The following is a 115,343-nucleotide window of genomic DNA, read 5'->3' on the forward strand; positions in this document are numbered from 1 at the left end:
TGCCGCCTACTTGTCGTCCACCTCATTCGCGAGGGCATTCCAACCACTGACGGCCACGCTTTGGGCTCTGTCATGTTGTCCTCGGTCGCTTATTATCTACCGAGCCTACTGCATGACAGTTTAATGTCGGCTGCGCACGATCGCCGAAATTCGGGCCCCGCGCTTAACACTCCTTTAGCCAAGCCGGGTGCGGCGGGGGCATTTTCGATGGGGGGCGCATCGGCGCTGCAACCGGATTGTCAGGCCCCCCGATGTTGGACAGACGGAGGCTCGCGGAGCAGGTTATCCCCGTCATCCGCTCCGGGGCATCGTCCGCGATCGCGCCTCTCGGGTCTGTGCGGCGAGGCGGATGCCTGCGTTCGGTGCGCCGAAGCCTCGATATTTGCGCCGCTCCACGATCTCGAAGAAAAACCGCTCATCGAATGCATGGGTGTAGACCTGGAAGAACTCGCCTTCGTCGTCGCGGTCGTAGAGAATCCCGTTTTCCTTCATCGACCTGAGCAGATCGGGGGCAAGCTCGTACCGGCTGTCGATATCGTCGTAGTAATTATCCGGGATGTTCAGAAAGGTCGCGCCTGCCGCCCGCATGGCGGAGACGGCCTTGAAGATGTCGTCGCAGGCGAACGCGATATGCTGGACGCCGGCTCCGAAAAATTCCGAGAGGAATCGTGACGACATCGTCTGGCTGGCGGTCGACGCGTTGAGGACCAATCGAAGCGATCCGTTGCGGTTCTGCAGAACCTGGCTCTTCACGAGCCCCAGCGGATCGCTGATCTCGAGTTGTGGCGATCTCTGAACGTCGAACAGGGCAGCGTAGAACTGTTCCCACGAAAGCATGTCCTCGAACCGCATCGATTGCGATATGTGATCGATGTGATCCAGATAACCGGCGTCGCCTTCGCTTGCCACGGCAGTGAAGTCGACGTCCCAGTTCTCCGATCCCGGCTCGAGGAAGTACAGCAGGCTGCCGCCCACGCCGCGAATCGCGGGGATCGTCATTTCGTCAGGCCCGACCGGCTGCCGAAAAGTGGTCGCCTGAAGGGCGTCGGCCCGGCTCATCATGGTCGCGACGTCGTCGACACCGAGCGCGAGCGCGCATACGCCCGAACCGTGTGTCGTGTAGTGTGATCTGGCGAAGCTGTTCTCGGAGCTGTTGATCAGGAGGTTGATCGCGCCTTGCGACCATCGTTCCACCGCCTTTGAGCGGTGATATCCCGTCAGTCTGAAGCCGAGTTCGCCGAGCAGCCTCGCGAGCCCGACAGCATGGGTTTGATCGACGGCAAACTCGACAAAAGCGACATCAGAAACGCTGGATCGGGCGCGCAGGGCCGGCACCGCATTCCCCGTCGCGCCGTCACGGCCGATCAGCTGCAGCGAACGCATGCCGTCGATCGCGACCTCACGGGTCGATTGCGCGCGGAACTGATCATTGAAGATCTCGAGCGACAGCGGTCCGCCATATCCGGTCGCATCGATCGCCTGCATGAAATCCGCGACAGGAAGGTTTCCCTGCCCCGGGAAGCACCGGAAATGCCGGCTCCACGAGAGCACATCCAGATCGAGTTGCGGAGCGTCCGCAAGTTGCACCAGAAAGATCCGGTCCGCGGGGATCGCCCTGATCGGGCCGACGGGAAACCCGGGTGCGAGGGTGTGGAAACTGTCCAGAATGAGCCCGATCGAGGGATGGTCGGCGCGCCGAACGATTTCCCAGGCGTCCCTGTAGTCGTTGACGTGACGCCCCCACGCCAACGCCTCGAAGCCGACACGCAGCCCCCTCGCGGCTGCCCGCTCTCCCAATTCGCGAAAATCGTCGGCAGCGCGGTCGATTCCGCCGAGCGACAGGGGCGAGACATTGCTGCAAACCAGCAGCAGATCGGTGCCAAGTTCCTGCATCAGGTCGAACTTCTTCTCGGCCCTCCGAAAAGCCAGCCTGCGCTGGGGCTCCGGCATTCCCTCGAAATCGCGAAACGGTTGCAGGGCGCAGATGCGGAGGCCGAGATCGCTACACATCCGCCCGACGTCGCGCGCGGGGCCGTCAAAGCAGGTGAAGTCGTTCTCGAAGATCTCGACCGCGTCGAAGCCAGCCGCCGCGATTGTCCTGAGCTTCTCGTCGAGAGCGCCGCCAATCGAAACCGTTGCGATCGAACGTATCATTGCACTGCTCCGGCTTGCTTTCGATAAGCCAACCTGGTTCCGGCCTGCATTCGGTCAGTAGCTGATTTGCGCGATCTCGCGCAGTTCATCCGACGTGGCCGTGCCGAAGCCGAAGAATTCAAGATAGGCCGGAATTTGTTCGAACAGCATATCAGTGCCGACTTGATAGTCGCAACCTCTCGCACGCGCTGCGGCCAGGAACGGCGTGATCTCCTGCTTCATCACGACTTCGCCGACGAAGGTCGAGGGCGAAAGGCGCTCGACGTCCATCGGAAGCGGATCATCCTTCTTCATGCCTAGCGGCGTGGCATTGATGACGATGTCGTATCCGGCGGGATCCGCAGAGCCCGTCACGACCTCAAGCGTCGGATAGTGAGTCCGCAGGCGTTCCGATAGCCCATCCATCGACTGCGCGAACGCGTCGTAGAGTCCGAGCCTGAAAACCCCGGCCTTTGCCATGGATGCCGCGATCGCGGAGCCGACCCCGCCACAGCCGGCGACAAGAACCTTCGCCCCGGCGACGTGGCGTCCCTTCTTCAGCACGCCGCGAACAAAGCCCTCGCCGTCGAACATGTCGCCGATCAGCGCTCCGTGCTGATCGATTCGCACGGCGTTGCAGGCTCCCGCGATCCTGGCGGACACCGACGCATCATCGACCAGGCCGAGGGTCGCCACCTTGTGCGGCATGGTGACGAGCGCGCCACCGATGTTGGTCAGCTTGAACAGCAACCTGAGGAAGGACGCGTAGTCGTCGGCCTTGCAGCCCATCGGCACAACGACCGCGTTGATCGCTCGCTTCGCGAAGAACGGATTGTAGATCATCGGAGATTTGAATGTCTCCGTCGGATAGCCGATATGGGCGATGAGCTGCGTTCGTCCGTCAATCATTGTTTCAAGCCTGTCTGCCGTAGATCGATGTAACCGCGGTTTGCGCGCTTCGAAGTCGTGGTGGTGCATGACGCCATGGGCTCTACGCCGGCGCGACGCCACCGAAAGAGGCGGCTCTCAGCCGGTCGTAGTCCGGCTTTGCCATCGGAGCCGCGCTTGGGTTGCCGAGATCGTTCACCGGAAGCCGATAGGTCTCCCGGGCGGAGAAGGCGGCAATCGCTGCGATGGCCGTGATGGCAAAAGTGATCGCGCCGACGGTGAGCGGGACGTTGGTCGATCCGGGAGGAGCGGCGGTGGCGAACAGCGCAGGGAGCAACGCCGTGATCGTCGTGCCGATGTTCTGCGAGATCGCCATTGCCGAAACACGGTACCTGGTCTGGAAAAGCTCGGGGTAGAAGCTCGGGAAGACCGCGTTGTAGCCCTGGTAGACGATGCCCCACATCAGGATGGAGAGGGCAATGGCCATCGGAACGTTCTTGATGCTGATGGCGTAGAGATAACCAAAGGCCAGCACACCGGAGCAGAGCGCGCCGACGATGATCGGGGGGCGCCGTCCGATCTTGTCGGACAGAGTCCCGACCAGGGGAATGACCACCACCGCCGCTATGTTGCCGATCACCGGGATCCAGAGATAGACGTCTGTCTTGAAGCCAATTCCATAGGCGGGCTGCACCGCGTAGGCCGCGCCAAAGATGGTCGCGACGACGGGTATCACGTTCATGAGCGCCATGCAGACGACCCTGAGCATGTCGGCCCAGCTGGTCCTGAAGGCCTGGACAATGGGCGCGTCGGGCACCGTGCCGTCCTCGCTCTCCTTGGCGAAGGCCGGCGTCTCTTCGACTTCCCGCCTGATGAGATAGCCGATGACGATGACGACGGCGCTCAGCAGGAACGGAATGCGCCAGCCCCAGGCGTTGAATTGGTCCTTCGGCATGTAGGCCGCGATCGGAAGGAAGACGGCGGCAGCGAGAATCTGTCCGGCCTGAACGCCTTGCAGCGTAAAGCTTGCGAAGAAGCCCCGCCGGCCGAACGGCGCATGCTCGAGCACCATCGAGCTTGCGCCCGAAATCTCGCCGGCGACCGCAAAACCCTGGATCAGGCGCAGCGCCACCAGAAAGACCGGCGCCCATATCCCGACCTGCGCATAGGTCGGGAGCACCCCGACCAGCATGGTCGACAAGCCCATCAGGAACAGGCAAAGCACGAGGACGTTCTTTCGCCCATGGGTGTCACCCCAATGGCCGAGCACAAAGGCGCCGATCGGTCGCGCCACGTAGCCCACGCCGTAGGTCGCAAGCGAGGCAATGATCGCCGCCGTCGGGTGCTCCGAGGGAAAGAAGATCTGCGGAAACACCAGCGACGCGGCGGTCGCGTAGATGAAGAAGTCGTAGTACTCGAGAGCCGAGCCGATCCAGCCGCTTGCCGCAGCGATCTTCGATTGGTGCCTTGATTTCGCGCTATTGGCTGACGCCATGTTTTGTTTCCTCCGCTATCTCTGTTGCGAGCCGTTTGACGGCGGGCTTTTTGTTGCGGAGCCGGTGTGCGAAGCCGTCAGCGTGCGCCTTTCACCGCTGCGTGGCCCGGTTCTGCTCCGAATGAAGCAAACACATATCGCGAGGCCGCAATAACACAATTACTCATTTATGCCAGAAACTTAACCTGATGTTATTTTTTTGCCCGCGACGGCCGCGGCTTGCCGCCGGGCTCCATCTCGGCGCGCAGGGTTTCGATGAAGTGGGATGCATAAGGCGACAGCGATGCTCCGCGTTTGATGGCAACGAAGGTGTCGAACCGGGTCGGCTCCTGGATTTCCAGCAGCCGCACGCCGGGAATGCCGCCATGCGCCACCGAAAACTGGTCGATGACGGCGATCCCGAGGCGGGCCTGCACCAGCGAGCAGACGGTGTTGCCGAAGCGGGCGCGGATCGTGATGTCGTAGGGCAGTTTATTGCGCGCGAACAGCTCCGACATGATGCGGCCATAGGGATCGGTCGGATCGATGCCGATCAGCGGAAACCGCGTCATCTCGGCGGCCGATATCCTCTTGCGTTCAGCAAGCGCGTGGCCTTCCGGCACGATACAGTACAGGCGGCCGGAAGCGAGCGGCAGGAAGTCCAGCGCAGGATGATCCAGCCGGTAGCTGATCGCCGCGCAGTCGCCCTTGCCGAGCAGGAGATAGTCGATGACCTCCTCGATCTTGAGGATGTTGATATCCATCTTCAGGTCGGGATAGCGCCTGCGGATCTTCTCCACCGCGCGCGGCACCATGACCTGGGCGATGCTCGGCACCGACCCGATCCGAAGCTCGGACAATTGGCCCCGGCCGATCTTGCCGATGACCTCGGTGAGGTCGTCCACCTTCTTGTAGATCTCGTTGATCTGCTCGAAGATCAGCCGGGCGTCCTGGGTCGGGAAATAGCGACCGTTCTGCCGCATGAAGAACCGGACGCCAAGCGATCGTTCGGTGTATTTGACGAGCCGGCTGATGCCCGGCGCAGATACGTTGAGAAGCTTGGCCGCGCCGGTGATCGTTCCCGATATCATCACGGCCCGAATGACTTCAATTTGCCTCAGCGTCATCATCGCCGCGGGAGCACCCATCAATGATCGACCAGCCAACCGGCTGAACGATCATCGCCGACATGGTTGGGCATGTCCACCCAAACGCGTGGCTGTCGATGCGGCGATCAGTTTTGCTCGAAAGCCCTCTGCGCCGGCAGGCCGGCCTCACGCCAGGCGTCTTGCAAGGGATCCGCCAACGCGGCCGGGAGCGCGAATCGCGCGGTCGTGAGCTGGGCTGACTCCGAGCGCGCGCTCGCAATGGTCAATGGCGCGGGGGGTGCGGACGCACGCCGCCCTTCTAGAGACGCGTCGCCGACGGAAGGATCGCCGCTTCGGGGAACCACAGCGTCTTTGAAAACGGAACATTCAGCAAAGAGACGGGCATAGATGGGTTGAAAATAGAACACCATGCGGAAAGAAACGATGTGGTCCGGATCAGGCTCCCGCATCTGGAAAGCACAAGGGCATTGAGGAGTGCATCTCGCCCCATGGCGTAATTGCCAAGTCTGGCTCCTCCCAAGTGCACTGGATCATTTCCACGGCTACGGACTGAATCATCCAGGCACGCCACCCGCAAACCTGAGAGGCGGTGCTTTTGGGCAGTCTCGACAAATTCCGTTACGTCGCTTGCAACGAATACATTGCGCCAGTGCCCACAAGAGATCGAGGATCTCACCTTGTTCAACGCATCCGAAATCTCAACCGGCGCTGCTTCAGTGTGTTTGTCCGTCCCCCTGTAGTGAACTCCGAGAGTGTGATCTCCGATGTCATTCTCTTGAACGAAATCGTCAACGGCTTGCATGATCTCCTCATGGACGCCGAAATGAGAAAAGAAGATTCGATTGGCTTCATCGAGGGTGAGGCCGTCCCAGGTCAGCGGCAATTGCGAATTGCTCGAGATTTCGATTGGCGAACGTGAAGAAGCTGTTCCAGCTTCTTTTTGAAAGAAGAAGTAATCGAACCAATTTGGCCCGTAATCTGGATCGAGGTAGTTTTCGCTGTTGAGCGTAATGTGTAGGTGCTGACCAGTACCCTCAACATAGCGCGCCATGTACAGGCAAAAATTCATCTGGGCGAACATGCCAATGGATCGATTCACGAATGCGACGTGCAAGTCCTTGCCAGCCAACCTGAACCTGATCGCGTTTCGGTTTCGTCGCAGGAATCGCGCGGCATCGCGTGCGGCAGATGGGATAGCTAACATTTTGTCCTGATCCAGTTTCTTTCCGCCAGAGCCTTCGAAGTAAGGACCCAATGCCGGGCGCCAGGCGCTGGCCTTTCAGTGCGGGCTTGCGCCGATGCCGGCCACCGGCATGGCATATCTGGATGCGTGACAATCAGAGTTGCCGAAATCACGACATGGTAGGCACAAAAGTATGGCCCGGCATTGGAAATATCGTGAGCGTCGGCGGCCGCATTTCCGACGTGAATGGCGTTGGCCGCACTCAGACAGAAGACCTGACCTACCGTGTCACCAATGACGGCCGACTATCACAAGCGACGGGTTCGGGAACAGGTTCCGTGATCGGTGCGATGCTGTGGGACTATTTCATTTCTCAGATCACGGACTTCGCGAAACCGCCGCCGCTGCATTCGCCGAGAGCGGCGCGCCGACGCGGGAACTGTGCGCCATCTTCGGGTGAGCAAGCTGGCGACTGCCGAGGCAAACAAGTCGAAGATGATGGGAACGCCTTCCAATTGTTGGAAAAGTATTGAAACCCGAAAAGTGTGCAGGTTCCGACCGAGACTGGGAACTGAGACGGGAGGAAAAAAATCACCCCGGCATTTCCCAGTTCCCCGCTCGATCTGCGCAATCAAGATCTCAAAACCCGGCGCCGTCGATCAGCCGATCAACATCACGCAGTAGCCAGCCTGCTTGTGGAGCCGATCTTCTGCCGCAGTTGCCACAGCACGATGCCATGCAGCATGAGAGCAAGTGGAACGGCGAAGGTGGGAACCATCACCAGCGGATAGGACGAAATGAGAAGGTTCGGAGCATCGTGCGCCAGAACATGCACCCGTCCGGGAGAGGTCATTCCACCCATCGCCACAGCCACGACGAGGTCTGCGATTCCGAAGAGGCTCCAGCTATAGGCTGCACTCACCGCGCGATGCGACGTTTGGGCCAGTAGCGTCGCCACGATGACGGCAAAGCAGCCGGTGGTAACGTCGCCAATACCCGCTGGCAGCGCGAATTGCCACGGCAGTCGACCATCCGCCCACAGCACGAGGAATATGCCGCCTCCAACGCGATAGGCCTGGGCCGCGACGAGCCAGGGCAATGGTATCGCCAACACAAGGCTTGCGATGCGTTGCGACGACCACATGCCTGCCGCAGCGACCATGAGCGGGATCAGCAAACCAAGCAGCACGGTCGGTACGGCGTCTTCGCCAGTTGCGCGATAAGCATTTGACGAGCCCAGGAACTGGGCGCCCGCCAGCCAGACGATGAGCGCAACGGACAGGGCGCCCGCGGTCCCGTAACGTGACCGTGCAGATCCCTCCATGCGTGCGGCACCCATCCAGATGAGGCCCAATCCAATGGCCACCACGAAGGGTCGCAGGGCCATTTCGAATGTCATGAGATAGACGGGAACTTGCGGTGTCATGCGGGGCTCCATTTGTCATAGGCACTGCATCAAGGACGTTGTTGCAGTGTCTCGCGACCGTTGAGGTGAATTGTGTAGTCGAGCGGCGCAGCTATCGATCGGGCGCGCGTCGTCAAGTTCGCAGCTCATTGGCGTGAGCCTCCGGGTTCGGAAGCTCGATCTAGGCCCGCTCCCCGCGAGCGACTATCCGCGATAATGTGGACAGGCTCTGTAGCAGGACTTCACATCCGTGATGCATGGCGAGCGATGGGCTCACGCAGGCCGACCGCGCCGGCTTTCCGCAATTTAATCCTGCATCCCGTAGCCAATCTGCCCGCTCGCGCATTAATGGTCATAACAATGACGCTTCTCAAAGCGTGAGGTCATCGGAAGGAAACCATGACGCGGGGAATTGTCGTGCTGGCCTGCGTTTGCGCGTTGCTCGGCGGCTTCTATTCCGCGATCGCCAAATGGGGAATTCGGCACGAGACACTTGATCTGTTCGATGCCGCCCGGCAGCGCCGGGTGTCCGTCGATATCGCCGAGCGCGTCGACTATGCCATGAAGGCCGACGCGGGCCTCTGGAAGCCTCCCGTCGCCGTCATCAGCAACGGCAACACCGTCAGAAACACCGAATATTCCTTCCTCGCGAACGTGTTTGCCGCCAGCGGCTATCTGGTGGCAAGCATCCAGCAGGATCTCCCGAGCGACCCGCCGCTGGTGACGAAGGTGGGATTGCCCTATGTCGGCCGGCTCGCGGTCTACAAGAAGGGCGAAGCCAACATCCTGTTTGTGCTCCAGCAACTGAAGCAACGCTACCCCAACGCCGGCTACGACCATCTGACACTCGTCGGACACTCCAATGGCGGCGATACGGCCATGTACTTCGCCCAGCAGCATCCTCAGCTTGTGTCGAAGGTCATCACGCTGGACAATCTGCGGGTCCCGATCTTGCTCAGCCACAAGCTGAAGGTCCTCTCCTTTCGGTCGAAGGATCCAGTGTTCAAGACCGATCCCGATGTTCTGCCGACCCCGCAGCAAGCCAAGACGGACGGCATCGACATCGTGCAGACCCCGTTTCAGCACACCTGGATGAGCGATCGCGGGCCTCTTTTCGCAAAGCAAGCCATCCAGGCGACGCTCGAGAGGTTTCTGGGCGGCGCCGACGTCACGCGGCTGGCGTCGATCGATAACGGTAAGCCCACCCTTGAGAATGGTATGCCGCTGCCGTAGGTGACGCGACCCAGGGCGACCCGACGTCGAACGACATGCGTGGACGCAGGGCCTGCAGCCTTCGGCAGGCTCTGCCTGGACACAAGTACGCTACAGGTCGATCAGGCCGCCGTCGACGAACAGTTCAGCGCCGGTGGTGTAGGTGGCGTCGGCAGCGAGGTAGAGGGCGGCTGCGGCGACTTCCGCGACGGTGCCGGTGCGGCCGAGCGGGATGCGGGTCTTGGCGCCTTCGATGAAGTTGTCCTTCTGCACGGGGGTGAGGCCCTTATCAAGGATCGGCGTGACGATCGGACCCGGGCTGATGGTGTTGACCCGAATGCCGCGCGGTATCAGCTCCTTCGCGATCGTGCGGCCGAACGAACGCAGCGCCGCCTTGGTCGAGCCGTAGATGGTGCTGCCGCCCAGGCCGCCGTTCGCGCCGGCGACGGATGCGGTCAGAATGATCGCGCCGCCGTCCGGAATGATCGGAATGGCGTGCTTGATCAGGAAGAAGGCGCCTTTGACGTTGAGATTGAACTGGCTGTCGAAGAACGCCTCATCGATCTGTGCAATCGGCGCGAACCTGGCGATGCCGGCATTGACGAACAGGACATCGATGCGGCCGTGTTTGGCTTTGACCTGGCCGACCAGGGCCGACGTGGCGGCCACTTTGCCGGCGTCCGAAACCAGCACCTCGATCCCGGGCAAAGCAACCTTCGCGGCCTCCACCGAGCGCTCGCTCGAGCCGGTCACGACGACCGTTGCGCCTTCGGATTGAAAGAGCCTGGCGGTCTCCGCACCGATACCGGTGGTGCCTCCGCTGATGAGAGCGATCTTGCCGTCGAGCTTGGCCATGAAGGGTGTCCTGGTTTGAATGGTTAGCGTGGGCAAACAGATGGGGGCTGCCGCGACGCGCGCAATGGCGCCGTCGGCACGCACACCGTCAACATGCGGGGCCTTGGCATGCTTTCGGGACATGGCGGCGGGCGGGACGAAGGCAGCGGGGAGTGGACCGTCTGGGGTCGACCGTCGGACAAGTCAGTGCGATTGATGATCGCAGTTACCTCGCTGACATGCAATCGACGCGGCCTTTAGCAGGACCTTCGCATGTCGCAAGACCTCGGGCGCCTCCAGGGGACCACCATGGCCCATATGAAAGCGCTTGGCGCCTCCACGCACCAGACGTTCCAGTTCGCCGGCGACGACCAAGGGGGCATGCAGCTGAGACACGCAGCGCCACTCGATCATACCGAGTAGACGGCATCATTTTTTGTTGAAACCCTGCGCTAGCGCGCGGCGCGATTCCGAACTCGCTTTTGGGTCGCGTGATGTTTGATCCGCGGGCACAGTACCGCCCGGTCATTCCTGCCCAAAGGAATAGAAGCGCTAGACATGAGATCGCGCCTTACCGCTTCGAGCGGCAGTCAAAGCGGAATGTGAGCTCGAGGCTTCGAAGCTGCGGTCGCTCGCCTGAGTGCGCGCGGCGGCTGGCCGTATATCCGCAAGAACGCGCGCCGCATGCGGTCCTTGTCCCCGAAGCCGACCTTGCGGGCAACGATCTCGATCGGCTCCGTTCCCTCCTGAATTCGCGGGAGTGCAGCTTCAGCACGCAGCCGCTCGACGACCCGGGCAGGCGTATCGCCGGTCTCCTTGAGAAAAAGACGGGCAAATTGCCGCGCGCTGATCCGCGCGGCTGCGGCCAGTCGGTCGACAGGAAGCGGCTCGTGCAAATGTTCGCGCGCAAAATTCAATGCATCCCTGACACGGTCGGACGCAGGCTCCAGTTCAAGCAGCGCCGAGAACTGCGATTGCCCGCCTGACCGACGGTGATAGACCACCATGTCCCTAGCGACCGCCTTCGACACTTCGATCCCGAAATCGTCCTCGATCAATGCGAGCGTCAAATCGATGCCGGAGGTGATCCCTGCCGATGTCCAGACACTGCCATCCCTCACGAATATCTTGTCCGCGTCGACGCGCACGTGCGGAAAACGCCTTTGCATCAAGGCGGCGAATCGCCAATGGGTCGTCGCCGATCGCCCATCGAGCAGACCGGCGGCGGACAGCAGGAAGGCTCCCGTGCAAACGCTTGCCACGCGTCTTGCCCGGGGCGCCATTTTCCTGATCAGTGCGACGGTGTCGGCATCGGCGTTGATCGCGCTGTCGGTGCCTCCGCCGACAACCAGGACCGTATCCACGGATTTGCTGCGCGAAGCCCTGAGGGTGTGGACCGGCACGCCCGAGCCGCATGCGACCGAGCCGCCATGAGCGGAAATCACCTCCACTCGATAGGACGCGCCATGGAGCTCTGACGCCAGATTGAGCGCGCACAAGGGACCGCTCAGATCGAGCAACTCGAAGCCCGGGAACACGACGACCCAAATGCGCCGGCAGGTGTCCGAGGGCATGTGTAACACCTCCTTGTCGTCGAAAGCCTTCAAGGCCGGTACTTGATCAGGATGGCAGAATTTAGCGCTTATATGTCATTTCTGCCATAAGCACCTTCAACTAGCTTGAGGCAACTTTCAACACCAAAGGCAGTTCGCCGCGTTCGAACCAACGAGGTCACCATGAAGGTCCTGGCGCTCGCTTTTCCTGGCTTCACATTCATCGACCTGGCCGGGCCGATGCAGGCGTTCATGATGCTTCCCGGATTCTCGTCGCAGGTCGTGTGGCAGACCAGGGGGATCGTCGATTCCGATGCCGGCGTCAGCGTGCAGGCAACGGAGGATTTCGGCAGCTGTTGGAAGGACCCGGACATCCTGTTCGTTCCCGGCAACACCGTCGCTCTGTTCAAGCTGTTGCAGGACGATCGGACCCTCGACTTCATTGCCGATGTCGGCAGCCGCGCCAAGTGGATCACGAGCGTGTGCAACGGTTCGCTGCTGCTGGGCGCGGCGGGACTCCTGAAGGGATACAAGGCGGCCTCCTACTGGTACACGCGCGACCATCTTGGTTTGTTCGGCGCCATTCCGACAGACGCCAGGTACGTGATCGACGGGAACCGCGCGACAGGCGGAGGCATGACTGCGGGAGTCGATTTCGGTCTTGCCATGGTCGGCGAAATAGCGGGAGAGCACGTCGGCCGGGTGGCCGAGTTGTCGTTCGAGTACGCGCCGCGGCCTCCCTTCGGAACCGGCCGACCCGAGCTGGCCGACCCTGCAACGTTGGCTCACACCACCGAAATTCTGAAGCAGCTCATGCCGGTTCAGGACCTGGAGAGTGTGAGAGCCCGTCGCCTGGCCATGGGAAGGCTCTAGCAGCCGGCCCCGGCTCTTGCCGGCAAAAGCGAACAATATTCCCGTTCAGCATCCAACGAGGTCGCGTCATGCAGCAGGTCTTCATCGAGCTCTATAACTACCGTCCCGCCTGGACCGACCGCCCGGAAAGCGAGCGAACCGATTTCGCGAAGAAAATCGTCGAAGCGGTCAACGGTCTGGCGTCCGCCGGCGTCGAAATCGTTGCCTATGGCATGAACTCTCCCGATACCGATCATCGCGCGCCATACGATTTCTTTTGCGTCTATCGCGTGCCGAACGTCGAGTTTCAGCGCGAGTTCGAGCGGCAGATCGCAGCATCGGGTTGGTACGATTACTTCGAGCAGGTGAATGTCAGCGGTGACGCGAAAGACGCCGAAGCCGTGCTGCTCGGCAATGCCAGGATGGTGCGACCGGTTTCGTCCTGACGACGTGATCAACTCCGCCATCCGGATTCCGGAACGGCGTCGACGAGAAAGGACGGCTATGTCAGGCAATACAAAGCTGGTGCGTGTCCAGGGAGTGGACTTCCAGATCCACGATGTCGGAGACAAGCAGCCTGCGCTGGTTTTTCTCCATTACTGGGGCGGCACGGGAAGGACGTGGGACCTCGTCATACGGGAGGTTTCAAGTCGTCACCGCTGCGTTGCACCTGACCTTCGCGGCTGGGGCGGGTCGGCCAAGACAACGGACGGTTACGATCTGCGCACCCAGGCCGACGATGTCGTTGCGCTGATCGCTTCGCTGGGGCTGTCGCAATATATTCTGGTCGGGCAGTCGATGGGCGGCAAGATCGCCCAGATCATCGGTGCCCGCAGACCGCAGGGCCTGAAGGGGCTCGTGCTGGTCGCGCCTGCTCCCCCCACGCCGATCGCCGCACCCGGGGAGCAACGCGACGCCATGCTCGAAAGCTATCAGAGCGTCGCCGGCGTCGACTTCGCCCTGTCGATCCTGACTTCGCGGCAGCTCGCGCCGGAACTGCGGCAGCAGGTGATCGACGATACGCTGGGCGGGTCTCCGGCGGCCAAGGCCGCATGGACGCAAGCCGGCATGACACTGGATATCAGCGATATCGTTGGGAAAATCGATGTCCCAACCACCGTCATCGTCGGGGATGCCGACAAGGTCGAGACCGAGGCTCTCCTGAGGCGGGAGCTGGCCTCTCGCATCAGCGCAACGGAATTCATCGTGCTTCCCGGTGTGGGCCATCTGTCCCCGCTCGAGGCGCCCGTCGAACTGGCCGCCGCCATCACCAGGGCGCGATCGAGGATTCACTAGCGCCGATGCGCTCGTGCCGGACGGGTCGTTGTCCAATTCGCGGTGAGCAGCGGCGAACAGTAACTCTTCGGGATATCCGGTGCGGCGCGGCCCGAAGATGTTCGCGATTGAAAGCGGTCGCGGGTGCCGCTCGCTGATCAGAGCAGACTCGCGGCCGAAGCTCGCGGCGCCGGTCCGCCTCCTTGGTTTCAGCGCGACAGCTGTCGCTCACTGGAAGGTGTCGGCCAAGGGAAGGGCAATATTGCAGGCCGAATGACAGTTTGGCGGGCACGAAAAATTCTGGTATCGGTCGGGAGTTCAGGATCCGCGATTATCTCGCGGTGAAATTCACCTGCATCGGTGGGCTGTGAAGCGGCGTTGGTGATTGTTCCGAAAACTCGATGCCAAGGGGGGCGGCGTGCTCAGCGCGTGGCCCTCGCTGCCCGGGCCTTCTTCGACCAGGTGTCGCTTTCGTTCATGGGGGGACGGCATGGAAAGCGGCGGGACTGCGTCCGCGCCCGCGCTGGTGCGTTTTAGCGGGATTCAGAAGACCTACGACGGCGAGCACCTCGTGGTGAAGAATCTCGACCTCGACATCAGAAAGGGCGAGTTCGTCACCCTGCTTGGCCCGTCGGGCTCGGGCAAGACCACCACGCTGATGATGCTGGCGGGTTTCGAGGTTCCCACCCATGGCGAGATCTATGTCGCCGACCGGCCGATCAAGGACATGCCGCCGCACAAGCGCGATATCGGAATGGTCTTCCAGAACTACGCGCTGTTTCCGCACCTGACGATCGAGGAGAACGTCGCGTTTCCGCTGGCGGTCCGCAAGGTCAAAAAAGCCGAGGCACAGGAACGCGTGCGGGCGGCGCTGCGCATGATCAAGATGGAACCCTTGGCGCAGCGGCGGCCGGGGCAATTGTCCGGTGGCCAGCAGCAGCGCGTCGCACTGGCGCGCGCGCTCGTTTTCAATCCGCAGCTCGTGCTGATGGACGAGCCGCTCGGCGCCCTCGACAAGCGCCTCCGGGAGCAGATGCAACTCGAGATCAAGCAGCTGCACGAGACGATGGGCATCACCGTCGTCTACGTCACCCACGACCAGAGCGAAGCGCTCACCATGTCGGATCGCATAGCGGTGTTCAACGACGGCATCGTGCAACAGATCGACAAGCCAGACGCGCTGTACGAGCGCCCCGTGAACAGTTTTGTTGCCAACTTCGTCGGCGAGAACAATGTGCTCGCCGGCATCGTCGAGACCATCGAGCAGGGATATTGCCGCGTCGCGCTGGCTTCCGGCGGCACCGTCACGGCACGCGCGGTCAATGTGGCCGGCGCGGGCGCCGCCACCTCCTTGTCGGTGCGGCCGGAGCGGATCGCCATCGTCACGAACCGCGCGGCCGGCGAGGGGCCGAACCGCCTTCCGGCCACGGTGCACGACATCATCTATCTCGGCGACCACACGCTGGCCGTGCTCGAGGCCGCAGGCAATGAGGAGTTCATGGTCAAGCTGCAGCCCGGCGCACATGGAGACCTCAGCCACGGCCAGCAGGTGTCCGTCACCTTCAGCCCCGAAGACTGCCTGGCGCTTGATCCCATGTGACCAATCCAGCGATCGAGCCCGGACGCATCACTCAAGGACGTAAACCTCAGAGAAGGAACGAAGACGATGTCAAAGCTCAAGCTAGCCCTGGGATTCGCCGCGACGTTCACTGCCGGTATCGCGCTGGCGACAGCCGCTCAGGCGCGTGACCTGACCGTCGTGTCGTGGGGCGGTGCATATCAGGATGCCCAGAAGAAAGTCTATTTCGAGCCGTTCAGGAAGGCGGCCGGCGTTGCGATGAACGACGAATCCTGGGACGGCGGCATCGGTGTGCTGCGCGCCAAGGTGCAAGGCGGTGCCGCCACCTGGGATGTCGTGCAGGTCGAGAGCGAGGAGCTTGCGGTCGGCTGTGATGAGGGGCTGTTCGAGAAGATCGACTACGCGAAGATCGGCGGCGAGAGCGCTTATCTTCCGGCGTCGGTCAATCCATGCGGCATCGGCGCCATCCTCTATGATTTCGTGCTCGGATACGACAAGGACAAGCTGAAGGACGCGCCGAAGGGCTGGGCCGACTTCTTCGACACCAAAAAGTATCCGGGCAAGCGCAGCCTGCGTCAGGGCCCGAAGACCACTCTGGAGATTGCCCTCATCGCCGACGGCGTCGCGCCGTCCGACGTCTACAAGGTGCTGGCCACGGACGAGGGCGTCGAGCGCGCCTTCAAGAAGCTCGACACCATCAAGAGCGATATCGTCTGGTGGAAGGCCGGTGCACAGCCGCCGCAACTGCTTGCCTCCGGCGAAGTGGCGATGACCTCGGTGTACAACGGTCGGATCGACGCGGCGAACAAGAGCGAGAAGAAGAATTTCGGCATGGTATGGGACGGCGCTCTCTACACGCTCGATAGCTGGGTCATCCTGAAGGGCAGCCCGAACAAGGATGCCGCCTACAAGTTCTTGGAGTTCGCCGGCAAGGCCGAGAATCAGGCAAAGCTGTCGGAGAATATTGCGTACGGAACCTCGAACAAGGGCGCCGCAGCCCTGCTGCAGCCGGCCGTCCTGAAGGACCTGCCGACGGCACCGGACAACATGAAGAACGCAGTCGAGATCAACGTTGCATTCTGGCTCGAAAACATCGACCGCCTGACCGAGCGCTTCAACAAGTGGACGGCCAAATAGGACGCTCGCAAGGTTCGACAGATGACAGAAGCGTTGCTGACCGGCGTCGATGCGCCGACCGGGGTGCCGCTCAGGCGCCGATTGAAGCGGGCGGAACGGGCCCGCCAGGTCAAGGCATTGGCGCTGGTCGTGCCGCTTCTGTTGTTCCTGCTCCTGACCTTCGTCGGTCCCATCGCGAGCATGCTCTGGCGCGCGGTCGACGACTGGGAGGTGCCTCGGGTGCTGCCCCACACCGTGGCGGCCCTGGCTGACTGGAACGGCAAGGACTTGCCGGATGAAAGAGCCTATGCGGCGCTGGCAGACGACATCCTGGCGGCACGCGCCGCCGGCACCGTTGCGATCGCGTCCAAGCGGCTCAATTACGCGCTCAATGGCTTCCGCACCATCCTCGCCAGCACGTCGCGCAATCTGAAGACCGCACCTGAGCCCGGCACGGCCAGGGAAACGCTGGGCAAGATCAATCCGGCCTGGCGCGACCGCGGCACCTGGAGCGCAATCAAGGGCGCCGGCGGCCCAATGACCAGCTTCTATTTGCTCGCGGCGCTCGACCTGACGCGAAACGCGGACGGTGCGATCGTCGCAGCTCCGCCGGATCAGGCCATCTACCGCGATGTATTCGCACGCACCTTCACCATCAGCTTCGGTGTCGCGCTGCTGTGCCTGATCCTGGGTTTTCCGGTTGCCTATCTGCTCGCGACGCTGCCCCCCGGCCGGTCGAACCTGTTGATGATATTCGTCCTGCTGCCGTTCTGGACGTCGCTCCTGGTCCGCACCTGCGCCTGGATCGTGCTTTTGCAAAGCAATGGCGTGGTGAACGACGGCTTGCGCTGGCTCGGCATCATCGATGCCCCGCTGCGCCTGATCTATAACCGCTTCGGCGTTTATGTCGCCATGACCCACGTCCTGCTGCCCTTCATGATCTTGCCGCTCTACAGCAGCATGAAAGCGATCTCGCCGGCCTATATGCGTGCCGCGGCGTCGCTCGGCGCGGCGCCCGTCACTGCGTTTCTGCGGATCTACCTGCCCCAGACGCTGCCCGGCATCGGGGCGGGAGGCCTGCTCGTCTTCATCCTCGCGCTCGGCTACTACATCACGCCGGCTCTTGTCGGCGGTGGCGGCGACCAGATGATCAGCTACTTCATCGCCCTCTATACGACAGAGACGGCCAACTGGGGCCTGGCCTCGGCGCTCGGTGCGGTGCTGTTGCTCGCCACGCTGCTGTTGGCCACCGTCTACGGAAAGCTGGTGCAGGGCCAGCAGGTTACGGGAGGAATGAAGAATTGAGCGCTCCCCGTTCGCTCCGCACGCCGAGCCAGCGCATCGCATGGAATGCGACCATCGTTGTCTCCACGCTGGTGTTCATCTTCCTGATGGCGCCCATCCTGGCGATCATGCCGCTCTCTTTCAGCTCCGGTTCCTACCTGACCTATCCGCTGCCCGGGCTCTCCCTGCGCTGGTACGACGACTTCCTCAACTCGGCGCGCTGGATGGCGTCGCTGAAGAACAGCATGATCATCGGTGTCGCCTCGGCCACGTTGTCCGTGCTGCTCGGTACACTCGCCGCGCTCGGCCTTGCGCAGTGGAAGAGCAGGTTCAAGCCGCTGGTGCTCGCGGTCGTGCTGTCGCCGGTCGTCGTGCCCGGTGTCATCACCGCAGTCGGCCTCTACTTCTTCTTCGCGCCGATCGGGCTGACGGGAAGCTACCTCGGCTTGATCCTGGCTCACACCGCGCTCGCGACGCCTTTCGTGGTGATCACGGTCGGCGCGACACTGCAGAGCTTCGACACCAACCTGGCGCGCGCCGCCGCCTCGCTCGGCGCCTCGCCGCTCTACGCTTTCCGCCGCGTCATCCTGCCGCTGATCCTGCCTGGCCTGGCATCCGGCGCGCTTTTCGCCTTCGCGACCAGCTTCGATGAGGTGGTCATCGTGCTGTTCATGGCCGGTCCGGAACAGCGTACCCTGCCGCGCGAGATGTTCAGCGGCATCCGCGAGAACATCAGCCCGACTATCACGGCGGCGGCGGTGATACTGACGACGGTGTCGGTCATCCTGCTTGCCACCATGGAAGCGCTGCGCCGCCGCAACGAGCGGCTGAAGGGCAGGGGGGCCTGATTGCGGCCTCGGGGTCGGGGTCGTGCCTCAACTGGACGGCCATCTGCATCCTGCCACGGCGATTCCTGATGCGCTTCGGTCACGCTTGGTTGCGCGACCGCCTGTACCGGGCGGCTGCCGCCACTTGAGCGTGACCTGCTCGCGCCGCCGCGTCCATGTGATCGAATGCGCCAGCGGCCGTGACGTCAGAGGAAGCAAAGGGCGTGGACCCCGAAGGGCATATTGCTTAGGATTTACCCAGGATTCAGGTTCAGGCCATCGCCGACAGTGCAACGTTGGATGCGCCGAGCGGCGCCCATTCCATGAACCGAACACGGGGGAGTCGTCATGCGCCGGCCTTGCTGGTTCCTGGCGTTTGCAACCGGCGCCTTATTGATGTTCGGCTCCAACCTGCATGCGCAGCTGGGGGAGCGGTTCGTCTTCGCCCTCACGCAAGAAGGGCAAGTGCTCGGAATGGCCGATTCCGACATTGCCAAGTTCATGGGAATTCCGTACGCCGCGCCCCCGATCGGGGCGGCTCGCTGGCGTGCACCGGCCAAGGCTGCTCAGCGGGAGGAGATCTTCACCGCAAGCAAGTTCGGCCCTTCCTGCCCTCAAGCACCGGGGCAGACTTTCGAAGCTCCAGCTCGCAACTCCGAGGATTGTCTTACCATCAATGTCTTCACTCCTGCCCGCATGGACGAGAGGCTCCCCGTCATGGTCTGGATCCACGGCGGCGGGCTCAGCTCCGGAACCGCAGCAGACCCGCTTTACGACGGATCCGCACTCGCGCGAGCCGGGCTGACCGTCGTCACTTTCAACTATCGCCTGGGCGCATTGGGCTGGTTGGCCAGCGGAATATTGTCGAAGGATGAGGAGGATGACGGGATCGGCAATTACGGCATGAAGGACCAGATAGCGGCTTTGCGCTGGGTTCACGACAACATCAGCGCCTTCGGCGGAGATCCCGATAACGTCACGATTTTCGGCTCGTCGTCCGGCGCGAACGCGGTCGCGATGCTGATGGCCTCGCGGCGAGCAACGGGACTGTTCCAGAAGGCGATCATTCAGTCCGCGTCATTCCGGGATCTGGCGCGCGATCGCAACACGGCAGAGAGCGCGGCACAGGCATTCGCGCAGGCGCTCGGCACCCGCCAGGTCGAGATGCGGCAATCGGAATTGCAGAAAATCGTCGCCGTGCAGGAGAAACAGGCGGAGGATCCCGGCCTTCGGCCCGCTTACACGATCGACGGCACCTACGTCGACGAACAGCTGCAGGAAGCGATCGCTGCTGGTCACGAGCAGCACATTCCCCTGTTGATCGGCAGCAACGGATTCCCTTACTCGCCGAATGCGCGGAGTATGCCCGGGGCGCTGCTGCAGAAGCTGCTGCAAATGACGAGCGGGCTCCATCCCGATTTCTCCGGGAAGGACGCGCCTGCGAGAATCCGGACGGACTGGGTGTTCTCCGAACCGACCCGTTTCGTGGCGCGCACGCACGCCGGGCACGGCTCCACCACCTACAGATATCTGTTCGACTACGTCTCGGAGAGGGCAGAGCCGCCCGAAGAAGGGGAGGATGGACAGGAAATACGATTCGTATTCGGCACACTCGCAGTTCGTTCCGGACTGTATAGCCACAGGGACCGCGAGATCTCCAACACGATGCTCACCTACTGGACCAACTTTGCAAAATATGGCGATCCGAACGGATCGGGTGTGCCGGTGTGGCGCCCCCAGTCCGTGCGGGACGATCTGCTGATGATCTCCAACTCCGGAGTAATTTGCGGCCCCGATCCCATGAAGGAGCGCCTGGACCTGATCGAGCACCTCGACTCACGTCCTTGAGGTTCTCTGCAGGTTTTCGGCAATCTGCGGCAAGCGTGATACCCCAAAAGGGAGGATCCGATGAAGGCAGCATTCCTGGCATTGTCGCTCGTTGGCCAGCCGCCCCTACCGATTTCAGAAAGTGTTCCCAACTTTGATATCAAGGCGCTTTGCGTGGATGTATCCGCTGACGACAAGGCGTCGGGGCTTCCCCAGGATGCCAGCAAGTGCGTGAGTGACGAGACAGCTGCGCGGCAACAGCTGGACTCGATCTGGCTAACCGTCCCGGCGGGATCGCGTGAAACTTGCGAGATCCTGGCGGGGACTGCAGGAGCACAAAGCTATGTCGAACTCCTCACCTGTCTGCAAATGAACCGTTGGGACTCGCCACAGGTTGCACCTCCTCAGAGGCGCAAGCAGGCTTCGAAAACGCTCGAGAATTAGGTTTCCGGGCATTCCGCATCTGAACAGCAATGCCGGTGTGCCCACGGCGGCAGTCACGGTGACGGTACACTTGATTGGCGACGGAGCAGAATGATCGGGTCAGGCCGCCATCGATTCCAGGGTCAGGCGCAAGCCTCGGCCTTCTCGTGGCCGTCGGGGAACCGGGCGAGCGTTGCGCGATGGATGAACTCCGCAATCATGTCCCTGATCGTGTGAGCACAGCGGCCGCATTGCGCGGAGCAGCCGAGCGAGGCATAGACCCGGCTCATGCGCAACTGCTCGACGCTGCCGGCAATCGCGGCCTGGACCTGGATATCGCTGAAGACGTTGCAGGAGCAGACGATCATGTGTGCCTCCTAGGCGGCCAAGCGGATGATGATCGCGGCAAGCAACAGAACGCTCACCGTTGCGGACCAGGAAGCGACCAGCGCGAGAAACGTGCTCCGCGACATCTCTGCGCCGTTGGGGCGCAGGCCTGGCTTGCGCCAGTTCGGATCAACGAAGCAATCGAACGGTAGGCGGGGCCACATCGGTCATCTCCTCAAGGGCGTTGGTGCGCCGATCCTGGATGACCACCGTAATCGCGACGCCGGCCGGACACTTGACCGGATGGGACACCTGATTTGACATTCGGGGACAGCAGTTGGTGTTGTTGGAGCGTTTTCGAGCGAAGTGGGGTCCGGTCCGCGTAAGGAAAACGCGTCGAAACAAGAGCCCAGGGCTCCGTTCCGATTCCATCCGAACGAAAATGGCGCTAGTCCGCCGAAGTGCGCGGCTCGGGAGGATCAAGGTTTGCCAAGGCCGTACGCTGGCCGGCGCGCCACTGCGAAACGCTGCAGCCGAACTGACTCCTGAACCAGCGTGAAAACGCGCTGAGCGCGGAGAAGCCGAGCAGTTCCGCAACCGACGCCAGTGGCCGCTCGCTATTGCCGATATAGCGGGTGACGAGCTCAGCGCGTACGGAATCCAGCATCGCGGAGAAGGTCTTGCCCTCGCGCGCCAGGTGCCGGTGCACGGTGCGACGGTCGACGCCAAGCCGCGCCGCGACCGAATCGGCCGAGCAGAGGCCCGAGGGCAGCATCGTGTAGATGCACTGGCTCACGCTGGCGCTCATCGAGGAACCCGGACGTACGGCGAGGGTGTCGAGATAGTCCTGCACGTAGCGCATCATCTTCGCATCGGCGGCCGGTACCGACGCATCGATGTCGCGCGAGGAGCAGACGATGCCGTTGAAGTCCTGACTGAACAGGACGTCGGTGCCGAAGAATTTGCGATAGATGTCCTTCTTCGAGGGGAGGGCGTGGGTGAAGCACACTGCCTGCGGTTTCCAGCGCTCGCGAAACAGTTGCTGAAGACTGCGGTGCAGGAAGCCGACGCCAAGCTCGATGCCCTGTCGGATCGGAACCGGTCGATCGACATCGATGGCGAGACTCAAGATCACCTCGCCGCTCTGCTCACGCATGTTCACATGCAGCGACTCGCTATGCAGGAACATGTAACCAACCAGCACGTCGAGCGCCTTGCGAACGGTCGGCTGCTCGCGCACAAGCAGCGCCAGCGCGCCAAGATTGGCGACCGTGCGTTTATCGGCCAGCCGCAGCCCGAAGTCGGACTTGCCCGAACGCTCTGCGGACGCCTCGAGCAGCCGTCCCACGGCCATGGCGGATACTTTCATCTCGGGATCGGTCAGGCTTGCAGGTGGAAGACGGAATTCGGTGATCATGCGATAGGGATCGAGGCCGACCGAGCGCGCGACCTCAACATAATTGCTCAACGTTGCACTGCGGATCAGGCGAGGCATCTGCCATCCCGGGTCGGTCGCCGCAAGCCGTCCAGTCTTTTCGGCTTGCCGATGTCCCCAAAAGGTAAATCGCCTGTCCCAATCGGTCAAACCGGCAATGTGCGCCTGCGCTAGGTTCGGATCGTCGCAAGCCAAGGGCCGGTGACACGGCCGCGACGCAGCAAAACTCGGAGGAAACCACCGCTATGCGCCGGCAACCACGCGGCGAGCAGAGCACCGGGATGAATTACCCGGAGCGCCATCAATGATGGAAGGCGGCGGACACCACCGAACACCCAAAGCTCGTACCTGTCATTCAACAATCCATCTCAGCGAAAGGAAACGACCATGAACTTCCTCGACGGCGCTCTTCATCCCGAGAACCAGGACAAGCTGGTGATCACCGCGGCTCCCTACGGGCCCGAGTGGCTGCCATCGGATTTCCCCGAGGACATTGCGGTCTCGATGGACGATCAAGTGCAGAAAGCGGTCGATTGCTACAATGCCGGTGCTACCGTGCTGCACGTTCACGTTCGCGAGGCCGACGGCAAGGGATCGAAGCGGCTCTCCAAATTCAACGAGCTGCTGGCGCGGCTGCGGATTGCGGTACCCGACATGGTGTTGCAGGTTGGCGGCTCGATTTCGTTTGCACCGGAAACCGAAGGCGACAAGGCGAAGTGGCTCTCGGACGACACCCGTCATATGCTGGCCGAGCTGACTCCGACGCCGGACCAGGTGACGGTCACGGTGAACACCGCGCAGATGAACATCTTCGAGCAGATGGATCCTCGCGACTATGCCGGTACTTCGCTGGGCGAGCCCTCGATGCACGCGGCATTCCGCGAGATGATCGTTCCTGCCGGCCCGACCTGGGCGGAAGAGCACGTCAGGCGTCTCAGCGCCAAGGGCATTCAGAGCGCGTTTCAGTTCTACAACATCAACAGCTTCGAGACGGTCGAGCGGATGATCCGGCGCGGTGTCTATAAGGGGCCGTTGGTAGCGAACTGGGTCGCGATCGGCGGCGGCATGGACGCGCCGAACGTCTACAACCTCGCCAACTTCCTGCGCGCGATGCCCGACCGCGTCGCGTTGACGCTGGAAAGCTCGATGCTCAATACGCTGCCGGTCAACATGATGGCAATTGCCATGGGTCTGCACGTGCGTTGCGGCATCGAGGACAATCTGTGGAGCCAGGATCGCAAGAGCAAGATGAGCACGGTCAAACAGATCGAGCAACTGGTGCGCATCTCGCGTGAATTCGGTCGTGACGTCGCAAGCGGCAAGGAAGCGAAGCAGATCCTGCAGATTGGCAGGTTCTACGACACCGTCGACGAGACGCTGGCGAAGAACGGCTTCTCACCGAATCGCCCGGCCGTCCGCTCCTTCCAGCAGGCCGCGGAGTAGCACGATGGCACGCGAGGCCACGGTGCTGATTGTGCCAGGCGTGCGGGACCATGTGCCTGCGCATTGGCAGACACTCCTGGCCTCGCGGCTGCCGCGGGTTCGTACGGTGGCGCCAATGGGGCGCGGCAATCTCGATTGCCTCGCCCGGGTCGAAGCCATCGAAGAGGCGGCCGTCAGGATCGATGGACCCCTCATTTTGGTCGCCCACTCCGGCGGCGCTATCGCGGTCACCCACTGGGCACGGTTGACGCGTCGGCCGGTCCGCGGTGCGCTGCTGGCGACGCCGGCGGATTTCGATCAGCCGTTGCCGGAAGGCTATCCGTCGATGGAAGCCCTCGATGAAGGAGGATGGCTGCCGGTGCCGCGCGACGCTTTGCCGTTCCACAGCATCGTTGCGGCCAGCCGCAATGACCCGCTCGCACGCTACGAACGCGTCGATGCGCTCGCAAGGTCGTGGGGCAGCAAGCTGGTCGATCTCGGAGAGGTCGGGCACCTCAATCCGGCATCCGGCTTCGGCGAATGGCCGCAAGCGACGTCATTCATCAGTGAGCTCGATGCAACCGTCTCACCGTGCTGGCTGAAGCAACGTCTTCGTGCTTGATATCCAGAGAAGGTTCGCCGTCGCTGCCGTCCGCTCCACCGTGCTGATGCTTCATTTTTCAATACCGGATAACATTGGGAGAAATGTCCATGAATCTGCATGTTGCAGCAACGGATAATACGGAAGACAGGTTTCTGTTCGGAGCCCGCGCCGCCTGGTTCGCCTACGGCATGACCGTCGCGCTGATGGTCTTCGACTACGTCGATCGCCAGGTCATCGTGTCGATGTTTCCCTTCTTGAAGGTCGAATGGAATTTGTCCGACAAGGAACTAGGCCTGCTCGTCTCGGTGATCTCGATCACGGTCGCCGTGTTCGGCATCCCGGTCGCATGGATCGCCGATCGTGTCAGCCGCGTCAAAAGCGTCGTCGTCATGGCCGTGATCTGGAGCCTCGCCTGCATCTCCTGCATGTTCTCGCAGAGCTACGCTCAGCTACTCGCAGCCCGGGCGGTCGTCGGCCTCGGCGAGGCCGGCTACGGCTCGGTTGGCGCGGCGATGGTTGCTGCGCACTTCCCGCCGCGGATGCGCGGTGGCCTGCTCGGCGGGTTCTTTGCGTCTGCCTCGGTCGGCTCGGTGCTCGGCGTCGTTCTCGGCGGCGTAGTCGCGGCGCGCTTTGGCTGGCAGTCGGCATTCGGCATCGTCGGCATCCCCGGCCTTGTCGTCGCCTTGCTCTACCTGTTCGTGCGCGACTATCGTACCGTTGTCGCGGATGCCAAGGGCGTCCACGCAAGCGCGCAAGCAAGCGCCCCAAGCAAGCGCAGCATGATCGCCTCAATCGGTCGCTCGGCGACGGTGCGTTGGGTCTGCGTCGGGGCGGCGGCCGAACTCATTGCCGTGTCGGCCCTCTGGTCGTGGCTTCCGAGCTTTCTCAATCGCACCTACGGCCTTGCTCCGGAAAGGGCAGGCATGCAGGCGGCGCTCGTCGTGCTGGCCGGCGCATTCGGCAGCCTGGTGCTCGGTATCGTGGTCGATCGCGCAGGCGTCCGAAGCGCCCGAGGCAGGTTTCTGGCGGTTTCCGTGCTTTGCCTTGCCGCGATGGCGACGTTGATGTTTGCCTTCGGAAGCAGGCATCTGGGTATCGAACTCGGGCAAGCGAGCCAGTTCGGCGCGATCCTGTTCGGTGGGTTCCTGGCGACCTGCACGGTCGGCCCGGCAGCGGCGACCGTCCTCGACGTGATCCACCCTGGGGTGCGCTCGACCGGTGCCTCGGTGCTGTCCCTGTTCCAGAACCTGTTTGGCCTTGCGATCGGACCGTTGATTGGTGGAATGCTGTCGGATGCTGTCGGGCTCGACAACGCGCTGACCCTGACGCCTCTCGCCTGCATCGTTGCGGCCACAGCGTTTCTGATGGCGGGTGGCGGCTATCAGGCTGACAGGCAGCGCGCGGAAGCCCCGGCATCATTGCCGAACTCGCAGGAAGCATTCGCATGAGCTTCCTCTCTGTCGCCGCAAGACCGTCTATCTGACGTGTCGGCCTCCAGCAAATAGGCCTGAGGCGCCAGAGGAGCGAATCGGCAGGTGGGGACGGTGACGCGGGTCGTGGCGTGATGATAACCAACGCCGCGAGGAGGAGGTGCTATTCGATCACCTCTTCGGCGCGGGCGACGGCCGGAAACGAACCAGCTTTCGCGCTCGACCTCCTTCAGCCAACAATCCTCGGTTCTGTCGCTCTCACAGAATTACGACGACGGCGCACTTGATGACAACGAAGTGCGCAATTTGAGTGCACTGCACCGTAATTTCCGTAATTCTGGATTCATGTTTTCCCTATTCAGCTCCCGCCGAGTCTTTCGTTCGACTTGACGAGCGCAATGATTTCATCCGGAATAGCGGCTGCCGGTATTGGCTTACACAAAGCTTTGGCGAAACCAAATGATGTTCAGCGCAGACGTGTCCAGCATGCTGGATCGCATTCTTGATGCAGCAACCAACAACCTCAGATTCGCGACGATTCTGGTTCAGATGGGTCTCGATCCCAATGACGTGACCTGGAACGCCATCTTCAGCCGCCTGCTGGAAATTTTTCTGCACAACATCACTCTGGCAAACATGTTCGCCCTGGTCGGCGCGATCTTCTTTGTCGCCACCCTGCTGACGCACACCATGGTGCCGCTCCGGGTCGCCAACATGATCGGTTGCGTATTCTTTGCCATCTTCGGCGCGCTTACCGGAGCGGTCACGACGTTTCTTCTTTATCTCCTGATGGTTCCGATCAATGCCTACCGCCTTCGGCAAATGCTCGCCCTCGTGAAAAAGGCTCGCACCGCAACGCAGGGTGACACGTCGATGGAGTGGCTCAAGCCGTTCATGACTCAGCGCAAGTATCGCAAGGGCGATATCTTGATGAAGAAAGGTGACGCAGCCAAAGAAATGCTGCTGACGGTCACCGGCAGATTCCGGGTGATCGAAATCAACGTCGATGTTCCGCCGGGCCGCCTGATGGGCGAACTCGGTTTCCTCACACCCGACAACCGCCGGACCGCGACGATCGAATGTGTGGAGGATGGCCACGTTCTAACCATCACCTATGAAAAGCTGCTCGAGATCTATTTCCAGAACCCGCAGTTCGGCTATTACTTCCTCGTCCTGACCAGCCAGCGCCTCCTGGAAAATCTCGCGCGCGCCGAAGCCATCATCGCGCAGAACAAGATCGCGGTGCAGACGGCCTCCGCGAACTGACGGCGCTCCGGCCCGATGGATCCCGATCCGGAAAGGCCAGGCTGGCTAGAGCGCGATGAGATCGGGTCGAATCGTCATCGCGCCCTGGCTTCTTGTTTGAGCGTGATCTCCGCGCAAACACGTTCCGCGTTTGTATCGGATCTTATTGCCCTATCAAAACCTGTATGGCCGACAACGTTGGCCGGCGAACTCGGGTCAGATACCGGCTCGGGCCGCGCACGCGGCGTTCGCACCTTGGCATATGAGCTTCAGCGCAGGGTTGTCCGAGTTCACGCAAGAACTCGGCCGTCCTTGCGGTGCGTCAGAGCGACGCGCTCAAGACGTTTGTCGATGCGCCGGTTTCGGCAGCGTGCGTCACCCGGAGTTCAGCCGAGCATTCTCATCAGGACAGCTTTGCCGACGGGGGTGGCGCGAACCCCGCGAAACGAGCGAACATATTCGCCGGCATAGAATGCACGCACAGCCTGGACGCGAGTGCCCACGCTGTCGTCAAAGCGCACGGCAAATCCATCGTCGGTGCGGCGCACGACGGTTGCAGTGATGTTGCGGCCGTAGACATGGCAATTGATCGTTGCGCCCAGCGATGGCGGCGCCTCGTCGACGAAGCGAGCTCCGGTGATGGATATGTCGGCCAGGCGGGACAGTCGCGAATCGCTTCCATCGTCGATCAGAATTGTTTCATCCCGGGTAAAGCGCTCTGCCTTCCGATGTCGTGGCTGCTCGATGCAGACGAAACAAACGAGCGCAAGGACGACGCAGTTGTAGAGGCTCCAGGCCAGCGCCAGCCCGCCGTAGGCGATATTCTCGCCCCGCGGGTGGACGAGGAATGCGTAGGCGATGGCAGCCAGCGTGATGGCCAATGCAGTGCCGTAAATCCGCAAGAGCGGCCATTCCACGAAACGTCGATTGCGATCACCACCCTTTGCGGTCACGTTGAACTTGTGTCCCTTCGGTCGCACCAAGCCTGTGATGACGGCTTTGATGATCGCCGGCGCCACAATGTATTGAGATACGTCCGTCATGATCGCGAGTGCGCGGCCCCGAGAGATCCAGGCCATCGTGAACCCATGCCAGACGTAGAACGGAAGGAAATATTCCAGCAGCTCGAACAGGTCGGCGTGCACGGCTTTGATCCCAAAAAACAGAAACAACCAGGGTACGATGAGTCCGGGTATCTTTATGCCGTAAACAGCCGCCCAGCCCAGGAAGGCATCAAGGAGCGAAAGCCGGTCAATGACTGAAAGACGGGATCGAGTCGAAAACGGGCCGCTGCGACCCCTCAGGATTTGCATCAGGCCGAGGCACCAGCGGCCCCGTTGCGTTATGTACTCCTTGAGCCCTTCCGGCGCCAGTCCAAGTGTAAGCCGCTCGTTGAGATAGACCGTGCGGAAACCATGCTCCTTGAGACGCAGGGACAGCAGATAGTCCTCGGTTACCGAGTCCGTCGGAAAACCGCCGATGCGGATCAGCGACGAGTACCTTATGATCGACGAGGTGCCGCAGCAGAATGCGACACCCCAGGCATCCTTCGCCGGCATGAGGATATCGAAGAAGAAGCGCTGCTCGTCGGGCCAGACTTCCGAAGCGGCAAGGTTGGTCTGGATTGGATCGGGATTGATGAAGTGTTGCGGAGTTTGCACCACTCCGACGGAATCATCGCTCATCGCTCCCATCGTTCTCGTCAGGAATTCCGGCTTGGTTACGAAATCGGCATCCAGGATCGCGATGAACTGAGGTTGCTCTTCGAGCAATCCGACGTGCTGCAGGGCGTGGTTGATGTTTCCGGCCTTGGCGTGATGATTATCGGGACGGGTCAAGTATCTGCAGCCGAGTTCCTCGGACAGATCCTTCAGCCATGGGCGCCGGCCATCATCCAGCACCCAGACGCGATAATTGCCGTAGGTCATGCCAGTGGCGCCGATGATCGTGCGCTCGAGAATCGGTCTTTCTTCGTTGTAGGTGCAAATGAAGACGTCGATCAGCGGGGGGCGCTCGCGCAATTTCGCCGCTGCCGCCGTCACGTCCGCGGAACGATCGATCGTTCGGCTCAGAACCAGCAGCGAGAAGGCAACGCCGATGAGGGACGTGGCTTCTACAAGCATGAAAGGGTAGCCGATCAGGAAATCGGCGGTCATTGCCGCTTCGGGGAGGCTCTGGGTAACGCGCCAGTAGAAGTATCGCGCCATCAGTATTATCGAGATGCCGGTCATCAGGGACCTGGCGAAAACACTCTCCCGTCTGAGCAAGGGCAGAATTGCTATGCAGACGCCGAGTGCGAGGAAAGCCGGCGCCAGATGCGCCATCATGACTTCGTTCCGGAGAAGACCACGCGACCGGTGCGTCCCACCGTGCAGCCGCTTGCTGCAACATTTACCGGGGGAAGCGTCACCGTTACACGGTACGGCTCTTTGCTGAGCACATCAGGATTGATCGCAAGATTGGCCGGAGCGCCGGAGGCGCCCGTCAGGTTGGTCACCGTCCCGTCAATGCCCGGACCGCCGTCACTTGGCTCAAATGTCGCGTGGTCACCCAATTGCAGCTGGTTGTAGACCCGTTCGGTGACGTTTGCCGTGATCAGGGCTTGCGTGCAATCGAGTACCTTCAGCAGTGGCTGGCCTGCCCGGACATCCTCGCCGGGCGACGTCATCACCTCCCATATCTGACCCGCCGCCGGCAGCGTGATATTGGACTCCGAGCGCTCGACGAAGCGAGTTCGCTCGGTAATCATCTCGCGAGCCAACCAGTCGATTTCGGCATCGACCTGCATCAGATCCGCCTTGAGGTCTTCAGCACGCTGCCGCATTTCCTCTTCGCGCTGAACCGAGCTTGGGCGGTCATTGTAGCTATCCCCCAGATACGTGCCGCGTCTGGCCGCTGCAAGCTCCACCGTGGCCCCCTCCAACCGCATGCGCGCCGCGAGCTCGGCCTGCTGCGCGACAGATTGCTCGCGCGTCAGCCGAGCCAGTTCCACCGTCGAAACGGCGCCCGATCTGGCGAGCGTCGAGGCCCTTTCAACGGCGGCAGTCGCCTCCTCCAGGCGGGTCGCGGCCGCTTCAATGGAAGTCCGCAGCTCAGCGGTCCGTGCTTCAAGCTGCAAGATGCGACCGTCCCTGAACTGAGCTGCCTGCCGGGCCAGGTCCTGCCGCGCCGAGTCCGCAGTGGCGAGCTTTGCAGACAGGGTTGGCCGCTGGTTTTCGAGGCGCGCCAACTGTCGCCGCAAATCGTCGAGCCGCATTCGGTCACCGCGCGGATTGACGATCCGAGCGACCAATTCACCTTCTCTCACCGGCCCCAATTGTCGCGACAAGTCGAGGAGGGAAGATACCCGACCGTCGATTGGGGACCTCAGCGTTACGAGCCTAGAGTTGACGATGGCCTCCACGCTCGAGGATTGCCATACCGCGCGCAGCGGCATCCAGCCGAACACGGCAACAATCGCAAGTCCCGCGATCACCCTCAAGCTGCGTCGAACGATCACGCCCGTCTGCATTGGCTTTGCGCCATCGGGACGTTGGTCGTGCTCCGGCTGCTCGTCCGAATGTGACCAGCGTTCCTTCAGCTCGTCCTGCAGGCCTCTCGCGCCCTTGTGGGAGGGGAGCGCAACTTCCGCCGAGCTTCGAGGCGTTGACGAACTCTCTTCGTTGGAGACGCGGGCGCGTGCGTGGTCTGTCATGGTTAATCCCGTGCCGGTATGCCTTGATCAATCAATTTGCGGGCTCGGATAGGCTAATCTCGATAAGCGAGGGCTCTCGAAATCGATTTCCGGCTGAACCTTGGGACCTGATGCTAGCAGGCAATGCTTTACAACGGTTTTACCGGGCCAAGGATCGGGGTTGTAAGATTACGGGGCTGGGGGCCGCACCGATGCCTGGGCGCAATGTCATCTTTGGTGCACCAAGTCCCACCGCACCTGAACGGTCGAGATCAACCAGTCGCGGTGAACGCGCGTTCAGCGCCGCAGGCTGGTCAAGCCGACGATCGGCACTCGCGCTTCAGCTGCCTTGCTACATTGCGTGGAGGTGCGGCAAGCGGTGCGATTCCGAACTGGCGGTCGTTTCCTGCATGCGCGATTGGTAGTAACCCAGGACATCCTGGAAAGACTTGCTGCTAAGAGTCGAAAACTGTCGCTTCATGCTCTCCAGATCGTGAGCCGTGATGCGGTGATCCTTCGTTGCGAGAAACAACAGCGCCATTGTCGTCTCCCACTCGAAGTTGCAGGCCTTTGCCAGCAGGATCGTCAGCTCTTGATCCAGCAGGCTTCTCTCGACGACGTTGACCGGCAAAGAGCACAGAAGAGACAGCCCGACCATCACCTCCTCGTTCTTATGAGCCCGCGCATATTCGAGAATGCTGCTTTCGTTCAACTCGCCACGATGCTTCCGGGCCGTAACGACCTTCTTGGCGTGGAAGTAGCGTTCATTTGCAGGCCCGAATTTGGACTGAAGCGAGCCTGTTACCTCGGTCACCGACGTCTGTATCTGGCCGAGCAAGTCGGGACGTTCCTGTTCGAGCTTCGCTTTGACCTCGGCAGATGCCTTCGCGATGAGCTGCTGGAAAATGTGTCTCGGGATGTCTTTTCGCGCGCCGAGATGCTCGGCTAGAATGGAATCGTTCGCGGACCGCCTGACCATGTGCAGGAATCCGAAGTCAGAGAAGCACGCGCCGCTGTTTGCCGCAACCGATGTAACGACTTCGCGATGGCCATGCGTCACAAGCTCATCGGTTATCTCCGAGGGGATGGAATCGCGCTTCGAAATCGCCAGGAGGTGCGGCTGGCTCTTCGTTCTGATGCTGCTGATCAGTGTCTTCGTATCGAGCCGCTTGGAATATTGGAGGATTGGCCCAGCCACCTCGATCGAGTCGTCGAGGGCGAGCTTTTTCACGACGTTGATGGGTGCCTGAGCCGATGGCAGCAGGCGCTTGGCAAGCTGCTCGCGCGCACGGACTTCGATTGCGTCGGCCAACCGGCCGATCACCTCGCCGAAAATCCAGATCTCATCCTCGGTGTAGCGGCCGGCCAATAACATGTCCGTCGCATACAGCAGCGCTTTCTCGCGGCTTTCGGCCGATCCTTGCGTGAGAGCGTCACTCAATTCCTTCAAAAATAGCATTGGCTCGGTCATCGAATAGCTCCGGTCGACCGGGTTAAATGAGCACGTGCACTCCAGGCAATCTGGTCACTGTCGGCACCAGCCAGGTACCAAGCGGCAGCTTCCGGTCCGGCGAAGTGGTCACTGCGGACCTTTCGCATCGATCCCGTGGTCGTCTCAACCAAATGCCCCCGTCACGGCTGAGAACATGACGGGGGCTGGATTCCAATTCGCAAACTAAATGCCGGACGATTAGCCCAAGCCTATCGAGCGTAAAGTCGATGTCCTAATTTAATGTTGCAGTTTTGTGAATTGGGACCGGTCGAAGCAGGCGAGGGCCGGCTATCCCGAGGCGGTCGCAAGCCGGGCGCGCAAGCAGCGTTTCTGGCGGTTGGCAGAAGATCGCCGGGCCGTAAATGCAGTGCCGGTGTTGGGGATATTTCGGCATATTGCGGGAGATGCGACTTGCTATCCAGGCAATTTGCGGTTGGGCCTGAAGGGACCCGGGAAGGTCGCAAAATCCTGACCCAAATAGGTCAGCTGAAAGGAGCAAAGCTTCAGGATGCTGCGCACCGTATGACTACGGTAACCCAGCGAAGGGTGCTGGCTTGCGACGATCATGCGCAGCTAATCTGGATTGTCTTAAACTACCGCCCTGCCAGCTACGCAAGCATCGTGGCCATGCTGCTGCCCGTCCCGGCCGGAGCGGCACTCGGACAACCAGGAGGCGGGAATAGAACCGATCGCGGTCTTTGGTTGGTTTCATCCGGCTCGGGTTCGATTTGCGAATTCCGTCTGATCGGTCAGCAAGCTGTTGCCGACGTAATGACCATGGTGCTGGAACGTGGCTTGATCCACTCCCTCGACCGTGATCGCGAACAGGCCATTCTCCGTTTTCCGTATCCAGCCCTTTTCCTTCAGGTACCAGAGATGGAATTCGAGATGCTCGATCGGACAGCCGAGCAAATGCTCAAGCTCAACATCACCGACGCCTGGCTCCCGGACGCTCTGTTTGCATCTTAACCAAAGGGTGGACAGGAGTTTATTCTGAAGTTCAACACCGTCATCGATCCGAATGCCATCCCGAAGTTCATCGACGAACTTGGCCCGTGCTATCGTGCGGTTCCCGTGCTGAAGATCATATTGCGCGCGACGGGCTGGATCGGCGAGCGTCTGGTGAGCTTCCATGATGATGTCGAAGCGCTGACGATCGCCAGTCTCCTGGTTGTCCGGATGGTAGCGCTGGACGAAGAAGCGAAATATTCGCTCGATCGTGTCCCGATTGGCATTTGGGCTGATTTCCAGCACTTCATAATAGTCAACGAATTCAGCAAGCATTAACAGATCTCCTCCTGGCTGACCGCCTGGGGTCGCGTTCCGGTCGCACCGCCGACGGTTATCCTGCCTGTCTCAAGAAGATACGCCGCCGAGCTCGAAATACGGTGTCCCGGCGGCGCCCTGTTCCAAACTGGGATCAGCAATCCCCAGTGCCAGATGTGGAGCAATCGCTGTGCCATGAGGATGACCCGTGGCTCTCCGCGGCGAGCGATGGAGGCGAGCTGTTCAGACGACGGTCGTGCGTGCATTACACTGGTCTGCCCGCAAAGGGTCAGGCGGATGCGCACATCGCCACACGGTGGCGGCGCATTCTTGGTTAAGGGCCGGATTTGATGTTCTGGCTCGCGACCGGCTCGGAGGCCTGCACGGGTTGGTCCTCCCAGTCCTCCCAATCGACATTGTTGATGTCGAGATAGCGGGAGACGGCCACGCCGATTGTCGGAAAGAAGTAATGCTCTCCAAGTTGCGCGAACAGCCCAAATCTTTTCAATTTGTCCTTCACGGGGTCCTTGAGTTCGGCGAAGCAGAGCTCGATACCCTGCGCGTGCAGCGTCTGATCCAGTTCGGCAACCACGTCGCAGGCGGTTACGTCCACGCTCGTGACGGGCTCTGCGGTGACAACCAGCCAGCGCACCGGTGTTGGTGATGTCGCTACGGCTTCCTGGATACGTTCTCTGAAGAACTCCGCGTTGGCAAAAAACAACGGCGCATCCCACCGAAACAGGACAAGCCCGGGAATCCGTCGTGCATCCGGATATCGTGTGATGTCATGGTAACCCTTGACGCCGTAGGCGCGCCCCAACACGGCGGAATGAGGGCGCCAGCCGTCCCACAAGAACTCGATGATCGCGAGGACGATCGCGAGACCTATGCCCTGGATCACTCCGAGCACGGCGACGCCGACAAAGCAGACGATCGCCAGCCAGAACTCCCAGCGTTGGATGCGATAGATCCGCTTGAGGTCGGTGACCTCAAAAAGACCAAGCGCCGCTGCAATGACCACTGCGGCCAATGCAGCGGTCGGCAAATGCTGAAGGAGACTTGGCGCGACCAACAGGAGCGAGGCGATGGCAAGCGCGCCTACGACGCTGGTGAGTTGGGTGCGGGCGCCGGCGGCTTCGGCGACAGGCGTGCGCGAACTGCTGCTGCTGATCGGGAATCCCTGGAAAAATCCCGTTGCCAGATTGGCGGCACCAAGCCCGACCATTTCCTGGTTGGAATCGGCCCGATCCCCCAATCGGGCGGCGTAGGCACGTGAAAGTACGCTCGTATCGGCAAACGAAACCATCGCTATCGCGCAGCCGCCGAGCACAACCGGGACGATGTCGCTGGCGGTGACCCATGGGATGACGAAGGCCGGCAGCCCCTGAGGAAGGGGCCCCAGTACCTTGACGCCATGCAGCGTTCCGAGGTCGAACACGCCGACGATGATTGTCGCCCCTACGACCGCGATCAGGATGCCCGGCAGCTTGCTGTTCTTGAGAAGCAGGATCACCATCAACGTGGCGAACCCGATCGCGAACGCTACCCAGTTGATCTTTCCCGCAACGATCGCGCTGGCGATGGCCCACAGGCTCCGCAACGGCCCTTCGCCCTCAATGGAAAAGCCAAGCAGCTTCGGCAGCTGGCTGATCAATACTGTTAGCGCAATGCCGTTCATATACCCGTAGCGGATTGGCTTGGAGAGAAGCTCGGTGACGAAGCCAAGACGAGCGATGCCTGCCAGGATGCAAACCGTCCCGGAGACGATCGCCATCATGCCGGCAAGTGTTACGGCGCGCACCGGATCGCCGTGAGCCAGGGGAGCAATGACGCCCAGGAGTATTCCTGCCAGCGCCGAGTCCGGTCCCAGCACGAGAATGCGACTGGGGCCGAACAACGCGTAGGCCAGCAGCGGCACGATCGTTGCGTAAAGGCCAAAGATGCCAGGCAGGCCCGATGCGGCTGCATAGGCAATACCGACCGGGACCAGCATTGTCGCCAGAACGAGACCGGCAAAGATATCGTGCGGAAGCCAGGCTGCCTCGTACCGACGGAGTGTCTCGAGTCCAGGCAGCCAGTGCTTCACGAGTGGTCACTCCCGCAGGCAGCGTTGCATCAGCCGTGCGAATCTGCTGCGCCGCAACAGGAATTCGTCGATCGGAGGTCATCGAGCGCAGCAATCGCTCGGTACGCCCTTGATCAAGATCAATACTTGCGAGGGCGGCCTTCCTGAAAGTCGGTCCGATGTCCGCTTCGGGGTCGACCGCTACGGTTTGGCCCGGTCTCGGTAAGGTCCGCTCTTCGCCTCACGGCACCCTGTGCGCCCGCCGACGGCCGGTTGTCGACATGCCGCACGCGGATTAGCATTTTCCGTTTTGATTGTGGGGCCTCGGATGAGCGACCGTGTTTATGCCATTCACACAGACGAGGAATGCGAGCGGTTGGAAGCGCAGGCATTGCTTGCGGGGGCGTCCGATCATGTAAGACACGTTCCGGCGCTGCCGGGCATGCGGATACTGGACGCGGGGTGTGGTTCGGGAAGCATGGCACGCGCGATCGCGAAGGTGGCCCCGGAATCGGTCGTCATCGGCGTCGACCTTCGAGGCAAATACGTCGACTATGCAAGCCGGCGGGCCGAAGCCGAGGGGTTGCGAAACGTGACCTTTGAAACGGGTGACGTTCGCGAGTTGCCCTTTGCGGACGGCGTATTCGACATCGTCTGGACAAAGTACCTTCTGCAATGGGTCGCCGATCCAATGAGCGCCGTCCGCGACTTCGCGCGGGTGCTGAAGCCAGGCGGCCTTCTGGTCTCGGCCAATTTCGACGGCTTCGCTGTCACCAACGAGCCGCCCGATCCAGCAATCCAGCCGATTGCCGAGTTTGTATTCAACGGGTTGGTTGATCCGTATATCGGTCGAAAGATGGCCGGGATGTGCCGTGAGTGCGGTCTGATTGATATTGATGTGAAGATGGAAACCGACCGCGCTTTCACCGTAATCGGCAGCATAGACCAGGAGCGTCGGCGCAATTGGGAGATTCAATGGTCAGGGGCCAAACACCGCACGGCCGAACTTCTCGGCTCGCAAGCCCTGGCGGACGCCTTCATCGAAAAGTTTATGGCTTATCAGGACCGGCCTGATACCGCGACTTACTGTACACTCTATATCGCCAGCGCGCGGAAGCCATGCTGACAACACCGGCGATTGTCACCAATTCCAGTGCAGTTGTTGCTCTGGGGGCACCCGAACTCGCGTCGTCGTTCTCGTGGCCACCAGACCGACGGCGGGGTCGTCGCCGAAATCCCGCTAGGGCTGGCTCGAAAGATCCTTGAGCAGGGACCCGTTTGCCTGATGTTTCGGTTCCCTCGGCTTACGACTCGCCGCCTCGCGATTTCGAGTACTTCCGACCGACCAAGATTTGCGCGCCCTCTGATCCGATCCAATCGTCGTGCAACTCCCCCTCAGCGACGGCAAACACCTGCCCTGGTCCATATGTGACGGGTTCGCTTTCCTGCGCGACTATGAAAGCACCGGAAAGAACCAGGCCACGAATCGCGAACAAGTGTCTGTGCCGGCCTTTTCCTGGCCGCGGGTCGAGGCTTAGCTTTTCGATTTCGTTGTAACCGTCGGCCTTGAGTCCTGCTTCGAATTCGCTCTCGGTCACGGGAGCCTCCCTTTCGGTTCTCTTACTTTGTTATCGTCCCCGTTGCATACAGGCCTGGACGTAGCCAGGCAGGGAGCCGCCTCTGCTGCCGCCGCTGAGGCCCATTTTGATGCCTTCCTCCCTGCACCGTGCAAGTTTGGCGGCGCCAGCAGGGTTACTCTGAATACAGGCCAACTTGGCTTTCCCGGGAGGAAGTTCGCGACAGTTTTGCGCAAGCGCGGTCGTGGAGAATACGACAGTGGCGATCAATGTGAGAAAGAGTGGCCTCATTTTTTCTTCTCCCTGAGCCCGATCTCGACCAGGCGCCGAATGGCCTCGGAGCGAGCAGTTCCACTGTCTTGCTCAGCCGCCCAAGTTTCCACTGCTATAATACACGCCCGTGATCCACCCATCCAATTGGGGGCGCACAGCATGAACTGATGGAAGCCGCAAACAAGGCTGTGCGAAGCAAGGTCATTCTTGCTGGTCTTGACGCTGGTGGCGGGAATTTGTGCGGCGGCCTGCTGATGGCCACTGACCGAGGCAAGGTCCTTACGCGCTCAGCAGCAGCACGCAGCAAAGCACGTAGGCCAGCAGGGCGCCGACGGCAACCCAGACAGGTGAGGGACGGAAATTGACCTGGTCGCGGTTCATGCGAGCCAGCATAACCCCTCAAGCTGACACCAACCTTTCGGTGAGCTGCTTCCTGTGAAGTATGCAATTTGTGCCAGCCGCTCATAACCCAAACGGGGTTGGACCTAACGCAGCTCAGATCTGAGGAATCCAGTCCTTGTCGGATCGGCTCGGCCCGCTATCGTGCGGGTGCGGTCCATTCGCGTGGTGCTGCTAGGGGCGTTGTCACGGCGCCCGACAACCAGTGTTGCCTTCGGCCTCGGCACTACCCAGCGCCGAGGCCGCTTCTTTTGGTGGTGCAGGTAATCCTCGAACCCGTCGGTCGCAATGCAACTCGAGTTCGTGTCGGACGTCTTCATCCGGTCGAAGATCTGCTCGACGTCGCTAAGCGGAAGGGACGCACCTGCCGGCACATGCTGAAGCGAGCTCGGAAGGCGATCTCGTCTCGGCGCAGGCTCGCAGCGATAGGCTTGCATCTCGGAAATTGCTGCTCGACCTCGGACGGGATCTCGATCAGCGTTGGGAATCCGGAATCGCCCTCGCGGCGCCTCATATCAACGCCGTCGAGACGTTCGTCAATCCGCGGATTTGTATCCGCGTCGTACAGTGCGTCGCTGCCGAGCCCGCCCATCGCGGTTTCGGGAATCAAATGTGAATCGCTTCCACCGGCCGGATCATACTTCAGCTCAAGCGTGTGGCCCTTCCGGACGCGATCGAAAGCATGATGCGTCCGGTTTTTCACTTTGAGCCGTCTCGCTCACCCGAGCGACGCTCGACAAATCAGGTGCCTCCGCAACGCAATAGGCGTACCGTGCCAGCACAACAAGAGACGCGGGAGGCGACGATGATCGCGACGAGGTTCACAGAACTCGTTGGCTGCGCGGTGCCGATCCAGCAGGCAGGCATGGGCGCGGGCTCACCGCCTGAATTGGCCGCAGCAGTGTCGCAGGCCGGAGCCCTCGGGATGCTGGGCACCGCCCGACCCGGGCTTACTCCCGCCACGCTCGCCGATCTCCTCGAGCGGACACGCCTGCTTACTGACAGGCCGTTTGGAGTCAACTTCATCGTGGCCCCGATATTCCTCAACGGCTCGGCGACGCGGCCACCCCTTGATCTGACGTGCATTGAGATCGCTGCGCGCGCGGCGAAAGTCGTTGAGTTCTTCTACGGCGAGCCGGAACGTCGATTTGTAGAGATGGCGCACGCAGGCGGTGCGCTGGCTTGCTGGCAAGTTGGGTCACGGGAGGAGGCGGTCGCGGCAGCCCAGGCGGGATGCGACTTCGTCGTCGCGCAGGGCATCGAGGCAGGCGGACATGTGCGTGGGAAGACTCCCATGATGACATTGCTTCGCGAGGTGATCTCGGCGGTGGACGTGCCAGTGCTGGCGGCGGGTGGCATCGGCACCGGGCAGGCGGTGACGGCGGCTCTCGCGGCCGGAGCGGACGGCGTGCGCGTCGGGACTAGGTTTGTCGCCGCGGCTGAGGCGGCCGTACATCCGGAGTACGTCGCTGCCCTGATTGGCGCGGAAGCACAGGACACCGCCTACACCGAGGTGTTTTCGGCCACGTGGCCCGAGGCGCCGCATCGCGTTCTACGCTCGGCCATCGCGGCAGCGGAAGCCTTCCAGGGCGATATTGTTGGCGAGACGAGCCGCCTGGATGGGACGCGAATTCCGATCCTTCGCTTCGGGAGTGGCGTCCCCGATAAGACGACGACAGGAGCGATCGGGGCGATGGCGCTCTGGGCGGGAGAGTCTGTCGGCGCGGTAAAGCGTGTCCAGCCCGCGGCCGAAATCGTGCAGGAGCTGGTTGAGCAAGCGGAACGGTCCGGGTTGCGTGAAGAGCGGGCCGTCCAGGCTGCCTCCCGTTAGCGCCAATTGCGGTCCTATAAAAACTCCGACTTTATCGATCATGTCGGCTTCGAGATGAAGACCGGAAGTCATGCGTCATCGATCGAAACGACGCGAATGACCCTTATGCAACGTCGCCTTCACTAAGCCGCATACCGGTGAACTTGGAATATCTGCGCGTTGAGAATCACTCCGCCTTGATGTTGGCGGCGTGAATCACCTTTCCCCACTTCTCGGTCTCCCCGGCGATGAGCTTGCCGAAATCGGCTGGCGAGCCAACGAGCAGCGTGCCATCCCGCCCACGGTCGGAATGTCGGGTAGCGCCTCCGAGCGAGTGGCGGTGGTTATTGCCAGAGCGCGCAGCTTGCCGGCTCCCGTGTATGGAATCGACTGAGCAGGGTTGGCAAAAAGGGCTTGCACCGGTCCGCCGAGCAGATCGGTCAGCGCGGGTGCTACGCCGCGGTAAGGCACGTGCACCATCTCGACTTCAGCCATCATCTTGAACAGTTCGGCAGTGATGTGCGTGATCCCGCCGACGCCGCCTGAACCCACGCAGTTGAGCGATCGCCTCGGCCTCCGATTGAAGCTGGACGACCTTCATGTCCTGATAACTGTCGTGCGGGCCGGCAGTGACACTTCCGCACTGGAAGCCGGGGCTGCATGTGTCAGGTCATGCACCGTTTGGTTGCGGCGCCGACTCATCAAGATCAGGATGCCTCGTCTCCTCGAGGCCGGCGTTCACGTCCGGCTCGCCGGCCTCCGGCAGCCGGACTTGCATCAGCAAAAGGCCAGCCGCAGCCGAAATCCATACAAAGGTAAAGGCGATTTGCAATAGAAGCAGAACGTCTTCGTTTTTACCGAGGCTGGTTCCCGATCCGGTTACGGTCAGAATTGTTGTGAACGACAAGATAGTAAAGGTGCCAACAAGCACCAACATGAACATCTCTTTCATATAGCTTCCTCGCAGTTTGAGAGGCGCCCTTAAGTCGCGGGCCTTTTCATTCCAAATCCGGTTCTGAGGTGCCTCAAAGGCTCCCGCACCTCCGGAGACGGTGGAGGCAGGTGCTGAAGCTTCGGCCTGATCCGGGGTGAGCAAGGACGATCGAAAGTCCGAACCGACCGCCGCTTCCATTCTTGCCGCACCCGGTCCCAAACGGGCTGGAAGCATCGCGCGCCCAAGGGTGGAGCGCAAGCCGGGGCTTTCCCGGGGTCACCCCCTGAGAACTAGTGGGCAATCGCCATAAACCATCCCCCAAGACCTCCGGGACCAAACGTCCTGGAGGTTCTTTCTTTTGGGGCGTGGAATGCAGTCGAACAAAAACCGTGACTTCCTCTCATGCATGGTCTGCAGAGCGCCGTGTGCGTGAGCAAGAACCATGAATCGAATTCGTGCGTGGGTTGCGTGTGAGCCAGTTCACAGGTTGCCATCGCGTAAGCTGCTATAGTGCACCTTGCTGGGGAATTTCAGAGGGCCCAGTCACAGGCGCCGTCGGGACGCTCATTTTCGAGCCCGGCGGCGTAGCTTTTTAAGGGGCGGCCATCCAACTCGCAATTGAAGCTTCCTGAGCATGAGGTTCGACCCCACGCATGCCGTGATCGTGCTCATCAGCGCAATGATCGCGTGGCTTTCGCCTTTTGATATCGCCTTTGCTGCGGTGACCTTTGGATCACCGGTCCTGCGCGTTATCCTGATGGCAGCCGTGGCCCTATCCGGCGTGCATCTTGCGCGTTCCGCAAGTCTGCGGCTCGATGGCCACACTGCAAGGTCGCCAGCCCTGATCGGTGTAATGGCGGCCATGGTGGTCGCCGCATATGTGGTCCTCATTGATGCTTTCCTGTTTCGGCATCTGTTAGCGCCGGAGGTCGTTGAGTTTCTCAGATCCCCGGTAGCTCAGCGGCTGCTGCATTTCATGCTGCGCGCCTTCAACGAGAACGTGATCTATCGATCATTCGTGTTCTCGCTCTTGCTTTGTCTGGTCAGGACCAAATCGACGCTAGGCACCGTCGTCCTCATGGTCGTCGCGCAGCCGATCAACATAGGCGTCAACGTGGTGCTGCCGTCAGGCGATGCCTCGGTTGGAATGCTGGCCTATGACGCGCTGCGTTACGTCGTGCCCGGCGTGCTGTGGGCGTGGCTGTTCTGGCGGTTCGGCTTCGTGGTCGCCGAGGTGGCGTCGGTCGGCTGCCATGTCTTCTTGCAGCCGGCCTATGGCGTCCTCATCTAGAGCGCTCGCGTTGCCACGTAGCAAGTCCGCGCAATGCCAAATGCGGGCAATGAGGCGGTTCAGCGTACCTGATACCGCTTTCCACATCCCACGCGAGACAGGTGGCAACCCCTGGGAAGCTCGACTTTAGCTCCGAGTACGATCTGGTAGCTCGATTGCACGCGAAGGCGATTTAGACGACCGGTTGGGTCGGGCCTTCTCGCTGACTAGGCGAACGACGCTTTTGCATTTTGGGCAGTACAACAGCACTGCCTCAAATTCAGAGGTTAGCGACTCAGCGCCGACCGCACTCCTTGGGAGGCTGCAGGTCTCGCAGTTCTGCTCAGCGGAAATGGTCATGGTTGAACCCCGCTGTGATAAACTTGGGCCAATGCAGGCCCCGGTGTCGAAGTTACGGAGTGGCGGCCCATCCGGTTTCAATAAATATGCAAGGCGCCGCCGAAACAAAAACGACGGCCTCAGCGCGTCACAATACTGAGGCCGTTCAGTCGTGGGGTGCTCTGTCGCTCCAAATGGAGGCCGGTTGACCGAGCCAACTTTTGTTACCAGTCCAGCCTTACATGAACCTTACGCCTAGCAATATCATCATGCGCGCTTGACTTTCTGCACTCGTTCGAAAGCGTCAGACCGGCTTGGGATCACCGCGTCATGGTTTCGTGGATCGATTGAATCTGGCCCTTCGGGAGGCTCGACAGTCATATCGCCAAAGATCGAGCGCGAAGCCGGCCGCCGCAACCGGTTCAGCCTTTGGTGCCGTAACGTGTCCCTCCTGAACAGCAAGCCGTGCAGGTGGTACGCAAGGAGGAACAGACCGATTACAAAGCTGCCACTAAGGTAGGAAAGGTCCATGTCGGGACAGTGCCGCATGGAGTTCGGTTCCGGCAAATCACGAAGTGCTAGATTCTCGCGAGCAACTTGGCGATTACGGATTAGACCGTAAGTCGCGATCTTCTGTTGCTGTTGTTTGCGAATGCAAATGCGGCTTGTCGCGGATCATCGATACCCGCGGTGGGCCGGCTATAAACGCCGGCCCCACCGCTTTGACAACCTACTGCCCGCCCTGGATGGTTGTGAGGTGCGGTGCTTCCGTTGGCGGTGATGCGATTGTTCATATAGGAAAGCATCTGTCCGCCGCCGTTGCCGACACCGGCCTGGTTGCTCTTGATGAACCGGATGGCGATGGCATTGCCGTTGGTGAGATTCTGGAATTTGCAGTTTTCGATAATCACGGTCGCTCCGCCGGACACTAGGATGAACGGCGAGCCCTTTTGCGCAGCACCGATGCGGCTGGGCTGCAACATTGCTCGGCGCACGAGCTTCGCAAAGCAAGCGGGTTGGCAACGGCGGAGAGGGGAGCAGCAGCTCCTGAGCTTTGCGGCGTGTTTGGCTGGGGCAAACTCGACACCGCCGAGATCTATATCCGCGAAGCCAACAAATCGAAGATGAGCGCCAACGCGTTCACGCGTCTTGAAGAGTATCGGAACCGGAAAAGTGTCTCACTTTCGAGGACGAGATCGAGTGGTGAGACAATCGGAAAAAATACTCGTGACAAATCAAAGCCAAAATAGCCGCGTGGTGGGCCCGGCAGGACTCGAACCTGCAACCAGACCGTTATGAGCGGCCGGCTCTAACCATTGAGCTACAGGCCCCGCCGCCTGCGGGTCGCGCGAGGCGCGGCCGGCAACGGTGCCGGCTTCGTTTACAGGGTGACCGATGATCCGGCAATGGCGCTCCCCGGTCCCGGACAGGGTTGCCCAATGACGCATTCAGGGCCGCGGAGGCGGCCTGGACAGCCTGTCCGGCCTGCATCAAAAATCGATTTTCACCAATGATCTCAAGCTGATTTGGGTGGTCCAGTCCGGTTGCGAAAAAGATTCCGCTTTTCCCGTCGGGCAAATCAGATGTTCAATTCCGGCCGTCCCACCCGATCGAGGGGCGGCTCGCGATCGTCACGAACGTGGTGTGGGATGCGGTGGACGCCGAGTATGCGACTGACGAGGGCATGCGCGGCGGACGGTGAAGTCGTGTGGTCCTGACGCCCCAGTGGCAGGTGTCCTCCGCAAGACGCGACAGCGTCCTTGCGGTGGCGGTGACAAAAAAGCCCGGTCTCGCCGGGGAGAGCACGAAATAAGCCGTAGCCCATCGCGCAGGGAAGGCCGGGTCGTTCCCGGTTACACCTGTGGTCCTACCCCTGTGCTTTCTGTTGCACAGGGCCCATGGGTGCAATCGGCACCCGGTCTTCCCTGCGCCCTCTGCTTGATGGGAGGGCGGAACGAAACGCAGGACTCGGGCAAATCATGTCGCGAGAGCGCGGATCCATGCCTCGCAAGCGTGCCAAACATTCAGTGTCGTCCCGACGAAGGCCAGGACCCATTCACGATGTGTGCGGCGTGATCCTAATCCACCGACACCCCGGCGAACTCCACCACCTTGCGCCACTTGTCGGTCTCGTCGGAAACGAGCTTGCCGAATTCAGCAGGCGTCATCGGCTTCGGAATGCCGCCGACTTCCGAGAGACGCGCCACCAGCTTCGGATCCTTCAAGGCCTCGCCGACCGCCTTGTTGAGGAGATCGACGATCCCGGGCGGCGTACCCTTCGGCGCGGAGATGCCATAGAAGCCGACCGCCTCGAAGCCCGGTACCGTCTCGGCGATCGCCGGCACGTCGGGCACGCCGGGCCAGCGTTGCGGCGAGGTGACGCCGAGCGCGCGCACGCTGCCGCCGCGCGACTGCTCGAGCGCCGACGGCAGATTGTCGAAGATCAGCTGCACCTTGTTGGAGATGATGTCGGGGAAGGCGAGCGCCGAGCCGCGATACGGCACGTGCTGCATGTCGCATTTGGTCATCGCCTTGAACAATTCCGCCGACATGTGCACCGAGGTGCCGTTGCCGGACGAGGCGTAGGCGAGCTTGCCCGGATTGGCCTTGCAGTAGTCGATGAGTTCCTGGACGGTCTTCACCGGCAGTGCGTTGGTCACGACCAGCATGTTGGTGAGTTGCATGATACTCGCGACCGGCGTGGTGTCGCGCAGGAAATCGAACGGCAGTTTCCGGTAGAGCGAGGTCGAGATCGCGTTGTTTGGCCCGACGAACAGCAGCGTGTAGCCGTCCGCCGGCGAGTTGATCGCAGCCGCGGCTGCGATGTTGCCGCCGGAGCCGGCGCGGTTCTCGACCACGAATTGCTGGCCGAGATGATCCGAAAGCCACTGCGCCATGATGCGCGCCACGATATCGACCGGGCCGCCGGCGGCGAAGCCGATCAGCCAGCGCACCGGGCGGTTCGGATAGTCGGCGGCGGCGGACGGTGCGGCCGAAGCGAGGACGCAGACGAAGCCAAGCAGCGCAGCACGGATCAGGGCGATCATCGTCACTCCCGTCATTTTCTTGTGACCGTTGCCGGCAATGCTTTCACAAAACGTCGGCTTTGCCTACGACCCCCCGCATGCGACGATCCGCCCCGCGTCGGTTGCTGCTTGAGGCTTGCCATGAAATTCGCTGCTATGATCTGCGCTGGCGCGCTGCTGTTCGCGAGCGGCGCTGGTGCGGAAGAGGGGAAGCCCATGCCGAAGACGACGATCCATTTCGGCACGGCGACGCCGGGCGGCGGCTTTCCGCTCTATGGCAATGCCTTCGCCGAGCTCATGAACGCGGCCGATCCGACGCTGTCGATCGAGCCGCGCAACACCAAGGGCTCCAACGAGAACATCCCGCTGCTCGAGGCTGGCAGCATCGATATCGCAACGGTCGCGGGCGAGCCGGCCTATGAGGCCTTCAAGGGCATCGGCCGCCCACCTGCGACCAAGCTGAAGATCCTCGCCGCGATGTATTCGAGCCCGGGCATGTTCGTGGTCCGCGCCGACAGCCCCTACCGGAGGATCAGGGACCTGGTCGGCCAGCCGGTCGCGTTCGGTGCCAAGGGCTCGGGCCTGCCGATCCTGTCGCGCTACATCCTCGACGGCATCGGGCTGAAGCAGGACGAAGACTTCAGATCGATCTAGCTCGACCGCGCCGGCGATGGCCCTGCGATGGTGCAGGATGGTCGCGCCGCCGCGCTGTGGGGCGCCGGCATCGGCTGGCCCGGCTTCACCAGAATGGCCGAGAGCGAGCATGGGGCGCGCTTCATCGCGCCTGATACTGACGAGATTGCAAAAGTTCTCGCCAGGCACAGTTTCCTGAAGGCCCTGACGGTGCCCGCGAACAGCTATCCGAAGCAGACCGAGCCGATCGCCTCGGTCGGCTCCTGGAGCTACATCCTGGTGCGCGACAGCCTGCCCGACGACGTCGCCTATCGCCTGGCGAAAACGCTGCACGGGATCGAGGCCGACTTCTGCAAGAAGCTTGCGCAGGCCTGCGAAACCACGGCCGTAAACACCGTCGCCGCCGCGCCTGACAGCAGTTTGATCCACCCCGGCGTGCTCAGATATTTCCGCGAGATCGGGGTGGCGAAGTGACGGAGGAGTAATTGGTGACAGTCATTCCGGGGCGATGCGTTAGCATCGAACCCGGAATCTCGAGATTCCGGGTCTGGTCCTTCGGACTATCAGGGAATGACGACCTGCGGTGGTCACTTCTTCACCAGCGGGCAGGCCGGGTCCGGCGGACCGAACGCGTCCGCGCCCGAGATCTTCGCCAGGATCTTGTAATAGTCCCACGGATATTTCGACTCCGCCGGCGTCTTGACCTGCACCAGCCAGAGGTCGTGGACCATCAGATTGTCCTCGCGCAGCTTGCCGTTGCGGGCGAAGAAATCTTCGACCGGCGTCTCGCGCATCTTGGCTGCGACCTTCAGCGGATCGTCGGTTCCGGACGCCTTGATCGCGTTGAGATAAGCCATCACGGAGGAATAGACACCCGCCTGCCACATCGTCGGCATGCGGTTCATCTTGGCGAAATAGCGCTTCGACCATTCGCGAGTCTTGTCGTCCATGTCCCAGTAGAACGACGTTGTGAGCAGAAGTCCCTGCGCCGCCGACAGGCCGATCGAGTGGACGTCGGTGATCAGCGCGAGCAGCGCGGCCATCTGCTGTCCGCCGGCCATGATGCCGAATTCGCCGGCGGTCTTGATCTCGTTGGTATTGTTGGGCGGCCCGCCGGCAATGCCGATGATCTTCGCCTTCGACGCCTGCGCCTGCAGGATGAAGGACGACAGATCGGGCGTCGCAAACGGCGGCCGCACCGACCCCAGCACCTTGCCGCCGTTCTTCGTCACCACGGCGGAGGCATCCTTCTCCAGCGAATGGCCGAACGCGTAGTCGTCGGTGATGAAGAACCAGCTGTCGCCGCCGCGCTTCACCACCTCCTGCGCGGTGCCGACCGCAAGCGCCCTGGTGTCGAACACCCACTGGATCGTGTAGGGCGAGCAGAACTTGCCGTGGAAATCGGTGGCGCCGGTCGAATGGGTGATGAACAGCTTCTTCTTCTCGTTGGCGATGTTCTGCACCGCGAGCCCGACCGCCGAGACCGGCACGTCGACGATCAGGTCGACCTGGTCGACGTCGTACCAGCGCCGTGCGATGCCGGCGCCGATGTCGGGCTTGAGCTGATGGTCGCCGACGATCACCGTGACCGGCTTGCCAAGCACCGTGCCGCCGAAATCGTCGACGGCCATCTGTGCTGCGGTGACCGAGCCCTGTCCGGTCGGCGTCGAGGCCGGGCCGTTCATGTCGGTCAGCACGCCGATCTTGACCACGTCGTCGGACACCTGCGCGAGCGCGGCCGGCGAGGCCAGCAGCGCGGCTGCAAGGGCTCCGAGCATGGATAGTCTCTTGGCGATCATCCTGTTTCCCTCCCTGGATTGGCGCATTGGCCGTTATTGCTTGTGCCGGGCCCCTCCGGAGCCCCGCCATATTGGTTTCTTTTGCAACTATTTTGGGGCCGGCGTCAACGCACCTTCGGTCTAATGGCGGAGGCCCGGAAGGGCTTTTCGGAGGCGCGCTGCCTCCCACCGGCCATGAGCATCGCGCCGGCCGCCCATGCGCGCGGGCTCGATTTCATTCCGTTCGCCGAAGCGCAGTATGGCGCATGGCAAGACAGTGGGCAGGGACGTGATGCCGGGGCCACTTTCGATCGCGATCATCGGCGCCGGCATGGGCGGCCTTGCGACCGCCGCGGCGCTGCGCCGTGTCGGGATCGACGTCACGGTGTACGAGCAGGCGACGCAGTTCGCACGCCTCGGTGCCGGCATCCAGATCGGCTGCAATGCGATGAAGGTGCTGCGCAGGCTCGGGCTGGAAGACCGGCTGCGTGGCGGCTCGTTCTATCCGCGCTCCTGGAACAATCGCGACTGGTCGACCGGCGAGGTCAAGTTCGACATGATATTCGGCGAGAGCGCCGAGGAGAAATTCGGCGCGCCCTACCTGCTCGCGCATCGCGGCGACCTGCATGCGGCGCTCGCGAGCGCGGTGCCTGACGAATGCATCAGGCTTGGCCACAGGCTCACCGGGCTGGATCATATCGCCGACGGCAGCGTGCGGCTCGTCTTCGCCAATGGTGCGACAGCCACAGCCGATGCGGTCGTCGCCGCCGACGGCGTGCATTCTGTGGTGCGCGACATGCTGTTCGCGACCGCGCCGGTGAAATTCACCGGGCGCATCGCCTATCGCACGACCTATCCGGCGACCTTGCTCGGCGGTGAAAGGATCGATGACTGCACCAAATGGTGGGGCGAGGATCGCCACATCGTGATCTATTACGTCAAGCCTGATCGCAGCGAGTTGTATTTCGTGACCAGCCAGCCGGAGCCGGATTTCAGGATCGAATCCTGGTCGGCCAAGGGCGACGTCGGTGAGTTGCGCAAATCGTTCGAGGGCTTCCATCCCCAGGTCGGCCAGGTGCTCGCCGCCTGTCCCGATGTGCACAAATGGGCGATCATGGATCGCGATGCCCTGCCGCGCTGGGCGGAAGGCAACGTGACCCTGCTCGGCGACGCCTGTCATCCGATGACGCCCTACATGGCGCAGGGCGCCGCGATGGCGATCGAGGATGGCGCGGTGCTGTCCCGCTGTCTTGACGGTGCCGAGCGGGATGGCGTCGCCGACGCATTTCGCCGTTTCGAAGCAACCCGAAAGGAGCGTACGACGCGGGTGCAGGAGACCTCGCGCGCCAATACCTGGCTGCGCGGACGAACCAATGCCGACTGGGTCTATGGTTACGATGCGTGGACAGTGCCGCTGGCGGCGTGAAGGCAGGCGCGTCGTGCAGCACCCCCCGCGAGCTCAGTGCCGGAAGGCTGCCTCCACGAACTCCAGTACGGAGCGCGGGACGTCGTCGTACTCCGCAATGCGGCGCCGGAGCTCGTCGGCGATGTCCCTGGTTACATCGCGAGACCATCCCTCGGCCGTGTTGAAGGCCACAATGCGAACCGGATGGCTATACTGGTCGTCCATGAGACGTCGGATCAGCGTCTTCCGATCGCTGCCTTCGTCATCCGTTTCGCACCAGGCGCAGCCCAGTCTGCCGAAATTATTCAGCACCAGATAGGTGTCATGGTCCACTTGCTGCGGCGCGATCGGAGGCGCGCGAGACATGTGCGAAACTCCCGCTGCGACGAAATGAACGGAACCTTACCCGCTTTCAGTCGTCCCCTATAGGGAGCCTCCTGGAAAATTCGAGGTATATCAAACGGATATTAAGTGGCGTATCGGCCCCCTGGCAGGAGCGTCGGATACGACAAAGGATGCAATGGTCCCGTTGAAGCAAAGCGCCGCCTCGCGCGTTATCGTTGATCACTGGGAGGGCCCAACGCAGGCGCCGGTTGCTGAGAGACCAAATGGGGCTCCCGCCCGTGTCAGGGAGCAATGCGATGTTGAGACGACTTCGTTTCAGGAACACGACCTTGGAAGAAGTCCTGGCGGGCCAGCCGCAGCGCCTTCGGAAGAGATTCAGGGCGCGCGAACAGGCCGCGAAAGAGAACCGATCGGCGAGGCTTGCCAAGCCAGGACGGCCGGTCAGTCAACGGTTGCTGCAGGCATAAGCCCAGTCTCATTGAGCCGTCGCCTCATCCAGCGCCGCCAGCCGTTCGGCATCTGCGATGTCGTGCACGGTGTTGGCGTTGAAGAAGGGATCGAGAGGCGTGACCGGCCAGGTCACGGTGGCGAGCCGGTAGCGCGCCGTCCAGCGGTCGATCTTTCTGACGTCCTCGACGACCAGCGCGTGGCGCAGTTCGTCGCGCAAGCCAACGTTCCACAACCCGATCACCGGATGCGACTGCCCGCCGGAGGCGGCGACCGCGAGTTGTGCGTTCTGTTCACAAAGGGCGTGGTACAGCCGCGCCACCAGGTCGCGCGGCAGGAACGGGCAGTCGGCGGCGGCGCTCAGGATCAGGGCGACATCGGGCCGGTGCGCGGCGACCCAATCGAGCGCGGCGAGAATGCCGGCGAGCGGACCGGGAAAATCCGCCACCGTGTCGGCGATCACGGGCAATCCGAATGCGGCAAAGCGCGACGGATCACCGTTTGCGTTCAGGATCAGGCCCTCGCATTGCGGCGTCAGCCGCGCGACCACGCGTTCCAGAATGGTGCGGCCGCCGATCGTGCGCATCGGCTTGTCGCCGCCGCCCATGCGGCGCGCCAGGCCGCCGGCGAGCAAGACGCCGGGGATATTATTCGTCACGCGCCTCGCCCTTGCGTTTGTGCCGCGCCGATTCCTCCTCGACATAGTCGAGATTCTGGTCGAACACGATGCGCTCCTGTCCCGACAGCGCGATGAAACGTTTGCCGCGGGCACGGCCGATCAGCGTCAGCCCGACCTGCCGCGCCAGTTCGACGCCCCAGGCCGTGAAGCCCGAGCGCGACACCAGGATCGGGATCCCCATCCGCACCGTCTTGATCACCATCTCGGAGGTCAGCCGTCCGGTGGTGTAGAGGATCTTGTCACCGGGATCGACGCCATGGCGGTAGATCCAGCCCGCGATCTTGTCGACCGCGTTGTGGCGGCCGACATCCTCGGTGTAGCAGACAGGCGTGCCTTCCTTGCACAGCACGCAGCCATGGATCGCGCCGGCCTCGAGATAGAGCGAGGGCATGGTGTTGATCGCCTGCGTCATCTGATAGAGCCACGACGTGCGCAGCTCGGCCTTCGGCAGCGCGACGCTTTCGACCGCCTCCAGGAGATCGCCGAACGCGGTGCCCTGCGCGCAGCCGGAGGTTTGCGTGCGCTTCTTCAGCTTGTGCTCGAAATTGGTGTGGTGCTCGGTACGGACAACGACGACCTGGAGGTCGTCGTGATATTCGACCTCGGTCACCGCGTCGTCGTATTTCAGCATGTTCTGGTTCAGGAGATAGCCGAGCGCCAGATATTCCGGATAGTCGCCGATCGTCATCATGGTGACGATCTCCTGGGCGTTGAGATACAGCGTCAGCGGCCGCTCGACCGGCACCCTGATCTCGGCCTCGGCTCCGGTCTGGTCGATCCCCTTGACGCGCTCGGTGAGACGCGGATCGTCCGGATTGGGCACGATCAGGGGAACGGGCGCTTTCTCCATTTTCATCATGTCGCGGACCGTAGCATGACAAGAGCTCACAGCCGATATAAAGCGTTCATACCTAATGCCTAGGGCCGGTTCCGGCCGGCGCTGGAGAATGCAATGAAAGTGATTGGCCTCGCGGGATGGAGCGGCGCCGGCAAGACCACCTTGCTGTCGCGGGTGATCCCTTATTTGCTGGGCCGCGGCCTGCGCATCTCCGTGATCAAGCACGCCCATCACGAGTTCGACGTCGACGTGCCGGGCAAGGATTCCTGGGTGCACCGGCAGTCCGGCGCGACCGAGGTGCTGGTGTCCTCGACGCGGCGCTGGGCCCTCATGCACGAGCTGCGCGGCGCCGAGGAACCGCGGTTGCCGGAGCTGCTGACGAAGATGGCGCGGGTCGATCTGGTCGTGGTCGAGGGGTTCAAACGCGAACTGCTCAACAAGATCGAAGTGCACCGCTCGGCCAACGGCAAGCCTCTGTTGTTCCCGGACGACCCGCTTGTGGTCGGTATCGCCAGTGACGTCAAGGTTGCAACGACGCTGCCGTTCGCCCATCTCGACGACATCGAGAAGGTCGCAGCATTGATGTTGCGGTCCGCGGTTCCTGTCGACGACGTGCTGGCGACGGCTTCAGCCGAAACCTGACGAGGCCAGATGGCGCAGCTGTCCGACGATTGCTTTGCCTTTGGTGGACCGATGATGTCGGTGGACGAGGCGGTGCGCCTGATCGCCGAGCGCGTGACCAGGGTTGCTGATGTCGAGGTCGTGTCGCTTGCTGCGGCCGATGGCCGCGTCATCGCACGGGACATCGCAGCGCCCCTGGCCCTGCCGCCCTTCACCAACTCCGCCGTCGACGGTTATGCGGTCGCGAGCTCCGACCTGCCGAAAACGGAAGCACGAGCCTTTCCTCTGTCCGGCCGCGTGCAGGCCGGGGCGTCAGCGCAGACGGCGGTGCGGCACGGCGAGGCGATGCGCATCTTCACCGGCGCACCGATGCCAGACGGTACCGACACCGTGTTCATGCAGGAGGATGTTCGCCTCGAGGATGGCAAGGTGCTGCTGCCGGCGGGGCTGAAGCCCGGCGCCAATGTCCGCCCGGCCGGCGAGGACGTTCCGCTCGGGCATGTTGCCTTGCAGGCGGGCCGGCGGTTGCGGCCGCAGGATGTAGCGCTTGCGGCAGCCTTTGGCCTGACCGAGCTTGCCGTGGTCAGGCGGCTGCGTGTTGCCGTGTTCTCGACCGGCGATGAGCTGGTCTCGCCCGGCGAGCAGCGCGCGGCGCCCCAGCTCTTCGACTCCAACCGATTCATGCTGATGGCGATGCTGCGCCGGCTCGGCTGCGACGTCAGCGATCTCGGCATCCTGCGCGACGAACGCACCTCGCTCGCGGCGGCGCTGCGCATGGTGGCAGGCCAACATGACCTGATCCTCACCACCGGCGGCGTCTCGACCGGCGAGGAGGATCACGTCAAGGCCGGCGTCGAGGCTGTCGGCAAGCTGGTGCTGTGGCGGATGGCAATCAAGCCCGGGCGTCCGGTTGCGATGGGCATCATCGATGGGACGCCGCTGATCGGGCTGCCGGGCAACCCGGTAGCGAGTTTTGTCACCTTTGTGCATGTGGTGCGCCCGACGGTGCTGGCGCTATTGGGCGCGCGGCAGGAGCTGCTGGTCCCGATGCCGGTGCGTGCGGCCTTCACCTACAGGAAGAAGATCGCGCGCCGCGAATATGTCCGCGTCAGCCTGCGCCAGGCGGTCGACGGCACGCGCGAGGCGATCAAGTTTCCCCGCGAAGGCGCCGGCCTGTTGTCGTCTCTGGTCGACACCGACGGCCTCGTCGAACTGGGCGAACAGGTGACGCGGGTCGAGCCCGGCCAGACGGTCGGCTTCCTGTCCTATGCAATGCTGATGTGAGCGTCCTGGATTATGAAAACGACCAAACTCGATCTTACCGGCCTGAAATGCCCGCTGCCGGCCTTGAAGACGCGCAAGGCGCTCAAGAGCGTGATTCCGGGCGATTGCCTCGAAGTGCATTGCACGGATCCGCTCTCGGTGATCGACATTCCGACCTTGATCCAGGAGACCGGCGACAAGGTCGAGATCCTCGAACGTAGCGATGTTCGCATCGTCTTTCTGATCGAGAAGGCAAATGGAGCGATAGGCAAGTCAAATGCTGCATCGCCGCGTGTCGGCTAGGCGACGCTTGATATCTACCTTTTACCTATCGACACCTATTCCTCCTTCTGCGCGAATTGATAATCTCCACCGGGTTGTGGAGTTGGAGTCGTGTCCGGACAAAGGCGCTCCGGGCGCTTGGATCATTTAGGGCAGGCTTACTTCCAGATCGGGGCCGCGCAGCCGGGTGCAGATCCGGTCGCGCAGGGGGTTGAGATTCCGGAATGCGCATGGCTGATCCCGGTGCATTCAAGGAGTTGGAACGCCGGCGCAGCGCTGTGCCGCAAGGGGCTGAAACGGGATCGAAGACGGCAGACCAGCCACGCGCAAGGGCGGCTGCAGGGAGGTTGCTATGACGACGATGAGCAGCGCCGGAACCGTTGCCGGAGCAGGCGCAGGTGTCCTCGACAGGGAACGGACGGTCGCGACAGCCGGCTTCAATCGCTGGCTGGTGCCGCCGGCTGCACTTTGCATCCATCTCTGCATCGGCATGGCCTATGGCTTCTCGGTGTTCTGGCTGCCGCTATCGCGTGCGATCGGGCTGAATGCACCCAAGGCCTGCCCCGACATCTCGCTGATCGGCGAGTTGTTCACGACAACTTGCGACTGGAAGGTCGCGAGCCTCGGGTGGATGTTCACGTTGTTCTTCGTGCTGCTCGGCGTTTCCGCTGCGATCTGGGGCGGATGGCTCGAGCGCGTCGGACCGCGCAAGGCGGGCGTGGTCGCGGCATTGTGCTGGGGCGGCGGGCTGATCGTCGCCGCGTTCGGCATCTACGTGCATCAGCTCTGGATCATGTGGCTGGGCGCCGGCGTGATTGGTGGCGTCGGCCTCGGCCTCGGCTACATCTCGCCGGTCTCGACGCTGATCAAGTGGTTTCCCGACCGCCGCGGTATGGCGACCGGAATGGCCATCATGGGGTTCGGCGGCGGCGCCATGATCGGTGCGCCACTCGCGAACCTCTTGATCAACTACTTCAAGACACCGACCTCGGTCGGTGTCTGGGAGACGTTCGTCGTGATGGGCGTCATCTATTTCGTATTCATGATGATCGGCGCCTTCGCCTATCGCGTGATCCCGCCGGGCTGGCAGCCGGAAGGCTGGACGCCGCCGAGCGAGAAGAAGTCGATGATCTCGGAGCACAATGTGCATCTGGACAATGCGCACAAGACGCCGCAGTTCTGGCTGATCTGGTGGGTGCTCTGCCTGAACGTGTCGGCCGGCATCGGCGTGATCGGCATGGCCTCGCCGATGCTCCAGGAGATTTTTGCCGGCAAGCTGATCGGACATCCCGAACTGGCCTTCGGTCAGCTTTCGGTCGAGCAGAAGACCGTCATCGCGGGTATCGCCGCGGGCTTTGCCGGCCTGTTGTCGTTGTTCAACATCGGTGGCCGCTTCTTCTGGGCCTCGCTGTCGGACTATATCGGCCGCAAGAACACCTACTACACGTTCTTTGTCCTCGGCATCGCGCTCTACGCGCTGGCGCCGACCTTTGCGGCGATGGGCTCGAAGCTTCTCTTCGTGCTCGGCTTCGGCATCATCCTGTCGATGTATGGCGGTGGCTTCGCCACGGTGCCGGCCTATCTGGCCGACATGTTCGGCACCCAGTTCGTCGGCGCGATCCATGGCCGGCTGCTGACGGCGTGGTCGACGGCGGGCATCATCGGCCCGGTGGTGGTGAATTACATCCGCGAATTCCAGCTCGCCGCCGGCGTGCCGCGCGACCAGCTCTACAACACGACGATGTACATCCTGTGCGCCATGCTGATCGCGGGCCTGATTTGCAACTATCTGATCAAGCCGGTCGATCCGAAGTGGCACATGAGCGAGCAGGAGGTCGCCCGGTTGCAGGCGGCAAGCGCCAAGGGCGACGCAGCGATCCAGCATGGATCGTTCGGCATCGGCAAGGGCGGCCTGGACGTCAAGGCGGCGTTGTTCTGGCTGTTCGTTGGCATTCCGCTGGCCTGGGGCGTCTGGAAGACGCTGGAAAGCGCCGTCAAGATCCTCTGAGCGTCATTCACGACGCCGCGGGTTGCCCCCTTACGGCATCCTGCGGCGCTCCGTTGTCTGAACAAGAAAAAGACTGGAGAATTTCAATGTCTCGAACCCGGATGTGTGTTGCCGCCGCGTTCCTCGCCATGGGGCTTCACGCAGCGTCGGCGCAGACCACCGCGCCGGCCGCGCCAGCCCCTGCGGCCAGCACCGCCAAACCGTCGAAGATGAAGCTGACGATGGAGAAGCTGAAGGCCATGAAGGCTCACTGGCGGGCCAACAAGCCGAAGCTCAAGGCCTGTCGCAAGGAGGTGAGGGCCAAGGGGCTCGCCGGCGACGACCGCTGGTTCTACATCGCGGATTGCATGGAGAAGACGTGAGAACCTGGCGGTCCGCAACGCGTTGATTGAGGGGGCGTGACAGCGATGGCTGCATGCCCCCTAATGCTTCCTGGAACTCTTCGAATTTTGTTGGCATCTGGCATGCCAAGAGCTAGAGTGTTGATCTAGCAGGGGAACGAGACGCCTGTCATGACGACGCACGACGTTCACAAGGTCCGCAATTTCGAGCACCCCGGCGCGGGTCGGAAGCGCGCCAAGGCCACGCCGAAGGGCCGGCAGGTCGATCTGGTCGCCGCACATGAGGTCGAGCAACTGCTCGGCAACCGGCCTCGGCAGCGCGACATGCTGATCGAGTTCCTGCACCTGATCCAGGATCGTTATCGCCAGATTTCGGCGGCGCATCTGGCCGCGCTTGCCGACGAGCTGAAACTGTCGTTCGCGGAGGTGTTCGAGACCGCGACCTTCTACGCGCATTTCGACGTGGTGAAGGAGGGCGAGCCGGACATCGCGCCGCTGACCATCCGCGTCTGCGATTCGCTGACTTGCGCGATGCTGGGTGCCGAGCCACTGCTGCAGGAACTGCAGAGCACCGCGGGCCCCGGCATCCGCGTGGTGCGCGCGCCCTGCGTCGGCCGCTGCGACACAGCGCCCGCTGTCGAGGTCGGCCACAACTTCATCGATCATGCGACCGTCGACAATGTGCTCGCGACGGCGAAGGCGGGCGACACGCATGCGCATCTGCCAGCCTATGTCGATTACGACGCTTACGTCTCCGGTGGCGGCTACAAGCTGCTCGATCGATTGCGCTCGGGCGAGCTTGCGAAGGAGGGCCTGCTGAAGTCTCTCGATGACGCCAGCCTGCGCGGGCTCGGCGGCGCGGGCTTCCCGACGGGACGCAAATGGCGCGCGGTGCTCGGCGAGCCCGGGCCGCGGCTGATGGCGATCAATGGCGACGAGGGCGAGCCCGGCACATTCAAGGATCGCTACTACCTCGAGACGGATCCGCACCGCTTCCTCGAGGGAATGCTGATCGGCGCCCATGTCGTCGAGGCGCCCGAGGTCTACATCTACATCCGCGATGAATATCCGGCGTCGCGCGAGATCCTCGAACGCGAGATCGCGAAACTGCCCGCGGGCGGCCCGAAGCTGCACATGCGCCGCGGCGCGGGCGCCTATATCTGCGGCGAGGAATCCTCGCTGCTGGAGAGCATCGAAGGCAAGCGCGGACTGCCGCGGCACAAGCCGCCTTATCCGTTCCAGGTCGGCCTGTTCGGCCTGCCGACCCTGATCAACAATGTCGAAACGCTGTGGTGGGTGCGCGATATCGTCGAGAAGGGCGCCGACTGGTGGAAAAGCCACGGTCGCCATGAGCGGCAGGGCCTGCGCAGCTTCTCGGTCTCGGGGCGGGTGAAGAATCCCGGCATGAAACTCGCGCCGGCCGGCATCACGGTGCGTGAGCTGATCGAGGAATATTGCGGCGGCATGGCCGACGGGCACGTCTTCCGCGCCTATCTGCCCGGCGGCGCGTCGGGCGGCATCCTGCCGGCAGATATGGACGACATCCCGCTCGATTTCGGCACACTGGAAAAATACGGCTGCTTCATTGGCTCCGCTGCGATCGTGATCCTGTCGCAGCAGGACAGCGTCAGGCTGGCCGCTTTGAACCTGATGCGCTTCTTCGAGGACGAGAGCTGCGGCCAGTGTACGCCGTGCCGGGTCGGCACCCAGAAGGCGGCGCAGTTGATGGAACGCCCGGTCTGGAACCGCGCGCTGCTCGACGAATTGAGCCAGGCGATGCGCGATGCATCGATCTGCGGCCTCGGCCAGGCCGCCTCCAATCCGCTGACTTCAGTCATCAAATACTTCCCCGACGAGTTCAAGGAAGCTGCCGAATGACCGCGATCACCTTCGAACTCGACGGCAAACAGGTCGAGGCCCATCCGGGCGAAACCATCTGGCAGGTGGCCAAACGCCAGGGGCAGGAGATTCCGCATCTCTGCCACTCGCCTGCGCCGGACTACCGGCCCGACGGCAATTGCCGCGCCTGCATGGTCGAGATCGAAGGCGAACGCGTGCTGGCGGCCTCCTGCAAGCGCACACCTTCCGTGGGCATGAAAGTGAAGTCCGCGAGCGCGCGTGCCGTCGCGGCGCAGAAGATGGTGATGGAGCTCCTGGTCGCCGACCAGCCGGCGCGTGAAACGTCGCACGATCCGGAGTCAAAGTTCTGGCACTGGGCGGAGAAGACCGGCGTCACCGAGAGCCGGTTTCCAGCAGCGGAGCGCTGGAAGACCGACGCCAGTCATCCGGCGATGCGGGTCAATCTCGACGCCTGCATCCAGTGCGGGCTGTGCGTGCGCGCCTGCCGCGAGGTGCAGGTCAACGACGTCATCGGCATGGCCTACCGCAATCACGACGCCAAGATCGTGTTCGACTTCGACGATCCGATGGGCGAGTCCACCTGCGTCGCCTGCGGCGAATGCGTGCAGGCCTGCCCGACCGGCGCGCTGATGCCGGCGGTGATGCTCAACGACAAGCAGGAGCGCGTCACCTATCCCGACCGCAAGGTGGATTCGCTGTGTCCTTATTGCGGCGTCGGCTGCCAGGTCACCTATGAGGTCAAGAACGAGCAGGTGATCTACGCCGAAGGCCGCGACGGGCCGGCCAACCACAACCGGCTCTGCGTCAAGGGCCGCTTCGGCTTCGACTACATCCATCACCCCAATCGCCTGACCAAGCCGCTGGTGCGGTTGCCAAATGTGAAGAAGGACGCCAACGACCAGGTCGATCCGGCCAATCCCTACACCCATTTCCGCGAGGCAACGTGGGAAGAGGCGCTGGATATCGCAGCGAACGGCCTCAAGAACATCCGCGACGAGAAGGGCGTGAAGGCGCTCGCCGGCTTCGGCTCGGCCAAGGGCTCCAACGAGGAAGCCTACCTGTTCCAGAAGCTGGTGCGTACCGGCTTCGGCTCCAACAATGTCGATCATTGCACGCGGCTGTGCCACGCCTCGTCGGTGGCTGCCTTGTTCGAAGGCTTGAGTTCGGGCGCGGTGTCGGCGCCGTTCTCCGCCGCTGCCGATGCCGAGGTGATCTGGGTGATCGGCGCCAATCCGACCGTCAACCATCCGGTCGCCGCGACGTTCATCAAGAACGCCGCCAAGCGCGGCGCCAAGCTGTTCGTGATGGATCCGCGCCGGCAGACCTTGTCGCGGCACGCCACGATGCATCTGCAATTCAAGCCGGGCTCCGACGTCGCGATGCTGAACGCGATGATCAACACCATCATCACGGAGGGGCTTGCCGACGAGCAATATATCGCGGGCTATACCGAAGGCTATGAGGACCTGAAGGCCAAGATCGTCGAGTTCACGCCGGAGAAGATGGCGCCGATCTGCGGCATCTCGGCCGAGACGTTGCGCGAGGTAGCGCGCACCTACGCCCGCGCGAAGTCCTCCATCATCTTCTGGGGCATGGGCATCAGCCAGCATGTCCACGGCACCGACAATGCGCGCTGCCTGATCGCGCTGGCCTTGATCACCGGCCAGGTCGGCCGTCCCGGCACCGGGCTGCATCCGCTGCGCGGCCAGAACAACGTGCAGGGGGCCTCCGATGCCGGCCTGATCCCGATGTTCCTGCCGGACTACCAGCCGGTCGGCCGCGATGACATGCGTGGCGCCTTCGAGAAGCTCTGGGGCCAGGACCTCGATCCCGTGCGCGGTCTCACCGTGGTCGAGATCATGAATGCGATCCACGCCGGCGAGATTCACGGCATGTATGTCGAGGGCGAGAATCCGGCGATGTCGGATCCCGATCTGCAGCACGCCCGCGAGGCGCTCGCCAAGCTCGATCATCTGGTGGTCCAGGACCTGTTCGTCACCGAGACTGCCTTCCACGCCGACGTGATCCTGCCGGCATCGGCCTTCGCGGAGAAATCCGGATCGTTCACCAACACCGATCGCCGCGTGCAGTTGGCGCGCGAGGTGATCAAGCCGCCGGGCGACGCGCGGCAGGATCTCTGGATCATCCAGGAGATCGGCAAGCGCATGGGCCTTCCCTGGAACTACGCGGGCCCCGGCGAGGTCTTCACCGAGATGGCGCAACTGATGCCGTCGCTGAACAACATTACCTGGGAACGGCTGGTGCGCGAAGGCGCGGTGACCTATCCGGTCGACGGTCCGGACGAGCCTGGCAATGAGATCATCTTCACCACGGGTTTTCCGACCGAAAGCGGCCGCGGCAAGATCGTGCCGGCCAAGGTGATTCCGCCGGACGAATTGCCCGACGATGAATATCCCATGGTGCTTTCAACAGGCCGCGTGCTCGAGCACTGGCATACCGGCTCGATGACGCGCCGCGCCGCGGTGCTCGACCAGATCGAGCCGGAAGCGGTCGCCTTCATGTCACCGAAGGACATGAAACGCCTCGACCTGTGGCCCGGCGACTTCATCCGCCTTCAGACCCGCCGCGGCGCGGTCGAAGTCAAGGTCCGCACGGACCGCGACGTGCCCGAGAACATGGTGTTCATGCCGTTCTGCTACGCCGAGGCGGCGGCGAACCTGTTGACCAATCCGGCGCTCGATCCGTTTGGGAAGATTCCGGAGTTCAAGTTCTGCGCGGTGCGTGCCGAGAAGGCCGAAGTCCGTTCGGCGGCGGAGTGACACCGTGTTCGATGGACAGTCACCCGCAGAAATCAAGTAAGTGGGTCTGTCGCATCGCCGAAAAAATGTCGGGCGCCTGATATCCGGAAGAGCGCTAAGGCTGTCGTGCTCGCAAGCCAGAGACAGACAGTTGGAGGCGTCGCCATGTCACGTCACCACAAGATGCCGCCGGTCCCGCCCGCCAACCGCAGCCCCAAGGGCACGGGTGGCGCAGTGGAGGTCAAGAAGGACACCTCATCCGGCAGGACCGTGAGCAACCTCGCCGAGCAGGGCGACACGGCCAACATCAAGCAGAACACGACGAACGCCGGATATTTCAAGGGGCGTCGTGCGGGTTAGATAGAACCGCACTGCGTTGCTCGCTTTCACTCCGCCGCGGCAGGCGTCGTCTTGGCGGCCTCCAGCGCCGCGGCTATCGCCTCATCCACGCGCTCGAGCCAGATGAATTCGAGCTTGCTGCGGGCGCTGGCGGGAATGTCGTCGAAGTCGCGCTTGTTGCGCGCCGGCAGCATCACGCGGGTCAGGCCGGCCGCGGCGGCGGCGACGACCTTCTCCTTGATGCCGCCGACCGGAAGCACGAGGCCGCGCAGCGAGATCTCGCCGGTCATCGCGGTGTCGCTGCGCACCGTGCGATCGGTGAGCAGCGAGGTGAGGGCCGTGAACATCGCGACCCCCGCGCTCGGGCCGTCCTTCGGCGTCGCGCCCGCCGGAACGTGGACATGGATGTCGCTCTTCTCGAATAGGGTCGGGTCGATGCCGAGTTGGGGGGCGCGGCTCTTCACCAGCGTGAGCGCCGCCTGGACGCTCTCGCGCATCACCTCGCCGAGCTGGCCGGTGATCATCAGTGCGCCGCGCCCGGGCGTGCGCGAGGCCTCGATGAACAGGATGTCGCCGCCAACCGGCGTCCAGGCGAGCCCGGTCGCAACACCCGGAATGCTGGTGCGCATCGCGATCTCGTTCTCGAACCTGGGCTGGCCGAGCAGCGGCACGATGTCCTTTGGCGCGATCGTGACGTGGTTTGCGCTGCCTTCGGCGATCTGCACCGCGACGTTGCGAAACACCTTGCCGATCTCGCGCTCCAGATTGCGGACGCCGGCCTCGCGGGTGTAGCTGCGGATGATCAGCCGCAGCGCATCGGGCTCGATCTCGGCCTGATCTGCCTTGAGCCCGCTGGCCTCGAGCTGGCGGCGGACCAGGTAGCGCTTGGCGATCTCGAGCTTCTCCTCCTCGGTGTATCCGGCGAGGCTGATGATCTCCATGCGGTCCAGCAGCGGGCCGGGAACGCCGTCGAGCATGTTCGCGGTCGCGATGAACACGACGCGCGAGAGATCGAACGGTACGCCGAGATAGTTGTCGCGGAACGTCGCATTCTGCTCGGGGTCGAGCACCTCGAGCATCGCGGCTGACGGATCGCCCTGGATGCCGCGGCCCATCTTGTCGATCTCATCGAGCATCATCACGCAATTGCGCGCGCCCGCCTTCTTGATCGCCTGGATGATGTTGCCGGGCAGGGCGCCGATATAGGTGCGGCGATGGCCGCGGATCTCGGCCTCGTCATGCACGCCGCCGAGGCTGACGCGGACGAAGGGCCGCGCCATCGCGCGCGCGATCGACTGGCCGAGCGACGTCTTGCCGACGCCGGGCGGGCCGACGAAGCAGAGGATGGGCGCCTTGCCGCTGGGCGCCAGCTTGCGCACGGCGAGATACTCGATTATGCGACTCTTGATCTTTTCGAGGCCGTAATGGTCCTCGTCGAGGATGCCCCGCGCCTCGGCGATATCGATCGGCTTCTCCACCGGAAGGCTCCAGGGCAGCTCGACCAGCCAGTCGAGGTAGCTTCGAACCATGCCGGATTCCGCCGCGGCCTCCGGCATCCGTTCGTAACGGCGCAGCTCCTTTTGCGCCTGGCTCTCGGCCTCCGGCGGCATCTTGGCTTCAGCGATCGCCTTGGTCAGCTCCGCCACCTCGGCCGCCTTGCCGTCGCCTTCGCCGAGCTGGCGCTGGATCGTCGCCATCTGCTCGCGCAGGATCGCCTCGCGCTGCCGCTCGTCAAACGCCGCCTTGGTCTTCTGCCCGATCTCCTGGCTCAGCCGCAGCACCTCGATCCGCTCGGCGAGATGTCGCGAGACCTTGTCCATGCGGAGCGAGAGGTCGATGGTCTCGAGGATGTCCTGCTTATCCTGCGGCTTGATGTCCATGAAGGAGGTCGCAAGATCGGCCAGCATGGCCGGCGAGGTCGCGCCCTGCAGCGCCGCGAGCAATTCCGGTGGCGCCTGCGGCAGCAATTGGGCGGCCTCCAGCGCCTGCCGTTGCAGGTTGAGGAAGCGCGCCTCGATCTCCGGCGAGGTGGATGTGGGTTCGGGGATCTGCAGGACCCGCGCCGCCAGGAACGGCGTCCCCGGCAAATAGTCGAGCACGCGCATGCGCTGCACGCCCTGGCAGACCAGATGATGGCTGTCGTCGGGCCCGGTGAGGTAGCGAACGACATTGGCGACGGTGCCGATGCGGTAGAGATCGTCGGCGCCGGGGTCGTTCAGCTCCGGATCGCGCTGCAGCAGGATGCCGATCTGCCGCTGCTCGCGCACCGCCTGCTGCGCCGCGGCGATGGATTTCGCCCGCGCGATGGTGATCGGGATCACGAGGTCCGGGAACAGCACGGTGTTGCGCACCGGAACGATGATCAGGGCATCTCCGGGAATCGGCGTCGAACGATCGGACGTCGAAACGGGCGCAGCGCTTGACGCGTCGGAACCAGCCATGCCGAACTCCTCAGCTCGATTTTCCAAGCCGCAGCCCGACGCAACCATGCGCGGCAAAGCGGGTGATGGTATAGCGGCCTACGGGTAACTGAATGCGGCGTTCGAACCGGCCCTGCGGCAGTTCGAGGCGCAGGATGCGGGCATTGCGCAGTTCCGCGGGCAGGGTGCGGCGGCCGCTGATCACGAGCGTTGCGCCTTCGAGCGCGGCTTCGACCTCGTCCGGATCGACCCCCGGCAGCGCGACCAGGATGAGGATCTCGTCGTCGGTCTCGATCACGTCGGTGGGCGGCTCCCAGCTCGGCTCGCGGCTTCCGGTGCGCGGGTGCAGGTTCAGGAAGCGCTGGTGCAGGCGCTCGGCCCGGGCCAGCGTCTCGATCGCATCCGACAGCATCCAGTTGATGGGATCCTTGGGCTGCATGGGCGCCTCTGATTTTTGCGTTCGGACCGGACGTTACCGATGTTGCCGCCGACCGTAAACCTGATCCGGACCTGGTGAATTGGACAAAATCCCGAAAAATGTTCCCTTTGCCGCGACACAGCGCGGGACCTGTGTCATCCGGCCATTTATGCCGTGCTTATTCCGTATGGCAGCGGGCCGTCTCGAATTCCTACGGTCATATCTGCATCTTGAGGCGGCGCGCCAGGGTGCGCGCCCCGACAGGAAGGTGGGACATGACCCTGCTCTACTCACACGATGTCCGGTGGCACGGCTCGGCCGGCGCTTCGCGTTTCACGCTGCGTCGTGTCGTCAAGCGGATCAGCGCTGCCTTCAGGTTGATCCACAGCGCCATCGCCGCCGCGAAGATCCACCGCCTGCGCAATGAGCTGCTGCTGCATCGCGATCACGAGGATTGGACGCAGTTGAATGTTCGCTCCGCACTGCATGGTGAGGAATTCACGCGATATCCGCACCAGCCGGTCGTGCTGGGCGAGAAGTGGGACTACTGACATGCGCGCATCGTCATCGACCGCTATCGTCACTCTGCTGCGCCGCGCCGCAGAACCATTGTTCAAATTCCTCGCCTGGATCGGCGAGGAGCCAATCAGCGTCTATCGGCCCGAGGCCCACAATATGCGCGGTCCGGGCCCGGCCTGGCGCGCCAGGCATGCGCAGCAGTCGCAGGCATCAATGCGATGAGAGGATGTCGCGGCGAGCCGCGATCCTGTCCGGCACCCAGCAGGCTCACGTCGCGCCGCTGCGTCCCGTCAGATGATCGAGCAGGTTCATCGGCAGCGGAAACACCACGGTGGACGAGCGCTCGCCCGCGATGTTTTGCAACGCCTCGAAATAGCGCAGCTGCATCGCCTGCGGCTCCTGCGCGAGGATCCGGCCGGCCTCGACCAGCTTCTCGGCCGCCTGCTGCTCGCCCATCGCGTTGATCACCTTGGCGCGCCGCAGCCGCTCCGCCTCGGCCTGCTTGGCGATCGCCCGCACCATGGTTTCATTGAGGTCGACATCCTTGATCTCGATTCCGGTGACCTTGATGCCCCAGACGTCGGTCTGCCGGTCGAGGATCTCCTGGATGTCGGCGTTCAGCTTGTCGCGCTCGGCCAGTATCTCGTCGAGATCGTGCTTTCCGAGCACGGATCGCAGCGTGGTCTGGGCGAGTTGGCTGGTTGCGACCATGTAGTCGCTGACCTTGATGATCGCTCGCTCGGCGTCGACGATGCGGAAGTAGAGCACGGCGTTGACCTTGACCGAGACGTTGTCGCGGGAAATCACGTCCTGGGGCGGCACGACCTGGACCACCACCCTCAGATCGACCTTGACGAGCTGCTGCACGATCGGGATCAGGATGATGAGCCCTGGACCCTTCACGCCCGTGAAGCGGCCGAGTGTGAAGACGACGCCGCGCTCGTATTCGCGCAGCACGCGGATTGCCTGGGTCAGAAAGATGATGACGAGCAGCGCGATCGCCGCATAGGTGAAATAGTCGAGCATCATGCTGTACCTCCTCCGCCGGTGGCGGCTGATGCGCGCCGCACCACCAGGGTCAAATCGATGACACTGGCCACTTCAACCATCTCTCCGGACCTGAACGTCTCGGTGCCGCGCGCCTGCCAACGCTCGCCATGGGCGAAGACGTGGCCTGCGTTGCCGGACCAGTCGATCACCTCCGCCGGCAGGCCGCGCATCGCCTGCGCGCCGACCAGCACGGGGCCGTTGCGGGCGCGGCGCAGTGCGCCGAGCACGACGAGGATAAGGCCGATGAACATTGCCGACACGATGCCGATCACCGACCATGACAGGTGGTATCCGGGCGGCTCGACCCGAAACAGCATGGCCGCGCCGAGCACAAAGGCGACGACGCCCCCGAGGCCGATCACGACGGTCGGATTGAAGGCTTCGATGGTGAGGAGTGCGATCCCGACCAGCATCAGGGCGAACCCGGCGTAGTTGATCGGCAGCATGTTGAGGGCGTAGAGGCCGAGCAGCAGGCTGATCGTGCCGACCACCCCTGGCGCAACGGCGCCGGGAGACATGAATTCGAAGATCAGGCCATAGATCCCGACCATCAGCAGAACGAATGCGACGTTGGGATCGGTGATGACAGCCAGCGTCCGCGAGATCCAGCCCGGATCGATGGCTTCGACCACCGCTCCGTTCGTTGCGAGACGTTGCGTCTTGCCGCCGGCTACCTCCACCGTCCTCCCGTCGACCTGCCGGAGCAATTCGGCCGGATCGCGTGCGACGAATTCGATCACGCCGGCCTGCAGGGCGCCGTTGGCGGAGAGGGTGGCTGCGTCGCGGACCGCCTTTTCGGCCCAGTCGGCATTGCGGCCGCGCAGTTCGGCGAGGCTGCGGATGAAGGCGACGGCATCGTTGGTCACCTTCGTCGTCATGGCGTCCTTCCCGGACGAATGATCGCTGTCTTTCTTGTCTTTGGCTTCCTTGTCCGGGGCGCTGCCCGGCAGGCCCGGGATCGGACCGCCGATCTGGACCGGCGTCGCGGCACCGATATTTGTGCCCGGCGCCATCGCCGCGACATGGGTCGCATAGAGGATATAGGTCCCGGCGCTCGCGGCATGGGCTCCGGAGGGCGCAACATAGCCGATCACGGGTACGGGCGAGGCGAGCACATCCGTGATGATCTCGCGCATGCTGCTGCTGAGGCCGCCCGGCGTATTCATGCGCAGGATGACGACCTCGGCGTGCCGTTCGGCAGCCTTGGCGAGCGCGTCCTTCACATAGCTGGCCGACGCCGGTCCGATCGCGCCGTCAATCGAAATGGTGAGGGCAAGGCGGCTGTTCTCCTCCGCCAAACCCGGCCCGATGGAGATAAGCAAAGCGACGAGCACGGACGCCGCAACGAGGGCCGCCTTCAAGGTCTGCACGGCAAGCACTCCCTTGGGAGGGATATGGGGCGCCGTTGCCGAACCTCAATATGGGAGTGACGTCAGGGGTGATGGCCGTGCGTCATTGTGCATTGCGACGGGCCGCATGGCGCGCAGGCGGTCTTGGCAAATCAGATCGGCCGCGCGGTCGTGGACGGCTTGATCGAAAATCGTGGCCACGCTTCGGGCATCGGTGCAACCTCGGACGCGCCCCGATCGTCGGCGGCCTGGGCCATGTCGAGATATTCGTCGGCGATGTCAGCCATCGCCCGTGCGATCTCGGCCTTCGCCGCTGCGTCCAGCTGCACGATCGGCAGGCGGACCGTGGGGCGCATCAGGTCGAGCAGGGACAGAGCGAGCTTCATCGCTGCGGGATGGTCCCGTTCCAGCAGCATTGCAAGCGGCACCAGCCGCTGGTGCAGGTAGCGCGCCGGCTGCAATCGCCCCCGCTGGAAGTTCTTGTGGACCGCGGCGCACAGATCGGGCGCGACATTTGCGACGGCCGAGATGCAGCCATGACCGCCTGCGGCAAGATAGGCGAGCGATGTCGTGTCGTCGCCGGTCAAAAGCCGGAAACCGGCCGGCAGGCGTGAGCGCAGCTGCGTCAACCTGATGATATCGCCGCTGCCGTCCCGCAAGCCGGCGAACTGCGGCGAGCCGGCCAGCTCGACGAGCGTGTCGTCGGACAGGCCGCGCACAGTCCGCGACGGGATGTCGTGCAGGATGACGGGTAGCCTGGTCGCCGCGACGACCGCACGGAAATGCGCCGCGATGCCCGACGGCATCGGCTTGTTGTAGTAGGGAACGACGGACATGATGGCATCGGCGCCGGCCGCCTGCGCGGCCTGCGCGAACGTCACCGCGCGTTCGGTGGCATTCGATCCAGCGCCGGCGATGACGCGGATGCGCCTTCGCGCGATCTCGACGGCGGCGCGAACGAGTTGCTCGCGCTCCGCCGGCTCCAGGGTCGAATTTTCACCTGATGTTTCGCCGACCAGCAGCGCCCTGGCGCCGGCCGCGATCTGGCGTTCGCACAGCCGGGCGAACGCTGCCTCGTCGATGCCGCCCTTGTCGTTGAACGGCGTCGGCAGGTCGGGGATGTACCCCGTGAGCCAGTCGAAGGATGTTGCGTGATGGGTCATCTGGCATCACCGATCTCGGGCGACGCGGCTTGTCTGGATGGTGGCCGTCAGGCGGTCCTGCATGTCGAGCTCGATCTCACGCGACAGTTCAACGAGCATTTCGGGGTGCTGGCCGTTCTCGAACAGCGCGTATTTGACGGCCTGGGCGCGATTGACGAACAGGCCGCCATAGAGGCCGTTCTGTTCCTGGGCGACCCACTGGCCACGACGGTTGCGGCCGATGAAGACGACTGATGACGCAGAGCTGCACGAGGGAGGTTCGACGAGTTTCACGTTGGCATTTCCTTGAAGTGAACTGAACGCCGGCAATGTCTGATGTGCCGGATATGAAATCGAGCGCGAACCGGCGGCGACTTCATAAGAGCCGCATAGGATAAGGGAATGGGTTTCAGTGGTGATGGACGATGCCGGTCGCCAGCGCGCACAGCGCGACATAGGCCGTCATTTCGTCCCAATGATTGAGATGAGCGGACAGCGGCGGCTCGCGCCTGACGGCGCCGACCACCGCGCAAATCAATGCCGACATCCATAACAGCGCGACCAGGCCCTTGCCGAATCCGGCACCCGCAAACGCGGCAAAGCCGATCATGATGGCGAGGCGGGATCCGAACCGGATCAGGACCTGGGCCGACCGCAGCTCCTGCGGAAGATTATTCGCCCGCATCGCAGCGTTGCCGTCAGCTGAAGCTGTCGACGAGGAGCGGCGGGCAGAGCGAACCGTCCCTATGAGGGACCGTAGGCACGCTGGTGCGGCTTTCGGGCGCGCTGAGCTGCCGGGCCTCGAGGAAGGCGCCGAGGATCGCCAGCGCGAGATCCTCATGACGGGTTTCGATCGCGCGGTCGAGCCAGTCGGGAAGCTCGCGTTCGCGCGACAGCGCGCAGTGCCATTCGCCCTCGTCATAGACCAGGCGGCGGACCTGCCATTGCGGCAGTTCGAGATCGACCAGCGCCAGCACGGCGTCGGTCCATGCGCCTGACTCGATCAGGCGTTCGATCCGCGCGGTCTTCCCGCCTTGTCCAGGCGAAGGAAAGCGCCGGCAGGTCTGGCTGATGATGTCGGCCATGAACCCGGCGGTGACCGAAGAGGCATCGCGTAGCCGGTCGCGGATGTCAGGGAAGGTGTTTTCTGCTGGCAGTGACATGACGTCGTCTCGTCCATGCGCGGCGCCACACGTTGACCGCGTGTCCAATATGGCTGGATGGTTATTTGAAAACGAGACGAGCCGGGGGATGGAGATATAGGGATTCCATAAAGACCCGATCTCGTCGTCCCGGCGCAGGCCGCGACCCATAACCACTGAGCGTTGTTGGCGACGCACGATAACGCCGCTCGTGCCCTTTCCGGGGTCCGCGGCGTACGGGTCCCGGCCTGCGCCGGGACGGGCATATATACAATTCCTATAACATCCATATTCGCCACATCTCGAAAACCTATGCCCTGGATGGCACTTCACGCCCATCCCCGCGGTGTCGCCCATGTGGCCTCCCGCGGCCTCGACGCATAGGAGTCTCCTCATGATGGACATTGTCATGGCTACGCTGGCGCTCGGCTTATTCGCGGCAGGCATCGGCTATGCCTACGCCTGCGAACGGCTCTAGGGGAGGCGGCGATGATCTTCGACTATTCGCTCGCCGGTCTCGTCTCGCTCGGCCTGCTCTTCTACCTCACTTATGCATTGCTGCGGCCCGAACGCTTCTAGGCGTCATGATGCTCGCGCTCTGCAGAATTTCCGTCGCCGACGCGGTTCTGAGCGGCCTGCTCGTGCCGCTGCTGCGCCTCGCTCCCATTCGAAAGGTTTGACGCAATGACCGTCATCGGCTGGATTCAGATTGTTCTGTACTGCGCGATCGTGCTCGCGCTGGTCAAGCCGCTCGGCTGGTACATGACCCGCGTCTTCAACGGCGAGCGCACCTTCCTTTCTCCCGTGCTGCGCCCGGTCGAGCGTGGCATCTACTGGATCGGCGGCGTCGACGAGCGCCGTGAGCAGCACTGGCTGACCTATACGGTCGCCATGTTGCTGTTCCATATCGGCGGCTTCTTCATCATCTACGGCCTGATGCGGCTGCAGGCCGCGCTGCCGTTCAACCCGGCCGGTCAGACGGCGGTCGCCGAAGATCTCTCCTTCAACACCGCGATCTCCTTCATCACCAATACCAACTGGCAGAACTACGGCGGCGAAAGCACGCTGTCCTATCTGGTCCAGATGCTTGGCCTGACCCACCAGAATTTCCTGTCGGCCGCGACCGGGATCGCGCTGGCGGTGGCGCTGATCCGAGGCTTCTCGCGCTCCTCGATGCGCACGGTTGGCAATTTCTGGGTCGACGTCGTCAGATGCACGCTCTACGTGCTGCTGCCGATCTGCATCGTCTACGCGCTGTTCCTGGTCTCGCAGGGCATGCCGCAGACGCTTCAGCCCTATGTCGACGCCACCACGCTGGAAGGCGGCAAGCAGACGATCGCGCTCGGACCGGTCGCCTCGCAGGTTGCGATCAAGATGCTCGGCACCAACGGCGGCGGCTTCTTCAACGCCAATGCCGCGCACCCCTTCGAGAATCCGACCGCCTTGTCCAATTTCGTGCAGATGATCTCGATCTTCGCGCTAGGCGCCGCGCTCACCAACGTATTCGGCCGCATGGTCGGCAACGAGCGGCAGGGTTGGGCGATCCTCGCCGTGATGGGTGTGCTGTTCATTGCGGGCGTCACCGTCACCTACTGGGCGGAGGCCAACGGTACGACCGCGCTGCAGGCGCTCGGCCTGACCGGCGGCAACATGGAAGGCAAGGAGGTGCGCTTCGGCATCGTCGCGTCCTCGCTGTTCGCCGTCGTCACCACCGCCGCCTCCTGCGGCGCGGTCAACGCCATGCATGACAGCTTCACCGCGCTCGGCGGCATGATCCCGCTGATCAATATGCAGCTCGGCGAAATCATCGTCGGCGGCGTCGGCGCCGGCCTCTACGGCATGCTGCTGTTCGTTGTGCTGGCAATCTTCGTCGCGGGCCTGATGGTCGGCCGCACCCCGGAATATGTCGGCAAGAAGATCGAGGCGCGCGAGGTGAAGATGGCGATGCTCGCGATCCTGGTTCTGCCCCTGATGTATCTCGGCTGGACCTCGGTCGCTGTCGTGCTGCCGTCCGCGGTGGCCTCGATGGCCAATGCCGGCCCGCACGGCTTCACCGAGGTGCTCTACGCTTTCACGTCCGCGACCGGCAACAACGGCTCGGCCTTCGCCGGCCTCTCCGGCAACACCTTCTTCTACAACCTGACGCTCGCCTGCTCGATGTTCGTAGGCCGCTTCTTCATGATCGTGCCGGCGATGGCGATCGCGGGGTCGCTTGCGGAGAAGAAGTCGCACCCGCCGTCTGCCGGCACGTTCCCGACCACCGGCGGGCTGTTCGTTGGCCTCGTCGTCGGCGTCATCCTGATCATCGGCGGCCTCACCTTCTTCCCGGCGCTGGCGCTCGGGCCGATCGTCGAGCACCTCGCCATGAACGCCAACACCCTGTTCTGATCGAATTTGACTGGAGTGACCTCCATGGAAACTGCAAAACAGCAAAAGAGGGGTTCGACGATGCTCGACCCCAAGATCCTGGTCCCGGCGATCACGTCGGCCTTCGTCAAGCTCGATCCCCGGCTGATGGTGAAGAACCCGGTCATGTTCGTGGTCGAGGTCGTCGCCGCGCTGACCACCGTGATCTTCGTTCGTGATCTCGTCACCGGCGGCGCGAGCCTCGGCTTCACGTTCCAGATCATCCTTTGGCTCTGGTTCACCGTGCTGTTCGCCAACTTCGCGGAAGCCGTCGCCGAGGGCCGTGGCAAGGCGCAGGCGGAGACGTTGCGCAAGACCCGCACCGAGAGCCAGGCCAAGCTGCTCACCGGCATCGACCGGACCTATCGCATGGTGCCCGGCACCTCGCTGAAGGTCGGCGACATCGTGCTGGTCGAGGCCGGCGACAATATTCCCTCCGACGGCGAGGTGATCGAAGGCGTCGCCTCGGTCAACGAGGCCGCGATAACTGGCGAGTCCGCGCCCGTGATCCGGGAATCCGGCGGTGACCGCTCGGCGGTGACGGGCGGCACGCAGGTGCTGTCCGACTGGATTCGCGTCCGCATCACCGCGGCGCAGGGCTCGACCTTCATCGACCGCATGATCAAGCTGGTGGAAGGTGCCGAGCGGCAGAAGACGCCGAACGAGATCGCGCTCAACATCCTGCTGGCCGGTCTCACCATCATCTTCGTGTTCGCCACGGTGACGATTCCGAGCTACGCGACCTATGCCGGCGGCTCGATTTCGGTCGTGATCCTGGTCGCATTGTTCGTGACACTGATCCCGACCACGATCGGTGCGCTGCTGTCGGCGATCGGTATCGCCGGCATGGACCGCCTGGTGCGCTTCAACGTGCTGGCGATGTCCGGCCGCGCCGTGGAAGCCGCCGGCGACGTCGACACGCTGTTGCTCGACAAGACCGGCACCATCACGCTCGGCAACCGCCAGGCGACCGCATTCCGCCCGATCCGCGGCGTCAGCGAGCAGGAGCTCGCCGACGCGGCGCAGCTTGCCTCGCTCGCCGACGAGACGCCGGAAGGCCGCTCCATCGTCGTGCTGGCGAAGGAGAAGTACGGCATCCGCGGCCGTGACATGACGGAGCTTGCGGCGACCTTCGTGCCGTTCACGGCGCAGACCCGTATGAGCGGTATCGACGCCGGCTCTTCCGCCGTCCGCAAGGGCGCGGTGGATGCGATCCTGAACTACATCAACGGCGGCGCCGCATCTGTGGTCACCCAGGGCGGCGCGGTGCGCGCCATTCAGGCCAACGTCAACACCGATGCCGCGCGCGAATTGCAGTCGATCGCCGACGAGATCGCCAAGGCCGGCGGCACGCCGCTGGCGGTCGCCACGGACGGCCGGTTGCTCGGCGTGATCCACCTCAAGGACATCGTCAAGGGCGGCATCCGCGAGCGCTTTGCCGAGCTGCGCCGCATGGGGATCCGCACCGTGATGATCACCGGCGACAATCCGATGACGGCAGCGGCGATTGCAGCCGAAGCCGGCGTCGACGACTTCCTGGCGCAGGCAACTCCCGAGGACAAGCTCAAGCTGATCCGCGACGAGCAGGCCAAGGGCAAGCTGGTGGCGATGTGCGGCGACGGCACCAACGACGCACCCGCGCTGGCGCAGGCCGACGTCGGCGTCGCCATGAACACCGGCACGCAAGCGGCCCGCGAGGCCGGCAACATGGTCGACCTCGACTCCAACCCGACCAAGCTGATCGAGGTCGTCGAGATCGGAAAGCAGCTGCTGATGACCCGCGGCGCATTGACGACGTTCTCGATCGCCAACGACGTCGCGAAATACTTCGCGATCATCCCGGCGATGTTCCTCGCCTTCTATCCGCAGCTCTCGGTGCTGAACGTCATGCGCCTGGCAAGCCCGCAGAGTGCGATCCTGTCGGCGATCATCTTCAACGCGTTGATCATCATCGCGCTGATCCCGCTGGCGCTGAAGGGCGTCAAGTACCGCGCGGTCGGCGCCGGCGCGCTGCTGAGCCGCAACCTGATGATCTACGGTCTCGGCGGCATCATCATTCCGTTCATCGGCATCAAGGCGATCGACCTCGTGGTCGCCGCTCTGGGTCTGGCCTAAGGAGCCACCATCATGTTGAGAGAAATCCGTCCCGCCATCCTCGTCCTTGTCGTGCTGACTGCGATCACGGGCCTGGCCTATCCACTCGCGATGACCGCAATCGCGGGAGCCATTCTCCCGAAGCAGGCGCAGGGCAGCCTGATCGAGAAGAACGGCAAGGTGATCGGCTCCGCCCTGATCGGGCAGGAATTCAAGGAGGGCAAGTATTTCCACGGCCGCCCGTCCGCGACGGTGACGCCTGATCCGAGCGATTCCTCCAAGACCGTGCCGGCGCCGTACAACGCGGCCAATTCGGGCGGCTCCAATCTCGGTCCGACCAGCAAGGCGCTGAACGACCGGGTCAAGGCGGACGTCGAGCAGCTCAAGGCCGAGAATCCGTCGGCCAGCGTTCCCGTCGATCTCGTCACCACCTCAGCCAGCGGGCTCGATCCCGACATCTCGCCGGAGGCCGCGCTGTTTCAGGTGCCGCGGGTCGCCAAGGCGCGGAGCATGTCCGAGGAGCAGGTCCGCCAGCTGGTGACGCAGAACACCCAGGGACGCTTTGCCGGCCTGCTCGGTGAGCCGCGCGTTAACGTTCTTGCGCTCAACCTGGCGCTGGACGGCGCGACCGCGAAATAGGGCAGTGTCTGCTGCTCGCAGGATGACTATATTGCCGTATGGCCAATCAGCGCCGCGACACTGAAAAACGTCCCTCACCCGATGCGCTGCTCGAGGCCGCGCGTCGGGAGACCGACCGTTCGGGGCGGCTGAAGATCTTCGTCGGCGCCGCGCCCGGCGTCGGCAAGACCTACGAGATGCTGAATAGCGCCCACGCCCGCATCAAGGCGGGCGTAGATGTCGTGGTCGGCGTCGTCGAGACCCACGGCCGGGCCGAGACCGAGGCGTTGCTGAAGGGCCTCGAGGTGGTGCCGCGCAAGCGGCTGAGCTACCGCGACCAGGTGCTCGAGGAAATGGACCTCGACGCCGTGATCGCGCGGCGTCCGCAGATCGCCCTCGTCGACGAGCTCGCCCACACCAATGCGCCGGGCAGCCGGCACCCCAAGCGCTATCTCGACGTCGAGGAACTGCTGTCGCACGGCATCGACGTCTATACCGCCGTCAACATCCAGCATATCGAGAGCCTCAATGACGTGGTCGCGCAGATCACCCATGTCAGGGTGCGCGAGACCGTGCCGGATTCGGTGTTCGATCGCGCCGACGCCATCGAGCTGATCGATCTCACGCCGGACGACCTGATCCAGCGGCTGAAGGAGGGCAAGGTCTATGTGCCCAAGCAGGCCGAACGGGCGCTGGAACACTATTTCTCGCCGGGCAACCTGACCGCGCTGCGCGAGCTGGCGCTGCGCCGGACCGCCGAGCGGGTCGACGAGCAGCTGCTCACGCATATGCAGGCCAACGCGATCGCCGGGCCCTGGGCCGCGGGCGAGCGTATCCTGGTGTGCGTCAGCGAGGACCCGCGCGCGGCCGGGCTCGTCCGCTACACCAAGCGCGTGTCGGACCGGCTGCACGCGCCCTGGACCGCCATCAGCATCGAGACCCGCCGCAGCCTGCAACTGACCGACGGTGAGCGCGACAGTCTTGCCGACACGATGCGGCTCGCGGAAGCGCTCGGTGGCGAGGCACTGACCATTCCCGGGGTCGGCCGCCGCATCGCGGACGATCTCATCAACTACGCCCAGGCCAACAACGTCACCCAGATCATCATCGGCAAGTCGACCCGTTCGCGCTGGTTCGAGCTGGCGCGCGGCTCGGTGGTGCACGATCTGGTACGCCGGGCCGGCAATATCAGCGTCAGCGTCATCGCGGGCGACGAACCGCCGGTCGCCAAGGCGCAGGTGCAGACCGCACAGCGGCCGGAGCCGTTCAACCCGCGGCCCTATCTGATGGCGCTGCTGCTGATCGCGCTCGGCCTGGGCGCGGCCGAGCTGATCCAGCCGGTGTTCGGCGTCGAGAACGTCGATCTCGTCTTCATCACCGCCGTGGTCGGCGCGGCGGTGCGTTACGGGCTGTGGCCGTCGCTGCTGGCGAGCGTTGCCGCCTCGCTGTGCTACAATTTCTTCTTCTTGCCGCCGGTCTACACCTTCACGATCACCGACCCGACCAACGTCGCGGCGTTCTTCTTCTTCATGCTGATCGCGCTGATCGTCTCGAATGTCGCGGCCCGCGTGCGCACGCAGGCCGACACAGCGATCGGGCGCGTGCGCACCACCGAATCGCTCTATGCGTTCAGCCGCAAGCTCGCCGGCACCGCGACCCTCGATGATGTGCTGTGGGCGACGGCGTACCAGACCGCGCTGATGCTGAAGGTGCGCGTCGTGCTGTTGCTGCCGGAGGACGGTGTGCTGACCGTCAAGGCGGGCTATCCGCCCGAGGACCAGCTCGACAAGGCCGATCTGGCGGCGGCCAACTGGGCCTGGGGCAACGATCGGCCGGCAGGGCGGGGCTCGGACACGCTGCCGGGTGCCAAGCGGCTGTTCCTGCCGATGCGCACTGGACGCGGCCTGATCGGCGTGATCGGCATCGATGATGACCGGACCGGCCCGCTGCTGACGCCGGACCAGCGGCGCCTGCTCGACGCGCTGATCGACCAGGGCGCGCTCGCCATCGAGCGCGTGCTGCTGGTCGAGGACATGGACCGGGTCAAGCGCACGGTGGAGTCCGACCGGCTGCGCGGCGCGTTGCTGACCTCGATCTCGCACGATCTCAAGACGCCGCTCGCCTCCGTGCTCGGTGCCGCCTCGACCCTGCGCGACCTTGGATCGGGCCTGTCGGATGCGCAGAAGCATGATCTGCTCGCGACCGTGATCGACGAGTCCGAGCGGCTCAACCGCTTCATCGCCAACCTGCTCGATATGACCAAGCTCGAATCCGGCGCGATCGTACCGAACACCGCGCGCCACGACATCGGCGAGATCGTCGGCAGCGCGCTGCGCCGCGCCGCCAAGATCCTGGTGCATCACAGGGTGTCGCTGGAGCTTGCCGCCGACATGCCGATGCTCGAGCTCGACGCCGTGCTGTTCGAGCAGGTGCTGTTCAACCTGCTCGACAACGCCGCCAAATATTCGCCGTCGGACACCACGATCTTGATCCGCGGCGTGCGCGATCGCGAGACCATCGCGCTGCAGATCATGGACGAAGGCAACGGTATTCCGGCAGCCGAACTCGAAAGCGTGTTCGACAAATTCTATCGTGTCGAAAAGGGCGATCATGTCCGCCCCGGCACCGGTCTTGGCCTGGCGATTTCGCGCGGCTTCGTCGAGGCGATGCGCGGCACCATCTCCGCTGCCAACCGGTCCGACCGGATTGGCGCCGTCATCACCATCCGCCTGCCGATCCCGGCCGACGCCCACGCGCTGGACACCGCTGCATGAACGCAACGCCCATCAAGGTCCTGGTCATCGACGACGAGCCGCCGATCCGCAAGTTGCTGCGGATGGGTCTGAGCACGCAAGGCTACGACATCCTCGAAGCCTCCAACGGCAAGACCGCTCTGGAGATGCTGGCCGAGGAGCCGGCGCTGATCATCCTCGATCTCGGCCTGCCCGACATCCAGGGGCACGACCTGTTGCGCATGATCCGCGGCCGCAACGAGAATGTGCCGGTCGTGGTGCTGTCGAGCCGCGGCGACGAAGCCGGCAAGGTGCAAGCCCTTGACCTCGGCGCCGATGATTACCTGACGAAGCCATTCGGCATGGACGAGCTTCTGGCGCGGCTGCGGGCAGCGCTGCGGCATCAGTTGCAAGTGCAGGGGGAGCGGCCTGTGTTCCGCTCCGGCGACCTCTCGGTCGACCTGGTGCGCCGGCTCGTCAGGGTCGGTGACAGGGACATCAAGCTGTCGCCGAAGGAGTATGATCTCCTGCGCGTCCTGGTGCAGCACGCCGGCAAGGTATTGACCCATCGCTTCCTGCTGAAGGAATTGTGGGACGAGTTGACCGATGCGCAGTATCTGCGCGTCTATGTCCGTCAGCTCCGCCAGAAGATCGAGGCCGATCCCGAGCGTCCGCAATTCGTGCTCACCGAAACCGGCATCGGCTATCGGCTGCGCGCGGCGGACTAAAGTCGGATTCGGAACTTTCATCGCAGCCGAGGTTTGTCTTCGCTCAGCGGGAGAGAAAGCCATGGCTGCAAAATACTCGCGGAAAGCGTCGAGCGATGTCGAGCGCGCAATGAAGAAACGCAAGGCCGGCACGCTGCGCATCGGCCGTTCCAAAAAGAAGGTGAAGAGCCGGAAACAAGCGATCGCCATCGGCTTGTCGGAGGCGCGCGCCGAGGGCAGAAAGGTGCCGAAGAAGGCCGCCAGGACAACGAGCAAGAAGCGGAAGACCACGAAGAAGCGCAAGGCTGCGAAGCGGTAAGGCGGTCCGATCGATCCAGACCGTCATTTGCGCTCCTCGCAGTGACGCGAGGAGGGGGCTCTGCCCGGTGCCGCGAGCGGGTACAGGAAGCGGTCATCATCCTCCCCAAACAGCTTGTGTTTGGAACTTGAGTGGATACCGTGGGTTTTGGTTCCTGATGGCTGCGACGGAGCGGCAGCCATCGTCTGCGCCGAGGCCTGCACGTGTCGCTGAGAAATCTCACCACTTATCGAAAGAAGCGCGATTTCGAGAAGACCAACGAGCCGTCCGGTGACGTCAGGGTCGCGCCGGCGAAGCAGCGGCGTTTTGTCATCCAGAAACACGACGCAACCCGGCTGCACTACGACTTGCGGCTCGAATTCGACGGCGTCTTCAAATCCTGGGCGGTGACGCGCGGTCCTTCGCTCGACCCGCAGGACAAGCGGCTCGCGGTCGAGGTCGAGGATCATCCGCTCGACTACGGCGATTTCGAGGGCACGATCCCCGAAGGCGAATACGGCGGCGGCACGGTGCAGCTCTGGGATCGCGGCTACTGGGAGTCGGATAATCCCGAACGCGGCTTCAAGAAAGGCGACCTGAAGTTCACGCTCTTCGGCGGGAAACTGCATGGCAGCTGGGTGCTGGTGCGGATGAAGGGCGACCGCTATGGCGGCAAGCGCACCAACTGGCTCCTGATCAAGCATCGCGACGAATATGCCGTTGAAAGCAATGGCGATGAGATCCTCGAGGAGGATCGCTCAGTCGCCTCGGGCCGGTCGATGGCAGAGATCGCAGCCGGCAAGGGTCGCGCGCCAAAACCGTTCATGCTGGCCAAGGGTAATGGCAAGGCCAAAGCCGACGCCGTCTGGCACTCCGATCGAGGCGAAGCCGCGGAGGAGCGCGCGCGGACCAGGGTCGCGCCGCCGAAGGCGCGGTTGGCGGCGAAGCCGAAGCAGGTATCGGAGATGCCTGATTTTGTCGCGCCGCAACTTTGCGCACCGGTCGATGTACCGCCCGGTGGCACGGGCTGGTGCCATGAGATCAAGTTCGACGGCTATCGGGTGCAGCTGCGGGTGGAGGACGGCGAGGCGGTTTTGAAAACGCGCAAGGCGCTCGATTGGACCGAAAAGTTCAGCAAGATCGCGAAGGAGGCCGGCAAGCTGCCCGACGTTCTGATCGATGGCGAGATCGTCGCGCTCGACAAGGACGGCACGCCGCACTTCTCGACATTGCAGGCTGCGCTGTCGGACGGCAAGACCGACCGCCTGATCTTCTACGCATTCGATCTGTTGTTTGCGGGCAAGGACGATCTGCGTTCGCTGCCGCTCGTCGAGCGCAAGGCGCGGCTCAAGGCATTACTCGAAGCGCGCAAGATCAAGAACCCGGTGATCCGCTATGTCGAGCATTTCGAGGAGCGCGGCGCGGCCGTGCTGGATTCGGCGCGCAAGCTCGGCCTCGAGGGCATCGTCTCCAAGAAGCTCGGTGCGCCCTATCGCTCCGGCCGGTCCGACGACTGGACCAAGGCGAAGATCCGTGCCGGTCAGGAGGTCGTGATCGGCGGCTGGAAGACCACCAACGGCAAATTCCGCTCGCTGATGGCGGGCGTCTATCGCGGCGATCATCTGGCCTTCGTAGGCATGGTGGGCACCGGTTTCGGTCAGGATACGGTGCGGCGAATCATGCCGGCGCTGAGGGCCGCGGCATCGGACAAGAGTCCGTTCGGTGGCGAAGATGCGCCGAAGAAGGCCCGCGACGTACATTGGCTGAAGCCGGAGCTGGTGGCCGAGATCGAGTTCGCCGGCTGGACCGACGGCGGCAATATCCGCCAGGCCGCCTTCAAGGGTCTGCGCCAGGACAAGCCGGCGCGCGAGGTGGAAGCCGAAGCGCCGGTCGTAACCAAAGTGGTGAAGCCGATGGGCAAGGGCGCCGGGAAGGTCTCAAGTGACGTGATGGGCGTCGTCATCTCCCATCCGGACAAGGCGTTGTGGCCCGACGCGGGCGATGGCGAGGCTGTGACAAAGCTCGACCTCGCGAAATATTTCGAGGCGGTCGGCGAATGGATGATCTCCTATCTCAGGGGGCGGCCGTGCTCGATCGTGCGGGCGCCCGACGGCATCAAGGGCGAGGCCTTCTTCCAGCGCCACGCGATGGCCGGCACATCGAAGCTGCTGAAGCTGGCGAAGGTCTCCGGCGATCGCAAACCCTATCTGCAGATCGACCAGGTCGAAGGGCTGGCCGCGGTTGCCCAGCTCGGCGGCCTCGAACTGCATCCGTGGAATTGCGCGCCTGATGCCTATGACACGCCGGGCCGGCTGGTGTTCGACCTCGATCCGGCGCCCGATGTCGAATTTGCCGAAGTGATCGGAGCGGCCCGGGACATGCGCCAGCGGCTGACCGCGGTCGGCCTCGAAAGCTTCTGCAAGACCACCGGCGGCAAGGGCCTCCATGTCGTGACGCCGCTGCTGCACGGCGCGAAGGACAAGGTGACCTGGAAGGAGGCCAAGGCCTTTGCGCAAGGCATCTGCCAGTGGATGGCGCACGACGATCCCGGGCGCTACCTGCTCAACATGTCCAAGGCCAAGCGCACCGGAAAGATCTTCCTCGATTATCTGCGCAACGATCGGCTCTCGACCGCGGTCGCTGTACTGTCGCCGCGCGCGCGCGAAGGCGCTACCGTCTCGATGCCGTTGACCTGGACGCAGGTGCGCGGCGATCTCGATCCAAAGAAATACACGGTGCGAACCGTGCCGCCGCTGCTGGCCAGGAGCAAGGCGTGGGACGGCTATGAGGATGCCGCGGCCTCGATCAAGGTTGCGATGAATAAGCTGGCGAGGCAATAAGGCCCGTCAAGCGTCCCAGCAAGTCGTGCCGCGAAGGCGGGCATGTCGGATGCCGTGGCGTCTCCGTCCGCTGTCATCGCCCTTGGAATACTGGATCACCCGCTTTCGCGGGTGATGGCAGTCAATATGCCGGAAGCGGCGATGAACAAACGCGCTCGCGTGCTACAGCCTCCCGAGCAACAGCAGGATCAACAGGATCACGATCACGAGGCCGAGCCCGCCGCCGCCGTAATAGCCGGTGCCGTAGAATGGCCCGCCGCCGATGCCGCTGAAGCCGCCAAGCAGCGCGATGATCAGAATGATGAGAATGATCGTTCCAATTGACATCTCAAGGTTCTCCTCAGCCCCGCGGGCCTGTTCGTCTCTGCCTTTCGCGTGGGGAAACAAACCGCAATTGCGAAGGTTCCTGCTCGCGCGATGCGATAAAGTTCGTGCATCTTCCATTTGTGCGGAACGGAATTACATTGAGCTGACCAGTGAAGGAGGTTCGCGATGCCGGCACCACTTGTCGTTTCGATTCCTCACAGCCTCGGCCGCGACGAGGCGGTACGCCGTCTGAAGACAGGCCTGTCGCGCGCGGCGGCGAGCGTGCCGGTCATCAACGTCGACGAGGAGCGCTGGGACGACAACCGCATGACCTTCCGCGTGCGAGCGCTGGGACAGATCGCTGCCGGGCATCTCGATGTGGAGGATTCCTTTGTGCGGCTGGAGGTGACGCTGCCTTGGTTGTTGCAGCGCTTCGCCGAACTCGCGCAGAGCGCGATTGAGAAGCGCGGGCAATTGCTTCTGACCAAACGCGGCTGACGCACGATCGTTGTGCCCTGCAGCAACGAAATACTTCGCTCAGGTGTCCTGCCGTCAGCTTTCCGGTAACGAATCTGCCTGACCATCATGACAAGCGCGGAGGGAGGGAACCGGCCCTCGTGACCGGCACGACATCCGCCAGGCCGTCCGGCCGTCGATCCCGGGCGGCCTCCGCGCTTCTACCGATGCTTGTTCGATCCCCGCCTCGCACCCGCCACCGCCTTCGCGCGCAACACCGCGACGGGCAGATGCTCGAACAGTTCCGAAAGCGGCAACCGGTTTGCGCGGCCTTCCGTCGCATATCCCGTGATGTCGATTGCGCCGTCGAAAGCGTCGGGGCGCGGCCACGCGCGCCCTCCATTCGTGAACGGAGCAAATGACCTGGTCACCGCGACGATGACGGCGTCGCGGCCGCGGTGCCGGGCAAACGCAACGACGTGGTCGCGGTGCGGCCCACTCACCTCGAGCGGTGCATAATCGCCATTGGCAAAGATTTCGGGCATCTCGTTACGCAGCCGCAGCAGCTGCCGCGTCCATGCGAACTTCAGCCGGCCGTCATGCCAGGTCTGTGCAAGGGCGTCCCAGTCGGGCGTTTCCAGCGCCGAAATCATCGCCGCGCGCTCGATAAAATCGACCGGTCTGCGGTTGTCCGGATCGACCAGTGAAAAATCCCACAGCTCGGTGCCCTGATAGAAATCGGGCACACCGGGCATCGTCGCCTTCAGCGTGATCTGGCTGAGTGCGTTCAAGGCGCCGATCAGGGCGAGGCGTTGTGCCATCGTCCCCAGCCCTTCAAGGAATTCGGGCGCGGCGCTGCGATCGAGAATGCGATCGAGGAACGTCTTGACGCCGTCTTCGTAGGGCTGATGCGGATTGAGCCAGCTCGTCTCCTGCTTGCCCTCGCGTGCCGCCTTGAGAGCATAGGCCTGCATGCGCTCGACAAGGGATGGGTCGTCCGGCTCCCAGGCACCGAGCAGGGCCTGATACAACATGTATTCGAAGCTGGCCGACGGCGCGCGCATCTCGCCGTCGAGCACGAGGTGCGGCGCGTTCAGCACCTTCCAGCGCGCGACCGCGCTGGTCCATTCGCCTGGTATTTCCGCCAGGGCCATGATCCGCGCGCGGGCATCCTCGCCGCGCTTCGTGTCGTGGGTCGCGGTCGCGGTCATGCCGTGCGGCCATTCGCGGGCACGCGCCGTCATCATCGCGTGGAAGCGTCCGACGGCAAGCGCGCTTGCCGCGGGATCGCCGCCGACCTCGTTCAGCGCCAGCAGGCGGTGGTAACGGTAGAAGGCCGTGTCCTCCAGCGACTTCGCCATCATCGGCCCGGTGAACTGCTGGACCTTCAACGCGAAGCGGCGGACCCGCGGCGCGCTGTGCGGTGGCCGGCCGGGCGTGAGCAGGTCCATGGTCAAGGCATCACGCAGGAAATCGAAGACGCCTTCGTCGGCGGCGAACCAGTCGGCGCGGGCGCGTGAGATCGTTTCGTCGATCAACGCGCGATCATGCGCCGCCGGGCCGGAGGGGCTGAGATAGGTGCGATAGACCGGAAAGTGCAGCACATAGAGCTCAAGCGCCTGCCGCAGGCTGTCGGCGGAAAAGTCCCGGGTCGAATAGTGGCCGCTGGCGATCCGCGCCAGCAGCCGCGCCAGCACGGTGAATTCGCTGGTAAGCAAGGTCTCCAGCACGCGGCGCTTGGCCTCGAGCAGCACCGGCTCCAGGGTCGGCGACCGGTTGCTGACCTGGCGCCACACCTCGTTCAGAGGATCGAGTCCGCCGGCGTCGATCAAGACCTGGCTGATCACGTTCATCCATTCATAGCCGGTCGTGCCATGGACGCCGCTGAACCTCGGGAGCGTCTCGCCCTCACCGAGGATCTTCTCTATCACCATGTAGAACGGTTTTGCTTTCGCGCCTTGCGCTGTTCGCACCAGGCGGCGCAGGCGATGGAAATATTGTGCGGGATCGCGCAGGCCGTCGATATGATCGAGCCGGAGGCCTTGCAGCCGGTCCTCGGCGATCAGCCGCTTCACCAGACTGTGGCTGGCCTCGAAGGTGCCGGCGTCCTCGACCCTGAGGCCAGCCAGCGTGTTGACGTCGAAGAACCGGCGGTAATTGATGTCGCTGGAGGCGAGCCGCCAGTGGCCGAGCTTGTAGTGCTGGCGCTCGAGCAGATGATGCAGCCCCAGGGTCTGCGCGGCGCCCTCGCCAGCGCTATAGGCGGCAAGACCACGCGCGATGATGTCGGCACAGCCGTCGATCGCGCGCAACTCATCCTTCAGGGCCGGAGCTTCTGCGCGATTCGGATGGCGAAGTCCCCTGTAACGTGCGGAGATTTCGAGCATGGCGCGTCCGACCGCGCTGTCCTCTGCGTCCGCCTCGCGAACGATGGTCCGCAACACCTCGCCGTAGCGCTCAGGCGCGATCGGCAGGCGGTGCTCGAAATACCAGGCCGAGAAGCTGCCTTCGGCGGCGTCATAGCGCAGCTCGATCTCGCCGCGCTCGAGCGCCTGCCCGTAGGATGAGCCGAGGATCGGCAGCAGCACGCCGCCACGCGCGCGATACGGCAACTGGTCCCAGTCGATGTCGAACGAGACGGCGTGCGGCGAGGCCGGGCCCCATTCCAGCACATCGAGCCACCACGGATTGTCGGCAAAATGAACGCCGACATGGTTCGGCACGAAATCAAGGATCAAGCCAAGGTCGTTGCTCTTCAGCGTATCGCTCAGCCGCGCAAAACCGTCCTCGCCGCCGAGCGCTGGATTGAACTTGGTGTGGTCGACGACGTCGTAGCCATGGGTCGATCCCTCGCGCGCCTTCATGAAGGGCGATGCGTAGACATGGCTGATGCCGAGCGCCTTCAGATAGGGCGCGACGCGTGCGGCGGCATCGAAGTCGAAATCGGCGGTGAGTTGAAGGCGATAGGTTGCGATCGGGATCGCCGGAACCATTGTGCTATCCGATGCGCCAGCGTACCGCCCAGGCGGGAAGGTGATCCGACAACGCACCGCCCCAGATCGAGGTTCCCTTCGAATTAGGAACGCCAGCGCTCTCGCGATCCGAAAGATTGGCGGCAAGACGCAGCGTGCTGCCGTCGCCCATCTGCCAATGCGCGGTCAGGAGATCGTCCACGACCCGGGCATCGCCGAAACGCGCGCCCGCAAGCCGCGGGGTGATCTCGCACCGGCGCACGGCGAGCAAGTCCCGCACCAGCGCCAGCCGCGAGTGGTTTGGCTCCCTGTGAGGGGCGCTCCAGTCGAGGACTGCGGACCGCACCGTCTTTTCGTCGAGCGGATCGGGAATGTCGTCACCATATTTGGCGTACGCCCAGGCAAATTCCTCGCGTCGTCCTTTGCGGACCGCATCGGCGAGCGCGCCCTTGAAGTCGCAGAAGAACGGGAACGGCGACGTCGCGCCCCATTCCTCGCCCATGAACAGCATCGGTGTCGTCGGCGCGATCAGCGTCACCGCCAGCGCGGCCTCGACGGCGGCCGGTCGCGCAGCGGTTAGAAGGCGATCGCCGAGCGGACGGTTGCCGATCTGGTCGTGATTTTGCAGGAAGTTGATGAAGCAGGTCGGCGACAGCATGCCGCTCGGTTCACCGCGGTGCTTGCCGCCCCAGAATGCCGAGACCTCGCCCTGATAGACATAGCCGGAAGCGAGCGCGCGGGCGAGGTCCTGCTTCGGCGCGCGCTGGTAGTCGGCATAGTAGCCCTGCGTCTCTCCGGTGAGGATCACGCGCCAGGCGTGATGATAGTCGTCGTTCCATTGCCCGCGAAACCTGCCGCGCGGCGGGTCTTCGGCGGCATCGAGCAGACTTGCATTGTTGTCGCTGTTCTCGAGCACGAGATTGATGTGCCGGCCGGTCTGGGCGGCGAGCTGTCCTGCGGCCGCGCTCAAATCATTCAGCACGGAAACCTCGCCGGCCTCGACGATGGTGTTGACGGCGTCCAACCGCAGCCCGTCGAAGCGGTAGTCACGCAGCCAGGCCAGCGCGCTCTCGATTGCGAATGCGCGCACCTCCGGAACGCGATAGTCGATCGCGCTGCCCCATGGGGTCTGCTTGTCGGTGAAGAAGCCCGGTGCGTAGCGGCCGAGAAAATTCCCCTCGGGGCCGAAGTGATTGTAGACCACGTCGAGCATGACCATGAGCCCGCGCAGATGCGCCTCGTCGATCAGGGTCTTGAGGTCCTCGGGCCGCCCATAGGCGCTGTCGGGCGCATACCAAAGCACGCCGTCATAGCCCCAGTTGCGCCGCCCGGCGAAATCCGCGAGCGGCATCAGCTCGAGCGCGGTGATGCCAGTTTCGACGAGATGATCGAGCTTGCCGATCATGGCGCGATAGGTGCCCTCGGACGTGAAGGTGCCGACATGGGCCTCGAGAATGACCGCCTCATGCCACGGCCGTCCGCGCCAGTCCGTCGCGCGCCATTTGAAGCCTGCGTGATCGACCACTTCGCCGGGGCCGAAGACGTCATCCGGCTGGAATGCAGACGCCGGATCGGGAATGTCTATCTCGTCATCGATGCGGAATTTGTACCGCGTGCCGGCACGCACACCCGGGATCTCGGCCACGTACCAGCCGGCCGCGTCGCGCGTCAGCGCGTGCGGCTTGTCGAGCAGCAGATCGACGCGCTTCGCCGCCGGCGCCCACAACCGAAAGCGCGTGCCATCATGTGTCAGCTCGGGGCCGAAGTGATTTGCATTCATGCGGAGCCTGCAAAGGCCAGCACCGAGCGCGGCGGCGCCTTGCTGTCGGTGCCGGAGGCGAAGGTGGCGCCGTCCTGCCGGCTCTCGGTCGTGTTCAGCACCTGCTGCCAGCTGGCGTATTCGGGCATTTTCGGCATCTTGAACGCGATCTCCTCCGGCGCGGCATTCAGGACGATAAAGATCGGTGCCTCGCCTTGTTCCATTGGCCCAAGCACATAGGAGAGGAAGCGGCCTTCGGGGAATTTCCAGTCGGATTCCGTCATGTCGTCCGCCGCGGGTGTCAGCCACAGCACGCCATAGGTGCCGTCGGCGCGGCGGCCATCGAGCCAGCGCTGGCAGCGGATCTGGCCGAAGCGGCGGCGCAGGGCGGTGAGGTGACCGATATATTCGATGAAGTCGTCGTCGGTGCCGAGGTTCCCCCAGCCGACCCAGCCGGTCTCGTTGTCCTGGCAGTAGGCGTTGTTGTTGCCGCCTTGCGAGTTGGCGACTTCGTCGCCCGCCAGGATCAGCGGCGTGCCCTGTGCGAGCAGCAGACAGGCAAGCTGGTTCTTGCGCAGCTGACGGCGCAACGCGTTGATCTCAGGATCGTCGGTCGGGCCTTCATGGCCGCAATTGTTGGAATGATTATCGTTGGAGCCGTCGCGGTTGTCCTCGCCATTCGCCTCGTTGTGCTTCTCGTTGTAGCTGAAGAGATCGGCGAGGGTGAAGCCGTCGTGAACCGTGATGTGGTTGATGCTGGCGCGGGTGGCGCGATTGTCGTGGTGAAACAGGTCCGATGAGGCGGTCATGCGGCCCGAGATCTCGCCGATCAGGCTGCCTTCGCCGCTCCAGTAGCGGCGCATCGCGCTGCGATAGCGATCGTTCCACTCCGACCATTGCGATGGGAAAGCGCCGACCTGGTAGCCGCCGAGACCGAGGTCCCAGGGTTCGGCCACCAGCTTGACCGTCGCCAGCACCGGGTCCTGGCGAATCGCGGTGAGGAAGGCGTGGCCGCGATCGAAGCCGTTCGGGTTGCGCGCCAGCGTGGTGGCGAGATCGAAGCGGAAGCCGTCGACATGGCAGACCTCGATCCAGTAGCGCAGCGAATCCATCACCATCTGCAGCACGCGTGGATGGGTGAGGTTGACCGAGCTGCCGCAGCCGGTGAAGTCGTCGTAGAAGCGCGGGTTCTCGCGATTCAGCCAGTAGTAGGATGCGTTGTCGATGCCGCGAAAGCATAGCGTCGGACCGAGATGGTTGCCCTCGGCGGTGTGGTTGTAGACGACGTCGAGCAGCACCTCGATGCCTGCGTCGTGCAGCCGCGCCACCGCGGTGCGGAACGAATCCAGCGCGTTGTCCTGGGCGTAGCGCGTTTCCGGCGCGAAGAACGCGATGGTGTTGTAGCCCCAATAGTTCGCGAGCTTCTTCTCGACCAGCACGCGGTCGTCGATCAGCCCGTGCACCGGCAACAACTCCACTGTGGTGACGCCGAGCCGCTTGAGGTGGTCGATCATCGCCGGCGACGACAGGCCGCCATAGGTGCCGCGCAAGCCCGGCGCCACATCCTCGCGCTTCTGCGTCAGCCCCTTGACGTGGGCCTCGTAGATGATGGTGTCCTCCCAGGGGATGTGCGGCCGGATCTCGCGGCGCCCCCAGTTGAAGCTCTCGTCGACGACCACGGCCTTCGGCATGCCGCGAGCATTGTCGCGTCGGTCGTACGACAGGTCCTCGCGCGCGCTGCCGGTGCGGTAGGCGAAATGCGCGTCGCTCCAGACCAGGCGCCCCGCGAGCCGCTTGGCGTAGGGATCGAGCAGCAGCTTGTTGGGATTGAAGCGATGGCCGCGTTCCGGCGCGTAGGGGCCATAAACGCGATAGCCGTAGAGCTGGCCGGGCGAAATGTCGTTGAGGTAGCCGTGCCAGACGTCCTCCGTGCGTTCCGGCAGCTCGATGCGCTCGAGCTCGCGGCGGCCCTGGCCGTCGAACAGGCACAGCTCGACCTTCTCCGCGTTGGCCGAGAACAGCGCAAAATTGGTGCCCCTGCCGTCCCAGCTGGCGCCGAGCCGCGAGGACGTTCCCCCGGTCAGTCGCATGGATCAGCTTTCCGGTACGAGGAAGATCGCAGCCAGCGGCGGAATGCTCAGGCTCAGCTCGGGTGACGCCCCCTCCGAGGCGCGGACCTCGCCGATATTGCCGACGTTGCTGCCGCCGTAATGCGCCGAATCCGAGTTGAGCACCTCGTGCCATTTGCCGGCGAACGGCACGCGGATGCGATAGTTGCGATGGACGTTCGGCGAGAAGTTGATGACCACGAGGCAGCGCGAACGCTCAGCCGTACCCTTGCGGATCCAGGCAAATAGATTGTTACTGGCGTCGTCGGTGATCACCCACTCGAATCCGGCCTGGTCGCAGTCCAGTTCGTGCAGCGCCGGCAGCGCGCGATAGAGCCGGTTGAGATCGCGAATCAGATTCTGGACGCCAGCGTGCCTTGGCTGCGCGGTGAGGTGCCAGTCCAGCGACTGATCGTGATTCCACTCGCGCTGCTGGGCGAATTCGCAGCCCATGAACATCAGCTTCTTGCCGGGATGGCCGAACATGAAGCTGTAATAGGCGCGCAAGTTCGCAAAGCGCTGCCAGTCGTCGCCGGGCATGCGGCCGAGGATCGAGCGCTTGCCGTGCACGACCTCGTCATGCGACAGCGGCAGGATGAAGTTTTCCGAGAAGGCGTAGTGCAGGCCGAACAGGATGTCGCCGTGATGGTATTTGCGGTGGATAGGGTCCTTGCCGATATATTTCAGCGTGTCGTGCATCCAGCCCATGTTCCATTTGTAGCCGAACCCGAGCCCGCCATATTCGACCGGCCGCGACACCTGCGGCCACGCGGTGGATTCCTCGGCTGCCGTGGTCGCCTGCGGAAAGCGCGCAAACACCTCCGTGTTGAAGCGGCGCAGGAAGGCAATGGCCTCGATGTTTTCCCGGCCGCCATATTTGTTCGGGATCCAGCCGCCGGCGGGGCGGCTGTAGTCGAGATAGAGCATGGAGGCGACGGCATCGACACGCAGGCCGTCGATGCCGTAGCGATCGAGCCAGAATAGCGCATTCGACACCAAGAGGTTGGTCACCTCGGTGCGTCCGTAATTGTAGATCAGGGTTCCCCAGTCGAGATGGCGGCCCTGCAACGGGTTGGCATGCTCGTAGAGCGCCGTACCGTCGAAATGGCCGAGCCCGTGCGGGTCGTCCGGGAAATGCCCGGGGACCCAGTCGAGCATCACGGCCAGCCCTTCGCGATGGCAGGCGTCGACCAGTGCCGCGAAATCGTCAGGCGAACCGAAGCGGCTGGTCGGCGCGAACAGGCCGGTGGGCTGATAGCCCCAGGAGCCGTCGAACGGATGCTCGTTGATCGGCAGGAATTCGACATGGGTGAAGCCCATGTCCCGCGCATAGGCAGGAAGCTGCTCGGCCATCTCGCGATAGGTCAGCCATTCATTGTGACCCTTGCGGCGCCACGAACCGAGATGGACCTCATAGATCGAGATCGGAGCGCGTAGCGCGTTGATGCCGTCGGGCACCGGCTGCGGATGCGGGACCTTGCGCTCGTCGAACACGATCGACGCGGTCTTCGGCCGCATCTCGGCGGCAAACGCCAGTGGATCGGATTTCAGCGGCAGATGCTGGCCGTTCCGGCCGACGATGTCGAACTTGTAGCGGTCGCCAATGCGCGCGCGAGGAATGAACAGCTCCCAATAGCCGGCGCCTCGGACACGCATCGGATGCCTCCGCGAGTCCCAGAAATTGAAGTCGCCGACCACGCTGACCCGGCGTGCGTTGGGAGCCAGCACGACGAAGCCGATACCTTCGACGCCGTCGAGCGTTATCGGATGTGCACCGAGCGTGTCGTAAATGCGCTGGTGCGTCCCTTCGCCCAGCAGATAGAGGTCGAAATCACTCAGGATCGGCGGAAACCGGTAGGCGTCCTCGAATTCGACGACGTTGTCGCCGAAGCGGGCGCGGAGCTGATAGCGCGTCGAGCCGTTCGGCAACGGACCTGCGAACAGGCCGGCGTCGTGGATCCGGGTGAGCGGCGCCGTCTCGCCGTGCTCGCCGATTGCCTCGACATTGCTGGCGTCCGGCAGGAAGGCGCGCACCACGCTGCGCCCCCCCTCGGTATGGAGCCCGAGATAGTGGAAGGGATCGGAGTGACGGCCCTCGATGATGGCATAGGCCTCGGCGGGCAGTTTGCTCATGCAACCTCATGTGGCTGTTGCGCCAGGATCCTCAGCAGGCCGTTTAGTGCGACCCGCAGCCAATCCGGCCGGTTGGCGAGCTCATATTCGATCTCGTAGAAGGCTTTCTCAAGCAGGAAAAAGCCGAGCAGTCGTTGGGCCGCCTCGGCGTCGCCAGGCCACAGGCGTTGGCCGGCCATGGTCTCGCGATAGCTGGCCAGGAAGGCAGCCGTCGCCCGGTCGCGCCATTCTGCCAGCGCCAGGCTCAGCTTGCCGCCTTCGTCGGGCGCAACCATGAGCGCGCGATCGAGCGCGGCCGTCGCCGCATAGTCGATCGAGCGGATCAGCCCGGCGACGTCGCGCGCGGGCGGTGCCCTGCGGCGGCGCTCGGCGATGGTGCGGCCCGGCCCGCCGTCGAAATCGATGATGAAGATATCGTCCTTGACGACCAGCAGCTGGCCGAGATGGAGGTCGCCGTGATGACGGATGTTGAACCCGTCGATGTCGCGCGGCAGCAGCGCCTTCAGCCGCTCCGGCAGTAGATCGTGTTGGGCCAGCACCTGGTCGGCCAGCAGCCGGTCGCTCTCCTTGAGGCCATCGCGGCGCGGCTTGAGAGCGTCGAACACGCGCTCGGCGCGCGCCATGATTTCGTTGTTCCAGCGCTGCACGTCTTCGGGCCGGGTCGGCTCCGGCGCAAAATCCGGCAAATCCCTGCTGCTGGCCAGCGCGATATGCAGCTCCGCGAGACGCTTTCCGCTGTGCGACAAATGACGCAGGAACGATGCCTGATCGTCGTCATGGTCGGTGTGTTCGCTGGCAGCGAGCAGGCGCTGCCGCTCGACCAAGCGGTCGAGATGGGCGGCCGCTACATTCCAGAGCTCGCCCTGGTTGACCACGTAGGAAAGCAGAATCGCGATGGCGCTGCGCTTGTCGCCCTCGACGAGTTCGGCGGTGCCGAGCAGGGCGGGGGTGTTTGGGAAGTCCACGACCTCGGTCAGGAAGCGGCTGATCTCGATTTCGGGATTGGTGCCTGCCTCCAGCTTCCGGTAGATCTTGGTGACGTATTCATTGTCGACCAGCGCGGTCGAGTTGGGCTGATCGTTCTCGACGACGCGGATGCGCTCGGGCTGCCGGATCGCCTTGTCCGCGAACCGGCTGGTGGGGCGGAATTCCAGCTTCAAGCCCTGCTCGCCCTCCTCGACCGTCAGCTTTTCCCTGAGGTTGCGCAAGAACAGCCCGGTGAAGATCTGGTCGGTGGCGACGTCGAGCAGCGTGCCTTCGCGGGCACCCTGGCGCACCGCGGCGAAGGCGCGCGGATTGTAGCGCTCGCGGTCGAAACGCACCCACTCGATCTGCATCGGAAGGACATAGCGGCCGGTGGCGCCGCGCTGGGTGGTCTCGAAGAAGGCGAGCCACGGCCGGTTGTCGCCGATGTCGCAGAACGGGATCGCAGAGACCAGCGTCGGTTGGATCGCCTTTGGCGAGCGCTCCGGGTACCAGCGCGTGCGGGCGAGATGCCCGGGCAGCACGTCGCGCTCGAACACGCCACGGGCGCGTGCCAATGACATCCAAGTCGAGTTGAGCGGGACCACCAGCGTCTCGAATTCCGGTACCGCCCGCGGCGTTACCGGCTCCGACTTGTCGCGCTCCTGCAACTGGAACCAGTAGAAGCCGTAGGGCGCCAGCGTGATCATGTAGGGCAGCTCGCCGATCGCCGGGAAGCGCGTCCGCCCGAGCATCTCCAGCGGAATGCGATCCTTGAAGGGGGAGAGGTCGAGCTGGGTTGCCTGCGCCGAGCGCGACAGATTGGCGACGCACAGGATGACCTCGCCCTGGTACTGGCGCACATAGGCCAGCACCGAACGGTTCTCCGGGCGGATGAAGGTCATGGTGCCTCGCCCGAACGCCAGCGTCGACTTGCGCACAGCGATCAGCCGCTTGGTGGCCGAAAGCAGCGACGACAGGCTACGCGACTGCGCCTCGACATTGACGGACTCGTAGCCGTAGACCGGGTCCATGATGGTCGGCGCATAGAGCCGCGCCGGATCGGCGCGCGAGAAGCCGCCGTTGCGGTCAGGCGACCATTGCATCGGCGTCCGCACCCCGTTGCGATCGCCGAGATAGATGTTGTCGCCCATGCCGATCTCGTCGCCATAATAAATGATCGGGGTACCGGGGAACGACAGCAGCAGCGAGTTCATCAGCTCGATCTTGCGCCGATCGTTGTCCATCAGCGGCGCGAGACGCCGTCGGATGCCGACATTGATGCGAGCGCGCGGATCGTTGGCATAGGTCGACCACAGATAGTCGCGCTCGACGTCGGTGACCATTTCCAGCGTCAGCTCGTCGTGATTGCGCAGGAACAGCGCCCATTGGCATGCCGCCGGAATATCAGGCGTCTGCCGCAGGATGTCGGTGATTGGAAAGCGGTCTTCCTGGGCGATCGCCATGTAGATGCGCGGCATCAGCGGGAAGTGATAGGCCATGTGGCATTCATCGCTCTGGCCGAAATATTCCTGCACGTCCTCCGGCCATTGATTGGCCTCGGCCAGCAGCACCTTGCCCTTGGCATAGGCGTCGAGCTCCTGGCGCAGCCGCTTGATGATGGCATGCGTCTCCGGCAGGTTCTCGTTGTTGGTGCCGTCGCGCTCGCAGAGATAGGGAATGGCGTCGAGCCGGAACCCGTCGACGCCGGTGTCGAGCCAGCGCTTCATCACCTGCACGATGGCGCGCACCACGCGAGGATTGTCGAAATTCAGGTCCGGCTGGTGCGAGAAGAAGCGGTGCCAGTAGAACTGGCCGGCTTCCGGATCCCAGGTCCAGTTCGACTTCTCAGTATCGGTGAAGATGATCCTTGTATCGAGATATTTCTGGTCGGTGTCGCTCCACACATACCAGCTCCGCGCACTCGAATTCGGCGGGCTGCGGCGTGCGCGCTTGAACCAGGCATGCTGGTCGGAGGTGTGGTTGACGACGAGCTCGGTGATGACGCGCAGGCCGCGCCTCTTGGCCTCCTGGATGAAGCGCTTGAAGTCCTTCATCGTTCCGAAGTCGGGATTGATGTCGCCATAGTCGGCGATGTCGTAGCCGTCGTCGCGGCCGGGAGAGGGATAGAACGGCAACAGCCACAGCGTTGTGACGCCGAGCTCCTGCAGATAGCCGAGCTTCTCGGTCAGCCCCGCGAAATCGCCGATGCCGTCATTGTTGCTGTCGGCGAATGCCTTGACATGCAGCTGGTAGATGATGGCGTCCTTGTACCAGAGTTCGTCCGCGTTCTCGGTCGCGACCTTCTCCCGGGTTTCGACGCTGGAGAATACGTTCATGACGGCTCCTTCAGCCCAGGCAGCGCAGCAGCAGCGCGGGGTCGCGTTCGGGATCGATGCGCAGGCGCACGCCGCCCCATTCGAGCGCATGGCGCTCGCCGGTGACGAGATCTTCGACGGTGGCGACGGGACGGCGCAAATCACCGCTGCCGACCGCAGCATCGCCGAGCGGCAGCCAGAACTCGTGCGAATCGCGCGACAATGCAATCGCCGCCACGACCACATTGCCATGGTCGGGCGCTTCCTTGATGAACCCGATCACGTTGCCGTCCTCGATGCCGATAAATCGCAGATTGGCGGTCTGTTGCAGCGCCGGATTGTAACACCTGATCCGGTTGAGTGCGGCGATGTAGGGTTTGATATTGCCGGGCCGGCCCCAGTCCCGCACCTTGATCTCGTATTTCTCGGAGTCCAGATATTCCTCGCGACCGGGAATCGGCGCATGCTCCAGCAGCTCGAAGCCGCTGTAGATGCCGTAATTGCTCGACAGCGTCGCGGCGAGCGCGAGACGCGACTTGAACATCCAGGATTCGCCGCTTTGCAAATGGAAGGGCAGGATGTCCGGCGTGTTGACGAAGAAATTCGGCCGAAAAAAGTCCCGTTCCGGATGCCCGATCAATTCCCCGAGATACCGCCCGAGCTCGAGGCGCTCCGTGCGCCAGGTGAAATAGGTATAGGATTGCGTGAAGCCGAGCTTCGCCAGCCCCTTGACCAGCTTGGGCTGCGTGAACGCTTCCGCAAGGAAGATCACATTGGGGTCGTGGCGCTGCACCTCGCGGATCAGCCATTCCCAGAACGGCAGCGGCTTGGTGTGCGGATTGTCGACCCGGAAGATTTTCACGCCCTGGCTGACCCAGAACAGGACAATCTCGCGCAGCGCATGCGACAACGCTGCGGCATCCTCGTTCGCAAAGTCGGGCATGACGACATCGTCCCAGTGCTGCGGCGGGTGCTCGCCGGCACGCAGCGAGCCGTCGGGCCGCCGCTTGAACCAGTGCGGATGTTGCCGCAGCCAGGGATGATCGGGGGAGCATTGCACCGCGAGGTCGAGCGCGACCTCCATGCCATGCGCCTCACACGCAACGACAAAGCTGCGGAAATCATCCAGCGTGCCGAGCTCCGGATGCACCGTGTCGTGGCCGCCATCGGCCGAGCCGATCGCATAGGGACTGCCGGGATCGCCTGGCAGTGCCGTTGCCGCGTTGTTGCGGCCCTTGCGATGCTGCGTGCCGATCGGGTGAATCGGCGTCAGATGGACGATGTCGAAGCCCATCGCGGCGATGTCGGGCAAACGCGCGATGCAGTCTTTGAAGGTCCCGTGCTCGCCGTTGACCTTGCCCTGGCTGCGCGGAAACATCTGGTACCAGGCACCATAGCGGGCCCGCGGCCGGTCGGCGACGAGCGGAAAAAGCTGCGAGCGCGTCAGATCGGTGCGAAACTGGCTGCCGGCCATCGCCTGCTTCAATTCTGGCGCGAGCAGCGCGCCGGCCTCGCCCGTCTGAAGGTAGATTTCACATTGCTTGATGATCACGGCGGCCTCGGCCGGGCTGCCGGCCTGCGCCTTGGTCAGCATGCCTGCACCTTCGAGCGCGTCCAGCGTGCGGTCACCACCGGTCGCAGGCTGCTGCTCGAAGCGTCGCCGCCAGCTGGCGAACTCGTCGGTCCAGGCCTCGATCGCGTAAGAGTAGCGGCCCGGCTGCTCGGGCGTAAAAGCGCCGCCCCAGCGGTCGTCACCGTACAGCGTCATCGGCGCGCGCCGCCATTCCTCGTCCGCCTCGTGCCGCCACGCCAGCGCCGCCGAGATCACATCATGTCCGTCGCGGTAGATGTCGGCCCACACCTCGACAGGCTCGCCCGCGACACGCTTCACCGGAAAGCGACCGGCATCGATCGACGGATAGACGTCGGTGATATGAAAAGTGCCGCCGGCACTCTCGACAGGTCGGGCAGTTTTGTTCACGGTGATGCCGCCATTGAAATGCAAATGACGTCCCGGCGGCGGGAAGGAGGCACGCCAGACCCATATAGAAAGCCGCTCGCGGGGCATTGGTTCCCCGGGAACACCTGGAGGAGCAGAGCGTTAAGTATCGTCTATCCCCTTCCTGGATCTAAACAATTTCGCAACGAGCCGAATGCAGTTGCGTGCAAGCAGCGTGCCGAATGGACCTATACGCCAAAGCCCGGACCCTCGGAGTCCAGACCGAGTATATCGACGGCAGCGGTCACCGTCGTGTGACAACGCCGGAGGCGCTGTCGGCCATTCTCGACGCGCTGCCGCCACAGACGCCGCGGCGCATCCTCGCCGAACCGGTCGTCATCCGCTCCAGCCGGATCGCGCCATCCGAACTGCTCGAAACCGCCCGGCTTCCGGTGAAGTGGAAGGTCATCGGCGCCGCCGCCGCACTCGCACAGGGCGAGGCGCATGACCGGAGCATCTCCTGGCCACCCGCTTTGCCCGACGGCGTGCACCGATTGCAGTTGTCGGATGCGTCAGGCGCGAGCGAAGAGCTGCCGCTGCTGGTTGCCCCGGAAAAGGCCTTTGCCGGCGACTTCGACCGTTGCTGGGTGATCGCGGTCCAGCTCTATGGCGTGCGTTCCGCGCGCAACTGGGGCATCGGCGATTTCACCGACCTCAAGGGCCTGATCGAGTTCGCGCATCACCTTGGCGCCGACGGCGTCGGTCTCAATCCGCTGCACGTACTGTTCGACGACCGGCCCGGCGATTGCAGTCCCTATTCGCCGAACAGCCGCCTGTTCCTCAACGCGCTCTATATCGATGTCGAGGACATCCCGGAATTCAAGCTCGACACGGAGACGCGTGCCACCCTGGCACAGCTCCGTACGCGTGATCTCGTCGATTATGTCGCAGTCGCGGCAGTGAAATGGCGTGCGCTGCGATCGGCCTTCGCGGCCTTCAAGACCAATCCGGGCCTCGGCCGCTGGCATGAATTCGAGACCTATCGCCGGGAGCGCGGCACGCTGCTGTCACGCTTCGCCTGCTTCGAGGTGATCAGGCACAAATTGTCGATGCCGTGGTGGGACTGGCCGGATGAATGGCGGCAGCCTAGCGAGACCGCTTGCGCCAAATTGCGCCGGGCCCGCGACACCGCCGCGGACGTCGAGTTCGTGGAATTCGTGCAATGGACCGCCGACCGCCAGCTCGGCGCCTGCGAGGAACTCGCGCACAAGCTTGGCATGCGGGTCGGGCTCTACCTCGACGTCGCGGTCGGCGTACAGTCGGACGGCTTCGACGCCTGGAACGAGCAGATCGCGATCTCGCGCCAGCTCGGCGTCGGTGCGCCGCCGGACCCGCTCAACACCGCGGGTCAGGACTGGGGGCTCGCCGGCTTCAACGCAGCCGGCCTTGAGCTACGCGGCTTCGAGCCGTTCAGGCAGATGCTGGCGGCCGCGATGCGCCATGCCGGCGCGGTCAGGCTGGATCACGCGTTCGGGCTGAAGCGTCTCTATCTCGTGCCGCGCGGTTTCGGCCCGGCCAACGGCGCCTATGTGCTGATGCCGTTCGAGGCGCTGCTGGCGGCGACCGCCCAGGAAAGCGTTGCTCATCGCTGCGTCGTGATCGGCGAGGATCTCGGCACCGTGCCGGAGGGCTTTCGTGAGCAGATGAACGGCTGGGGCATCTGGTCATACCTCGTGATGATGTTCGAGCGCGACGACCAGGGCGCGTTCCGCAACGCCGATTATTATCTGGCCGATGCACTCGTTACGTTCAACACGCACGACCTCTCGACCTATGCCGGCTGGCGGTCGTTCAGCGATCTCAAGACCAAGCGCGCGCTCGGGATCGATCCGGGCGAAACCGACGAGGGCCGTTGGCACGCGCTCGGCAAGCTCGATGACGTCTTGCGCGAGCACGGCATCCACAGCCACGATTTCTATTCGGTGACGGGTTTCCTGGCGCGCACCCGCTCGCGAATGATGGCAGTGTCGATGGAGGATCTGCTCGGCCTGGTGGACCAGCCGAACATTCCCGGCACCGTCTACGAGCATCCCAATTGGCGCCGCCGGCTACCGGTCTCGATCGAGCACCTGGCGTCGGCGATCGACATCGATGCGCTGAAGCGCGCGACGCAGGAGCGGTCGCGCACCTGACAACGCGGAGTGCAGCCCATGGCCTCCCGGATCGAGGATTACGGACTGATCGGCGATTGCGAGACCGCGGCGCTGGTCGGCCGTGACGGGTCGATCGACTGGCTCTGCTGGCCGGCCTTCGATTCGGACGCCTGTTTTGCGGCCCTGCTCGGCACCGCAAGGAACGGCCGCTGGCTCATCGCACCCACGGCGGAGATCACGAAAACCTTGCGGCGCTACCGGGGCGATACCTTGATCCTGGAGACACGGTTCGAAACCGCAAGCGGCGTGATTGCGCTGATCGACTTCATGCCGCCAAGAGGCCAGGCATCCGACGTGGTTCGTCTGGTTCGCGGCATCAGCGGTCGCGTCAAGATGCATCTCGAGCTCGTCATCCGCTTCGGCTTTGGCGCCGACGTGCCCTGGGTGAAGAAGAACCCGGACGGCGAGGGGCTGCTTGCGATCTGCGGCCATGACATGACTGTGCTGCGCACGCCGGTCGAGACCCGAGGCAAGGACCTGACCACTGTTGCCGATTTCGAGGTCGGCGCAGGCGAGACCGTGCCGTTCGTGCTGACCTACGGGCCGTCGCATTTGAAGGTTCCGGCGCCGATTGATCCGGAGGGGGCGCTCAAGGACACCGAGGAGTTCTGGTCCGAATGGTCCGGCCGCGCGACCTTTGACGGCGGCCGTCACCACAATCTCGTGACGCGCTCGCTGATCACGCTGAAGGCGCTCACCTACGCACCGACCGGCGGCATCGTCGCGGCGCCGACCACCTCATTGCCGGAAAAGCTCGGAGGCGCGCGCAACTGGGACTATCGTTTCTGCTGGCTGCGCGATGCCACCTTCACGCTGCTGGCGCTGATGAACTCGGGCTACACCGAAGAGGCGGCGGCCTGGAACAACTGGCTGCTGCGGGCGGTGGCCGGTACTCCGGCCAATATGCAGATCATGTACGGCATCATGGGCCAGCGCCGCCTGCTGGAATGGCAGGCCGGATGGCTGCCGGGCTATGAAGGCGCCCGGCCGGTTCGCCTCGGCAACGCCGCGCACGCGCAGTTGCAGCTCGACGTCTATGGCGAGCTCATCGACGCCTTCCATCAGTCGCGCATGGCCGAGCTGCAGCTCGCCGAGGAGAGCTGGGCTCTGGAATGCACGGTGGTCAATCACCTCGCCGATGTCTGGGACAAGCCCGACCACGGCATCTGGGAGCGCCGAGGCGAGCCACGGCACTATGTCTTCTCCAAGGTCATGACCTGGGTCGCATTCGATCGCGCCATCAAGAGCACGGAGCGGTTCGGCCTCAAGGCGCCGCTGGTCAAGTGGCGCGTACTGCGCGAGGCCATCCATCGCGATGTCTGCAAGAGAGGCTTTGACGAGGAGTTGAACAGCTTCGTCGAGAGCTATGGCTCGAAGCTGCTCGATGCCAGCCTCCTGCTACTGCCGTCGGTCGGTTTCCTGCCGCCGTCAGACCCGCGCATCCGCGGCACGATCGATGCGGTCGAGCGGCACATGCTGCGCGACGGTTTCGTGCTGCGGCACGATCCGCGCGAAGTATCCGACGAGACGCAGCCGATCGAGGGTGCTTTCCTCGCCTGCAGCCTCTGGCTGGCCGACGCCTGCGTGCTGGCAGGCGAGATCGACAAGGCGCAGGCGCTGTTCGACCGAGTGGTCGCGGTTGCCAACGATCTCGGCCTGCTCGCGGAGGAATTCGACAGCGGCGCCGGCCGGCAGACCGGCAACTTCCCGCAGGCGCTGACCCACATCGCGCTGATCAACACCGCGCACAATCTCAGCGAAGCCAAGGCCGCAGCCGAGAAGCCCGCGGTGCAGCGGTCGACCTAGAGCATGATCCGGAAAAGTGTGTAACCGAAAAGATCGTGCTCAAACAAACAGCTAAAGCGCGATGACAATTCAGCCTTATCTCATCGCGCTTTAGTCTAGCCAGGTTCAGGAGCTCGTTGCCAGCACGATGTCCATCGCGCGTGCGAAGCCGTCGCGCTCATTGCTCTCGGTCACATGGGTGGCGCGCGATTTCACGTCATCGCTGGCATTGCCCATCGCGAAGGAGGTGCCGCTCCGCGCAAACATCGGCAGGTCGTTCTGCATGTCGCCGATGGTCGCGACATTGTCCAGGGATACGCCGAGGCGCCTGGCGATATCAGCCACGAAGGTGCCCTTGTCGTGGCCGGGCGGGGTGACGTCGAGATAGTAGGTCTGCGAGCGGACCGCGGTCGCCTCGTTGCCGACCATCTGCTGCATGTCCGCCTCGCTGCGCTGCAGCAGCGCGGCATCCGAACTTGCGCCGACGATCTTGCAGGCCTGGCCGAGATAGGGCGTGAAATCCGGGACGATGGTCGGATCGTGCTTGATCGCGCGCTTCTCATGCCCGACATATTCGCCATCGGGATTCCGTGTCAGCCAGCGGTCGTTGGTGAACAGCCAGATGTCGATGCCCCGCTCGCCGAGCATGTCGATGCATCGCCTGGCTACGGCTGAAGGAATCAAATGCTGTGCTACCGGCTGCAATTGGGCATCGACGATCGAGGAGCCGTTGAAGGCGCCGAACGGCAAGGTGATCGCAAGCGGCGCGACCAGGAACTCCATCCCGATCGTCGGTCGGCTGGACACGATGGTGAAGCCGATGCCGGCTTCATGGAGCCTGCGCACCGCCGCCCTGGCGTCGTCGGTCAGGATCTTGTCCTTGGTCAGGAGCGTGCCGTCGACGTCGGATACGACAAGGGCGATGCGGGTCATGGACGCTCCAGGTTCAGTTGGCTGACGATGTCCTCGACGATGATGTCGACGGTACGGTCGATCGTGACGACGATCGGGCGCTCATCCGCGGTCGGCGGCTCGAGCGTCCTGAACTGGCTCGCCAGCAGTTCCGGCGGCATGAAATGGTTCTTGCGTGCGATCAGCCGCGAGGCAATCAGCTCTCGAGTGCCGTCAAGGAAGACGATGCGGACATCCCGGCGGCCATGCACCAGTATGTCGCGATAGCTGCGCTTCAAGGCCGAGCAGGCGATCACCGCGCGTTCGCTTGCCTTGCAGGTCCGGTCGATCTCGGCGGCGATGGCCCTGAGCCACGGCCAGCGGTCTTCGTCAGTGAGCGGCTGCCCGGCATGCATCTTCGAGACATTGCTCGCGGGGTGAAAGCTGTCGCCGTCCTCGTAGCGCCAGCCGATCCTGACCGCGAGATGATCCGCAATGGTGCTCTTGCCCGAGCCGGACACGCCCATCACCACCAGTGCACAGGGACTTATCCCGTCACCCACGAAAATCCTCCGGCAGCGCCGCCTGATCGACGAGCCAGATGGTCTCGTTCCGCGATCGCGCGCGATTCGCCGGCAGGTTCTCGCCCGCGAAGAGCCGCGTCAAGATCGCGCGCTTGCTCTCGCCTGCGATCTCGAACAGCATTTCGCGGCAGGAGGCCAGGGTCGGCAGGGTCAGCGACACGCGGGGCACGAAGGGTTCGACATTGGCCTTGGGCACTCCGACCACCCAGCGCCTAGTCTCCTCGACCGCGGGGTAACCCGGAAACAGCGAGGCGGTGTGGCCGTCGGGGCCGACGCCCATCAGCACGAGGTCGAACAGTGGCCGCGCAGGATCGAGTCGTTCGGCGCCGTAAAAGGCCATCAACTCATTCTCGTAGAGGGCCGCGCTGACGTCGGGGTCCCTGAGATCGGCAGTATCGGTGGCGATCGGATGGACATTGGCGGCCGGCGCGCAGCGGTCGAGGAAGGCCTGACGCGCCATGCTCATGTTGTGCAGCGCGTCCTTGCGCGGCACCAGGCGTTCGTCGCCGATGAACCAGTCCACGCGGTCCCACGGGATCCGGGGGCGGTATTCCGGCGTCGCCAGCAGCTGGTAGAGCGCCTTCGGGCTCGATCCGCCGGTGAGGCAGACCGCGACCCGGCCGTCATTCTCCGAGATACTTGCGATCATCCGCTCGGCTGCGGCTTTCGCCATCGCCGCCGGGTCGGCGACGGTGATGATCCTGCGCTCGTGGCCGCCTGTCATTGTCAGCCGAGCTTCCGCCAGCTGCGCCCGTCACGTGTCAGCAGCGCGTTGGCAGCCTCGGGGCCCTCGCTGCTGCCGGCCTTGTACGATTGCAGGTCGCGGCCACCGGCGTTCTTCCAGGCATCAAGGAATGGCTGCACCGCCTGCCACCCGGCCTCGACGCTGTCGGCGCGCTGGAACAGGATGTTGTCACCGATCATGCAGTCGTAGATCAGGGTCTCGTAGCCCGTCGACGGCTCGGCCTTGAAATAATCCTTGTAGCGGAACTTCATCTCGACGCCGTCGATATTGATGGTCGGGCCGGGCACCTTGGTGTTGAACTGCAGCTCGATGCCTTCGGTCGGCTCGGTTGAGATGACCAGGTAGTTCTGCGACAGGCGGTCGACCGGCGTATTGCGGAACATCGCGAACGGCGCCTGCTTGAACTTGATCGCGATCTCCGTTCGCTTGATCGTGAGGGCCTTGCCGGTGCGCAAGTAGAAGGGCACGCCGGCCCAGCGCCAGTTGTCGATGGTCAGCTTCAGCGCGGCATAGGTCTCGGTCGTGCTGTCGGGTTTGACGTCGGGCGTCTTCAGATAATCCTCGATCTCGGTGTCGCCGATCCGGCCGGCGCGATACTGGCCGCGCACCGAATTGTACAGCGCGTCCTGTTCGCTCTGGACCTGGATCGCCTGTAGCACCTCAGCCTTTTCCGAGCGGACGGCCTGCGCGTCGAAGCGGGCCGGCGGCTCCATTGTCACCAGCGACAACAGCTGGAACAGATGGTTCGGCACCATGTCGCGCAATGCGCCGGTGGCATCGTAGAAGCTGCCACGATGGCCGACGCCGAGCTTCTCGTCGACAGTGATCTGGATGTGGTCGATATGATTGCGGTTCCAGATCGGCTCGAACATGCCGTTGGCGAAGCGCAGCACCAGGATGTTCTGGACCGTTTCCTTGCCGAGATAGTGATCGATCCGGTAGATCTGGTGCTCGTCCATCAGCTTCAGAAGGGCGGCGTTGAGCGCCCTGGCTGACGCGAGATCTGTGCCGAACGGTTTTTCGACGACCAGCCGGCGCCAGGCCCCGTTCTCCTTCAGCATGCCGGTACGTCCGAGCTCCCGGCTGATCGGCAGGAAGGCGCTCGGCGGGGTCGCGAGATAGAACAGCCGGTTGCCGCCCGTCTCGCGTGCCTTCTCGAGCTTGTCGAGCCGTTCGTTCATGGCATCGAAGGATGCCGGATCGCTTGGGTCGGCCTCGATGGCGGTGACGCACGAGAACAGCCGTTCGGCGACGGCCTCGTCGACCGGCCGGGTCGCGAACTTGTGGAGTCCCTTCTTCAGGCTTTCGGTCAGCTGATTGCTCGACATGCCCTTGCGGGCGATGCCGACCACGCAGAATTTCTCCGGCAGCAGATCGGACGCGGCGAGATTGTAGAGCGCCGGAATCACCAGCCGGTGCGTCAGATCACCGGTGGCGCCGAAAATGATGAAGGAGCAGGGATCGGGTCTCTTTCGCTCGTTTGCCATTCGCTTCAAGCCTTCTTGGGCGGCTCCTTGTGGCCGCCGAAGCCTGCGCGCATCGCGGAGAGGATCTTCTCCGCGAAGGTATGATCCTTGCGCGAGCGGAAGCGGGTGTAGAGCGCCGCCGTCAGCACCTCGGCCGGCACGGCCTCGTCGACGGCGGCGTTCACGGTCCAGCGGCCTTCGCCGGAGTCTTCGACAAAGCCGGAATAATTGTCGAGCGTATGGTTCTCGGCGAGCGCCGATGCGGTGAGGTCGAGCAGCCAGGAGGGGATCACGCTGCCGCGCCGCCACACCTCGGCGATATCAGCGATATCGAGGTCGAAGCGATGCTCCGATGGCAGCGCCTCGATGTTGGCGTTCCTGAGGATGTCGAAGCCTTCGGCATAGGCCTGCATCAGGCCGTATTCGATGCCGTTGTGGATCATCTTGACGAAATGGCCTGCGCCGACCGGACCGGCATGGATGTAGCCCTGCTCAATGCGGGGATCGCGTCGTTCGCGGCCCGGTGTGCGCGGAATGTCGCCGATCCCGGGCGCCAGCGCCTTGAAGATCGGGTCGAGCCGGTCGACCACCGCCTTGTCGCCGCCGATCATCATGCAGTAGCCGCGCTCGATGCCCCAGATGCCGCCGCTGGTGCCGACATCGACATAGTGCAGCCCGCGCTCCCTCAGCGCCTTGCCGCGGCGGACGTCGTCCTGCCAGAACGTGTTGCCGCCGTCGATGATGACGTCGCCGGGCTGCATCAGCTTGGCCAGCGCGTCAATCGTGGCTTCGGTGATCTTGCCGGCCGGCAGCATCACCCAGGCAGTGCGCGGGGTTTCCAGCTTGCGGACGAAATCCTCCAGCGATGACGAGCCCGCGGCGTTGTCCGCGGCGAGCGCTGCCACCGCCTTGGGATCCTTGTCGTAGACCACGGTGGTGTGGCCGTGGTTCATCAGGCGGCGGACGATGTTGCCGCCCATCCGCCCGAGGCCGATCATGCCGAGTTGCATGATGTACTCCTTCAGTTCAGTGCGGCCGAGATCGCAGCGTCGAGCGCCGCGAGCCCGGAGGCGAGGTCCCCCTTGAGATGCACGCGGAGCGCCCGCCGGCCGCGTTCGGTGAGCACGTCGAAATCGCCGCGCGCCTGCGCCGCCTTGATCACGCCGAAGCTCGCCTTCTGGCCGGGCACCGGCAGATCGCTGGCATCGTCGGCGGTCACCTGCAGGAAGATGCCGCTGTCCGGCCCTCCTTTGTAGGCCTGGCCGGTCGAATGCAGGAAACGCGGGCCGAACTCGGCGCAGGTCGCAAGGTGTTTGACATCGCGCAGCTTCATCCGCATCGCCTGCATGGCGTCGATAGTGTCGCCGTCGCGCTCGATATAGGCGAGCAGGGCGACATAGTCGCCGCTGCCGGAGCGCGACAGATGGGCTCTTACCCACGAGTTGAGGTCGCCATTGGCGCCGGCCCTGCGCAAATCGTTGGCGTTCTGCGCGTCGGTGTAGAGGTCGACGTCCGCCGCCGATACCACCGGCTCTTCGACAGGCAGCGCGCCGGTCTTCTCGAACGCGGCCGTGAGCTCGCGGGTCTTGATCTTGGCCGCCTCGACGTCGGGCTGGTTGAACGGGTTGATGCCGAGGATCGATCCGGCGACGGCGGTTGCGATCTCGAAGCGGAAGAATTCCTGACCGATATGGTCGATCGACTTCATGACGATACGCACCACGGGATGGCCGGCGGACTCGAGCGCGGCAAGCTTTGCCGCATGCCCGGCATCGTCCTCGCCCTCCGCGCGAAGGTCGATGAAGAAGCGGTCGTGGCCATAGACCGCGGGATCGCCAGCCGTCTCGCCGTCGATTGGGATCAGGCCCTTTCCGTCCTTGCCGGTCGATTCCGCGATCAACTGCTCGGCCCAGGCGCCGAAATCGGCGACCTTGGGCGAGCAGAAGATCGTCACCTTGTCGCGGCCTTCGAGGCCGGCGATGCCCATGGCGAGGCCGAGCTGCACGCCGGGGTTCTCATGTGGCGGCACATCAGGGCCGCAGGAGCGCACCATGGACAGCGTGTGATGGACGAGGCCGCGAATGTCGATGCCCGCCGCCGCTGCCGGCACCAGGCCGAACGGCGACAGCACGGAATAGCGGCCGCCGATCGTGGGATCGCCGTAGAAGATACGGGCAAAACCCTGCTTGATAGCGACTTTCTGCAGCGAGGAGCCGGGGTCGGTCACGGCGATGAAACGGTGGCCGGCCTTTTCCCTGCCGATCGCTTTGCTGACGCGATCGAAGAAATAGTCCTTCATCACGTTCGGCTCGGTGGTGCCGCCTGACTTGGACGAGACGATGAACAGCGTCTTCGTGATGTCGACATACTCTTCCATCGCGCGCACCTGCGCCGGGTCGGTGGAGTCGAGGACATGCAGCCGCGGGAAACCCGGCCTGTGCGGGAAGGTTTCCGCGAGCACCTCCGGCCCGAGGCTCGATCCGCCCATGCCGAGCACAACGGCGTCGGTGAAATGTTGTCCCTTCACGCGCTGCGCGAAATCCTCGTAGTCGGCGACATCGGCCGTCACTGCGCTGGTCAGCCAGCCCAGCCACTTGTTCTCGTCATCGCTGGTCCAGACCGACTTGTCCTTCTGCCAGAGCCTGCGGATCTTGGCCGAGGCGCGCCACTCTTCGGTGCTCTTCTCGACGGCATTCCCGATGGTTGGGCCGAGCGCGAGCGCCTGGCGGTCGATGCCGCCGCCGAGCGAGGTCGCGCGCTTGTGGGCGACCGCGCCGTAGAGCTTGTCGGCGGCGTCGGCGAACAGCTTGACGCCGTCCTTCACCAACTCCTCGGTGATCGCATCGAGCGAGATGCCGGATTTCTCCAATTCCTCCAGCACATGGTGGGCGTCTTCGACATTCTCCTCGAGGCTGTCGCGCAGCTTGCCGTGGTCGCGGAACGCATCGAGCGTTGCCGGCGGCACGGTGTTGACCGTGTCGGGACCGATCAGCTCCTCGACATAGAGCACGTCGCTGTAGTCCTTGTTCTTGGTTCCGGTCGAGGCCCATAGCAGCCGCTGCGGCCTGGCGCCCTTGGCCTTGAGCTTGTCCCAGCGCCCGCCCGCAAACAGGCGCTTGTAGTCCTGGTAGGCAAGCTTCGCATTGGCGATCGCGACCTTGCCCTTCAGTGCGGCGAGCCGCTCCTTCTCGGACGGATCGTTCGCTCGCGCGATCTTCTCGTCGAGCTGCTTGTCGACCAATGTGTCGATGCGGCTGACGAAGAAGCTCGCGACGCTAGCGATATGGGACGGATCGCCGCCCTTGCCGACGTATTTTTCGAGTCCCTTGAGATAGGCCTCCGCCACCTGGCGATAGACCTTCTGCGAGAACAGCAGCGTGATGTTGATGCTGATACCTTCGCCGATCAGAAATTCGATCGCGGGCAGGCCTTCCGGTGTCGCCGGCACCTTGACCATCAAATTCTTGCGATGGACGTGCTTCCAGAGCCGCTCGGCCTCGGCGATCGTGCCCTTGGTGTCCATGGCGAGATAGGGCGAGACCTCGAGGCTGACGAAGCCGTCGCCGGCATGGGTCCGGTCGTAGACCGGGCGGAGCACGTCGGCGGCGTTCTGGATGTCCTCGATCGCGATGTGCTCGAACAGGTCGGCGACAGAGCGGTCGCCCTGTTTCAGCGCGTGGCCGATCGCGCCGTCATATTCGTCCGAGCTGCCGATCGCCTTCTCGAAGATCGAGGGGTTGGAGGTCACGCCTTTGACGCCGTCGGTCTCGATCAGCCGCTCCAGGTCGCCCTGGGTGACGAAGCCGCGGGCCAGGAAGTCCAGCCAGACTGCCTGGCCGTGGTTTTCGAGTGCTTTGACGGGATTCATGGGGCCTGTTCTCGTTCGATCGAGGGTCGGTTTTTGGGTTCCCGGGCAGCTTTCTGGGGCGAGGGGGGATTGTCAACACGGAGGCGGGCGCCCGGATAGAATATCAGCCGTCCCAAGGGATAACGCCGTTCACATCAGTTCGATCCCTCGGACGGCGATGCCAGGATGAGCCCGATCCCGGCACATTTTTATGACGCATCGCGCCGCCCGTTCACGGCCGCAGATAGAGGTAACCCTGCGATTGCAGCTCGGCCAGGCGGACCACGCCGCCCCGGTCGGCGCTGACGAAGCCGGGGAGCAGGTCAGCCAGGGTGATGTTCTGCGATTTCATGGTGTTGCCGCAGGCGGCGAGCTCTATGCCGTCCCTGGTGAATTGGCCGACATGGTGCGACAGATCGGGACTGGCGCCGGCCGAGTGAAACGCCTTCAGCGCCGGGCCGTGGACGACCAGGGCGATCGTCACATTGTCGGGCCCGCCGACGCCATTGAGATGGTTCTGGATGTTGCCGATCACGAAGCTGACCTTGTCGAGGTCGCTGAGATGGTAGACCACCCTGAGCCTGTTCGGCGGCGCCTCGGTCGTCGCGTTGGTGCGCGAGGCGGCGAACACGGCGCCAATCGTCGAGAGCGCGCCCCACAGCATGTTGCGTCGATGCATCGCATCCTCCCACGATTGTCGATGGTCGCGGAAGCCTATCACTTGTGACCGAGTGCGGCGAGTTCCTTCTGGTCGGTCACAAGTTCGGCACATTCGCTGATGTCGGCGCGATCGACGCGGAAGATCTTGTCGTCGGCACCTGCGGACAGGGCTTCGCGCTGGTCCTCGTCGGGCTTGCTTCGATCCCGGACCATGATGTGACCGGGGCGTGCGATCGCGGATTTATCATCCTTCGACAGAGCGATGGTGAGGCCGACGCCTTCACAGTCGACGTCGCACTCGAAGTGCACGTCGCGACCGTTCTCGGTCGCGATCGCGTGGTCGCAATAGCCGATTGTGTCGAAATCGCCGGCACGATCGCGGTACCGGACGCCGATGCGGTACGAGTAGTTGATGGTCTTGTCGTCAGGCGCGTATTCGGTCCGGACCAGCAGCTTCATCGCGCTGACCTTCTGCTTTGGGTGCTGCGCGAGATGCTCAGCATCGTAGCGCCGCACGAAGCAGGCATGGGCGCTCGCAAGCGCCGGACCGCCGAACATCCTGCTGTCGAAGGCGGCCGCCTTTGCCTTGCTGACGGCCTCTTGCGCCAGGGCGGAAACGATCAAGCCGGCATACGCCGCAGCTACGAGGGCAACAACAACGATTATCCGCTTCATGACCGGCGCCTTGGGAATAAGCGATGCCTGCCTCACATCCTCAATAGTGCGCGGCGATGATGCCGTGCCGAATTGTGCAGGTTCGTAGCCTTAGTCGCGGCGGCAGGAAGGCACGTTCAAGCGTCTGAACGAATGTTTATCGCGTCTGAACGAATGTTTATGCGCCATGTGATGCGCGCATACTTGACGCCGCGGGCGGGCAGGCACACCTTTTCGGGGAGGCCAACGTTCATCGCCGGGCAGGCAGCGTCGCCAGCCCGAATATCCGCCTCGGCGGCCTGGGACCCCGGTAAACCCCGGATGTGGCGAGAGGGCTACAACCGCCAAAAACAGGCCACCAAACGGGGATATTGATGAACTATTAAGCTTCCTGCTTGTTGATAAGGCAGAGGCTGCACGCGCCGTGCATTGCCGAAGTGAGTCGGTCGAGTGTCCAATGGACGTAGCGTGCCGACGCTGATTCGATCCTTGGACGCTCTGGTTACGACTCGTGTCAGTCGTGCGGCGATACATATCGTGGAGAGAGGGATCATGTACAACGATTCTTTGTTCAACGCCTTCGCAAGGTCGTTCGAAGCGCGAAGCCAGACCGACATGTCGATGGCCGAGTATCTGGAGTCGTGTCGAAGTGATCCGATGCGATATGCCAATGCGGCCGAGCGGTTATTAGCGGCGATCGGTGAGCCTCACATGATTGACACGGCCAAGGACCCTCGCCTTGGCCGTATCTTTTTGAATCGCACGATTCGTTCCTATCCCGCCTTCGCCGGCTTCCACGGCATGGAGGATACGATCGAGCGTATCGTCGGATTCTTCCGCCACGCCGCGCAGGGGCTCGAGGAGCGCAAGCAGATCCTCTATCTGCTCGGACCGGTCGGCGGCGGCAAATCGTCGCTCGCCGAGCGCATCAAGGCGCTGATGGAAATTCATCCGATCTATGTGCTGAAGGCCGGCGACGAGCTCTCGCCGGTGTTCGAGAGCCCGCTTGGCCTGTTCGATCCTGAGCAGCTCGGACCGATGATCGAGGAAAAGTACGGCATTCCGCGCCGCCGGCTGAGCGGCCTGATGTCGCCCTGGGCCTACAAGCGGCTGGAAGCCTTCGGCGGTGACATCTCGCAATTCCGTGTTGCGCGCATCCAGCCCTCTCGGTTGCGCCAGATCGCGGTGGCGAAGACCGAGCCCGGTGACGAGAACAACCAGGACATCTCGTCGCTGGTCGGCAAGGTCGACATCCGCAAGCTCGAGACCTACGCCCAGAACGATCCCGACGCCTACAGCTATTCCGGCGGCCTCAATCGCGCCAACCAGGGCGTGCTGGAGTTCGTCGAGATGTTCAAGGCGCCGATCAAGATGCTGCATCCGCTGCTCACGGCGACGCAGGAAGGCAACTACATCGGCACCGAGAATATCGGCGCGATCCCCTTCACCGGCGTTATCCTCGCGCACTCCAACGAAGCCGAGTGGCAGAGCTTCAAGACCAACAAGAACAACGAGGCGTTCATCGACCGCATCTGCGTCATCAAGGTGCCCTATGTCCTGCGGGTCGCCGAGGAGCAGAAGATCTACGAGAAGCTGATCCAGAGCTCCGAGCTTGCCGCCGCGCCTTGCGCGCCGGCGACGCTGGAGACGATGGCGCGCTTCTCGGTGATGTCGCGGTTGCGCAAGCACGAGAACTCGACGCTGTTCGCCAAGATGCGGGTCTATGACGGTGAGAGCCTGAAGGAGTCGGATCCGAAGGCTCGTAGCGTGCAGGAATACAAGGACGCCGCCGGCGTCGACGAAGGCATGGATGGCGTCTCGACCCGCTTTGCCTTCAAGGTGCTGGCCTCGACCTTCAACCACGACACGACGGAGGTCGGCGCCGACGCGGTGCACCTGATGTATGTGCTGGAGCAGGCGATCCGCCGCGAGCAGCTGCCCGATGAGACCGAGAAGCGCTATCTCGAATTCATCAAGGCCGATCTCGCGCCGCGCTATGCCGAGTTCATCGGCAACGAGATCCAGAAGGCCTATCTGGAATCCTACGCCGATTACGGCCAGAACCTGTTCGATCGCTACGTCGACTACGCCGACGCGTGGATCGAGGACCAGGACTTCAAGGACCCCGACACGGGTCAGTTGCTCAATCGCGAATTGCTGAACCAGGAACTGACCAAGATCGAGAAGCCGGCGGGGATTGCCAACCCGAAGGATTTCCGCAACGAGGTGGTCAAGTTCTCGCTGCGGTCGCGGGCGCACAATGGCGGCAAGAATCCGAGCTGGACCTCCTACGAAAAGGTCCGCGACGTGATCGAGAAGCGGATCTTCTCGCAGGTCGAGGATCTGCTCCCGGTCATCTCCTTCGGTTCCAAGAAGGACGGCGAGACCGAGAAGAAGCACGGCGAGTTCGTCGCGCGGATGGTCGAGCGCGGCTATACCGAGCGCCAGGTCCGCCGCCTGGTCGAGTGGTACATGAGGGTGAAGCAGGCCGGTTAGCATGATCCTGAGGTGGAAGCCGGTCTTCCACGCCAACGCGAGACATGAGAGAGTGGTGCGACCGTTTCTGATCGCATCACGAGCTGAGGCAGATGCAACGTGGTCATGCACATCGTCGATCGGCGCCTGAATCCGGGTAGCAAGAGCCTGGAGAACCGCCAACGCTTCCTGCGGCGCGCCAAGGCGCTGGTTCAGGGAGCGGTGAAGAAGTCGTCGCAGGACCGGGACATCAAGGATGTCCTGGAGGGCGGCGAGGTCACCATCCCGTTGGACGGCATGGATGAGCCGCGCTTCCGCCGTGAGGGCGGAACCCGCGACATGGTGCTGCCCGGCAACAAGAAATTCGTCGAGGGTGACTGGCTGCCGCGCCCGAACCAGAGCGGCGGCAAGGGGTCGAGCGCCGGCGAGGGCGACAGCGAGGATGCCTTCCGCTTCGTGCTCAGCCGCGACGAATTCGTCGACCTGTTCCTCGACGATCTCGAATTGCCCGATCTGGCCAAGCGCAAGCTGGCCGAGACCGAGAGCGAGGGGATCCAGCGCGCAGGCTACTCCACGTCAGGCTCGCCAGCGAACATCTCGATCAGTCGCACCGTGAGCCGGGCGCTGGCGCGGCGCGTGGCGCTGCGCCGTCCGCGCAAGGACGAAATCGAGGCGCTCGAGGCGGAGCTTGCGGAGTGCGACGACGCGACGCGTCGTCAGGAATTGCTGGCGCTGCTCGAGGCGCTGAAGGCCAAGGTCAAGCGGATCCCGTTCATCGATCCGATCGACATCCGCTACCGCCGGTTCGAGACGGTACCGAAGCCGGTGGCGCAGGCCGTGATGTTCTGCCTGATGGACGTGTCGGGCTCGATGTCCGAGCACATGAAGGATCTCGCCAAGCGGTTCTACATGCTGCTCTACGTGTTCCTGAAGCGGCGCTACAAGCACGTCGAGATCGTGTTCATCCGCCACACCGATCGTGCCGAGGAAGTCGACGAGGATACGTTCTTCCACGGGCCGGCCTCCGGCGGTACGCTGGTGTCGAGCGCGCTGGTTGCGATGAACGAGATCGTCCGCACCCGCTTCCGCCCGGCCGACTGGAACATCTATGCCGCGCAGGCCTCCGACGGCGACAACATGACGTCCGACAGCGCGCTGACCGGCCAGCTCCTGACCGACAAGATCCTGCCGGTCTGCCAGTTCTTCGCCTATCTCGAGGTCGGCGAGGCTGCCAACTACACCTTCGACATGCCGGACTCCTCGCTCTGGACGCTGTACGAGCGCCTGCGCAACGAGGGTGCGCCGCTATCGATGCGCAAGGTCAGCGAGCGCGGCGAGATCTTCCCGGTGTTCCAGGACCTGTTCAAGCGCCGCAGCAAGCAAGAAAGGGTTGCGTGATGGTTTCATCCGGCGGACGGCTGTTCGAGGGCGCCGACTGGGACTTCCACACACTGCAACGGATCCACGATGCGTGCCAGGAGATCGCGCACTCCGAGCTCGGGCTCGACGTCTATCCGAACCAGATCGAGGTGATCACCGCCGAGCAGATGCTGGATGCCTATTCCTCGGTTGGCATGCCGCTGTTCTACAAGCACTGGTCGTTCGGCAAGCAGTTCGCCTTCCAGGAGGCCTCCTACCGTAAGGGCCTGATGGGCCTCGCGTATGAGATCGTCATCAACTCCTCGCCCTGCATCTCCTATCTGATGGAGGAGAACACCGCGACGATGCAGACGCTGGTGATCGCGCACGCCGCGTTCGGGCACAATCATTTCTTCAAGAACAACTATCTGTTCAAGCAGTGGACCGATGCCGACGGCATCCTCGACTATCTCGAATTCGCCAAGGGCTACATTGCAGCCTGCGAGGACCGGCACGGGCGGGAGACGGTGGAGCGGACCCTTGATGCTGCGCACGCGCTGATGTCGCATGGCATTGACCGTTATCCCGGCAAGAAGACGCTCGACCTTCGCGCCGAGGAGAAGCGCGCCGGCGAGCGCCGCCAGCATGAGGAAAGCGTCTTCAACGACCTGTGGCGGACGGTCCCGAACACCAAGGCCAAGAGTAAGTCGGCAATGACCGCCGAGCGCCGCCGCGCGCTGCTCGGTTTGCCGCAGGAGAACATCCTCTACTTCCTGGAGAAGACCGCGCCGCGGCTGCATCCCTGGCAGCGTGAGATCATCCGCATCGTGCGCCACATCGCGCAGTATTTCTATCCGCAGAGCCAGACCAAGGTGATGAACGAGGGCACCGCGACCTACGTGCACTACCGCATCATGAACCGCCTGCACAAACAGGACCGCATCTCGGACGGCAACTTCCTTGAATTCCTGCAATCCCACACCAATGTGGTGTTCCAGCCCGACTTCGACGACCGTCGCTGGTCCGGCTTCAACCCTTACGCGCTCGGCTTTGCGATGATGCAGGACATCGAGCGCATCGTGACCAGTCCGGAGGACGAGGACCGCGAATGGTTCCCTGATATCGCCGGCAAGGGCGACGTCGAAGGCGTGCTGCGCGAGATCTGGAGCAATTATCGCGACGAGAGCTTCATCGGCCAGTTCCTGAGCCCGGCGCTGATCCGGCGGTTCCGTATGTTCCATCTGCACGATGACCCGGCCGAGAGCGCGGGCATCAAGGTCGACGCGATCCACGACGAGCGTGGCTACCGCCGGGTCCGTCGCGAATTGTCGCGGCAATACGACGTCGGCTTCGTCGACGCCAATATCGAGGTCATCGACGTCGATCTCGCCGGCGATCGCCGCTTGATGCTGCGCCACACCACGGTGAAGGATGCGCAGCTCAACGAGACCGACGCGCGGCGCGTGCTGCAGCACCTCGCCGACCTCTGGACCTATGACGTGGTGCTGACCGAGGTCGACGCGTCAGACAAGGTGCTGAAGGAATATGCCGTCAGCCCGCGCGCGGCTGCGGTGGCGGCGTAGCAGCACTGCATCTTCGGCAGGCCTGCTCTCGCGGCCGCCCTGCGGAACGGCCGTCTTGCCTAGCGAACCTTCGTGACCAGTGAAGGTTCACATCGTGAACATCCAGGCAACTTTCGGGGCTCAAACAGCGGGCGTTGCTGCGCGCGCAAGCGCGATTGCCGGCACACGGAAATTGATCGGCGATGTCGTGATGATGTCCCAGCGATTGCCTGCGCGGGCGCGATTGATAATGTGCGCCGCGTCAAGAAAACCAAGAAAAAGGAAACGGCTCTTGTCACCTCGCACAAGCCTCGTCGGCGTTGTCGCCCTCATCGCGCTCGCCGCCCCGTCGATCGCACCGTCCTTCGCAAACGACACCGCTATCAAACTAGGAAACACCGCGCCCTACAGCGGCCCGGCCTCGGCCTACGGCACGATCGGACGCGCCGAGGCGGCCTATTTCCAGATGCTGAACGATCAGGGCGGCATCAACGGCCGCAAGATCGAATTTGAAACCCTCGACGATGCTTATTCGCCGTCGAAGACCGTCGAGCAGACGCGCAAGCTGGTCGAGCAGGACGAGGTGCTCGCGCTCTTCAGTTCGGTCGGCACCGCGCCCAACATCGCCGTGCAGAAGTATCTCAACATCAAGCACGTGCCGCAGCTGTTCGTGTCGTCAGGCGCGACGCGCTGGAACGATCCGAAGCAGTTCCCCTGGACGGTCGGCTTCAACCCGACCTACGAGCTCGAGGGCAGGCTGTACGCAAGATATGTCCTGACGACCAAGCCGGACGCCAAGATCGCCGTCATCACGCCGAACGAGGATGCCGGCAAGGATTATCTGAAGGGCTTCAAGGATGGCCTCGGCGAGCATGTCGGCCAGATCGTTGCGGAGACGACTTATCTCACGAGCGACCCGACCATCGATTCCCAGATGGTGACGATGCGCGAGTCCGGCGCCGACGTGTTCTTCGCCGAGGCGACGCCGAAATTCGCAGCCCAGGCGCTGCGCAAGGCCGCCAGCATGGGCTGGAAGCCGCTGACCATCCTGCCGTCGGTCTCCAACTCGGTGTCGGCCGTGCTTGAACCGGCGGGTCTGGAGAATGTGGTCGGCGTCGTGACCGGGCTCTACCTGAAAGATCCGACCGATCCGCGCTGGGCCGATGATCCCGGCCAGAAGGAGTTTGCGGCCTGGATGAAGAGGTACCAGCCGAACGCCAGCGCCGGCGATCTGTTCAACGTGCAGGGCTACAC

93 protein-coding genes, 1 tRNA gene and 1 pseudogene (1 of these 95 running past the window's edge) are annotated in these 115,343 nt (G+C 63.4%); 45 read left to right on the top strand and 50 right to left on the bottom strand.

From position 1 onward, the window contains the following. Positions 1–291 precede the first annotated feature (291 nt). From JQ586_RS00005 to JQ586_RS00025, 5 genes are all read right to left on the bottom strand, one after another. Complete coding sequence (locus JQ586_RS00005) at positions 292–2,154, bottom strand: bifunctional sugar phosphate isomerase/epimerase/4-hydroxyphenylpyruvate dioxygenase family protein (protein WP_212392422.1); 1,863 nt, start codon at positions 2,152–2,154, stop codon at positions 292–294. Between the two features lie 54 nt (positions 2,155–2,208). Continuing rightward, positions 2,209–3,042 carry a shikimate dehydrogenase gene (locus JQ586_RS00010; RefSeq protein ID WP_212392423.1) on the bottom strand — a complete coding sequence of 278 codons (834 nt, stop codon included), beginning with the start codon at positions 3,040–3,042 and terminating at the stop codon, positions 2,209–2,211. Positions 3,043–3,124: 82 nt separating this feature from the next. Beyond that, positions 3,125–4,516, bottom strand: coding sequence for an MFS transporter (locus tag JQ586_RS00015; protein ID WP_212392424.1), 1,392 nt, complete (start codon positions 4,514–4,516; stop codon positions 3,125–3,127). A gap of 191 nt (positions 4,517–4,707) precedes the next feature. After that, positions 4,708–5,625, bottom strand: a complete 918-nt coding sequence (locus JQ586_RS00020) for a LysR substrate-binding domain-containing protein (protein ID WP_212392977.1) — start codon at positions 5,623–5,625, stop codon at positions 4,708–4,710. 277 nt (positions 5,626–5,902) lie between these two features. Further along, on the bottom strand, positions 5,903–6,685 hold the full coding sequence (locus JQ586_RS00025) for a hypothetical protein (protein ID WP_212392425.1): 783 nt from the start codon (positions 6,683–6,685) through the stop codon (positions 5,903–5,905). Positions 6,686–6,930: 245 nt separating this feature from the next. On the opposite strand from JQ586_RS00025, the gene JQ586_RS00030 reads away from it, so the two are divergent. Then, positions 6,931–7,320, top strand: coding sequence for a hypothetical protein (locus tag JQ586_RS00030; RefSeq protein WP_212392426.1), 390 nt, complete (start codon positions 6,931–6,933; stop codon positions 7,318–7,320). Positions 7,321–7,460: 140 nt separating this feature from the next. Here JQ586_RS00030 and JQ586_RS00035 read toward each other — a convergent pair whose 3' ends face one another. Then, complete coding sequence (locus JQ586_RS00035; RefSeq protein ID WP_212392427.1) at positions 7,461–8,213, bottom strand: hypothetical protein; 753 nt, start codon at positions 8,211–8,213, stop codon at positions 7,461–7,463. 378 nt (positions 8,214–8,591) lie between these two features. On the opposite strand from JQ586_RS00035, the gene JQ586_RS00040 reads away from it, so the two are divergent. Next, positions 8,592–9,425, top strand: a complete 834-nt coding sequence (locus tag JQ586_RS00040; protein ID WP_212392428.1) for an alpha/beta fold hydrolase — start codon at positions 8,592–8,594, stop codon at positions 9,423–9,425. A gap of 90 nt (positions 9,426–9,515) precedes the next feature. On the opposite strand, the gene JQ586_RS00045 is transcribed toward JQ586_RS00040, so the two are convergent. Both JQ586_RS00045 and JQ586_RS00050 read right to left on the bottom strand, forming a co-directional pair. Beyond that, on the bottom strand, positions 9,516–10,259 hold the full coding sequence (locus JQ586_RS00045; RefSeq protein ID WP_212392429.1) for an SDR family oxidoreductase: 744 nt from the start codon (positions 10,257–10,259) through the stop codon (positions 9,516–9,518). Positions 10,260–10,828: 569 nt separating this feature from the next. Further along, positions 10,829–11,812, bottom strand: coding sequence for a GlxA family transcriptional regulator (locus JQ586_RS00050; protein ID WP_212392430.1), 984 nt, complete (start codon positions 11,810–11,812; stop codon positions 10,829–10,831). A 162-nt stretch (positions 11,813–11,974) separates the two neighbouring features. On the opposite strand from JQ586_RS00050, the gene JQ586_RS00055 reads away from it, so the two are divergent. From JQ586_RS00055 to JQ586_RS00095, 9 genes are all read left to right on the top strand, one after another. Further along, complete coding sequence (locus JQ586_RS00055) at positions 11,975–12,664, top strand: DJ-1/PfpI family protein (protein WP_212392431.1); 690 nt, start codon at positions 11,975–11,977, stop codon at positions 12,662–12,664. 68 nt (positions 12,665–12,732) lie between these two features. Next, positions 12,733–13,089: a DUF6616 family protein gene (locus JQ586_RS00060; RefSeq protein WP_212392432.1), complete on the top strand. Its 357-nt coding sequence runs from the start codon at positions 12,733–12,735 to the stop codon at positions 13,087–13,089. 58 nt (positions 13,090–13,147) lie between these two features. Next, positions 13,148–13,939, top strand: a complete 792-nt coding sequence (locus JQ586_RS00065) for an alpha/beta fold hydrolase (protein ID WP_212392433.1) — start codon at positions 13,148–13,150, stop codon at positions 13,937–13,939. A gap of 469 nt (positions 13,940–14,408) precedes the next feature. Further along, positions 14,409–15,518, top strand: a complete 1,110-nt coding sequence (locus JQ586_RS00070) for an ABC transporter ATP-binding protein (RefSeq protein ID WP_212392434.1) — start codon at positions 14,409–14,411, stop codon at positions 15,516–15,518. Positions 15,519–15,584: 66 nt separating this feature from the next. Then, a complete protein-coding gene (locus tag JQ586_RS00075) occupies positions 15,585–16,634 on the top strand; it encodes an ABC transporter substrate-binding protein (RefSeq protein ID WP_212392435.1) in 1,050 nt (349 codons plus the stop codon). A gap of 21 nt (positions 16,635–16,655) precedes the next feature. After that, positions 16,656–17,918 carry an ABC transporter permease gene (locus tag JQ586_RS00080; protein WP_212392436.1) on the top strand — a complete coding sequence of 421 codons (1,263 nt, stop codon included), beginning with the start codon at positions 16,656–16,658 and terminating at the stop codon, positions 17,916–17,918. Then, positions 17,915–18,745 (top strand): ABC transporter permease, encoded by an 831-nt coding sequence (locus JQ586_RS00085; protein ID WP_212392437.1) that lies wholly within the window; start codon positions 17,915–17,917, stop codon positions 18,743–18,745. The genes JQ586_RS00080 and JQ586_RS00085 overlap by 4 nt, the downstream gene beginning before the upstream one ends. 327 nt (positions 18,746–19,072) lie before the next feature. Further along, the gene (locus tag JQ586_RS00090) at positions 19,073–20,572 is read left to right on the top strand and encodes a carboxylesterase/lipase family protein (protein ID WP_212392438.1); all 1,500 of its coding nucleotides are present in this window, start codon (positions 19,073–19,075) and stop codon (positions 20,570–20,572) included. Between the two features lie 60 nt (positions 20,573–20,632). Continuing rightward, positions 20,633–20,995, top strand: coding sequence for a hypothetical protein (locus JQ586_RS00095; protein WP_212392439.1), 363 nt, complete (start codon positions 20,633–20,635; stop codon positions 20,993–20,995). Positions 20,996–21,117: 122 nt separating this feature from the next. Here the strand turns inward: JQ586_RS00095 and JQ586_RS00100 are convergent, their stop codons facing one another. The 3 genes from JQ586_RS00100 to JQ586_RS00110 form a co-directional block, all read right to left on the bottom strand. Further along, complete coding sequence (locus tag JQ586_RS00100) at positions 21,118–21,342, bottom strand: bacterioferritin-associated ferredoxin (protein WP_212392440.1); 225 nt, start codon at positions 21,340–21,342, stop codon at positions 21,118–21,120. A gap of 9 nt (positions 21,343–21,351) precedes the next feature. Beyond that, positions 21,352–21,525 carry a hypothetical protein gene (locus JQ586_RS00105; RefSeq protein ID WP_212392441.1) on the bottom strand — a complete coding sequence of 58 codons (174 nt, stop codon included), beginning with the start codon at positions 21,523–21,525 and terminating at the stop codon, positions 21,352–21,354. A 224-nt stretch (positions 21,526–21,749) separates the two neighbouring features. Further along, complete coding sequence (locus JQ586_RS00110; protein WP_212392442.1) at positions 21,750–22,796, bottom strand: AraC family transcriptional regulator; 1,047 nt, start codon at positions 22,794–22,796, stop codon at positions 21,750–21,752. A gap of 327 nt (positions 22,797–23,123) precedes the next feature. Here JQ586_RS00110 and JQ586_RS00115 point away from each other — a divergent pair, with 327 nt between their 5' ends. From JQ586_RS00115 to JQ586_RS00130, 4 genes are all read left to right on the top strand, one after another. Next, positions 23,124–24,179 carry a 3-keto-5-aminohexanoate cleavage protein gene (locus JQ586_RS00115; protein WP_212392443.1) on the top strand — a complete coding sequence of 352 codons (1,056 nt, stop codon included), beginning with the start codon at positions 23,124–23,126 and terminating at the stop codon, positions 24,177–24,179. 4 nt (positions 24,180–24,183) lie between these two features. Beyond that, positions 24,184–24,780, top strand: a complete 597-nt coding sequence (locus tag JQ586_RS00120; protein WP_212392444.1) for an alpha/beta hydrolase — start codon at positions 24,184–24,186, stop codon at positions 24,778–24,780. Positions 24,781–24,869: 89 nt separating this feature from the next. Then, a complete protein-coding gene (locus JQ586_RS00125) occupies positions 24,870–26,210 on the top strand; it encodes an MFS transporter (protein ID WP_212392445.1) in 1,341 nt (446 codons plus the stop codon). Between the two features lie 441 nt (positions 26,211–26,651). Beyond that, entirely contained in the window at positions 26,652–27,458 is an 807-nt protein-coding gene (locus tag JQ586_RS00130) for a Crp/Fnr family transcriptional regulator (protein ID WP_212392446.1), read from the top strand. Positions 27,459–27,823: 365 nt separating this feature from the next. Here the strand turns inward: JQ586_RS00130 and JQ586_RS00135 are convergent, their stop codons facing one another. The 5 genes from JQ586_RS00135 to JQ586_RS00155 form a co-directional block, all read right to left on the bottom strand. Further along, positions 27,824–29,764 carry a glycosyltransferase gene (locus JQ586_RS00135; protein ID WP_212392447.1) on the bottom strand — a complete coding sequence of 647 codons (1,941 nt, stop codon included), beginning with the start codon at positions 29,762–29,764 and terminating at the stop codon, positions 27,824–27,826. Next, the gene (locus JQ586_RS00140; RefSeq protein ID WP_212392448.1) at positions 29,761–31,131 is read right to left on the bottom strand and encodes an HlyD family secretion protein; all 1,371 of its coding nucleotides are present in this window, start codon (positions 31,129–31,131) and stop codon (positions 29,761–29,763) included. Before JQ586_RS00140 ends, JQ586_RS00135 begins: the two co-directional genes overlap by 4 nt. A gap of 331 nt (positions 31,132–31,462) precedes the next feature. Continuing rightward, positions 31,463–32,581 (bottom strand): DUF2336 domain-containing protein, encoded by a 1,119-nt coding sequence (locus JQ586_RS00145; protein ID WP_212392449.1) that lies wholly within the window; start codon positions 32,579–32,581, stop codon positions 31,463–31,465. Positions 32,582–33,310: 729 nt separating this feature from the next. Continuing rightward, the gene (locus tag JQ586_RS00150) at positions 33,311–33,886 is read right to left on the bottom strand and encodes a J domain-containing protein (protein WP_212392450.1); all 576 of its coding nucleotides are present in this window, start codon (positions 33,884–33,886) and stop codon (positions 33,311–33,313) included. Between the two features lie 316 nt (positions 33,887–34,202). Then, a complete protein-coding gene (locus tag JQ586_RS00155; protein WP_212392451.1) occupies positions 34,203–35,954 on the bottom strand; it encodes a SulP family inorganic anion transporter in 1,752 nt (583 codons plus the stop codon). A 307-nt stretch (positions 35,955–36,261) separates the two neighbouring features. On the opposite strand from JQ586_RS00155, the gene JQ586_RS00160 reads away from it, so the two are divergent. Further along, positions 36,262–37,059, top strand: a complete 798-nt coding sequence (locus JQ586_RS00160; RefSeq protein ID WP_212392452.1) for a methyltransferase domain-containing protein — start codon at positions 36,262–36,264, stop codon at positions 37,057–37,059. A 178-nt stretch (positions 37,060–37,237) separates the two neighbouring features. On the opposite strand, the gene JQ586_RS00165 is transcribed toward JQ586_RS00160, so the two are convergent. Further along, positions 37,238–37,531 carry a hypothetical protein gene (locus JQ586_RS00165; RefSeq protein WP_212392453.1) on the bottom strand — a complete coding sequence of 98 codons (294 nt, stop codon included), beginning with the start codon at positions 37,529–37,531 and terminating at the stop codon, positions 37,238–37,240. Between the two features lie 967 nt (positions 37,532–38,498). Continuing rightward, positions 38,499–38,792 carry a hypothetical protein gene (locus JQ586_RS00170; RefSeq protein ID WP_212392454.1) on the bottom strand — a complete coding sequence of 98 codons (294 nt, stop codon included), beginning with the start codon at positions 38,790–38,792 and terminating at the stop codon, positions 38,499–38,501. A 195-nt stretch (positions 38,793–38,987) separates the two neighbouring features. Here JQ586_RS00170 and JQ586_RS00175 point away from each other — a divergent pair, with 195 nt between their 5' ends. Beyond that, on the top strand, positions 38,988–40,013 hold the full coding sequence (locus JQ586_RS00175; RefSeq protein WP_212392455.1) for a nitronate monooxygenase family protein: 1,026 nt from the start codon (positions 38,988–38,990) through the stop codon (positions 40,011–40,013). A gap of 195 nt (positions 40,014–40,208) precedes the next feature. Here the strand turns inward: JQ586_RS00175 and JQ586_RS41440 are convergent, their stop codons facing one another. Continuing rightward, complete coding sequence (locus tag JQ586_RS41440; protein WP_212392456.1) at positions 40,209–40,544, bottom strand: tripartite tricarboxylate transporter substrate-binding protein; 336 nt, start codon at positions 40,542–40,544, stop codon at positions 40,209–40,211. Between the two features lie 118 nt (positions 40,545–40,662). After that, positions 40,663–41,124, bottom strand: a complete 462-nt coding sequence (locus tag JQ586_RS00185) for a hypothetical protein (protein ID WP_212392457.1) — start codon at positions 41,122–41,124, stop codon at positions 40,663–40,665. Between the two features lie 436 nt (positions 41,125–41,560). Here JQ586_RS00185 and JQ586_RS00190 point away from each other — a divergent pair, with 436 nt between their 5' ends. Then, positions 41,561–42,217, top strand: coding sequence for a hypothetical protein (locus JQ586_RS00190; protein WP_212392458.1), 657 nt, complete (start codon positions 41,561–41,563; stop codon positions 42,215–42,217). A gap of 929 nt (positions 42,218–43,146) precedes the next feature. On the opposite strand, the gene JQ586_RS00195 is transcribed toward JQ586_RS00190, so the two are convergent. The 3 genes from JQ586_RS00195 to JQ586_RS00205 all read right to left on the bottom strand — a co-directional run bounded on the left by JQ586_RS00195 (position 43,147) and on the right by JQ586_RS00205 (position 45,582). Continuing rightward, complete coding sequence (locus JQ586_RS00195; RefSeq protein ID WP_212392459.1) at positions 43,147–43,518, bottom strand: hypothetical protein; 372 nt, start codon at positions 43,516–43,518, stop codon at positions 43,147–43,149. Between the two features lie 272 nt (positions 43,519–43,790). Further along, a tRNA-Ile gene (locus JQ586_RS00200) sits at positions 43,791–43,866 on the bottom strand. A gap of 747 nt (positions 43,867–44,613) precedes the next feature. Next, a complete protein-coding gene (locus JQ586_RS00205) occupies positions 44,614–45,582 on the bottom strand; it encodes a tripartite tricarboxylate transporter substrate binding protein (RefSeq protein ID WP_212392460.1) in 969 nt (322 codons plus the stop codon). A 120-nt stretch (positions 45,583–45,702) separates the two neighbouring features. Between JQ586_RS00205 and JQ586_RS00210 the strand changes: the two are divergent. Next, a pseudogene (locus tag JQ586_RS00210) lies at positions 45,703–46,668 on the top strand (TAXI family TRAP transporter solute-binding subunit). 113 nt (positions 46,669–46,781) lie between these two features. Here the strand turns inward: JQ586_RS00210 and JQ586_RS00215 are convergent. Then, positions 46,782–47,972 (bottom strand): ABC transporter substrate-binding protein, encoded by a 1,191-nt coding sequence (locus JQ586_RS00215; RefSeq protein ID WP_249147166.1) that lies wholly within the window; start codon positions 47,970–47,972, stop codon positions 46,782–46,784. Between the two features lie 259 nt (positions 47,973–48,231). Here JQ586_RS00215 and JQ586_RS00220 point away from each other — a divergent pair, with 259 nt between their 5' ends. Then, positions 48,232–49,398, top strand: coding sequence for an FAD-dependent monooxygenase (locus JQ586_RS00220; protein WP_249147167.1), 1,167 nt, complete (start codon positions 48,232–48,234; stop codon positions 49,396–49,398). A 33-nt stretch (positions 49,399–49,431) separates the two neighbouring features. Here the strand turns inward: JQ586_RS00220 and JQ586_RS00225 are convergent, their stop codons facing one another. The 3 genes from JQ586_RS00225 to fdhD form a co-directional block, all read right to left on the bottom strand. Beyond that, positions 49,432–49,743: a hypothetical protein gene (locus tag JQ586_RS00225; RefSeq protein WP_212392462.1), complete on the bottom strand. Its 312-nt coding sequence runs from the start codon at positions 49,741–49,743 to the stop codon at positions 49,432–49,434. A 454-nt stretch (positions 49,744–50,197) separates the two neighbouring features. Beyond that, on the bottom strand, positions 50,198–50,872 hold the full coding sequence (mobA, locus tag JQ586_RS00230) for a molybdenum cofactor guanylyltransferase MobA (protein ID WP_212392463.1): 675 nt from the start codon (positions 50,870–50,872) through the stop codon (positions 50,198–50,200). Continuing rightward, on the bottom strand, positions 50,817–51,707 hold the full coding sequence (gene fdhD / locus JQ586_RS00235) for a formate dehydrogenase accessory sulfurtransferase FdhD (RefSeq protein WP_212392464.1): 891 nt from the start codon (positions 51,705–51,707) through the stop codon (positions 50,817–50,819). The genes mobA and fdhD overlap by 56 nt, the downstream gene beginning before the upstream one ends. A gap of 93 nt (positions 51,708–51,800) precedes the next feature. On the opposite strand from fdhD, the gene mobB reads away from it, so the two are divergent. From mobB to JQ586_RS00275, 8 genes are all read left to right on the top strand, one after another. Next, positions 51,801–52,328, top strand: a complete 528-nt coding sequence (gene mobB, locus JQ586_RS00240; RefSeq protein WP_212392465.1) for a molybdopterin-guanine dinucleotide biosynthesis protein B — start codon at positions 51,801–51,803, stop codon at positions 52,326–52,328. Between the two features lie 9 nt (positions 52,329–52,337). After that, positions 52,338–53,591 carry a gephyrin-like molybdotransferase Glp gene (glp, locus tag JQ586_RS00245; RefSeq protein ID WP_212392466.1) on the top strand — a complete coding sequence of 418 codons (1,254 nt, stop codon included), beginning with the start codon at positions 52,338–52,340 and terminating at the stop codon, positions 53,589–53,591. Positions 53,592–53,603: 12 nt separating this feature from the next. Continuing rightward, positions 53,604–53,873, top strand: coding sequence for a sulfurtransferase TusA family protein (locus JQ586_RS00250; protein WP_212392467.1), 270 nt, complete (start codon positions 53,604–53,606; stop codon positions 53,871–53,873). A 331-nt stretch (positions 53,874–54,204) separates the two neighbouring features. After that, positions 54,205–55,860, top strand: a complete 1,656-nt coding sequence (locus JQ586_RS00255; protein WP_212392468.1) for an OFA family MFS transporter — start codon at positions 54,205–54,207, stop codon at positions 55,858–55,860. An 86-nt stretch (positions 55,861–55,946) separates the two neighbouring features. Then, the gene (locus JQ586_RS00260) at positions 55,947–56,222 is read left to right on the top strand and encodes a hypothetical protein (protein ID WP_212392469.1); all 276 of its coding nucleotides are present in this window, start codon (positions 55,947–55,949) and stop codon (positions 56,220–56,222) included. 150 nt (positions 56,223–56,372) lie between these two features. After that, on the top strand, positions 56,373–58,079 hold the full coding sequence (locus JQ586_RS00265; RefSeq protein ID WP_212392470.1) for an NADH-ubiquinone oxidoreductase-F iron-sulfur binding region domain-containing protein: 1,707 nt from the start codon (positions 56,373–56,375) through the stop codon (positions 58,077–58,079). Further along, complete coding sequence (gene fdhF, locus JQ586_RS00270; protein ID WP_212392471.1) at positions 58,076–60,841, top strand: formate dehydrogenase subunit alpha; 2,766 nt, start codon at positions 58,076–58,078, stop codon at positions 60,839–60,841. Before JQ586_RS00265 ends, fdhF begins: the two co-directional genes overlap by 4 nt. 144 nt (positions 60,842–60,985) lie before the next feature. Then, positions 60,986–61,180, top strand: coding sequence for a hypothetical protein (locus JQ586_RS00275; protein WP_212392472.1), 195 nt, complete (start codon positions 60,986–60,988; stop codon positions 61,178–61,180). 26 nt (positions 61,181–61,206) lie between these two features. Here the strand turns inward: JQ586_RS00275 and lon are convergent, their stop codons facing one another. Both lon and JQ586_RS00285 read right to left on the bottom strand, forming a co-directional pair. Next, the gene (gene lon / locus JQ586_RS00280; RefSeq protein WP_212392473.1) at positions 61,207–63,600 is read right to left on the bottom strand and encodes an endopeptidase La; all 2,394 of its coding nucleotides are present in this window, start codon (positions 63,598–63,600) and stop codon (positions 61,207–61,209) included. Between the two features lie 10 nt (positions 63,601–63,610). Then, positions 63,611–64,018: an Hsp20/alpha crystallin family protein gene (locus JQ586_RS00285; protein WP_212392474.1), complete on the bottom strand. Its 408-nt coding sequence runs from the start codon at positions 64,016–64,018 to the stop codon at positions 63,611–63,613. 254 nt (positions 64,019–64,272) lie between these two features. On the opposite strand from JQ586_RS00285, the gene JQ586_RS00290 reads away from it, so the two are divergent. Together JQ586_RS00290 and JQ586_RS00295 are read left to right on the top strand one after the other, a co-directional pair. Further along, positions 64,273–64,548 (top strand): hypothetical protein, encoded by a 276-nt coding sequence (locus tag JQ586_RS00290; RefSeq protein ID WP_212392475.1) that lies wholly within the window; start codon positions 64,273–64,275, stop codon positions 64,546–64,548. A 1-nt stretch (position 64,549) separates the two neighbouring features. Then, a complete protein-coding gene (locus tag JQ586_RS00295) occupies positions 64,550–64,738 on the top strand; it encodes a hypothetical protein (protein ID WP_212392476.1) in 189 nt (62 codons plus the stop codon). Between the two features lie 45 nt (positions 64,739–64,783). On the opposite strand, the gene JQ586_RS00300 is transcribed toward JQ586_RS00295, so the two are convergent. The 6 genes from JQ586_RS00300 to JQ586_RS00325 form a co-directional block, all read right to left on the bottom strand. Further along, positions 64,784–65,545 carry a slipin family protein gene (locus JQ586_RS00300; protein ID WP_212392477.1) on the bottom strand — a complete coding sequence of 254 codons (762 nt, stop codon included), beginning with the start codon at positions 65,543–65,545 and terminating at the stop codon, positions 64,784–64,786. Next, the gene (locus tag JQ586_RS00305) at positions 65,542–66,936 is read right to left on the bottom strand and encodes a nodulation protein NfeD (RefSeq protein ID WP_212392478.1); all 1,395 of its coding nucleotides are present in this window, start codon (positions 66,934–66,936) and stop codon (positions 65,542–65,544) included. Before JQ586_RS00305 ends, JQ586_RS00300 begins: the two co-directional genes overlap by 4 nt. Positions 66,937–67,067: 131 nt before the next feature. Beyond that, positions 67,068–68,078 (bottom strand): 4-hydroxy-tetrahydrodipicolinate synthase, encoded by a 1,011-nt coding sequence (gene dapA, locus JQ586_RS00310; protein ID WP_212392479.1) that lies wholly within the window; start codon positions 68,076–68,078, stop codon positions 67,068–67,070. 6 nt (positions 68,079–68,084) lie between these two features. Next, a complete protein-coding gene (locus JQ586_RS40350; protein WP_312016912.1) occupies positions 68,085–68,351 on the bottom strand; it encodes a hypothetical protein in 267 nt (88 codons plus the stop codon). 115 nt (positions 68,352–68,466) lie between these two features. Beyond that, positions 68,467–68,742, bottom strand: a complete 276-nt coding sequence (locus JQ586_RS00320; protein WP_212392481.1) for a hypothetical protein — start codon at positions 68,740–68,742, stop codon at positions 68,467–68,469. Positions 68,743–68,755: 13 nt separating this feature from the next. Continuing rightward, positions 68,756–69,220: a hypothetical protein gene (locus JQ586_RS00325; RefSeq protein ID WP_212392482.1), complete on the bottom strand. Its 465-nt coding sequence runs from the start codon at positions 69,218–69,220 to the stop codon at positions 68,756–68,758. Between the two features lie 468 nt (positions 69,221–69,688). Here JQ586_RS00325 and JQ586_RS00330 point away from each other — a divergent pair, with 468 nt between their 5' ends. The 8 genes from JQ586_RS00330 (at position 69,689) to ligD (ending at position 80,894) form a co-directional block, all read left to right on the top strand. Next, positions 69,689–69,778 (top strand): K(+)-transporting ATPase subunit F, encoded by a 90-nt coding sequence (locus tag JQ586_RS00330; protein WP_016846764.1) that lies wholly within the window; start codon positions 69,689–69,691, stop codon positions 69,776–69,778. Between the two features lie 105 nt (positions 69,779–69,883). Beyond that, a complete protein-coding gene (kdpA, locus tag JQ586_RS00335) occupies positions 69,884–71,587 on the top strand; it encodes a potassium-transporting ATPase subunit KdpA (RefSeq protein WP_212392483.1) in 1,704 nt (567 codons plus the stop codon). 24 nt (positions 71,588–71,611) lie between these two features. Next, positions 71,612–73,720: a potassium-transporting ATPase subunit KdpB gene (kdpB, locus tag JQ586_RS00340; RefSeq protein WP_212392484.1), complete on the top strand. Its 2,109-nt coding sequence runs from the start codon at positions 71,612–71,614 to the stop codon at positions 73,718–73,720. 12 nt (positions 73,721–73,732) lie between these two features. After that, positions 73,733–74,338, top strand: coding sequence for a K(+)-transporting ATPase subunit C (locus JQ586_RS00345; RefSeq protein ID WP_212392485.1), 606 nt, complete (start codon positions 73,733–73,735; stop codon positions 74,336–74,338). A 38-nt stretch (positions 74,339–74,376) separates the two neighbouring features. Next, entirely contained in the window at positions 74,377–77,091 is a 2,715-nt protein-coding gene (locus JQ586_RS00350) for a sensor histidine kinase KdpD (protein ID WP_212392486.1), read from the top strand. Then, positions 77,088–77,777 (top strand): response regulator, encoded by a 690-nt coding sequence (locus JQ586_RS00355; protein WP_212392487.1) that lies wholly within the window; start codon positions 77,088–77,090, stop codon positions 77,775–77,777. Before JQ586_RS00350 ends, JQ586_RS00355 begins: the two co-directional genes overlap by 4 nt. A gap of 61 nt (positions 77,778–77,838) precedes the next feature. Continuing rightward, positions 77,839–78,075, top strand: coding sequence for a DUF6496 domain-containing protein (locus JQ586_RS00360; protein WP_212392488.1), 237 nt, complete (start codon positions 77,839–77,841; stop codon positions 78,073–78,075). Positions 78,076–78,278: 203 nt separating this feature from the next. Continuing rightward, entirely contained in the window at positions 78,279–80,894 is a 2,616-nt protein-coding gene (gene ligD, locus JQ586_RS00365; RefSeq protein WP_212392489.1) for a DNA ligase D, read from the top strand. 162 nt (positions 80,895–81,056) lie between these two features. Here the strand turns inward: ligD and JQ586_RS00370 are convergent, their stop codons facing one another. Next, positions 81,057–81,221 carry a DUF3309 family protein gene (locus tag JQ586_RS00370; protein WP_212392490.1) on the bottom strand — a complete coding sequence of 55 codons (165 nt, stop codon included), beginning with the start codon at positions 81,219–81,221 and terminating at the stop codon, positions 81,057–81,059. Positions 81,222–81,386: 165 nt separating this feature from the next. Here JQ586_RS00370 and JQ586_RS00375 point away from each other — a divergent pair, with 165 nt between their 5' ends. Continuing rightward, the gene (locus tag JQ586_RS00375) at positions 81,387–81,698 is read left to right on the top strand and encodes a polyhydroxyalkanoic acid system family protein (protein ID WP_212392491.1); all 312 of its coding nucleotides are present in this window, start codon (positions 81,387–81,389) and stop codon (positions 81,696–81,698) included. A gap of 179 nt (positions 81,699–81,877) precedes the next feature. Here the strand turns inward: JQ586_RS00375 and treY are convergent, their stop codons facing one another. Genes treY through JQ586_RS00405 form a run of 6 tightly spaced genes read right to left on the bottom strand, consistent with a single transcriptional unit; the run spans position 81,878 to position 95,890 of the window. Then, on the bottom strand, positions 81,878–84,649 hold the full coding sequence (gene treY / locus JQ586_RS00380) for a malto-oligosyltrehalose synthase (RefSeq protein ID WP_212392492.1): 2,772 nt from the start codon (positions 84,647–84,649) through the stop codon (positions 81,878–81,880). A gap of 4 nt (positions 84,650–84,653) precedes the next feature. Further along, on the bottom strand, positions 84,654–86,408 hold the full coding sequence (treZ, locus tag JQ586_RS00385; protein WP_212392493.1) for a malto-oligosyltrehalose trehalohydrolase: 1,755 nt from the start codon (positions 86,406–86,408) through the stop codon (positions 84,654–84,656). After that, positions 86,405–88,477: a glycogen debranching protein GlgX gene (gene glgX, locus JQ586_RS00390; RefSeq protein ID WP_212392494.1), complete on the bottom strand. Its 2,073-nt coding sequence runs from the start codon at positions 88,475–88,477 to the stop codon at positions 86,405–86,407. The genes treZ and glgX overlap by 4 nt, the downstream gene beginning before the upstream one ends. Before the next feature lie 3 nt (positions 88,478–88,480). Then, positions 88,481–90,628, bottom strand: coding sequence for a 1,4-alpha-glucan branching protein GlgB (gene glgB, locus JQ586_RS00395; RefSeq protein WP_212392495.1), 2,148 nt, complete (start codon positions 90,626–90,628; stop codon positions 88,481–88,483). Beyond that, a complete protein-coding gene (gene treS, locus JQ586_RS00400) occupies positions 90,625–93,930 on the bottom strand; it encodes a maltose alpha-D-glucosyltransferase (protein ID WP_212392496.1) in 3,306 nt (1,101 codons plus the stop codon). Before treS ends, glgB begins: the two co-directional genes overlap by 4 nt. Positions 93,931–93,940: 10 nt before the next feature. Next, positions 93,941–95,890, bottom strand: a complete 1,950-nt coding sequence (locus tag JQ586_RS00405; protein ID WP_312016913.1) for an alpha-1,4-glucan--maltose-1-phosphate maltosyltransferase — start codon at positions 95,888–95,890, stop codon at positions 93,941–93,943. Between the two features lie 200 nt (positions 95,891–96,090). Here JQ586_RS00405 and malQ point away from each other — a divergent pair, with 200 nt between their 5' ends. Beyond that, on the top strand, positions 96,091–98,040 hold the full coding sequence (gene malQ / locus JQ586_RS00410) for a 4-alpha-glucanotransferase (protein ID WP_212392498.1): 1,950 nt from the start codon (positions 96,091–96,093) through the stop codon (positions 98,038–98,040). A gap of 18 nt (positions 98,041–98,058) precedes the next feature. Further along, positions 98,059–99,867: a glycoside hydrolase family 15 protein gene (locus tag JQ586_RS00415; protein WP_212392499.1), complete on the top strand. Its 1,809-nt coding sequence runs from the start codon at positions 98,059–98,061 to the stop codon at positions 99,865–99,867. A gap of 105 nt (positions 99,868–99,972) precedes the next feature. Here the strand turns inward: JQ586_RS00415 and JQ586_RS00420 are convergent, their stop codons facing one another. The 8 genes from JQ586_RS00420 to JQ586_RS00455 form a co-directional block, all read right to left on the bottom strand. Beyond that, positions 99,973–100,779, bottom strand: coding sequence for an HAD family hydrolase (locus JQ586_RS00420; RefSeq protein WP_212392500.1), 807 nt, complete (start codon positions 100,777–100,779; stop codon positions 99,973–99,975). Beyond that, positions 100,776–101,264, bottom strand: coding sequence for a gluconokinase (locus tag JQ586_RS00425; RefSeq protein ID WP_212392979.1), 489 nt, complete (start codon positions 101,262–101,264; stop codon positions 100,776–100,778). The genes JQ586_RS00420 and JQ586_RS00425 overlap by 4 nt, the downstream gene beginning before the upstream one ends. A 28-nt stretch (positions 101,265–101,292) precedes the next feature. Further along, the gene (pgl, locus tag JQ586_RS00430) at positions 101,293–102,045 is read right to left on the bottom strand and encodes a 6-phosphogluconolactonase (RefSeq protein ID WP_212392501.1); all 753 of its coding nucleotides are present in this window, start codon (positions 102,043–102,045) and stop codon (positions 101,293–101,295) included. Positions 102,046–102,047: 2 nt separating this feature from the next. Next, positions 102,048–103,553, bottom strand: a complete 1,506-nt coding sequence (gene zwf / locus JQ586_RS00435) for a glucose-6-phosphate dehydrogenase (protein WP_212392502.1) — start codon at positions 103,551–103,553, stop codon at positions 102,048–102,050. Positions 103,554–103,558: 5 nt separating this feature from the next. Then, on the bottom strand, positions 103,559–104,542 hold the full coding sequence (gene gnd / locus JQ586_RS00440) for a phosphogluconate dehydrogenase (NAD(+)-dependent, decarboxylating) (protein ID WP_212392503.1): 984 nt from the start codon (positions 104,540–104,542) through the stop codon (positions 103,559–103,561). An 11-nt stretch (positions 104,543–104,553) separates the two neighbouring features. Next, the gene (locus JQ586_RS00445) at positions 104,554–107,400 is read right to left on the bottom strand and encodes a bifunctional transaldolase/phosoglucose isomerase (RefSeq protein ID WP_212392504.1); all 2,847 of its coding nucleotides are present in this window, start codon (positions 107,398–107,400) and stop codon (positions 104,554–104,556) included. Positions 107,401–107,611: 211 nt separating this feature from the next. Then, positions 107,612–108,058: a DsrE family protein gene (locus tag JQ586_RS00450; protein WP_212392505.1), complete on the bottom strand. Its 447-nt coding sequence runs from the start codon at positions 108,056–108,058 to the stop codon at positions 107,612–107,614. Positions 108,059–108,096: 38 nt separating this feature from the next. Beyond that, on the bottom strand, positions 108,097–108,714 hold the full coding sequence (locus tag JQ586_RS00455; protein ID WP_212392506.1) for a hypothetical protein: 618 nt from the start codon (positions 108,712–108,714) through the stop codon (positions 108,097–108,099). Positions 108,715–109,245: 531 nt separating this feature from the next. On the opposite strand from JQ586_RS00455, the gene JQ586_RS00460 reads away from it, so the two are divergent. The 4 genes from JQ586_RS00460 to JQ586_RS00475 all read left to right on the top strand — a co-directional run. Beyond that, the gene (locus tag JQ586_RS00460) at positions 109,246–111,189 is read left to right on the top strand and encodes a PrkA family serine protein kinase (protein WP_212392507.1); all 1,944 of its coding nucleotides are present in this window, start codon (positions 109,246–109,248) and stop codon (positions 111,187–111,189) included. A 105-nt stretch (positions 111,190–111,294) separates the two neighbouring features. Continuing rightward, positions 111,295–112,566, top strand: coding sequence for a YeaH/YhbH family protein (locus JQ586_RS00465; protein ID WP_212392980.1), 1,272 nt, complete (start codon positions 111,295–111,297; stop codon positions 112,564–112,566). Further along, entirely contained in the window at positions 112,566–114,110 is a 1,545-nt protein-coding gene (locus JQ586_RS00470; protein WP_212392981.1) for a SpoVR family protein, read from the top strand. Before JQ586_RS00465 ends, JQ586_RS00470 begins: the two co-directional genes overlap by 1 nt. 271 nt (positions 114,111–114,381) lie before the next feature. After that, a protein-coding gene (locus JQ586_RS00475; RefSeq protein ID WP_212392508.1) for an ABC transporter substrate-binding protein crosses the window boundary here: on the top strand, positions 114,382–115,343 show its 5' portion. Its footprint extends 229 nt past the window's final position; the window shows 962 of its 1,191 coding nt (coding positions 1–962); its start codon is at positions 114,382–114,384; its stop codon lies beyond the right edge, outside the window.

This window comes from Bradyrhizobium jicamae (assembly GCF_018130215.1).
Classification (GTDB): domain Bacteria; phylum Pseudomonadota; class Alphaproteobacteria; order Rhizobiales; family Xanthobacteraceae; genus Bradyrhizobium; species Bradyrhizobium jicamae_A.

What these genes read in the sequence shown, in the direction of transcription:
- lon (WP_212392473.1), bottom strand. Translation starts at nt 63,600, where the DNA reads ATGGCTGGTTCCGACGCGTCAAGCGCTGCGCCCGTTTCGACGTCCGAT.
- JQ586_RS00065 (WP_212392433.1), top strand. Translation starts at nt 13,148, where the DNA reads ATGTCAGGCAATACAAAGCTGGTGCGTGTCCAGGGAGTGGACTTCCAG.
- mobB (WP_212392465.1), top strand. Translation starts at nt 51,801, where the DNA reads ATGAAAGTGATTGGCCTCGCGGGATGGAGCGGCGCCGGCAAGACCACC.
- JQ586_RS00375 (WP_212392491.1), top strand. Translation starts at nt 81,387, where the DNA reads ATGCCGGCACCACTTGTCGTTTCGATTCCTCACAGCCTCGGCCGCGAC.
- JQ586_RS00470 (WP_212392981.1), top strand. Translation starts at nt 112,566, where the DNA reads ATGGTTTCATCCGGCGGACGGCTGTTCGAGGGCGCCGACTGGGACTTC.
- JQ586_RS00345 (WP_212392485.1), top strand. Translation starts at nt 73,733, where the DNA reads ATGTTGAGAGAAATCCGTCCCGCCATCCTCGTCCTTGTCGTGCTGACT.
- JQ586_RS00320 (WP_212392481.1), bottom strand. Translation starts at nt 68,742, where the DNA reads ATGCGGGCGAATAATCTTCCGCAGGAGCTGCGGTCGGCCCAGGTCCTG.
- JQ586_RS00090 (WP_212392438.1), top strand. Translation starts at nt 19,073, where the DNA reads ATGCGCCGGCCTTGCTGGTTCCTGGCGTTTGCAACCGGCGCCTTATTG.
- kdpA (WP_212392483.1), top strand. Translation starts at nt 69,884, where the DNA reads ATGACCGTCATCGGCTGGATTCAGATTGTTCTGTACTGCGCGATCGTG.
- JQ586_RS00135 (WP_212392447.1), bottom strand. Translation starts at nt 29,764, where the DNA reads ATGATGGCGCATCTGGCGCCGGCTTTCCTCGCACTCGGCGTCTGCATA.
- JQ586_RS00220 (WP_249147167.1), top strand. Translation starts at nt 48,232, where the DNA reads ATGGCGCATGGCAAGACAGTGGGCAGGGACGTGATGCCGGGGCCACTT.
- JQ586_RS00275 (WP_212392472.1), top strand. Translation starts at nt 60,986, where the DNA reads ATGTCACGTCACCACAAGATGCCGCCGGTCCCGCCCGCCAACCGCAGC.
- JQ586_RS00070 (WP_212392434.1), top strand. Translation starts at nt 14,409, where the DNA reads ATGGAAAGCGGCGGGACTGCGTCCGCGCCCGCGCTGGTGCGTTTTAGC.
- JQ586_RS00150 (WP_212392450.1), bottom strand. Translation starts at nt 33,886, where the DNA reads ATGCTTGCTGAATTCGTTGACTATTATGAAGTGCTGGAAATCAGCCCA.
- JQ586_RS00415 (WP_212392499.1), top strand. Translation starts at nt 98,059, where the DNA reads ATGGCCTCCCGGATCGAGGATTACGGACTGATCGGCGATTGCGAGACC.
- JQ586_RS00205 (WP_212392460.1), bottom strand. Translation starts at nt 45,582, where the DNA reads ATGATCGCCCTGATCCGTGCTGCGCTGCTTGGCTTCGTCTGCGTCCTC.
- JQ586_RS00095 (WP_212392439.1), top strand. Translation starts at nt 20,633, where the DNA reads ATGAAGGCAGCATTCCTGGCATTGTCGCTCGTTGGCCAGCCGCCCCTA.
- JQ586_RS00125 (WP_212392445.1), top strand. Translation starts at nt 24,870, where the DNA reads ATGAATCTGCATGTTGCAGCAACGGATAATACGGAAGACAGGTTTCTG.
- JQ586_RS00030 (WP_212392426.1), top strand. Translation starts at nt 6,931, where the DNA reads ATGCGTGACAATCAGAGTTGCCGAAATCACGACATGGTAGGCACAAAA.
- JQ586_RS00160 (WP_212392452.1), top strand. Translation starts at nt 36,262, where the DNA reads ATGAGCGACCGTGTTTATGCCATTCACACAGACGAGGAATGCGAGCGG.
- JQ586_RS00190 (WP_212392458.1), top strand. Translation starts at nt 41,561, where the DNA reads ATGAGGTTCGACCCCACGCATGCCGTGATCGTGCTCATCAGCGCAATG.
- JQ586_RS00050 (WP_212392430.1), bottom strand. Translation starts at nt 11,812, where the DNA reads ATGCCCTCGGACACCTGCCGGCGCATTTGGGTCGTCGTGTTCCCGGGC.
- treS (WP_212392496.1), bottom strand. Translation starts at nt 93,930, where the DNA reads ATGAACGTATTCTCCAGCGTCGAAACCCGGGAGAAGGTCGCGACCGAG.
- JQ586_RS00075 (WP_212392435.1), top strand. Translation starts at nt 15,585, where the DNA reads ATGTCAAAGCTCAAGCTAGCCCTGGGATTCGCCGCGACGTTCACTGCC.
- JQ586_RS00265 (WP_212392470.1), top strand. Translation starts at nt 56,373, where the DNA reads ATGACGACGCACGACGTTCACAAGGTCCGCAATTTCGAGCACCCCGGC.
- treZ (WP_212392493.1), bottom strand. Translation starts at nt 86,408, where the DNA reads ATGAATGCAAATCACTTCGGCCCCGAGCTGACACATGATGGCACGCGC.
- fdhF (WP_212392471.1), top strand. Translation starts at nt 58,076, where the DNA reads ATGACCGCGATCACCTTCGAACTCGACGGCAAACAGGTCGAGGCCCAT.
- glgX (WP_212392494.1), bottom strand. Translation starts at nt 88,477, where the DNA reads ATGCGACTGACCGGGGGAACGTCCTCGCGGCTCGGCGCCAGCTGGGAC.
- JQ586_RS00055 (WP_212392431.1), top strand. Translation starts at nt 11,975, where the DNA reads ATGAAGGTCCTGGCGCTCGCTTTTCCTGGCTTCACATTCATCGACCTG.
- JQ586_RS00020 (WP_212392977.1), bottom strand. Translation starts at nt 5,625, where the DNA reads ATGATGACGCTGAGGCAAATTGAAGTCATTCGGGCCGTGATGATATCG.
- JQ586_RS00100 (WP_212392440.1), bottom strand. Translation starts at nt 21,342, where the DNA reads ATGATCGTCTGCTCCTGCAACGTCTTCAGCGATATCCAGGTCCAGGCC.
- JQ586_RS00370 (WP_212392490.1), bottom strand. Translation starts at nt 81,221, where the DNA reads ATGTCAATTGGAACGATCATTCTCATCATTCTGATCATCGCGCTGCTT.
- JQ586_RS00420 (WP_212392500.1), bottom strand. Translation starts at nt 100,779, where the DNA reads ATGACCCGCATCGCCCTTGTCGTATCCGACGTCGACGGCACGCTCCTG.
- JQ586_RS00005 (WP_212392422.1), bottom strand. Translation starts at nt 2,154, where the DNA reads ATGATACGTTCGATCGCAACGGTTTCGATTGGCGGCGCTCTCGACGAG.
- JQ586_RS00140 (WP_212392448.1), bottom strand. Translation starts at nt 31,131, where the DNA reads ATGACAGACCACGCACGCGCCCGCGTCTCCAACGAAGAGAGTTCGTCA.
- treY (WP_212392492.1), bottom strand. Translation starts at nt 84,649, where the DNA reads ATGGTTCCGGCGATCCCGATCGCAACCTATCGCCTTCAACTCACCGCC.
- JQ586_RS00445 (WP_212392504.1), bottom strand. Translation starts at nt 107,400, where the DNA reads ATGAATCCCGTCAAAGCACTCGAAAACCACGGCCAGGCAGTCTGGCTG.
- JQ586_RS00130 (WP_212392446.1), top strand. Translation starts at nt 26,652, where the DNA reads ATGATGTTCAGCGCAGACGTGTCCAGCATGCTGGATCGCATTCTTGAT.
- JQ586_RS00355 (WP_212392487.1), top strand. Translation starts at nt 77,088, where the DNA reads ATGAACGCAACGCCCATCAAGGTCCTGGTCATCGACGACGAGCCGCCG.
- JQ586_RS00110 (WP_212392442.1), bottom strand. Translation starts at nt 22,796, where the DNA reads ATGCCTCGCCTGATCCGCAGTGCAACGTTGAGCAATTATGTTGAGGTC.
- mobA (WP_212392463.1), bottom strand. Translation starts at nt 50,872, where the DNA reads ATGTCGAGGAGGAATCGGCGCGGCACAAACGCAAGGGCGAGGCGCGTG.
- pgl (WP_212392501.1), bottom strand. Translation starts at nt 102,045, where the DNA reads ATGACAGGCGGCCACGAGCGCAGGATCATCACCGTCGCCGACCCGGCG.
- fdhD (WP_212392464.1), bottom strand. Translation starts at nt 51,707, where the DNA reads ATGATGAAAATGGAGAAAGCGCCCGTTCCCCTGATCGTGCCCAATCCG.
- JQ586_RS00250 (WP_212392467.1), top strand. Translation starts at nt 53,604, where the DNA reads ATGAAAACGACCAAACTCGATCTTACCGGCCTGAAATGCCCGCTGCCG.
- gnd (WP_212392503.1), bottom strand. Translation starts at nt 104,542, where the DNA reads ATGCAACTCGGCATGATCGGCCTCGGGCGGATGGGCGGCAACATCGTC.
- JQ586_RS00175 (WP_212392455.1), top strand. Translation starts at nt 38,988, where the DNA reads ATGATCGCGACGAGGTTCACAGAACTCGTTGGCTGCGCGGTGCCGATC.
- malQ (WP_212392498.1), top strand. Translation starts at nt 96,091, where the DNA reads ATGGACCTATACGCCAAAGCCCGGACCCTCGGAGTCCAGACCGAGTAT.
- JQ586_RS00260 (WP_212392469.1), top strand. Translation starts at nt 55,947, where the DNA reads ATGTCTCGAACCCGGATGTGTGTTGCCGCCGCGTTCCTCGCCATGGGG.
- glp (WP_212392466.1), top strand. Translation starts at nt 52,338, where the DNA reads ATGGCGCAGCTGTCCGACGATTGCTTTGCCTTTGGTGGACCGATGATG.
- JQ586_RS00115 (WP_212392443.1), top strand. Translation starts at nt 23,124, where the DNA reads ATGAACTTCCTCGACGGCGCTCTTCATCCCGAGAACCAGGACAAGCTG.
- JQ586_RS00465 (WP_212392980.1), top strand. Translation starts at nt 111,295, where the DNA reads ATGCACATCGTCGATCGGCGCCTGAATCCGGGTAGCAAGAGCCTGGAG.
- JQ586_RS00080 (WP_212392436.1), top strand. Translation starts at nt 16,656, where the DNA reads ATGACAGAAGCGTTGCTGACCGGCGTCGATGCGCCGACCGGGGTGCCG.
- JQ586_RS00045 (WP_212392429.1), bottom strand. Translation starts at nt 10,259, where the DNA reads ATGGCCAAGCTCGACGGCAAGATCGCTCTCATCAGCGGAGGCACCACC.
- JQ586_RS00060 (WP_212392432.1), top strand. Translation starts at nt 12,733, where the DNA reads ATGCAGCAGGTCTTCATCGAGCTCTATAACTACCGTCCCGCCTGGACC.
- JQ586_RS00295 (WP_212392476.1), top strand. Translation starts at nt 64,550, where the DNA reads ATGCGCGCATCGTCATCGACCGCTATCGTCACTCTGCTGCGCCGCGCC.
- kdpB (WP_212392484.1), top strand. Translation starts at nt 71,612, where the DNA reads ATGGAAACTGCAAAACAGCAAAAGAGGGGTTCGACGATGCTCGACCCC.
- JQ586_RS00330 (WP_016846764.1), top strand. Translation starts at nt 69,689, where the DNA reads ATGATCTTCGACTATTCGCTCGCCGGTCTCGTCTCGCTCGGCCTGCTC.
- JQ586_RS00145 (WP_212392449.1), bottom strand. Translation starts at nt 32,581, where the DNA reads ATGACCGAGCCAATGCTATTTTTGAAGGAATTGAGTGACGCTCTCACG.
- JQ586_RS00255 (WP_212392468.1), top strand. Translation starts at nt 54,205, where the DNA reads ATGACGACGATGAGCAGCGCCGGAACCGTTGCCGGAGCAGGCGCAGGT.
- JQ586_RS00325 (WP_212392482.1), bottom strand. Translation starts at nt 69,220, where the DNA reads ATGTCACTGCCAGCAGAAAACACCTTCCCTGACATCCGCGACCGGCTA.
- JQ586_RS00450 (WP_212392505.1), bottom strand. Translation starts at nt 108,058, where the DNA reads ATGCATCGACGCAACATGCTGTGGGGCGCGCTCTCGACGATTGGCGCC.
- JQ586_RS00425 (WP_212392979.1), bottom strand. Translation starts at nt 101,264, where the DNA reads ATGGGCGTGTCCGGCTCGGGCAAGAGCACCATTGCGGATCATCTCGCG.
- JQ586_RS00010 (WP_212392423.1), bottom strand. Translation starts at nt 3,042, where the DNA reads ATGATTGACGGACGAACGCAGCTCATCGCCCATATCGGCTATCCGACG.
- JQ586_RS00455 (WP_212392506.1), bottom strand. Translation starts at nt 108,714, where the DNA reads ATGAAGCGGATAATCGTTGTTGTTGCCCTCGTAGCTGCGGCGTATGCC.
- JQ586_RS00460 (WP_212392507.1), top strand. Translation starts at nt 109,246, where the DNA reads ATGTACAACGATTCTTTGTTCAACGCCTTCGCAAGGTCGTTCGAAGCG.
- JQ586_RS00105 (WP_212392441.1), bottom strand. Translation starts at nt 21,525, where the DNA reads ATGTGGCCCCGCCTACCGTTCGATTGCTTCGTTGATCCGAACTGGCGC.
- glgB (WP_212392495.1), bottom strand. Translation starts at nt 90,628, where the DNA reads ATGAGCAAACTGCCCGCCGAGGCCTATGCCATCATCGAGGGCCGTCAC.
- JQ586_RS00285 (WP_212392474.1), bottom strand. Translation starts at nt 64,018, where the DNA reads ATGCAGCCCAAGGATCCCATCAACTGGATGCTGTCGGATGCGATCGAG.
- JQ586_RS00350 (WP_212392486.1), top strand. Translation starts at nt 74,377, where the DNA reads ATGGCCAATCAGCGCCGCGACACTGAAAAACGTCCCTCACCCGATGCG.
- JQ586_RS00360 (WP_212392488.1), top strand. Translation starts at nt 77,839, where the DNA reads ATGGCTGCAAAATACTCGCGGAAAGCGTCGAGCGATGTCGAGCGCGCA.
- zwf (WP_212392502.1), bottom strand. Translation starts at nt 103,553, where the DNA reads ATGGCAAACGAGCGAAAGAGACCCGATCCCTGCTCCTTCATCATTTTC.
- JQ586_RS00290 (WP_212392475.1), top strand. Translation starts at nt 64,273, where the DNA reads ATGACCCTGCTCTACTCACACGATGTCCGGTGGCACGGCTCGGCCGGC.
- JQ586_RS00040 (WP_212392428.1), top strand. Translation starts at nt 8,592, where the DNA reads ATGACGCGGGGAATTGTCGTGCTGGCCTGCGTTTGCGCGTTGCTCGGC.
- dapA (WP_212392479.1), bottom strand. Translation starts at nt 68,078, where the DNA reads ATGACCCATCACGCAACATCCTTCGACTGGCTCACGGGGTACATCCCC.
- JQ586_RS00195 (WP_212392459.1), bottom strand. Translation starts at nt 43,518, where the DNA reads ATGTTGCAGCCCAGCCGCATCGGTGCTGCGCAAAAGGGCTCGCCGTTC.
- JQ586_RS00120 (WP_212392444.1), top strand. Translation starts at nt 24,184, where the DNA reads ATGGCACGCGAGGCCACGGTGCTGATTGTGCCAGGCGTGCGGGACCAT.
- JQ586_RS00025 (WP_212392425.1), bottom strand. Translation starts at nt 6,685, where the DNA reads ATGTTCGCCCAGATGAATTTTTGCCTGTACATGGCGCGCTATGTTGAG.
- JQ586_RS00300 (WP_212392477.1), bottom strand. Translation starts at nt 65,545, where the DNA reads ATGATGCTCGACTATTTCACCTATGCGGCGATCGCGCTGCTCGTCATC.
- JQ586_RS00015 (WP_212392424.1), bottom strand. Translation starts at nt 4,516, where the DNA reads ATGGCGTCAGCCAATAGCGCGAAATCAAGGCACCAATCGAAGATCGCT.
- JQ586_RS00185 (WP_212392457.1), bottom strand. Translation starts at nt 41,124, where the DNA reads ATGGAAGCGGCGGTCGGTTCGGACTTTCGATCGTCCTTGCTCACCCCG.
- JQ586_RS00215 (WP_249147166.1), bottom strand. Translation starts at nt 47,972, where the DNA reads ATGCTCGGAGCCCTTGCAGCCGCGCTGCTGGCCTCGCCGGCCGCGCTC.
- JQ586_RS00225 (WP_212392462.1), bottom strand. Translation starts at nt 49,743, where the DNA reads ATGTCTCGCGCGCCTCCGATCGCGCCGCAGCAAGTGGACCATGACACC.
- JQ586_RS00035 (WP_212392427.1), bottom strand. Translation starts at nt 8,213, where the DNA reads ATGACACCGCAAGTTCCCGTCTATCTCATGACATTCGAAATGGCCCTG.